Annotated in this window: 82 protein-coding genes, 2 tRNA genes, 1 rRNA gene and 10 pseudogenes (1 of these 95 only partly in view); 44 read left to right on the plus strand and 51 right to left on the minus strand. The window is 42.4% G+C overall.

Annotated elements, in window-relative coordinates; genetic code table 11:
* Positions 1-62 precede the first annotated feature (62 nt).
* Both gatC and APHWEB_RS03410 read right to left on the minus strand, forming a co-directional pair.
* A complete protein-coding gene (gene gatC / locus APHWEB_RS03405; protein WP_080651094.1) occupies positions 63-383 on the minus strand; it encodes an Asp-tRNA(Asn)/Glu-tRNA(Gln) amidotransferase subunit GatC in 321 nt (106 codons plus the stop codon).
* Positions 380-1348, minus strand: a complete 969-nt coding sequence (locus tag APHWEB_RS03410; protein ID WP_011451167.1) for a ribose-phosphate diphosphokinase — start codon at positions 1346-1348, stop codon at positions 380-382. The genes gatC and APHWEB_RS03410 overlap by 4 nt, the downstream gene beginning before the upstream one ends.
* 103 nt (positions 1349-1451) lie before the next feature.
* Here APHWEB_RS03410 and APHWEB_RS03415 point away from each other — a divergent pair, with 103 nt between their 5' ends.
* Positions 1452-2492: an Mrp/NBP35 family ATP-binding protein gene (locus APHWEB_RS03415; RefSeq protein WP_230474284.1), complete on the plus strand. Its 1041-nt coding sequence runs from the start codon at positions 1452-1454 to the stop codon at positions 2490-2492.
* A gap of 1118 nt (positions 2493-3610) precedes the next feature.
* Here the strand turns inward: APHWEB_RS03415 and APHWEB_RS03425 are convergent.
* Positions 3611-4231 (minus strand): hypothetical protein, encoded by a 621-nt coding sequence (locus APHWEB_RS03425; RefSeq protein WP_045895550.1) that lies wholly within the window; start codon positions 4229-4231, stop codon positions 3611-3613.
* Between the two features lie 298 nt (positions 4232-4529).
* Positions 4530-5750 (minus strand): TolC family protein, encoded by a 1221-nt coding sequence (locus APHWEB_RS03430; RefSeq protein ID WP_021799100.1) that lies wholly within the window; start codon positions 5748-5750, stop codon positions 4530-4532.
* A gap of 244 nt (positions 5751-5994) precedes the next feature.
* Here APHWEB_RS03430 and rplM point away from each other — a divergent pair, with 244 nt between their 5' ends.
* From rplM to APHWEB_RS03485, 9 genes are all read left to right on the plus strand, one after another.
* Positions 5995-6471: a 50S ribosomal protein L13 gene (gene rplM / locus APHWEB_RS03435; RefSeq protein ID WP_020849427.1), complete on the plus strand. Its 477-nt coding sequence runs from the start codon at positions 5995-5997 to the stop codon at positions 6469-6471.
* Positions 6458-6907, plus strand: coding sequence for a 30S ribosomal protein S9 (rpsI, locus tag APHWEB_RS03440; protein ID WP_011451162.1), 450 nt, complete (start codon positions 6458-6460; stop codon positions 6905-6907). The genes rplM and rpsI overlap by 14 nt, the downstream gene beginning before the upstream one ends.
* Before the next feature lie 1591 nt (positions 6908-8498).
* Positions 8499-8846 (plus strand): hypothetical protein, encoded by a 348-nt coding sequence (locus tag APHWEB_RS03450; RefSeq protein ID WP_133121390.1) that lies wholly within the window; start codon positions 8499-8501, stop codon positions 8844-8846.
* A 984-nt stretch (positions 8847-9830) separates the two neighbouring features.
* Complete coding sequence (gene ppa / locus APHWEB_RS03460; RefSeq protein ID WP_011451156.1) at positions 9831-10367, plus strand: inorganic diphosphatase; 537 nt, start codon at positions 9831-9833, stop codon at positions 10365-10367.
* 592 nt (positions 10368-10959) lie between these two features.
* Complete coding sequence (locus tag APHWEB_RS03465) at positions 10960-11598, plus strand: ECH_1013 family putative transcriptional regulator (protein WP_011451155.1); 639 nt, start codon at positions 10960-10962, stop codon at positions 11596-11598.
* 303 nt (positions 11599-11901) lie between these two features.
* Entirely contained in the window at positions 11902-12732 is an 831-nt protein-coding gene (locus APHWEB_RS03470) for a response regulator transcription factor (protein ID WP_011451154.1), read from the plus strand.
* A 67-nt stretch (positions 12733-12799) separates the two neighbouring features.
* Positions 12800-13414, plus strand: a complete 615-nt coding sequence (locus APHWEB_RS03475; RefSeq protein WP_011451153.1) for a ribonuclease D — start codon at positions 12800-12802, stop codon at positions 13412-13414.
* Between the two features lie 113 nt (positions 13415-13527).
* Positions 13528-14655, plus strand: a complete 1128-nt coding sequence (gene dnaN / locus APHWEB_RS03480) for a DNA polymerase III subunit beta (protein WP_011451152.1) — start codon at positions 13528-13530, stop codon at positions 14653-14655.
* Between the two features lie 237 nt (positions 14656-14892).
* Entirely contained in the window at positions 14893-15207 is a 315-nt protein-coding gene (locus APHWEB_RS03485) for a DHHA1 domain-containing protein (RefSeq protein ID WP_020849076.1), read from the plus strand.
* Here APHWEB_RS03485 and APHWEB_RS06350 read toward each other — a convergent pair.
* The 6 genes from APHWEB_RS06350 to purD form a co-directional block, all read right to left on the minus strand.
* Positions 15176-15391, minus strand: coding sequence for a hypothetical protein (locus APHWEB_RS06350; protein WP_020849059.1), 216 nt, complete (start codon positions 15389-15391; stop codon positions 15176-15178). The genes APHWEB_RS03485 and APHWEB_RS06350 overlap by 32 nt on opposite strands.
* A gap of 296 nt (positions 15392-15687) precedes the next feature.
* Entirely contained in the window at positions 15688-16497 is an 810-nt protein-coding gene (locus tag APHWEB_RS03495) for an ATP-binding protein (RefSeq protein ID WP_011451125.1), read from the minus strand.
* Between the two features lie 786 nt (positions 16498-17283).
* Positions 17284-17436 (minus strand): hypothetical protein, encoded by a 153-nt coding sequence (locus APHWEB_RS06355; RefSeq protein WP_020849057.1) that lies wholly within the window; start codon positions 17434-17436, stop codon positions 17284-17286.
* A 22-nt stretch (positions 17437-17458) separates the two neighbouring features.
* A complete protein-coding gene (locus APHWEB_RS06360; protein WP_155237146.1) occupies positions 17459-17617 on the minus strand; it encodes a hypothetical protein in 159 nt (52 codons plus the stop codon).
* A gap of 51 nt (positions 17618-17668) precedes the next feature.
* Positions 17669-18043 (minus strand): preprotein translocase subunit YajC, encoded by a 375-nt coding sequence (gene yajC / locus APHWEB_RS03500; protein WP_011451149.1) that lies wholly within the window; start codon positions 18041-18043, stop codon positions 17669-17671.
* Positions 18044-18282: 239 nt separating this feature from the next.
* Positions 18283-19539, minus strand: coding sequence for a phosphoribosylamine--glycine ligase (gene purD, locus APHWEB_RS03505; protein ID WP_011451147.1), 1257 nt, complete (start codon positions 19537-19539; stop codon positions 18283-18285).
* A 149-nt stretch (positions 19540-19688) separates the two neighbouring features.
* Here purD and APHWEB_RS03510 point away from each other — a divergent pair, with 149 nt between their 5' ends.
* A complete protein-coding gene (locus APHWEB_RS03510; protein WP_155373605.1) occupies positions 19689-20414 on the plus strand; it encodes an outer membrane protein assembly factor BamD in 726 nt (241 codons plus the stop codon).
* 39 nt (positions 20415-20453) lie between these two features.
* On the opposite strand, the gene APHWEB_RS03515 is transcribed toward APHWEB_RS03510, so the two are convergent.
* The 3 genes from APHWEB_RS03515 to coxB form a co-directional block, all read right to left on the minus strand.
* Entirely contained in the window at positions 20454-21335 is an 882-nt protein-coding gene (locus APHWEB_RS03515) for a heme o synthase (protein ID WP_044104124.1), read from the minus strand.
* A 21-nt stretch (positions 21336-21356) separates the two neighbouring features.
* Entirely contained in the window at positions 21357-22913 is a 1557-nt protein-coding gene (gene ctaD / locus APHWEB_RS03520) for a cytochrome c oxidase subunit I (protein ID WP_011451144.1), read from the minus strand.
* Between the two features lie 62 nt (positions 22914-22975).
* Positions 22976-23764, minus strand: coding sequence for a cytochrome c oxidase subunit II (coxB, locus tag APHWEB_RS03525; protein ID WP_011451143.1), 789 nt, complete (start codon positions 23762-23764; stop codon positions 22976-22978).
* Positions 23765-23826: 62 nt separating this feature from the next.
* On the opposite strand from coxB, the gene APHWEB_RS06365 reads away from it, so the two are divergent.
* Complete coding sequence (locus APHWEB_RS06365; protein ID WP_011451142.1) at positions 23827-23994, plus strand: hypothetical protein; 168 nt, start codon at positions 23827-23829, stop codon at positions 23992-23994.
* A 107-nt stretch (positions 23995-24101) separates the two neighbouring features.
* Here the strand turns inward: APHWEB_RS06365 and APHWEB_RS06370 are convergent, their stop codons facing one another.
* The 7 genes and pseudogenes from APHWEB_RS06370 to metG form a co-directional block, all read right to left on the minus strand.
* Positions 24102-24242 carry a hypothetical protein gene (locus APHWEB_RS06370; RefSeq protein ID WP_155237148.1) on the minus strand — a complete coding sequence of 47 codons (141 nt, stop codon included), beginning with the start codon at positions 24240-24242 and terminating at the stop codon, positions 24102-24104.
* A gap of 108 nt (positions 24243-24350) precedes the next feature.
* Positions 24351-24945, minus strand: a pseudogene (locus tag APHWEB_RS03530) (P44/Msp2 family outer membrane protein); the annotation flags it as partial.
* 197 nt (positions 24946-25142) lie between these two features.
* Positions 25143-25676 (minus strand): annotated as a pseudogene (locus tag APHWEB_RS03535) (P44/Msp2 family outer membrane protein); the annotation flags it as partial.
* 40 nt (positions 25677-25716) lie between these two features.
* Complete coding sequence (locus tag APHWEB_RS06055; protein WP_080651081.1) at positions 25717-25863, minus strand: P44/Msp2 family outer membrane protein; 147 nt, start codon at positions 25861-25863, stop codon at positions 25717-25719.
* 137 nt (positions 25864-26000) lie between these two features.
* Positions 26001-26771: pseudogene (locus APHWEB_RS03540) on the minus strand (P44/Msp2 family outer membrane protein); the annotation flags it as partial.
* A gap of 223 nt (positions 26772-26994) precedes the next feature.
* Positions 26995-27555: pseudogene (locus APHWEB_RS03545) on the minus strand (P44/Msp2 family outer membrane protein); the annotation flags it as partial.
* Positions 27556-28642: 1087 nt separating this feature from the next.
* Positions 28643-30184, minus strand: coding sequence for a methionine--tRNA ligase (gene metG, locus APHWEB_RS03550; RefSeq protein ID WP_011451141.1), 1542 nt, complete (start codon positions 30182-30184; stop codon positions 28643-28645).
* 867 nt (positions 30185-31051) lie between these two features.
* Between metG and APHWEB_RS03560 the strand changes: the two are divergent.
* The 3 genes and pseudogenes from APHWEB_RS03560 to APHWEB_RS03570 form a co-directional block, all read left to right on the plus strand.
* Positions 31052-31549: pseudogene (locus APHWEB_RS03560) on the plus strand (P44/Msp2 family outer membrane protein); the annotation flags it as partial.
* 175 nt (positions 31550-31724) lie between these two features.
* Positions 31725-32435 (plus strand): annotated as a pseudogene (locus APHWEB_RS03565) (P44/Msp2 family outer membrane protein); the annotation flags it as partial.
* A 199-nt stretch (positions 32436-32634) separates the two neighbouring features.
* The gene (locus APHWEB_RS03570) at positions 32635-32901 is read left to right on the plus strand and encodes a P44/Msp2 family outer membrane protein (RefSeq protein ID WP_080651079.1); all 267 of its coding nucleotides are present in this window, start codon (positions 32635-32637) and stop codon (positions 32899-32901) included.
* Positions 32902-33111: 210 nt separating this feature from the next.
* Here the strand turns inward: APHWEB_RS03570 and APHWEB_RS03575 are convergent, their stop codons facing one another.
* From APHWEB_RS03575 to hslV, 3 genes are read right to left on the minus strand one after another with little or no spacing between them, the layout of a single operon-like run.
* Entirely contained in the window at positions 33112-33807 is a 696-nt protein-coding gene (locus tag APHWEB_RS03575; RefSeq protein ID WP_011451139.1) for a class I SAM-dependent methyltransferase, read from the minus strand.
* A 5-nt stretch (positions 33808-33812) separates the two neighbouring features.
* A complete protein-coding gene (gene hslU, locus APHWEB_RS03580; protein ID WP_080943513.1) occupies positions 33813-35288 on the minus strand; it encodes an ATP-dependent protease ATPase subunit HslU in 1476 nt (491 codons plus the stop codon).
* A 4-nt stretch (positions 35289-35292) separates the two neighbouring features.
* A complete protein-coding gene (gene hslV / locus APHWEB_RS03585) occupies positions 35293-35862 on the minus strand; it encodes an ATP-dependent protease subunit HslV (RefSeq protein ID WP_011451137.1) in 570 nt (189 codons plus the stop codon).
* A 916-nt stretch (positions 35863-36778) separates the two neighbouring features.
* Here hslV and rho point away from each other — a divergent pair.
* Positions 36779-38110, plus strand: coding sequence for a transcription termination factor Rho (gene rho, locus APHWEB_RS03590; protein ID WP_011451135.1), 1332 nt, complete (start codon positions 36779-36781; stop codon positions 38108-38110).
* Between the two features lie 82 nt (positions 38111-38192).
* Here the strand turns inward: rho and lpdA are convergent, their stop codons facing one another.
* On the minus strand, positions 38193-39608 hold the full coding sequence (lpdA, locus tag APHWEB_RS03595) for a dihydrolipoyl dehydrogenase (RefSeq protein WP_020849209.1): 1416 nt from the start codon (positions 39606-39608) through the stop codon (positions 38193-38195).
* A gap of 205 nt (positions 39609-39813) precedes the next feature.
* Between lpdA and APHWEB_RS03600 the strand changes: the two genes are divergently transcribed.
* The 3 genes from APHWEB_RS03600 to APHWEB_RS03610 all read left to right on the plus strand — a co-directional run bounded on the left by APHWEB_RS03600 (position 39814) and on the right by APHWEB_RS03610 (position 44398).
* Entirely contained in the window at positions 39814-42255 is a 2442-nt protein-coding gene (locus APHWEB_RS03600; protein WP_020849419.1) for a hypothetical protein, read from the plus strand.
* Between the two features lie 87 nt (positions 42256-42342).
* The gene (locus tag APHWEB_RS03605; RefSeq protein WP_011451133.1) at positions 42343-43782 is read left to right on the plus strand and encodes a hypothetical protein; all 1440 of its coding nucleotides are present in this window, start codon (positions 42343-42345) and stop codon (positions 43780-43782) included.
* A gap of 16 nt (positions 43783-43798) precedes the next feature.
* A complete protein-coding gene (locus tag APHWEB_RS03610) occupies positions 43799-44398 on the plus strand; it encodes a hypothetical protein (RefSeq protein ID WP_011451132.1) in 600 nt (199 codons plus the stop codon).
* A gap of 593 nt (positions 44399-44991) precedes the next feature.
* On the opposite strand, the pseudogene APHWEB_RS06375 reads toward APHWEB_RS03610, so the two are convergent.
* The 3 pseudogenes from APHWEB_RS06375 to APHWEB_RS07150 form a co-directional block, all read right to left on the minus strand.
* Positions 44992-45555, minus strand: a pseudogene (locus tag APHWEB_RS06375) (P44/Msp2 family outer membrane protein); the annotation flags it as partial.
* A gap of 119 nt (positions 45556-45674) precedes the next feature.
* Positions 45675-46285: pseudogene (locus APHWEB_RS06750) on the minus strand (P44/Msp2 family outer membrane protein); the annotation flags it as partial.
* A 416-nt stretch (positions 46286-46701) separates the two neighbouring features.
* Positions 46702-47501 (minus strand): annotated as a pseudogene (locus tag APHWEB_RS07150) (hypothetical protein); the annotation flags it as partial.
* Between the two features lie 570 nt (positions 47502-48071).
* On the opposite strand from APHWEB_RS07150, the gene APHWEB_RS03630 reads away from it, so the two are divergent.
* Positions 48072-48863 (plus strand): MBL fold metallo-hydrolase, encoded by a 792-nt coding sequence (locus APHWEB_RS03630; protein WP_011451130.1) that lies wholly within the window; start codon positions 48072-48074, stop codon positions 48861-48863.
* Between the two features lie 11 nt (positions 48864-48874).
* Here the strand turns inward: APHWEB_RS03630 and APHWEB_RS03635 are convergent, their stop codons facing one another.
* The gene (locus APHWEB_RS03635) at positions 48875-49687 is read right to left on the minus strand and encodes a type I glutamate--ammonia ligase (protein WP_011451129.1); all 813 of its coding nucleotides are present in this window, start codon (positions 49685-49687) and stop codon (positions 48875-48877) included.
* Positions 49687-50796, minus strand: coding sequence for a phosphate ABC transporter permease subunit PstC (gene pstC, locus APHWEB_RS03640; protein ID WP_044104310.1), 1110 nt, complete (start codon positions 50794-50796; stop codon positions 49687-49689). Before pstC ends, APHWEB_RS03635 begins: the two co-directional genes overlap by 1 nt.
* Before the next feature lie 94 nt (positions 50797-50890).
* Between pstC and alaS the strand changes: the two genes are divergently transcribed.
* Complete coding sequence (alaS, locus tag APHWEB_RS03645) at positions 50891-53521, plus strand: alanine--tRNA ligase (protein WP_011451127.1); 2631 nt, start codon at positions 50891-50893, stop codon at positions 53519-53521.
* On the opposite strand, the gene APHWEB_RS06405 is transcribed toward alaS, so the two are convergent.
* The 10 genes from APHWEB_RS06405 to APHWEB_RS03685 all read right to left on the minus strand — a co-directional run bounded on the left by APHWEB_RS06405 (position 53490) and on the right by APHWEB_RS03685 (position 61773).
* Entirely contained in the window at positions 53490-53705 is a 216-nt protein-coding gene (locus APHWEB_RS06405; RefSeq protein WP_020849059.1) for a hypothetical protein, read from the minus strand. The two genes, alaS and APHWEB_RS06405, sit on opposite strands and share 32 nt — an antisense overlap.
* A 296-nt stretch (positions 53706-54001) precedes the next feature.
* Positions 54002-54811 carry an ATP-binding protein gene (locus APHWEB_RS03655; RefSeq protein ID WP_011451125.1) on the minus strand — a complete coding sequence of 270 codons (810 nt, stop codon included), beginning with the start codon at positions 54809-54811 and terminating at the stop codon, positions 54002-54004.
* 786 nt (positions 54812-55597) lie between these two features.
* Positions 55598-55750, minus strand: coding sequence for a hypothetical protein (locus APHWEB_RS06410; RefSeq protein WP_020849057.1), 153 nt, complete (start codon positions 55748-55750; stop codon positions 55598-55600).
* Between the two features lie 22 nt (positions 55751-55772).
* On the minus strand, positions 55773-55931 hold the full coding sequence (locus APHWEB_RS06415; protein WP_155370107.1) for a hypothetical protein: 159 nt from the start codon (positions 55929-55931) through the stop codon (positions 55773-55775).
* 420 nt (positions 55932-56351) lie between these two features.
* A complete protein-coding gene (gene sucD, locus APHWEB_RS03660) occupies positions 56352-57239 on the minus strand; it encodes a succinate--CoA ligase subunit alpha (RefSeq protein WP_020849415.1) in 888 nt (295 codons plus the stop codon).
* Positions 57240-57247: 8 nt separating this feature from the next.
* Entirely contained in the window at positions 57248-58414 is a 1167-nt protein-coding gene (gene sucC / locus APHWEB_RS03665; protein WP_011451121.1) for an ADP-forming succinate--CoA ligase subunit beta, read from the minus strand.
* A gap of 92 nt (positions 58415-58506) precedes the next feature.
* Complete coding sequence (gene rpsU / locus APHWEB_RS03670) at positions 58507-58782, minus strand: 30S ribosomal protein S21 (RefSeq protein ID WP_011451120.1); 276 nt, start codon at positions 58780-58782, stop codon at positions 58507-58509.
* Between the two features lie 111 nt (positions 58783-58893).
* A complete protein-coding gene (locus APHWEB_RS03675) occupies positions 58894-59913 on the minus strand; it encodes a substrate-binding domain-containing protein (protein ID WP_011451119.1) in 1020 nt (339 codons plus the stop codon).
* Between the two features lie 50 nt (positions 59914-59963).
* Complete coding sequence (locus APHWEB_RS03680; protein WP_011451118.1) at positions 59964-60593, minus strand: SCO family protein; 630 nt, start codon at positions 60591-60593, stop codon at positions 59964-59966.
* A 163-nt stretch (positions 60594-60756) separates the two neighbouring features.
* Entirely contained in the window at positions 60757-61773 is a 1017-nt protein-coding gene (locus APHWEB_RS03685; protein ID WP_011451117.1) for an NAD(P)H-dependent flavin oxidoreductase, read from the minus strand.
* A 1121-nt stretch (positions 61774-62894) separates the two neighbouring features.
* On the opposite strand from APHWEB_RS03685, the gene APHWEB_RS03690 reads away from it, so the two are divergent.
* Positions 62895-64529, plus strand: coding sequence for an ABC transporter permease (locus APHWEB_RS03690; RefSeq protein ID WP_011451114.1), 1635 nt, complete (start codon positions 62895-62897; stop codon positions 64527-64529).
* Between the two features lie 1608 nt (positions 64530-66137).
* Here the strand turns inward: APHWEB_RS03690 and APHWEB_RS03695 are convergent.
* The 5 genes from APHWEB_RS03695 to APHWEB_RS03720 all read right to left on the minus strand — a co-directional run bounded on the left by APHWEB_RS03695 (position 66138) and on the right by APHWEB_RS03720 (position 74437).
* Positions 66138-67679, minus strand: coding sequence for an HlyD family type I secretion periplasmic adaptor subunit (locus tag APHWEB_RS03695; protein WP_020849414.1), 1542 nt, complete (start codon positions 67677-67679; stop codon positions 66138-66140).
* Between the two features lie 84 nt (positions 67680-67763).
* Complete coding sequence (locus APHWEB_RS03700; protein ID WP_157857205.1) at positions 67764-68423, minus strand: COQ9 family protein; 660 nt, start codon at positions 68421-68423, stop codon at positions 67764-67766.
* Positions 68424-69329: 906 nt separating this feature from the next.
* Entirely contained in the window at positions 69330-69551 is a 222-nt protein-coding gene (locus APHWEB_RS03705; protein ID WP_020849627.1) for a hypothetical protein, read from the minus strand.
* Positions 69552-71508: 1957 nt separating this feature from the next.
* Positions 71509-72816 carry a Tol-Pal system protein TolB gene (locus APHWEB_RS03715; RefSeq protein WP_020849412.1) on the minus strand — a complete coding sequence of 436 codons (1308 nt, stop codon included), beginning with the start codon at positions 72814-72816 and terminating at the stop codon, positions 71509-71511.
* Positions 72806-74437 (minus strand): ribonuclease J, encoded by a 1632-nt coding sequence (locus APHWEB_RS03720; RefSeq protein WP_011451106.1) that lies wholly within the window; start codon positions 74435-74437, stop codon positions 72806-72808. The genes APHWEB_RS03715 and APHWEB_RS03720 overlap by 11 nt, the downstream gene beginning before the upstream one ends.
* 1083 nt (positions 74438-75520) lie before the next feature.
* Here APHWEB_RS03720 and rpsL point away from each other — a divergent pair.
* From rpsL to rpoC, 13 genes are all read left to right on the plus strand, one after another.
* The gene (gene rpsL, locus APHWEB_RS03725; protein ID WP_011451105.1) at positions 75521-75895 is read left to right on the plus strand and encodes a 30S ribosomal protein S12; all 375 of its coding nucleotides are present in this window, start codon (positions 75521-75523) and stop codon (positions 75893-75895) included.
* A 17-nt stretch (positions 75896-75912) separates the two neighbouring features.
* The gene (gene rpsG / locus APHWEB_RS03730; RefSeq protein ID WP_011451104.1) at positions 75913-76395 is read left to right on the plus strand and encodes a 30S ribosomal protein S7; all 483 of its coding nucleotides are present in this window, start codon (positions 75913-75915) and stop codon (positions 76393-76395) included.
* A 35-nt stretch (positions 76396-76430) separates the two neighbouring features.
* Complete coding sequence (gene fusA / locus APHWEB_RS03735) at positions 76431-78503, plus strand: elongation factor G (protein ID WP_011451103.1); 2073 nt, start codon at positions 76431-76433, stop codon at positions 78501-78503.
* An 8-nt stretch (positions 78504-78511) separates the two neighbouring features.
* Positions 78512-79693: an elongation factor Tu gene (gene tuf / locus APHWEB_RS03740; protein WP_011450413.1), complete on the plus strand. Its 1182-nt coding sequence runs from the start codon at positions 78512-78514 to the stop codon at positions 79691-79693.
* A gap of 24 nt (positions 79694-79717) precedes the next feature.
* A tRNA-Trp gene (locus APHWEB_RS03745) sits at positions 79718-79791 on the plus strand.
* Positions 79792-79811: 20 nt separating this feature from the next.
* Positions 79812-80012: a preprotein translocase subunit SecE gene (gene secE / locus APHWEB_RS03750; RefSeq protein ID WP_011451102.1), complete on the plus strand. Its 201-nt coding sequence runs from the start codon at positions 79812-79814 to the stop codon at positions 80010-80012.
* Complete coding sequence (gene nusG / locus APHWEB_RS03755) at positions 80002-80562, plus strand: transcription termination/antitermination protein NusG (protein WP_011451101.1); 561 nt, start codon at positions 80002-80004, stop codon at positions 80560-80562. The genes secE and nusG overlap by 11 nt, the downstream gene beginning before the upstream one ends.
* A 4-nt stretch (positions 80563-80566) precedes the next feature.
* Positions 80567-81013: a 50S ribosomal protein L11 gene (rplK, locus tag APHWEB_RS03760; RefSeq protein WP_011451100.1), complete on the plus strand. Its 447-nt coding sequence runs from the start codon at positions 80567-80569 to the stop codon at positions 81011-81013.
* A gap of 14 nt (positions 81014-81027) precedes the next feature.
* Positions 81028-81678 (plus strand): 50S ribosomal protein L1, encoded by a 651-nt coding sequence (gene rplA, locus APHWEB_RS03765; RefSeq protein ID WP_011451099.1) that lies wholly within the window; start codon positions 81028-81030, stop codon positions 81676-81678.
* 31 nt (positions 81679-81709) lie between these two features.
* Positions 81710-82192 carry a 50S ribosomal protein L10 gene (rplJ, locus tag APHWEB_RS03770; RefSeq protein ID WP_011451098.1) on the plus strand — a complete coding sequence of 161 codons (483 nt, stop codon included), beginning with the start codon at positions 81710-81712 and terminating at the stop codon, positions 82190-82192.
* A 164-nt stretch (positions 82193-82356) separates the two neighbouring features.
* Positions 82357-82761: a 50S ribosomal protein L7/L12 gene (gene rplL, locus APHWEB_RS03775; RefSeq protein WP_011451097.1), complete on the plus strand. Its 405-nt coding sequence runs from the start codon at positions 82357-82359 to the stop codon at positions 82759-82761.
* A gap of 39 nt (positions 82762-82800) precedes the next feature.
* Positions 82801-86952 carry a DNA-directed RNA polymerase subunit beta gene (gene rpoB / locus APHWEB_RS03780; protein ID WP_045895554.1) on the plus strand — a complete coding sequence of 1384 codons (4152 nt, stop codon included), beginning with the start codon at positions 82801-82803 and terminating at the stop codon, positions 86950-86952.
* 12 nt (positions 86953-86964) lie between these two features.
* Entirely contained in the window at positions 86965-91194 is a 4230-nt protein-coding gene (gene rpoC, locus APHWEB_RS03785; protein ID WP_011451095.1) for a DNA-directed RNA polymerase subunit beta', read from the plus strand.
* A gap of 541 nt (positions 91195-91735) precedes the next feature.
* Here rpoC and APHWEB_RS03790 read toward each other — a convergent pair.
* From APHWEB_RS03790 to APHWEB_RS03800, 3 genes are all read right to left on the minus strand, one after another.
* Complete coding sequence (locus tag APHWEB_RS03790) at positions 91736-92368, minus strand: ribonuclease HII (protein WP_011451094.1); 633 nt, start codon at positions 92366-92368, stop codon at positions 91736-91738.
* Positions 92369-93344: 976 nt separating this feature from the next.
* The gene (locus APHWEB_RS06795; protein WP_165776378.1) at positions 93345-93515 is read right to left on the minus strand and encodes a hypothetical protein; all 171 of its coding nucleotides are present in this window, start codon (positions 93513-93515) and stop codon (positions 93345-93347) included.
* A 755-nt stretch (positions 93516-94270) separates the two neighbouring features.
* Positions 94271-94344 (minus strand) — tRNA-Arg (locus tag APHWEB_RS03800).
* Positions 94345-95187: 843 nt separating this feature from the next.
* Between APHWEB_RS03800 and APHWEB_RS07010 the strand changes: the two are divergent.
* A pseudogene (locus APHWEB_RS07010) lies at positions 95188-95916 on the plus strand (P44/Msp2 family outer membrane protein); the annotation flags it as partial.
* Positions 95917-97166: 1250 nt separating this feature from the next.
* On the plus strand, positions 97167-98438 hold the full coding sequence (locus tag APHWEB_RS03815) for a P44/Msp2 family outer membrane protein (protein ID WP_133121439.1): 1272 nt from the start codon (positions 97167-97169) through the stop codon (positions 98436-98438).
* A gap of 75 nt (positions 98439-98513) precedes the next feature.
* Here the strand turns inward: APHWEB_RS03815 and APHWEB_RS03820 are convergent, their stop codons facing one another.
* Positions 98514-99650, minus strand: a complete 1137-nt coding sequence (locus tag APHWEB_RS03820; RefSeq protein WP_020849408.1) for an aminotransferase class I/II-fold pyridoxal phosphate-dependent enzyme — start codon at positions 99648-99650, stop codon at positions 98514-98516.
* 390 nt (positions 99651-100040) lie between these two features.
* Here APHWEB_RS03820 and APHWEB_RS03825 point away from each other — a divergent pair, with 390 nt between their 5' ends.
* The gene (locus APHWEB_RS03825) at positions 100041-100607 is read left to right on the plus strand and encodes a Na+/H+ antiporter subunit E (protein ID WP_196227805.1); all 567 of its coding nucleotides are present in this window, start codon (positions 100041-100043) and stop codon (positions 100605-100607) included.
* A gap of 266 nt (positions 100608-100873) precedes the next feature.
* Here the strand turns inward: APHWEB_RS03825 and APHWEB_RS03830 are convergent, their stop codons facing one another.
* Entirely contained in the window at positions 100874-101677 is an 804-nt protein-coding gene (locus APHWEB_RS03830) for a type III pantothenate kinase (RefSeq protein WP_021799086.1), read from the minus strand.
* The gene (locus APHWEB_RS03835; RefSeq protein WP_011451087.1) at positions 101674-102726 is read right to left on the minus strand and encodes a quinone-dependent dihydroorotate dehydrogenase; all 1053 of its coding nucleotides are present in this window, start codon (positions 102724-102726) and stop codon (positions 101674-101676) included. Before APHWEB_RS03835 ends, APHWEB_RS03830 begins: the two co-directional genes overlap by 4 nt.
* A gap of 254 nt (positions 102727-102980) precedes the next feature.
* Here APHWEB_RS03835 and def point away from each other — a divergent pair, with 254 nt between their 5' ends.
* The 3 genes from def to pdxH all read left to right on the plus strand — a co-directional run bounded on the left by def (position 102981) and on the right by pdxH (position 107754).
* Entirely contained in the window at positions 102981-103574 is a 594-nt protein-coding gene (def, locus tag APHWEB_RS03840; protein WP_011451086.1) for a peptide deformylase, read from the plus strand.
* A gap of 1094 nt (positions 103575-104668) precedes the next feature.
* Positions 104669-105379, plus strand: coding sequence for an alpha/beta hydrolase (locus APHWEB_RS03845; protein WP_020849042.1), 711 nt, complete (start codon positions 104669-104671; stop codon positions 105377-105379).
* Positions 105380-107133: 1754 nt separating this feature from the next.
* Positions 107134-107754 carry a pyridoxamine 5'-phosphate oxidase gene (gene pdxH / locus APHWEB_RS03850; protein WP_011451082.1) on the plus strand — a complete coding sequence of 207 codons (621 nt, stop codon included), beginning with the start codon at positions 107134-107136 and terminating at the stop codon, positions 107752-107754.
* A gap of 1462 nt (positions 107755-109216) precedes the next feature.
* Here pdxH and APHWEB_RS07155 read toward each other — a convergent pair.
* Positions 109217-109567, minus strand: a complete 351-nt coding sequence (locus tag APHWEB_RS07155; protein WP_020849038.1) for a BolA family protein — start codon at positions 109565-109567, stop codon at positions 109217-109219.
* A 206-nt stretch (positions 109568-109773) separates the two neighbouring features.
* Here APHWEB_RS07155 and dnaE point away from each other — a divergent pair, with 206 nt between their 5' ends.
* The 3 genes from dnaE to APHWEB_RS03875 form a co-directional block, all read left to right on the plus strand.
* Positions 109774-113157: a DNA polymerase III subunit alpha gene (dnaE, locus tag APHWEB_RS03865; protein ID WP_011451077.1), complete on the plus strand. Its 3384-nt coding sequence runs from the start codon at positions 109774-109776 to the stop codon at positions 113155-113157.
* A 251-nt stretch (positions 113158-113408) separates the two neighbouring features.
* A complete protein-coding gene (locus APHWEB_RS03870; RefSeq protein ID WP_011451075.1) occupies positions 113409-114731 on the plus strand; it encodes a 3-phosphoshikimate 1-carboxyvinyltransferase in 1323 nt (440 codons plus the stop codon).
* A gap of 236 nt (positions 114732-114967) precedes the next feature.
* A 16S ribosomal RNA gene (locus APHWEB_RS03875) occupies positions 114968-115343 on the plus strand (it continues 1130 nt past the right edge of the window).

Raw genomic sequence — 115343 nt, forward strand, 5'->3', positions numbered from 1 at the left:
AGTAAGCCTCAGCAGCACAGTACTGTCACATTTAAAGAAAATCCCTGTGAAAAGCACTTCAGCTATTCAACAACTTTTTTTACGACGAAAAACCCCATTTCAGCACTAGATGCATTACGGAGGATCTGATCTCGCATATCACCTTCGTGTACTTCATCTTGACGCAGTGGCAAAACACTATGCACCCCACCATGTAGTACGGGATCAACATCAGTGGTATCTACCTCTGCCAACATACCAAACCACGAAACGACATCACCAAGCTGTCTGCAATATGTATCAACTTCTTCTTCAGGGATCTGCAACCGCACAAGCTTTGACACTCTAGCCAACTCGTCACGGCTTACACTTACATGTGTATTGTTAGCTTCTTCAGGCTTCAACTCTTCCTCCATACAGCGTGGGAAAGCAAATAGTCGCTTAATAACCTGTCAACAGAGAGCACTTTGATCTTTTCCGGTAAATTCACCCTATCAGGGTTGTGAATTGTATCGGTGATGACCAAGGAATCCAACTCAGCAGTTCCAATAGCATCAATAGCTCGACCAGATAATACACCATGCGTTATGAAGCTATGCACACTGATAGCACCACGAGTCTTCAACGCTGCCGCAGCATTACACAACGTGCCACCAGAATCCACAATATCATCAAGGATAAAACAGTGCCTATCCTGAACATTGCCCACAACATGCATAACCTCTGAAATTCCAGGCCCTTCTCTATACTTGTCGATCACAGCAACTTGAATAGAATTCATGTTATACCTAGAAGACAACATGCGCACAAATGCCCTAACCCTACCTAGAGCACCGTAGTCAGGCGAGACTATCACAAGTCTCTCAAGAAGGTTGCTGCTGCTGAGGTAATCTACAAAAACATCGTACGCCGAGATATTAGTAAAAGGCACGTCAAAAAAGCCAGCAGCCTGCTGTGAATGCAGATCTAGAGTTACGATGTGATCCAACCCCGAGGTGCTGAGTATGCGTGCAATCACCTTCGCGCTAAGTGCCGATGTAAAAGTTTCCTGAGAATCAACACGCTGCATAACCCTGTCTTGTCGCGAATAGCACAAGTACGGAATCACGGCAGTAATCCGCTGAGGAGCCAAAGTGCGACGCACCGCATCAGTTAGCAGCGTAAGCTCTATAAGATTATCGCTCGCAGGAGCACTCAGAGACTGCATAAGAACTATGTGACCACTCCCAGTGGCGACACCCGTAGGAACTTCGAGATTTATCTCCCCATCTGCAAACCTGCTAACACAGGGGATTACCATAGGCACATCCAGCATGCCAGACACACTTTTAGCTAGAGCTAACGATGTACTTCCGGGTATTATTACCATACTGCCCCAAAACGCTAACTACGAGGGCATGATAATTAGGTGTGTTACAAAAGTAAACATGTTTTACCATAACTATGGTACACATTAGGAGTTATTCCTTAAATTGTTACAAATTATGGTTACTGAACAGGAAGTGCTCTGCGTGTTACAGGATGTTACCGATCATGATACCGGAAAAAAGGTCGCAGACATTGGTAAACTGTCAGTTACTATCAATAAAAGCGATTTGGGAATAATATTACATGTTTCTGAACCAAAGAGTGCTCTCTGGGAACAGCAGTTCAAAGATAATTGCTCTACCATAATAAAGAGTAAAATACCGGGCATTTCCAGCATTACCGTTGCTTTAGTGATGGCAAAACAGCAAAGTAATGTTCCAAAAAGGGTCAAACTCAAGGGTATAAAAAATGTGCTACTTGTTTCTTCAGGGAAGGGAGGGGTAGGTAAGTCCACTGTGGCCGCGCAGCTGGCATTAACGTTGTCAGCACTAGGATATAAAATTGCTCTAGTTGATGCAGATATTTACGGGCCATCTATTCCTAGATTGTTGGGAATTGGAGTATTGGCTGAGGTTGACAACGACGGAATGATGATCCCGGTAGAGATGCACGGGCTGCAAAGCATTTCCATTGGTAACATCATAGAGGATCAAGATAAAGCCCTGGTATGGCGTGGTCCGATGCTCACAAAGGCAATAAATAAGTTGATCATGGGTACAAGATGGGCTGCCAGAGACTATATGATTATCGATACTCCTCCAGGTACTGGGGATGTACATATTAGTCTCACGCAAGGGTATAGTATTACGGGTGCCGTTGTCGTATCAACGCCTCATGAACTATCAGTAATACATGCCATGAAGACATGTGATATGCTCAAAAGCCTTGATGTTAAGTTGCTCGGTATCGTGGAAAATATGAGCTATTTTCTTGATGTGGATACAGGTAAGAAAACGCACCTTTTTGGTGAAGGAGGCGGACAGGAAATAGCTGAGAGGGCTGATTCAACATTGTTGGGTATGGTTAGCATTCATCCCAAAATCCACCTTCCTTCGGTAAACAAGCGTTTAAGCCCATTAGATAATGAGTTCTGCAACGCATACGAAAAGATTGTCGCTAATATAATTAGAAGCGTAAGTTCCTGACGTTCCAGAAGTAGTATTCTTAACATCAAAACGCTTTTGTTTTTGGAGTACATACTCTCCAGTTCTACAAAGTTTGTAGTGACTCCATGATATGAAGATCGCGCTAATGGACTAGACGCTACCATAGAAAAACCCTTCGTATGCGCCATACGTTTTTACTGTTCAAACTACTCAGGGGTAACGTACCGATTCACATCAGTATTGTCCTTTGCAAGTACTGCCCCAAGACAGAAAGTCAACTCCCGTACACCTAAGATCCTCCATAACTTGGTACGCTCCTCTTTCTGCTCACTAAGTCTCAACAATTAATCCTGATCTTGTGAACATATCCTGAGTCTTATCCTTTACTTGCTGCAACAATTGCAAAGAATTGAAATACTTAGCTCTAGGACGCTTGCATATAACCTAGGAACTGTCTCCATGTTGTGGTTATAAACATCAGGAATTTGCGGGAGCTATAATGCCCATTGCGCCCGGCTTACCCTGAAAAATCCGGCGTTAGGACTCTATGATCACATTTGGGTCACGCTTTCTTAATTTCCTGAATACGCTTAACGGCGCGTACCCCACGTCTGGTAGATCATCTCCATACACATACGTGATTACCACGTGCTTTAGCCCTAACTTGCTGGTAGCTTTACCCACTATCATGGGTGTTCCAATATTCCACGCTCGTGGAACGCTAGTCTTAACATGTTTTATGTCTTCTATAAAATGCCTATGCTTTTACTGCATGGTTGAGTTATCAGATGCCTGCTTAGGGTACCTTCCGTGACCTTAGGCACCGATATCTCACGTGGCGTCTTGAGCTATGCACAGATTTTATGCTGATATTGTTTTGCTAGTGCAGCAATACTGACCTGCATGATGCATGCTTACGTGATGCAATGCGTTTGCTGTAATTATTCTCTAGATGCAATTTGCCCGACACTGTCTTGTTGCGTAGTGGAAGTGCAGTTTTGTGGTAAGGGACTATACGCGGCTGTTGGCGCACATTCAAGGCATACGCTACACAATATGGGGTCGGCGCTGCATGCATATTCTCGAGGATTCGAGTAAGGTGTAAATGTGCGGTATATGAGCCTAAATATCACAAAATTAGCTTGCGTTTATAGGGCTTATATGTTGTGCATGTTTATTGCGATGAGTACGTCTCCAGTACGTCTCCAGTACGTCTCCAGTACGTCTCCAGTACGTCTCCAGTACGTCTCCAGTACGTCTCCAGTACGTCTCCAGTACGTCTCCAGTACGTCTCCAGTACGTCTCCAGTACGTCTCCAGTACGTCTCCAGTACGTCTCCAGTACGTCTCCAGTACGTCTCCAGTACGTCTCCAGTACGTCTCCAGTACGTCTCCAGTACGTCTCCAGTACGTCTCCAGTACGTCTCCAGTACGTCTCCAGTACGTCTCCAGTACGTCTCCAGTACGTCTCCAGTACGTCTCCAGTACGTCTCCAGTACGTCTCCAGTACGTCTCCAGTACGTCTCCAGTACGTCTCCAGTACGTCTCCAGTACGTCTCCAGTACGTCTCCAGTACGTCTCCAGTACGTCTCCAGTACGTCTCCAGTACGTCTCCAGTACGTCTCCAGTACGTCTCCAGTACGTCTCCAGTACGTCTCCAGTACGTCTCCAGTACGTCTCCAGTACGTCTCCAGTACGTCTCCAGTACGTCTCAGGACTCAAAATTTGGGAAAAGTTAAGGAGTAGTAGCGTTGAGATGCCATGTATAAGATAGACCACGGACCCGTAGTTATAGGGCACTATTACACGGTGATATACAGAGTGTTATGTTGTGGCAGATTGGGGAACCATTGGGTGGTGATATACCTAGATGTGATATTTTCGGGCATCTGGAATTCTGTGTCACGAAGTCGCCACACCACTCTGTGGCGACTTATGTCTAGTGAACGCAATGCAACCCTATATGTAATTAAGCCCCTTCTGGATACGAAATTAAGTATATAGCAGTATATGCTGAGGCACTGTTGTTGGGATCAAAATGCATGCAAGTATCCTTATCGGAATAAACACTTTAGAATTAATCAATGCTCAACTGTCCGATTAAAGCCAATAAATTGTACTGATTTATAATTAAATTGCTCTGTGAATTAACTAGGTTTACTTTTGCTTTCAGAAGTTCCTGCTCAATATCCAATACATCCAAGGTAGTCTTTAAGTTTAAGTTTGCTTCTTGTGTTATGGCTTCTAAAGCAACTTCTGTGTACTTTACAGTTTCGCTTGCAGATTGGAGTACAAACCTTGATGTTATCAGATCTTCCCAAGCGCTTATAATAGATGCTTCCATCTTTTTGACTGCTTCATGCATAGAGAAGAGATTGTGTTGACGCTCCTGATTAGTGCGGTCTATATCTATCAACCCAACACCATGCTCGAAAATGGGCAGACGCAACGTGAACTCTAGCCGGTGAATTGTACGTCCTACATCGTTACCTGGAAATGTTTCAGTAGCTGTTACATGCAAAGAGGGCAAAACCTTTTTAGCAATAGCAATTTCCACATCACGTTTTGAGACTTGGTAGAGGTTGCTAGACAATCGTAGATATAGATTATTGCTTTTAGCGATATCAAAAGCTTCTTCGAGAGATTGCGGGATTTGTAGAGGGCGCTTAGGATATTGTAGATCTATAGGTTGTTCCCCCACCATGTGAGTATAACTGGCCTCCACAGCTCTCAGTCTACCTTTTGCGCTCATGGCTTCGGATTTTGCTTGTGCCAGCTTTGCTTTTGCCTGCATTAGCTCAGTTTTTGTAATCTCACCAACAGAAAAGCGTTTTTCGGCTGACAGCAAATGCTCCTGCATCACCTTTAGGTTATGCTCATTCAGTTTATCTACTTCGTAGGCTGATAAAGCACTCATATATGTTTTTATGGTACCTAGAAGAGTTTTCTGTTGTTCCATAGAGAATGTGATATCCTGGATGGCGTATAGGTGCTTTGCTTTTTCAATGCTAAATATTGCGGTCCCGTTGAACACCGGCTGGGTAAGGGATATCAAGGAATAGCTTGATTGATGAGAGCCATGTTTTTGTATTTTAAGTTCGTATAAAACTTGTGGTAGAATGTTTGCTATTGCAGAATTAACTACCTCACGTTTTTTAGCCTTCGTCTTGTACATATTGGCTTTGATAGCCAAGTTATTGTTGAGAGTCTTATCCAGTGCTTCCTCAAGTGATGTACCATAAGCTCCCGATGATATTTTCATTAGTACGAGTGTGAAAAGTAATAATGCTTTGCGCATAGGCAACCGCCAATTAACTGTGTACTTCCAATCGTTAATGGTATGTAAAATCAACGTCCATGCAAGGTTTTAATACTTATACTATGCTCCGTAGAATCTCCAAATTGCAGCGCAACTTGTGCTATATTTTTTGGGTAAATTCCCACCTTTTCTGCACATTTGTAGCCTAGTTTAAATTGACAAGGTTTACATAAGATAGTAAAGTCCGCTAACGCGAGTATCGTTTTTTTTGGGTGAATCGAGCATGAGAACTTTCTCTCTAAAGGCTGGTGAAATAGATAAGCGTTGGGTGTTGATCGACGCTAGTGATATGGTTGTGGGTAGGCTTGCGGCGTACATTGCTACTATATTGCGTGGCAAGCACAAGCCTGAATACACTCCTCACATGGATTGTGGTGATAATGTGGTGGTGGTGAATGCGAGCTCGGTGAAGTTCACACGTAACAAAATGAGGGACAAGGTTTACTATAGGCATACTGGCTATCCAGGGGGGCTCAAGAGCTGCACTCCTAATGATATGCTGCGTGCGGGATATGCTGAGAGAATCATCAAGATGGCGGTGTGGCGGATGTTAGGTGATGGTCCTTTAGCGAGAAGGCGCTTTAAGAATCTGAAGGTATATTCAGGGCCTGAGCACGGGCATCACGCGCAGAAGCCGGTTGCTCTAGATTTTGGCGCTATGAACAATAAGAATGGAAGGGGAAATAATGCTGGAAGGTGAAGAAGTTTCTGCTGGTTCTAGTAAACCTGTTAAAGCTAGGATAGACAGTCTCGGTAGGTCTTACGGTACGGGTAGTAGGAAGAATGCCGTGGCTAAGGTTTGGCTTAAGGTTGGCAGTGGTGTAGTTACGGTAAATGGCATGGAGTGTGCTGCCTATTTCGGTAGGGAGGCTCTCTGTAAGCGCGTATTTAATCCGTTTCACGTTGCTTCTTCTGTGGGTTGTTATGATGTTAGGGCTGTTGTCTTTGGTGGCGGTAAGTCAGGGCAGGCAGGGGCTGTTGCTCATGGCATCAGTAAAGCGCTGAAGGACATTAATCCTTCGCTCCAACCGGTCTTGAGGCAGGCTGGTTTACTTACGAGGGACTCCAGGGTGGTCGAGCGTAAGAAATACGGACAGCACAAGGCGCGTAAGAAGTGTCAATTTTCTAAGAGATAGCAATGTGGCGTACGAGCCGTGTGGCTTGTTGCCTGCTTTTAAGAAAAGCATAGGGGAAATTATTATAGAGGGGCTTGTCGAGAGTGGTGGGTCTTCTCTTCTCCTTGCTGTCTTGTAGCGACTCTTTCTAAGTGCTGTTGGATGCTTGCGTGTCGCTACTATTAGTTTCATATCCGCTGTTGCAAATTCTTTTACAGTAGTGTGCAGGGGTGTATTCGGGTATGTGTCTTGTACATAGAGCGAGTGGGGCAGTATGTTCCGGTTGCGATGTTTGTGCGTTTCAAGTGAAAAACCGCTCTTGTGCTTTTGGACTACTTAAGCGAGCATTGCACATGCACGGAAAAGATGTAATTGACCCCGAAAAATATAGTGCCAGTTGCGCTGAAGTTTGGAGATTCTGCGTTGCATAGTATAAGTACTGGGAACTTTTAAATCAAAAAAGTGCCTGTTCCAGGTGCTTACCTTGTATATATTCCTTGCTGTTTGGTTCTGTATGATATAGTGCTGCATTGCTTGAGGGGTTATTGCTAGAGCTTTTGAGCGCGAGGATCGGCCTTGAGTTAGTCAGAAAAGGAGCTGTATTCTTACAAGGTAAGCAACGAGAATACTATCAAAGTCGATATAGAGTAGGTATCTATCGCTGTATACTCTGATATCGGAGCATTACCAACTGTCGCAAGCATGGGGCTATGTATATGTTCCTTGCTGTCTGACGCGAGATGATATAGCGCCTCATTGCTTGAGTGGTTATTGCTAGATCTGTGGTAGCATTGAGATTAGTTATGAGTTGGTCAGAAAATTCAGGAGCTGTATTCTTACCAGATTAGCAACGAGAATACTATCGAAGTCGATATAGAGTAGGTATCTACTGCCGTATCTTCTAACGTAGGGACATTGCAAGCGTTGGACTTAATAGAAGTTGTCTACGGGGTTATCGTTAGATCTATGGTAGCTGAGGTCGGCTTTGAGTTGGTCAGAAAATTCAGAAGCTGTATGTTTACCAGATGGCAACGAGAATAATATCAGAGCTGATATAGAGTAGGTATCTATCGCTGTATCTTTTAATGTGAGGACATTGCAAGCGTCGAGAGCGTTGGACTTAATAGAAGTTGTTGAAGCTGAGTTATTATTGGTGGTGTGATAGCTAAGCTTAGGGGTACATAAATTTGAGGTGCTATGCTGATCTTTGGCAGCAGTGGAAGTGCCATTTGAGCTGATATAAGCGCATGTCGCTGCTTCTTTGTTTGATGGGTTGGGACTTGCGATTGTATCAGAGCACAACAAGTGTAACAGAAGGTGTCTTAATGACTTCGCTGTATCATGAAGTAATGCCAAGAATTTCTACAAAAACTTTAGTAAGATTTCTGATATAGTCCGCAATAGCTTTGCTGGTTACGTTACTATTTTCCTTACTAAAGCCACGTTCATCCGAATGTCTGTTATTTCGTGCTTGGTATTCCTATAGCGCCGCTCATGAAAGCCTTGAAACCAGCTACAGCGCCACCTATTCTGTGATCCTGATATGCAGTCATAGTATCTTGCACTGTAATAACTTTGCGTAAGGCTGCCGTTACTACTGCAAATGAAGCTTTTGGAGCGCTTAGAGAGTATACGTGGGGATCAGGAATTTGCGAGAATCCATGAGATGTATGACGTAGTGGATCTTTATAGATCGTTATCGAGTGTAGATGGATACCCGATGGTAGATTTATCTGTGTTGAGTAAAATGCCCAGGGACGGCTTTGAGTTTACGAGCTTTGATTGGAGTGTGACTGAAGATTTTGGGGTTACAATAGCGTTAGGAGTCTCAGTAAAGGAAGGAAAGATAAGGAATTTAGCCAAGAAGCTAGGTAATGCGCTAAAAGGATATAAGGTGATAGAAGCTGCGCCAGTTGATGTAAAAACAGGAAACTTTATTATACGCTTAGAGCGAATATGAAGTGCAAGAGGTATATGTGTTTAAGTACTATCTATTGCAAATCACAACTTTTGTTACTTTTTTGGGACTGGCGGTAGTGTTACAGCGAGTATATAGCATACAGAACAAGCACAAAGAAGAGATTGCGATTCTTACCAAGGGGATATGCCAAAGATGAAGGCGGAGATTCACAATGCTTATAATCATGTTTTCTGGTGAATATCAGGATGGTGGGTAGCAACGCTTTTATCGCAGCAATGTGTTGCCCTTATGTATTGGCAGTTTGCCTATCATATGAGCAGTCTACAAGTTTATTCTCATACTGAATGTCTAGCATGTAATAGGGGGACATTAAGTATCAGCTAACTGTCCAAGCGATTCTCTGATGAGAATTTGCTTTAACTTATGTACCGAATTTTCATGTTCAATTGCTAATTCTAGCCTATCACATGGAGCTATGCGCGATGCTATGATTCCAACACTTCTACCTCAGGATCGAAGCACACTATTTTCAAACTTGATACTTGGATTAATATTCTCCAGTCTATAGGTATTAAGCGTATTTTCTTTATATAGGGTCAGTAAGTGCACTGATAGTAGTAATGCTTGATTTTGGATGCAAGCTCTCGGTCTGTATAATGCTGAAAGTTGGGCAACATCTAAATGCGCTTTGATAAAAGGGAAGTAGGGTTTTTTGCTGGCTATAAGCACGAAATGCATTTGAGTGTTTTTTAAAGGCAGCGGAGAGATTTGCTCAAGGTTATCTTGTAATTTTTTGAATCTATAGCTTATGAAGTATTTAAGTTCAGCAATTGAGCAGCTATACACTGTATTTATTTTTGAGAGGGTAGTATGATTATAGCATCACGTTTGTGATGTTTTACGTTTGCAAACATGGAATGTGCATACGCTCTTAGAGGTAGTAAAATAAGATGCTGAGTGTGTATTACCTTCCGTGCTCTGCAATCGGGGTGACTTTTTAAAGGTATGTGCAGGAGAAAAGGTATGAACTTAGATGATATAGGCAGTGGGAGTAATGCTCCTGAAGAGGTAAATGTTGTTATTGAAGTGAGTCAGGATTCTCATCCTGTTAAGTATGAGTTTGATGAGAAGAACGGTGCCCTGTGGGTTGACAGGTTTTTGCCGACTGCGATGTACTATCCGTGTAACTACGGTTTTATTCCCAACACAATTGCTGGTGATGGAGATCCTGTGGATGTGTTAGTTCTGGCAAGGTTTCCGGTTATGCCAGGTGCAGTAATATGCGTTCGTCCGGTTGGTGTCTTGATGATGAATGACGAAAAAGGCGAAGATGCTAAGGTATTGGCTGTTCCGGCGACAAAAGTTGACCAGTATTACGGGAATATTGTTAATTACTCTGATTTACCTAGCTCGTTTTTGGATTCTATTTCCCACTTTTTTTCCTTTTATAAGAAATTGGAGAAAGACAAATTTGTTTCAGTAGGGTGTTGGCAAGACGCTGCTTCTGCGAAGGAGCTAATACGTTCTGCTATTATAGCGGCTAAGAAAGGGGAAAATTAGCGCTATATAAGTGAAACAGTGGTGTCGTATTACATTTAGGTAGATCATGTTGCTGTTAGCTGGCGGTAGCCATATCATGTAAGATATGTAACCACGTGCACGCATATCGTGACTGTCATGCCTAGCATGTTGAAAGATACTCTAATTTTATAAAGATATTGAGAGTGTTTAGGGAGCATATCTTACTGTGCCGTGTATTGGTTGATGAGCATGGCACATGCTCCTGAGCAAGCCCTTTTCATAAAAGATGTCATTTTTGTATACAGCACACCTCTCTAAGTAGCAGTTTAGTTACATTTCTAAAAGAGAGTTAAGATATCTGTTAATCAGGCGCATACAATCTGCAATTATATACGGCTGAAAATGGCAGTAGTATGAGAATATTTCTTCTTCTGCGTATTATACATCCGAAATTAACGCTATCCTCACTAGTTGTTTGTAGTAACAAGGGAATTTTTGTTATGCTTTACCATAAATTTATTAAGCAACTATTGCGCGATCATAATGTTGACAAGCTACTAGGACATTAATGCTTGAGTTTATGTATTGAAAATTGTACAAGCTGTACTGATATTAACTGTAAGGCGAATTTATGGAAGAACACGGTGGTTGCAGTAGTATAGTTGCCAGCAGAATCAGATCTCAGATGGATAAAATCGGCGTAAACGCTCGCGAGCTGGCTGAGAAAGCTTCTGTTGGGAAGTCATTCGTCTATGATATTCTGAGTGGTAAGTCTAGCAATCCCACGTCAAAGAAACTTATGGCCATTGCTGAGGTATTGCAGGTTCCTTTAGCATATTTAGTGGGCAGTGATGATGGGCTTTGTGAGGTTGCTTCTGGGGGTATTAGTCCTATATCTTACTTAGAAGATGAGGGTGTAGATGGCAGCATAAAATATGAAAAATTTTATGTGCCTGCAAATACGAAATTACCGTTTCACACAGAACATTTACGCTTCTATGATGTTAAGGGAGATAGTATGTCTCCGACCCTGTTTGGGCAGGATATTGTGTTAGTAGATATATCAGATAAAGTTGCACATCCTGCTGGGGTGTTTGCAATTAAGGATTCAATTGGCATATTGATTCGTAGATTGGAGTATATTAGGGACAGTAGCAAAATAGTGTTGCATGTAGTTTGCGACAATAAGAAGTACTCATCGTATGAGTGTGCAGTTGAAGATATTGAGATTTTGGGACGTGTTATATGGTATGCAAGGGCGCTACGGTAGGGGGTTTTTTGTAGTTATAATATTATTAAGAATGTATTAACGCCTGTGCAAGGTGTTCTGTTACCCCTGTGTGGTCGGTTGGCTGAGTTAGTTGTTATGCTTATAATGGACGCGACTTTGGGTAGAGGATGACGGGTTTTACTGTGTTGTATGTGCAACATATGAGAAATATGTTATACATTTCGTGAGATCATGCTTGCTAATAATGATGGTATGCATGTTAGTTTCTAGCGAGGGTGTAGTGGAAGGAACGTTTGTGAGTCGTTGTGTGCCAGGGTTTTGTTTGGTTTTTGAGGTGTAGGTATGCGCATACTGTTAATAGAAGATGATGTTGCCTGTGCTAAAGCAGTTGAGGCTTCTTTGTCTGCAGAGGGGCATTTTTGTGAGACTATGGCTTCCGCTCAGGATTGCTATGGTAGTATAATTCCCAAGAACGATGATTATGACGTTGTTATACTGGATATACACTTTCCTGGAAAGATTGATGGATATGATATATTAGTGAAGCTTCGGGAATCAGGCATCAGAGTACCTGTACTAATATTGTCATGTATTTCGTCGGTAGCTCATAAGGTTAAGGGACTTTATTATGGTGCTGATGATTACATTACTAAGCCTTTTCATAAGAGTGAGTTACTTGCAAGAATCAAGGCTGTTGTAAGACGTACTCGTGGACATCCTGAATCGATAGTGCGTGTCGGAAATATATCAATAAACTTGGATCACAAGTGTGTTTCATGCAACGGGAACATCATACACTTAACTAAGAAAGAATACGGTATGATAGAGCTTTTGTCGTCTAGGTTGGGCACTGTACTCACGAAGGAGATGTTTTTATCTCATTTATATAGGGAGTTGGATGAGCCATCTGATGATAAGATCATAGATGTGTTCATGTGTAAGCTGCGCAAGAAGCTTAAGGTCGCCAATAACGGGAAAAATTACATTGAGACGGTATGGGGCAGGGGCTATGTGCTGAAGGAGCATCCTTGTGATGATGGAGAGGATGATGCTTCTGGGGCCACTGACAAGAGGTGTGCTGTAGCCGGTTCTACTGAGGAAGATAGTGCGAGCAAGGCTTCTGGGTATGAATGGTCTGCAGAGCAAAATCGGGATTATGCGGAAGAAGCCTAGTTTTGTGGATTGTTTTTTTCAGGGTGTGTGATAGAGTTGAGCCCTGTAGGTAGGAACGGGGTTTTGCATGGCTGTATTCGTGCATCGCAATGATTTGCCACATGACGTGGATCTAGGCGATATGGTTGCTGTAGATACGGAAACCATGGGTTTGGTTTGTCGGCGGGATAGGGTATGTTTAGTGCAGCTATCAGCGGGTAACGGCGATGCGCATCTTGTAAAGTTTGATGGTGATTATAGTGCTCCTAATCTCAGGAAAGTGATATCGGATCCCGGTGTTCTGAAGATTTTTCACTTTGCGAGGTTTGACGTTGCTGCGATTAGGCATGGTTTTGGGATGTGGGCAACGCCTTGTTACTGCACCAAGATAGCGTCGAGGTTAGTTAGGACTTATACCAACCATCACGGTCTTAAGGATTTATGCTATGAGCTTCTTGGGGTCAAAATTAATAAGGCTCAGCAGTCATCTGATTGGGGCAGGGAGGTTTTGACCGCAGAGCAACTGAGTTACGCAGCGGCAGATGTCATTTACTTACATGCGATCAAAAAGAAGTTGGACATGATGCTAGAGCGTGAGGAGAAGCAGGAGTTGGCAGAAGCGTGTTTTAAATTTGTTCCTGTTCGTGCGGAATTGGATCTGTTAGGCTGGGATGGTGTAGATATATTCAGTCATCAGACATAGGGCTGTTCGGTGGTATCAGTGGGTGTATTACGCCTTCTGTTGTGCTTGTCGTATTGACATTATTCTGGATTATGTTTAGAATGCGCAACTTTGGGAAGTAGTCTTAGGGGCTTATGAGCGGTGAGATAAGTAGAGGGCTTGATTTCAGTATCAGTCGAGAAGATCTGCTACAAGCGCTGAATTATGTTAGCAGTGTTATCGAGCGGCGTAACAGTATTGCTGTTCTGTCCTGTGTTAGGATAGAAGCTAAGGGCTCAGTTATTGAGTTTACTTCTACAGATTTAGACATATCAATAGAAGCGTGTGTACAGGCCAATGTTGCTACGGGAGGTGTGGCTGTAGCGTCTGCGCAGCTGCTGTACGATATAGTTAGAAAGCTTTCTGGTGAAGCGGACGTTAGGTTCAAACTTAATGATGGCAAGCTGCTAGTGGCGTGTGGAAATGCGAGATTCTATCTTCACGTTATATCTCCGGAGAAGTTTCCTGACATTGAGGGTAGTTCCCTTGATTGCGGGTTTGATATACCTGCGACTAGTCTTGCGGAGCTTTTGAATAAGACCAAGTTTTCCATGTCTGTTGAGGAAAGTAGGTATAATCTCCGGGGTGTGTATTTCCATGTTGATGACGAAATGCTATGTTGTGTGGCAACAGATGGTCATCGTTTATCGCTGGCGAAGATAAGTAAGCCTGAGGGTTTGCATTCTGGTATTGCGGTTATAATCCCTCGTAAGACCGTGAATGAGGTTTTGAAGATCATTGGCCATGGTGGAGGCGATGCGGCGCAAATGGTCTCTGTAGGAATATCTAATAGGAAAATATGCTTTAGGTATAAGGGCTACTTTATGGTGTCCAAGGTGTTGGACGGTACGTTTCCAGACTACGCAGCCATTATCCCAACGGAATGCGGTAATAGTGTATCAATTGACGCGAGCGTATTGCAGAGTGCAGTAGACCGTGTATCAGTAGTAGTATTCGACAAGGTAAAGGCAATCAAGCTCTCGTTTACAGAGGGTAAGTTGGTATTAAGTTCAGCGTCGTCAGATCAGGGAGATGCAAGCGAAGAGTTGTCTGTAGACTATGAAGGAGATGAAGTTGTAATAGGATTAAATGCTAGATACCTAATGGAGGTATTGGGAAGCATCAAGGGTGTGTGCGAAATAGTATTTAGCGACGGTAGTGCGGCGGTACTGGTTAAGGATGGCGAATATGGTATGCACATCGTTATGCCTATGAGAATATAGGTGTTCAGAGATCGTCACGTTTAATTTTCCTAAGTTCTTCTCAAAGAGAAGAGTTGTGTGCTTATGAGACTACAGTCTCTCTTAAGTATGCTCTTATCTTTAGTGGTTATTTTCAAGTTACATGTGGTTGATGAGTAGTGTGTGAGGATTCACTTGCGTCAGTTTTATGTTCGGATAGTTGAGCAGTACAAGTTGCTTTTGAAGTTTTTGTATCGGTTCAAGTAAAATTCTCACTAAATGGAGAAGGAGCGTTTTATTATTCCCCAAGTGATTTTTTGTAACTTTTGCAATGATTCCGAGCTTGTCAAGTCAAAAGAAGTAGCGATCTCAACGACAGATGGGAAGAGAACAACGTTTATAGTAGGGGTAGGGGAGTCTGCAATCAAAAGGATAAAAGCAACAGACATAGTAAAAGCATTACAGCAAATCCAAGGCAAAGGGGGAGGAAATGCCAGTATAGCTAGAGCAAGTCTACCAAGCGAATATTCTGCAAAAGCAGCTGAGATCATAAGGCAAACTGTCATTGACGCAATTCAAAATAGCGGAGCATAGGTATCCAGACCACTCGGATACCCTGACCCAGGCATTCTTTATCAAACGCTTCATCTAGTGAATCATCGATTGCATCCCCCAATTTACTGTAGTTACCAATATCATGAGCTAACATAAGCTGACAGTGGCCATCCGAAAGAACAAGAAAATACAATTTTTGATTCTCATCCGCGCCCTGAAGCATGATAATTCTCAATGATTAACCGCTGTGATATGCTTTTTCGTTGCATAGGAAACAGCTTTTGCACACATAACACCCGCGGAAAGAGTGAGAGAAAGCTTTTAGCAAACACACAGAGTCATCAAGAAACTTAGTGCTTTCCCATCCATTTAGTACAGAATAGTCTACGTATAGTTCCTTCCTATGGGTGAGCCTTAGTTAAAAGAATAGGTGAAAGCTTGTGAAGAGAGTAGAATCTCGAATGTATGTCAGAGATTTTATAGGGTTTGTTTACTATGAAGTTATTACTGAAATTAGTGTTATGCATAACCCCGCAAATGCTCCGGTATAGGATTAGAATCTAGCGGGCTGATGGATACCTGCATCGCAGAAGCAGCCTTGCGTTCTGTTACACTACCACACGTGGATTCCTGTTTTTCCGACATCTCAGAGGTAGAAGGTAAAGACGTGTCAAAGCAATCTGAGAATTCAATATGTAACTCAAATCTAGAGTCCCACAGTAGACGTGTCTCACCGTGCAAATAAGTTTTAGGGACTATACTGGATACTTCCCTAGCAACAATAATGTTACTATCACACGTCTTGAGTATCATACAGCCATGCAAGGTAAAAGAAGCAAAACCAGCAGTAGAACGTACCTTAGAGAGTGCAGAAGAGAACTTAGAAAACCTGGGCTTCAAAGGTTTGTTGCCAATAGTCATGATGAGAAGCAGAAACAACCTGCTGGCGATCTCATCCTGCAAATTACGAAAAACATCGTGCTTGATTACTACGTATCCGAAGGGAGTAAATTCCAAACAGCTGTCCAAAGCATTCTGTACATAGTGTAAGATACAGCTTAAGGACCGCTGCATATGCAGAGCTGTGCTGCTTAGCCTGCTTATCAGTATCTCCGGATGCTTGCAGTTATTTATAAAGTTCCGGTAAAAAGTTCGTCTGTATTTTGGGTCACTATTGCTAGGGTCTTCAATCCATGGTTGCTGATGTTGAATAGCATATTCTTGTATTTCCCGACGTGTAAAATCTAGCAAAGGTCTAATAATTGTCACATCCCCAATCACAGAGCGCTCCCTTATACCAGCAAGCCCATCTATGCCACTACCTCCCATGAATACCCATATCTTCCAGTGAAAAGTATGTAAAGATCGCTACGCAGTGAGTCAGAAATTTATACAGTTAGTTAAACGCTATTCTAAGCCCAAGCCCTTTTCTCCAGACCTAAAGTGCACACATATAATTAATTATCCTCACAGACGCCACTTGATCATGTCCTATATCAATCGTACTAAAGATGTATTGCAGTGCAAAAGACTCAAATGCAAAGCTCAATCTGGATGCACATTTCACTAAAATCTATGCTATGATGGATAGGTAACTAAAACTACCTTGCGCACCTTTACATAGGACTAGAGTTTAAAGAAAATAAAAGTTCAGAGTGACAATGAACAAGAAAAAGTAGATGGAAGAACTGCGAGAAAAAATGAACAAAGCAGAGAGCTAGAAAACCAGCTCAGCCACAAGGGTTACACTGAGTATAAAACATATATCAGAGCGTCTTTCAAGTTATGTATACCTATATAAGCACAACTCCGCACTATATAAAACACACTATCATCAAGCATATAGCGTAGCGATATACAGATACAGCAAAGATCCCAAACTAACAAAAATCGGTTATTTTCTATGATGCATACTTCCTTACTGAAGCTCAGCAGCCTCAGTATGGTACTTCAGCCTCAGACAATAAGCTGTAAATCAATCGCTTTGCAAAGCGCTATAGCCTCACCGAAGTCTCTCGAGACTTCAAACATTCCTACAGCACAAGACACACTAACCTCTTATTACATCACTCCTCATACCAGATCAGCAGCATAACATATAATCACGCATCCCAATCACGCGCTAATAAAAGAACCTGCCCGCCAATCACAGCCCAGCACTGCAGCACGAGACGTATTAACCCCTTTTCCTTTAGCACTTAGATTCAGCATGACAACCCCAGCATTACTCCGTCCGGTTCCATAAACGCTCCTAATGTAGTAGACCATTCCACACCTTAAGACCTAGATCTCAACACCAGTAAAGCTCACCTTTTGAGTATAACTTCGAAGTCAAACTACACACTACATCCGCCGTAAGGCATCTAACACGACGCCCCCCGATACCACTATCACCTCCCGCCATGACAACGGTAGAATAACACCATTCATGAAAAAAACCGCCTATCACCGCACTGCAGAGAACGCCGTCAGCTATTCATAACTCTTGTAAAACTGAGAACTAGCTATTAGCAGGCTTTGGCCGAGTAGTATTAGCGCTTTCCTTATTTAAAACTTCCGAAACAGATGACCTCAATATCTTAATTTCTACGCCATTTGAAATTTCGATGTGCAGCACAGATGGATTATTAGAATCTACCTTTGTAATAGTCCCATATAAACCACCAGCAGCAACAACCTTATCACCCCTTTTTAAGCTTTCCAAAAGCTTGTTGTGCTCCTTGAGTTTCTTTTGTTGAGGACGAATCACCAGAAAGTAAAAAACACCGAATATTAGAACTAGTGGAATAAAACCAGCAATAGAAGCCCCGATTCCAGCCGCAGGTGCCGCAGCAGTAGAAGGATCCGCCGCATAAACATCAGTAAACGAAAGCATTGATCTCACCACGTATTATCAAGATCGCACTCTATCAAAGCTCAAGACTACTGTCAAGAAAAGCGCGAGCCAACACATCTTCCACACTATTTGAGGAATCGCTACCTATGTAATGCACAAAAATGACACCAGAAAAACACAACCCCCCAAATTACCACTTTGTACAGAGGTACTGCCAGTAAACAACAACTTCGTTTGCCTAGCTACCGCGCTTCAACTATCCCTCCTATTCCTCCAAGTCAGGAGCCTATGTCATACCGATACATACCACCAGGCCAATCCAGCAAATCAAGCGCTGCATAAACCTGGTGTTTTGCTGCATCAAGATCATCGGCAGAAGCAACTACATTTAAAACTCTTCCCCCATCTGCAACCCAAGCATTGCCAACGCGCTTTGTTCCTGCGTGAAAAACTTGCACATTAGGACACTTTGCGACCGCATCTAGGCCATTTATAACAGAACCAGTCTCGCATTTATCAGGATAGCCCTTACTAGCAGCTACAACACAAACAACAGACTTCCGATTCAATTCCACAACCTCACTACCCAACCTGCCTTTAGCGGTAAGCGACATAAGTCTCAACAAATCTGAATCCAGCCTAGGCAGGATCGCTTGCGTCTCAGGATCGCCAAACCGAACATTATACTCTAGAAGATACGGCTCATTTTTTCTAATCATGATGCCGGCAAATAAGAGACCCCTATACCGAATTCCCATGTTGTACATCGCCTTTATCGTAGGATATACAATCTTCTGTACAATCAGATGCTCCATCTCAGGCGTCATTATGTTTGGTGATGAGTAAGAACCCATGCCCCCAGTATTCGGACCTTTATTTCCATCGTACAGCGTCTTATAGTCCTGCACAGCGCCGAGAACAACCGGATTCGTGCCATCTATAAGAGTTAGGAAACTGAGCTCTTTTCCCTCCAAAAATTCCTCAATTACCACAGCATCACCAGCTTTGCCAAATTTGCCATGTACAAGCATAGATTCCAATGCATCATATGCTTCATCATGGGTCCGGCATACAACCACGCCTTTCCCTTTTGCAGGGCCATCCGCCTTCACCACTAAAGGAAGCTTGCTACGTTTTACATACTGTTTTGCAGCATTTATATCCATAAAATAGCCATACCGTGCCGTTGGTATGTGATATCTAGAACAAAGCTCCTTCGTAAACCCTTTTGAGGCTTCTAACCTAGACGCAGCTTTGGAAGGGCCAAAAACGAAGATTCCCTCGTCGCTTAGAGCATCGGCCAAGCCATTTATTAGTGGCTGTTCCGGACCCACAACGATCAAATCTATCTTTTCCTGCTTGCACAGCTGTACTACTTCTACAAAATTGTCAACATTTACGTCTACCAAGGTAGCCAGATCTGACATTGCTTCACGACCAGGTGCAACGAACAGACGCTCCAACATCGGTGAACGACTAAGACAACTCAGTAAAGCATGCTCTCTTCCACCAGAGCCTATAACAAGAACATTCATAATGCCTCCAAAAAGAGACTACTACTAAAGCAACATCACAGCGTACGCTATCATAAATGCCATACTTGTCAACGAGTTTAGACATTGTAGCTTCGATCAGTATATTAAGGCTTGCCCCGTTATGGTCTTTGTGATTAAATCGCGCGAGCGTGGGGTTTTTTCTGGTGCTACTAATGAGTCTTCGTGGAGTTTTCTTTGTACTTTTCACTGTCCTTGCAGTATTTTCGGGAAGTGTTCATGCTGATGAAGCTATAGACGAAGGTGGCGTGCACGGCCTTTATGACCGAGCGTCAGTCCTATTCGAGAAGAAGAAGTACAAGGATGCCATAGCGATATTAAATAAAATAGAAGCCCTATATCCATTCTCTCAGGTAGCAATAGATGGGAGTTTGATGTCCGCAGAGGCGAATTATGAACTAGGAAATTATCGTGAAGCTGCAACCCTTGTCGAAGGGTATATCGGCATATACCCCAATAGTCCTGTTATCGATTATGCATACTACATAAGGATCGCGTCCAAATACATGCTGGTTCCCGATTTAGGTCTTGATGATTCCATAGCGAAAGAAGTCCTAGAATACGCTGCAGAGTTTGTAAAGATGTTTCCAGAATCTGAGTACCTTGCCCCTGTGCAAGAGAAGCTGGGTCACCTCAGGAATCATGTAGCAGCTAAGGAGTTTCTGACAGGAAGATTCTATATGAAGCGCGGAGAGTATATAGCAGCTATAAAGAGATTTTCCACACTTGTTAGGGAATACCCTGATTCAGCATATTTTCAAGAAGGTATGTACAGGTTGTCAGAGGCGTATAGCGCTATAGGCGATAAGGATACAGCGAGTGTGTACACCAACATGTTGGCAGGCCCAGAAGCGTAATTAATTTGGGCGCTAGCTAGAAGTGAGTCAAAGGGAACTTTAAGAACACAGCGCAATTGCTGAGAAGATGAGGAATAAGTAGTAAATAGAAAAACTAAAAAGCCCCATGCAAGCCTTTGGCGATGGTTCACCAACTTCTTTTAATAAACAGTACGCGTGAGTCAGAAATACTGCTCCCAAACTTGTAGCAATGATTTCATACAGCACTGTCTCTGCCACATATAGACCAGGTAATAAAGCTACAATAAAGAGAAGTAGGCTGTAGCCCATAATATGATTCTTCGTCGATTGAACGCTATAGACCGACAGCATTGGAATCCCAGCAAGTTTGTACTCATCGCGGTTGAGTAACGAGAGTGCCCAGAAGTGCGGAGGAGTCCATAAAAATATTATCATGAATAGTAGCAGACTCTCTATCGAAGGTATACCTGTTACCGATGTCCACCCAATAACAGGGGGAAACGCCCCAGCTATTCCACCAATTACTATGTTTTGCGGTGTTCTCCTCTTAAGCACCATAGTATATACAACAGCATAGAAGGCAATACTACAAGCTAACAGTATTGCAGACACGTAGTTCACCGTGAGCGACATTATGAACACTGAGAGAAGCGATAAAGCTAGACCACACTCCAACGCCTGCGCACGCGATATTCTTCCAGAAGGAATAGGACGCGTTTTAGTCCTAGACATTACGGCATCGATATCACTATCGAACCACATATTCAACGCTCCAGCAGCACCCGACCCCATAGCAATACACAAGGCTGACACAAGACCGATAAGCGGATGTATTGTTCCGGGAGCCATGATCATACCAGTAGAAGCCGTGAAAACTACCAAGTACATGATTCTAGGCTTTAAAAGCTGCCAATAGTCTCTCGCTGTAGAAAGAGCAAAGTGTTGTGGAACACCCATCATGAGCACCAATAGAAATCTACACTAGTCCACATGAGGTATTTCTTCGAAGGTGTGAAACGGAGCAGGCGACGGCAACGTCCACTCTAAAGTATCACCACCCCACGGATTAGCAGGAGCCTTTTCCCCCTTCCTCAGAGTGTATATCACTATAGCTATAAAAAATATAACAGATATGAAAGACAACAATGCCCCCACAGAGGATATATAATTCCATGGAATGAAAGCATCAGGATAGTCAGGTATTCTCCTCGGCATTCCAGCAAGCCCCAAAAAGTGCTGCGGAAAGAACGTTATGTTTGTCGCAAGAAAAGTGAACCAAAAATGTATCTTCCCCATAGATTCAGGATACTGTCTACCAGAAATCTTCCCTATCCAATAGTAGAACCCTGCATAAGCAGCGAACAGCGCTGCTATAGACATCACGTAGTGAAAATGCGCAACCACATAATATGTGTCATGCAAAACCCTATCTATGCCACCATGCGATACTATAATGCCAGTCAAGCCTCCCACAGTGAAAACAAAAATGAACCCTATCGCGAAAAGCATAGGAGTCTTAAATTCTATCTTTCCACCCCACATTGTAGCAATCCAACTAAACACCTTTACGCCAGTAAGCACACCGATCAGCATTGTAGTCACGCTGTAGTAAGTTACTAACTCCGCACTTATTCCAGTCGTGAACATGTGATGCGCCCAGACAACCAATCCTACAGTAGCTATACCAACAAGCGCAAAAACCATGCCTAAGTAGCCAAACACAGCCTTATGCGAAAAAGTTGATACTATCTGACTAACTATACCAAAAGCAGGGAAGATAATGACATAAACCTCCGGATGCCCAAAAAACCAGAACAAATGCTGAAACAATATGGGATCACCGCCACCAGCAGGATTAAAAAAGCCAGTACCAAAATTACGATCCGTTAAAAGCATCGTTATAGCACCAGCCAGCACCGGAAGAGAAACTATTAACATGAAGGAAGTTAACAAAATCGTCCACACAAACAACGGCATTTTCATTAAAGTCATGCCGTGTGCACGCATATTAAAAATAGTAACAATAAAATTTATTGATCCAACTATTGAAGAAATTCCAGCAACATGCAACGCAAGTATTGCCATATCTACAGCAGCATCAGGATGTGACCCAAGATATGAAAGAGGAGGATAAAGAGTCCACCCTGTACCCGGCCCATCACCTATAAACACAGAGCATATTAATAACGCAAGTGACGAAACCAGCATCCAAAAACTTAGGTTATTAAGCCGCGGAAACGCCATATCCGGAGCCCCTATTAGGAGAGGCACAAACCAGTTACCAAACCCCCCAGTCAGAGCTGGCATTATCATAAAGAACACCATGATTAACGCATGCCCCGTCACCATCACATTATATAGCTGATAGTTACCATTTAACACATCAATATGCGCCAACTGAGCCCGCAGAATCAAAGATAAAAGCCCCCCGACAACTCCCCCGATGATAGAAAAAATTATGTACATCGAACCTATATCCTTGTGGTTTGTCGAGAATAACCAACGTCTCCAACCCTTAGGCACATGCTCTACATCCATAATGCTCCCCATTCACACTCGGAAAAAACAAAACGCGACCACTATAAGTGATCGCAACGCACTCAAGACTCTACCTTCTTTTGCGCCAACCAAGCTTCAAACTGTTCCTGAGTCACAGCTTCTACCACTATAGGCATAAAACCGTGCAATCTTCCACAAAGCTCAGAACACTGTCCATAATAAACACCAGGCTCCTTCACTAAGAACCAAGCCTCATTCAACCTACCAGGCACTGCATCTACTTTCACCCCTAAAGCAGGCACAGCCCAGCTATGTATAACATCACCACTGGTAGTCTGTAACAAAATGGTCTTGTTGACAGGCACAACCATTCTATGATCTACCTCAAGCAATCGCAGTTCATCCCCTGTTATTTCGGAATCAGCCTTCATATAGCTATCAAAGCTTATGTCATTTTCGGGGTACACATAGGACCAGTACCACTGATAGCCTATAGCTTTAACGACGAAATCTGCTTTGGGCAACTTCTGCTCGTACCTAATAAGCTTGACATTACTAAATGTCAAGAAACCAACGATCAGCAAAGGTATCAGCGTCCACAGTATTTCAAGAACAACATTGTGAGAATGCTTTCTGTTAAATTCTACTTGCTCCCCAGGCTTCTTTCTATACTTCACCAGCACATATGCGAGAAGAACAAAAACCAGGATGACTACAGCAGACATTACAATCATAACGAAATTGTGAGACTTCTGTATAGCCTCCATAATTTCCGTTGCGGGTTCTTGAAACCCAAATTGCCACGGCTTCGGAGCGCCTGCCTCTGCGTTGCAAGACAGGAAAAAGCTAAAGCAACAAAACGCAACACTGATGAGAAATGCGCGAAGCATAAGGAAAAAGCCTAGTATGAAGCCAAAAATCTAACAATCAATCATACATTTAGGTTGTAGGAATGCAAGGTTTTTGTTATTCAACGACACGTGGGACTAGGGCATGTTTTGCCTATGCAAGGGAGAAAAAAGCTATAGGTGGACCTGTAGTTTGTGAGGAGGATTGCAATTACATAGATGCCTCTGCATGGTATGAGTTCTGCCTCATGGATGAGAGATTTATTGCGTAGGATATTGGAATACCTAGCGATTCATATGTAATTCGCACACATACCTGTGTATTTGAAGGTAACTTATTAATACCGCATGGTGAAACTTTCTGTAATTATACCAGTCTCTAAGAATCAGCATCTCGCTCTGAAGTTATTCCATACGAAGAAATATCCTTGTAGTTCAGTATTGGGATAACGTCTTCGCTATGAGATTCTATTTCCAACTCTCGCAGGGTGTAATTCCCTGCATCTCGTAAAACATGCAATCATGCCCGAAGTTAAGCAGGTGCGTTAGTAGCTTGTTTTGTATTCCTGCAGAGGTATAAGAAGCCTTCCAAACCTCAAAGTAACCAGCATACCCAGAGTTCAAGCGCCATCACGGAAGTAGAAGAAACCGCCCTAATCTCAACAACCTCACCGCCTTCAATAGTTTTAGCGAGTAGCCCAGCTACTATGGTTTTTTCGTCAGAGGTGAGCTTTGTGAGGTCTGTGGCTACGGCTTTGGCGTTTCCATTGTGTGTGCCATCCACGTTGTTAGTGCTGCTCCCACTGTGTATCTTGCCCGTAGGCCAGTTTTTACCTTCTTCCACTTTCGTTTCGCTTACAAACCTATTCAATCCCCCTGCTTTGTTTCCTGCAGCCTCATCAGGAAAACCACTACATTGTGCCGTTGCTGTTGCCGCTGTTGGCTTTTCAGTATAGCTAGCTACAGTATTATTTTTTGTTGTCTCACTATTCCCCTTCGCATGGCTCCCACTACAAACCTTCTTATCAATATTAGGGTTAGAAATCTCCACGGCCTTAGCAAACTGAACGATGTCCTTACCGGAGGTTTTGGCAAGAGCAGCAGCAAGGTTATCAGTCTGCCCAGTAACAACATCATAAGCTAACTCCTTAGCTAGTAGATATACTGTATCTACTTCATTTCTCTAATAATACTCTTCCACTATCCCTTATACCCTTGGTCTTCCTTTTTAATAATCAGATATATTGTGTAAGCCCTTGGTATAGCTAGCGATTCATGGGTCACTGACATACTTCCCAGTATTTTCGAACCGGAACGATATCCTCACAGTTCGGTATTGGGATAACATCTTCACCGTGAGACTATATCGGTATAACTTCCCAATACCTCAAAGTAACCAGCATACCCAGAGTTCAAGCGCCATCACGGAAGTAGAAGAAACCGCCCTAATCTCAACAACCTCACCGCCTTCAATAGTTTTAGCGAGTAGCCCAGCTACTATGGTTTTTTCGTCACTATTAAGAGCTACTAGGTCCGTGGCTACGGCTTTGGCGTTACTATTTTGCTCATTTTCCTTCGCAGCGCTACTACCTGTATAACTACCCGTAGGCCAATGCTTGTTGTCCTGAAGTACTACCTCTTTCGCAAAGGTACTAAACTTATTCTCCCCTTTCGTCGTTAGACCACTGCACTGTGCTGTATTGTTATCCGTGTTTGACGCTAGGTTTGTACTGAACGTTGTCGCAGTGGTATCCCCTCCTTTAGCATGGCTCCCAGTACAAACCTGCTTATCGATATTAGGGGCAGAAATTTTCACAGCATTCGCAAACTGAACAAAGTCTTTACCGGAAGTTTTGGCAAGAGCAGCAGTAAGCTTATCAGTCTGCCCAGTAACAACATCATAAGCTAACTCCTTAGCTAGTAGATATACTGTATCTGCTTCATCTTCCTCATTTTAATAATGAGAGTTATTACGTGGGCTTTTAGTGTACCTATCAATTTGTAGGTAGTTGAGCCGGAAGATCATCATAAACACCATCACCAACAACACGATGGTAGAAGCCACCCGCAAAAGCCGAGATTTCATGAGAAAGCTGATAACTCAACCCAGCTTTTAACCTATAAGCAAGTTTAGGAGTGATATTATAAACACCATCCGTATTAGTCGCAGATTAGCTTCCTCTCGAAGTACAGATAACCTCTGGAAAGTTTTAGAGGAGATTCTTAGATAGCAAGTATTTCATGCTGGGTAAGAGTATAAAGCCACTGTACTGATCTACTAGGTATGGAGAATCGCTGATCGTAGTCTGTTTCGGAGTGATGCAGCTCCAATTTTGCCTAGTGACTTGCTGTGAGCATATAGGGTCGAAGCCCAACGGATTGTGATATGCCCATCAACCACGCCCACGAAGTTACCACCGAGCCCGACGCAAGCATAAGGAACAACACCTAAACCTTCACTAAGAAGATCATAACAAGCATTGACCATCACAGAAGTAGAAGAAACCGCCCTAATCTCAACCACTTCCCCACCTTCAATAGTTTTAGCTAGTAACCCAGCTACTATGGTTTTTTCATCATGATTAAGCTCTTGTACTAGGTCTTTAGCTACAGCTTTGGCGTTGTCGTTAGGTTGAGGCTTTGTGTTAGTATTTCCCGATTTCTCCCTTGAAGTAGGCCAATTCCTATTACCATCCGCTTTTAGCGTCTCTCTTACAAAGTCTTTTAAAGACTGCACGGTACCCGACCCATTGGCGTTGTGTCCAGCCTTCTCTCCACAAACCGCAACCGTACTTTGACCGCTAGTATTATTATCCGTTTCTTCCCCATACTTGGCATAGGTGCCGCTACTGTCACCAGCCTTCCGCTTCGTCCTACAAATCTTCCCATCAATCTCGGAATGAGAAATCTCCACTGCCTTAGCAAACTGAACGATATCTTTACCGGAGGTTTTGGCAAGAGCAGCAGAAAGCTTATCAGTCTGTCCAGTAACAACATCATAAGCTAACTCCTTAGCTAGTAGATATACTGTATCTACTTCATCCTCTCTAATAATACTCTTCTTCTATCCCTTATACCATTGGTCTTGTTTTTAATAATAAGAGTTACCGTGTATGCTCTTATTACATCTACATAGAGATTCATAGGTAATGGGCATACTTACCAGTGTCTCAGAAACAGAAGGATATCCTTACGATGCAGTATTTAAGTTATATACTTGCGGTATAACTCCCAATACCTCAAAATCACCAGCATACCCGGAGTTCAAGCGCCATCACAGAAGTAGAAGAAACTGCCCTTATTTCAACAACCTCACCCCCTTCAATAGTTTTAGCTAGTAGCCCAGCTACTATGGTTTTTTCGTCACGATTAAGCGCTACTAGGTCCGTGGCTACGGCTTTGGCGTTGTCGTTAGTCTTCAACCCAGTCCCGCTTGAAGTAGGCCAGTTTTTACTTTCATTTTCTACTAGGGTTTTGGCTACAAATTCCTTAAGAAACTCTTGTGTATTATTCGTGCCGCTCGAGCCACCTTCGTCTCCACACAGTGAGGTTTCAGGGTTGCTGCTCTTATTAGTCGTGGCAGCATACTTCGCATATCTAGTACCACCACTGTCCTTCCTCGTCGCACAAACCTTCTTATTAATATCGGGGTGAGAAATTCCAACAACAGCATTGGCAAATTTAACAAAGTCCTTACCGGAGGTTTTGGCCAGAGCAGCGGCAAGGTTATCAGTCTGCCCAGTAACAACATCATAAGCTAACTCCTTAGCTAGTAGATATACTGTATCTGCTTCATCTTCCTTACTACCACTATCTCTAATACCCTTGGTCTTCCTTTTTAATAATAAGGAGTGACTACGTAGGCTATCGATATACCTAGCGATGCACACGCAGTGTGTATACTCTATATACAAAAATTGTACCACATCACTGTAATGCTCAGTTTTACGACTTATCAACATCATATGATGCGGCTGTACATGGAATTTAAAAGAATCATGTCACGATTTCTTCTAAAAACTGTCATTATTAGCTCAAACTACTGACAGTATTAGCCTTGAAAGCCGTTATTATAGTCATAAAGGCGAGATATATACCGAAATACATTTTGCGTTGATCTGGAATTTCTCTCCGTAAAACATTGCATATTTTTAGAACAGATACCTGCCGAATCTATGTTCTTACACTATCAGAATTGAAAAGTATAAAAAGCACTCAGCATATAGCGCTATCCGACAACCAGGAACCCATAGTTGCATCAAAACAGGCTACACCGTTAGTTATGTATCCCTAGATTTAACTGAAGATACAAATCCTGTATTCCATTTATTTTGTACAACCTACTCTATCCAAGAATTAAGTAATGCAGCATACGTGCTTCTAAGGCACTACCCCACGCATGATATAAGACCAAAAAGGGCGCGACACCCTACACGCAGGACGCAACACTGCGAATGATCATACCTATTGTGAACTTAACTAAAGACAGAAACATTGAAAGCGTATCTGCGATACCACAGATACTAATGACTTCCCTTCTCTCGACTATCACCGTTGATGATCAAAACTGCGAATTCTTTTTAAGAATGCGTGCTCATACACAAGATCTACAACTTCCAGAGTTACAGATTGAAAGAGAAATGTGGTACATATCCGTAAAATGCAGGCAAACACCATGAGTTGTACATTTTCCATGCAATCAACAAGCTACATCCAGATAAATAACCCCAGCAGAATATATCAATATGCCTACCTGGCACTTGATCTCTTCACAAATTTTTGATCACAACTACCTTACTTTTCAAAACTTCCCTAAGCGCTATTAAGTTCACTGTCTGACTCATGCATACGTCAAGGGATAAGAAGCATACATCTTACATGCGCATAATGCTCTTCAGTCATGCTGATGTACTTGTAGTGCTATACATCATCCATATCAAACTTGGAGAATATAGGTACTGCTTTTGGGAGTACTCTACCTGTACATAGTTCTGCAATATGCTCAAACTTTCTCTTCTCTACAGGTACAGCAATTTGCTCTAATAGCTTCTCAGATGTCACAGGAAGAAATGGCTGTAACAGCAACCCTATACACTTTATGTATTCTAATAATTTGAACAGTACAGCTTCCGCTAAGGCAGTATCTTCCTTAAATAGCTTCCAAGGCGCTTTTACAGCTATATACTCATTCGCTGTAGAAGATACACCTATTATAAATTTTAGAGCCTCAAAGAAGCGGCGCTCCTCTACATAGACCCTATATTGTTCCAAAATCCCCTGATAATCGGGAAGGGCTTCATCACCACACATGAGCTTCATATCTACAGAAGGAACTTTTCCTTCACACCACTTATGTACCAAGGTGACAGTTCTTTGGACCAAATTACCAATATTATTGGCCAAATCACAGTTTACACGCTCCTTTAGCCTCTTAGCGCTGAAGCTAGCATCATTCCCTATGGGAGTCTCACTAAGCAAAAAGTAGCGTACGTTATCCAAGCCATACTCATTTATTATCGTAAGCGGACATATCACATTCCCCAACGATTTGGAGATCTTCTGCCCTTCATTCAACCACCAACCATGCGCTACAACTTGTTTAGGCAATGGTAACCCTGCAGCCATCAACAAGGCAGGCCAGTAAACCGCATGAAATTTCAGTATATCTTTACCTACAACATGCACTACATGGGAATTTTCACCACACCAAAAGTTGTTATAGTCCTCAGCATCCTCGTTAGGAAACCCCACTAATGCCAAATAATTAGAAAGGGCATCTACCCATACATAAATCAAATGCTCTGGATCACCTGGGACACCTATGCCCCAAGAAAGATGTGCTTTCGAACGTGAAACTGACAAATCTCTCAATCCCGACTTCACAAAGCTTATGACTTCACTCAGCTTCCCTTCTGGCACAACAAAACGAGGATTATCCTGATATAACTGCAGAAGAGCTTCCTGCCATTCTGATAACTTAAAAAAATACCCTGGCTCTTCTAACCACGTAACTTCCGCTCCGGTTGGAGCTTTACCATCAATTAAATCACGCTCTTGATAAAAAGTCTCATCACGAACTGAATAGAAACCAGCATAACTCCCCTTGTATATCTGCCCCCTACTATATAGGCGATCCCATAACGCTACTACGGCATCTTTATGCCTACTTTCCGTGGTACGAATAAAGTCATCAGCACAAAAACCAGACTTGTGGACTAATTCCCTAAACGACTCACTAACCTCGTCAACAAACTGCAATACTGGAGTACCACGTTTACGGGCAGTTTCTTCTATTTTCTGGCCATGCTCATCTGTTCCGGTAGTAAACTTTACATTATCACCATCCAGACGCTTAAACCTTGCAAGAACATCTGATATAAGCGTGGTATAAAAGTGCCCAATGTGGGGAACATCGTTCACATAATATATGGGCGTGGTAACACAGAAGTGCTTACTTGACATTGTACAATCCTTACAGACAAGAGTTAATTAAAGAGCTGTGGAACGCATTGTATAAGCATTTGAGTACCTTCGCAAGGAGGGTAGTAACAGCTCCGGTACGAGGGGCAATCACGGTAGATAAAGGTTAACCCAATCATGCAAGCCTTCTTAGCTAGTACCTTGAGATAGGAATTATGATTCAGGCTATACAGCAAGAAACTCGATAATAGAAATCAACAGCAAGTTTAGAAAAAATTACGCCCTGTTAGAAGTAGTTGCGCATCATAACAAATTTTTCAGGACTTTATAAGTGCAAGACAATGGCAATGCAGGCAGTGTGTAGATCTAGCGGTGCATCTTATAGCGTATTTCAAAGAGTAAGACTCAAATACATAGCAGTAGCTAAGGATATGATATTCTTAGCTGTGGGAGCAACCTTAACTAGGAAATCCACCAAAAGGCTATACCTTGGATTAGGTAATCTCAGGCTCTAATTACATGATATAAACAGGCTGAAAATTAAGGGAGTATATCTGAATCAAAGTATAGTTTGGTGTATTTCGGATAATGTCAGGCAACTTTGAGAATGCTCCAAGAATTCTCTACTATTGGATAAATGGCACAGGCCACCTTAAACCTGTTACTGGGTATTAGGTTTATATCTTGTTCTGTAGCGCTAGTATCTGATCCATTTATGAATTTATTTAGGAATTGGTTGTCTCGGGGGTCTATTATCAAGGTAAGGACATAGTGCATTATTATGCTAGGTAACGAACTGCATGTGATGTGTATCTATCGTCTATATAACACTAAAGCTAACACCAACTTTTTAATTCAATGGTTTCGGCTATATATCTCCGGAACATATTGAGTTGCGGCAGTATTATTAGAGAGTATGAAGCAGATACAGTATATCTACTAGCTAAGGAGTTAGCTTATGATGTTGTTACTGGGCAGACTGATAACCTTGCCGCTGCTCTTGCCAAGACCTCGGGGAAAGACATCGTTCAGTTTGCCAATGCTGTGAAAATTTCTAGCCCTGACATCGATGGGAAGGTTTGTAATGGGAGTCATGCGACTGGCACTAGTAACGCTACAGCAGGGTATCAAGCTGAGCCTAGTGGTACAACTTACACGGCACAGTGTAGCAATTTGAAAAGTGGGGCTCTGGGGCAAAAGTCTTTTAGTGTATTCGTTAAGGATGTAGATCTACATAACAAGAATTGGCCTACGGGAAGAATATATGATAGTAGTGCCAAAGACGGTACACCGAATGGTAACGCCAAAGCCGTAGCTAAAGACCTAGTACAGGAGCTAACCCCTGAAGAAAAAACCATAGTAGCTGGGTTACTAGCTAAAACTATTGAAGGTGGCGAGGTTTGTGATTGTAGTTTTCTAAGACATTAGGAAGTTACACCGATAGAATCTCATAGCGAAGGTGTTGCCTCTATATTGCACTATGAAGATCTCTTCCAGTCTCAAAAACACTGGGAAGTATGCCCATTATCTTGAATCGCGCGCTATACCAGGAGCTTATACAATAACTCTTATTATTAAAAGGAAGACTAAGGGTATTAGAGATAGTGGAAGTAAGGAAGATGAAGCTGATACAGTATATCTACTAGCTAAGGAGTTAGCTTATGATGTTGTTACTGGGCAGACTGATAACCTTGCTGCTGCTCTTGCCAAAACCTCTGGTAAGGATATTGTTCAGTTTGCTAAAGCCGTGGAGATTTCTGCCCCTAATATTGATAAGAAGGTTTGTAATGGGACTCATGCTAAGGGGGAGGATAATAACAGTCCTACGGCGTACAGTGCAGACATGAAAACAAGTGCGACGAATAAAACAGCACAGTGCAGTGGTTTAAATGCCCCTGGGGGACAAAAGTTTAGCTCATTCGTAAAAGGTGTAGGGCTACCTGATAACAAGCATTGGCCTACGGGGAGTTATTCGAAGAGTGGCAGTACTCCAACACAGAATGAGCAAAATAGCAACGCCAAAGCCGTAGCCACAGACCTAACAAAACTAACCCCTGAAGAAAAAACCATAGTAGCAGGGTTACTAGCTAAAACTATTGAAGGGGGTGAGGTCGTTGAGATAAGGGCAGTTTCTTCTACTTCTGTGATGGTTAATGCTTGTTATGATCTTCTTAGTGAAGGTTTAGGCGTTGTTCCTTATGCTTGCGTGGGTCTTGGTGGGAACTTCGTGGGCGTGGTTGATGGGCATATCACAAACCACTCCATCTCTGACCCTGTATGCACTAGCAAGTAACTAGGCAAAATTATTGCTGCATCACTTTGAAACAAACTACGATCAGCAATGTTCAATACTTAGCAGGTCTGTACAGTGGCTTTACACTCTTACCCAGCATGAAATACTTGCTATCTAAGAATCTCCTCTAAAACTTTCCAGAGGTTATCTGTACTTTGAGGGAAGCTAATCTGTGGCTAATGAGGATGGTGTCTAGAATATCACTCCTAAGCTTGCTTATAGGTTAAAGGCTGGGTTGAGTTATCAGCTTTCTCCTGAAATCTCTGCTTTTGTAGGTGGTTTCTATCATCGGTTTGTTGGTTATGGTGTTTATGATGATCTTCCGGCTCAACGTCTTGTAGATGATACTAGTCCGGCGGGTCGTACTAAGGATACTGCTATTGCTAACTTCTCCATGGCCTATGTTGGTGCATCATTTCAGCCATATTACGCAGTTCTTCTAGTAGAACTGTATGAGTATCGATAAAAAGATATACGACGCAGCATGCTCTGAAAAAGTGACAGGGTGAACAGCAGTGCAGCATACATTAGCCTGTCTGTATCAGTGTGCAATATGTTACAAAACTACTAGGATCATTCTTTTAACACCTATCGGGTTCATCAAGAAAATGAGTGCATACGTGACGGCAAGCGCTAAAACGCTAAAGCTGATGCATCACATTAAAATGTGTTGACGTTAGACCTTCCAAGCACTGTAAAGTGTGGCGATTCCCCCGCATACGTTCTTATGCGTGATTTTGAAAAACCCGGCGTCTGCAACTTCGGAAGAGAATTGTTTTTGTGTGGGAAAAGCTCTTATGCTTTCAACTAAGTAGGAATATGCATCAATATCCCCGGCTACTATTTTGCCAATTTTCGGTATAACAAAGAAAGAATACAGGTCATAAGCTGTTTTGAATGCACTGTCTTCGAGTATAGGAGAAAACTCCAAGCATAAAAACCTACCACATGGTTTCAGTACTCGATATGCCTCCTTTAGAGCAGCTTGTCTGTCAGGTATATTCCTTATACCAAAGGCTATTGTGTAGTAGTCAAACGCATTATCAGGAAAGGGCAAGCACTCACCACTGGCACATACCCAATTGATAGAAAGTTGCCCGCAGTCGATAGACTTCTTTCTCCCGACATTAAGCATTTCCTGATTGATATCACATACTGTAATGCTCAAACCTCCACGTTGTTGCAAAGCACGTAGGGCTATATCTCCTGTGCCACCTGCCACATCTAATAATGTTCCGGAGTGCTTCACTATTCTGCTGCACAACTCGCGCTTCCATAACCTGTGTAGGCCGAAACTCATGATGTCATTCATCACGTCGTAACGCGATGCCACAGAAGAAAAAACCCTATTTACCTCAGCTTGCGTAGCCATTTTTACTACAGTATAAACTTGGAAAGATCTAATTGCTTCGAAATATCCTCCAGCCTTTCCCGTACATGCTTTTCGTCTATCACGAAGGTTTGACCACTGTTTTCAGAAGCATTGTAGCTGATATCTTCCATTAGCTTTTCCATGATGGTATGAAGCCTTCTCGCACCGATGTTTTCCACTTCTCTGTTTACAGTTGAAGCTATTTTAGCAATGGCAAATATGCCGTCCTCAGTGAATTCTACCGTAACACCTTCGGTTTCCAGCAATGCGCGATACTGTTTCAACAGATTAGCCTCTGGCTCTGTTAGGATACGCACTAGGTCATCTCTGCTTAAAGGCTGCAGCTCTACTCTGATAGGCAAACGACCTTGAAGCTCTGGCAGTAGGTCTGAAGGCTTTGCTAGATGGAACGCACCGGAAGCTATAAATAGGACATGGTCAGTAGTTACGGTACCATACTTAGTGCTTACACTTGTGCCTTCTAGCAATGGCAGAAGATCACGCTGCACACCCTCTCTATTTACTTCACCGCGTACTTCTGTTCTTGCAGCAATTTTATCAATCTCATCTAAAAAGACTATTCCCTCGTTGCTAGCAATGTGCAATGCTTCGCGTACTATCTTATCTTCGTCAATCAGCTTCTCGGTTTCTTCGTCTAGGAGAATCTCGCGAGCCTCTTTTACAGTGGTACTAATGGTTCTTGAGAGTTTGTTCCCTCCTAGAACCTTCTGCACTATCTCATTGATATTCATAATGCCGACCTGCCCGCCCGGCATTCCTGGAACGTCAAACGAAGGGGGCATGCTCTTGCGATTATCTTTAACATTGATAGATATTTCAGAGTTTTCGTACTCTCCTGCGCGGAGTTTATGCCGGAAAGCGTTTTTGGTTTCCTCCGATGCATCTGCTCCTACAAGGCAGTTAAGGATAATATCTTCAGCAGACTTCCGTGCTTGCTTTCTGACAACTTTTCTATACTTTTCCTTAACTAATAACACTGCTCGGTCCACTAGGTCGCGCATTATGGAATCAACATCACGGCCAACGTAACCTATTTCGGTAAATTTGGTAGCTTCCACCTTTATAAACGGTGCTTGAGCTAGTTTAGCTAAACGACGAGCTATTTCTGTTTTTCCAACCCCAGTGTGCCCTATCATCAGTATATTTTTCGGGATGATTTCATCTCTTAAGGGTTGAGGTACGCGATTGCGACGCCAACGGCTCCTAAGAGCATTCGCAACTGCACGCTTTGCTTCAGTTTGCCCAACTATGAACCTATCCAGTTCTTTTGTTATCTGCTTCGGAGATAGGTCACGAATTTCACATTCAGCATCCTCATCATCCTCTTCGGGGAATTCTTCTGCACCATCGCCACAATCCTGATCTAGCGTTACTTTTTCTTCCTGAATACTTCCAGAAACTAAATCATCCCCTTCAGACGGTGCATTACAAGCAAGTACACCTAACTCACGTGAGTACATAATATCAACCCTCTATCTTTTCCATAACAATGTTATTGTTAGTGTATATGCAAATTTCTGCGGCAATTGCCATGGATTTTGCAACTATATATTCCAAAGGCATAGCAGGTGCAAACTCATCTTGCGCTGCACACAATGCCCTAGCAGCTGCTAGGGCGAGGTTACCCCCTGAGCCAATTGCAGCTATACCATTTTCTGGTTCCAATACATCCCCGCCGCCGGATATTACCAAAGATACTGACTTATCAGCAACGATCATCATTGCTTCCAAGCGTCTTAAGTATTTGTCCTGACGCCAGTCCTTAGCCAACTCTACACATGCACGCATTAACTGACCAGGGTGTTTTTCTAGCTTACCTTCTAGCCTTTCAAATAGGGTAAACGCATCGGCAGTTGCGCCAGCGAAACCAGTGATGACTGTATTGGAAGCTAGACGTTTTATCTTTCTTGCAGAAGTTTTCATGATTGTAGATCCCAAAGTCACCTGGCCATCGCCTGCTACTATTACACTATTCCCCCTTCTTATCGACAAGATTGTAGTACCGTACATCTTGCGGTCGTCTGTGTGATCCATTTGTATATCTCCTTGGCTATATTGTGTCCAACTTGAGTTGAAAATTCGCGCTAATTTTAGCGAATAATTATCATAGACTCACTGATATTGCACTTCATTAAAAAAAACATGTATTAAACTGGCTTGCAGGTTATTGTTTAGTGTTGTTTAAGTCTATTCTCTTTTGCACTGCGCCTTGTAATATTGCAACGTGAATCTGCTATCAAGGCGATATCTTTGTAGAGACAGGATGTGAGCATTATAAGTTCAGCAGCTTAGGTGAGTTGAAACCTGCAGATTCTTGCGGAAAAAACTAGGTAATCTTATACACAGACATTAGCTATTAGAGCAATAGCGGCCGTATTGGAGTGTGTGATATGTTGAATTTTCACTACACATTTATAAAACGCATGACGTAGGTATTTTGATTTCTACACTAGCTTTTGCACAAGTTATCTGGTATATTGAAAGTGGGTTGTGTGTTCCAACAGTAGGCATCTGTAAACCTTGCTCCCACGCTTTGGTGTGGCATGATGCTCATCAAGTGGTTATGCGTTGTAGATCGTGTGCCCTGAAAATTGTGGGTGACGCTTGTATAATTTGGCATAAAAATGTACTTGTGTGTTGTGGAGTTATGGTATAGATTCCGCGTACTCGGAGTTCGTCCGGGGTTTCCCTTGGGGGGTTTATTTTTTCCTTACGGTGATGTGTGGCGCTTGTGAGTTTTGTGGATCGGGTAGGCTCTGTTGCGCCGAGTGTTGAGGACGTGGATCTTCAGTAGTGTGGTTTTGTGGATAGGCGCTTTGTTTCCCGTAAGTTTGTGATATTCGTCCTTTGCCTTTGTTATGAGCAGGGTTAGTGATGTCACTGCTATGGGGGATTTAGGGGGTTATACTTTTTAGGTTTAGTGAAGAGAGTTGGTATGTCAGAAGGTGTCATGGAAAGAGAAGAGTCTGTAGTAGCAGAAGAGGCGACAGGGAGTGGCAGCGAAGAAGGAAGAATCCTGAACCTATGTGAGCTGAAGAGAAAAAGCACAGGGGAGCTACTAGCAATAGCGGAGGAGCTAGGTGTAGTAAGCAACGGCAGGATGCTGAAGCAAGAGATAATATTCCAGCTGATGAAGAGAGTAATCAGCGAAGGAGGAGTGGCAATAGGTGGTGGTGTAGTAGAAACATTGCCGGATGGATTTGGATTTTTGAGATCAGCAGAAGCAAATTACGCGGCAAGTAGCGATGACATCTACATATCGGCTGGTCAGATAAAGAAATTTAACTTGAGAACGGGTGACATAGTAAGTGGTGAGATACGTGCACCTGGAGATAAGGAAAGGTATTTTACCTTAGTCAAGGCGTACAGCATAAACTACACGGAGATAGGTAAGCTACAGAGGTATGTACACTTTGACGATCTGATTCCAGTATACCCAGAAGATAGAATATTGCTCGAGTGCAATAAGGGTGCTGGGAACGAGAAGAAAGATATAAGCATGCGTGCTATAGACATAATAGCGCCACTAGGAAAGGGGCAACGTGCGCTAATAGTAGCACCTCCAAGGGTTGGTAAGACTGTAATCTTGCAGCAAATCGCGCACTCTATAGCTGTAAACCACCCCAACATGGAACTGATAGTGCTTTTGATAGGTGAAAGGCCAGAAGAAGTCACGGATATGTTGAGGTCAGTAAAGGGAGAAGTTGTAAGTTCTACATTTGATGAGCCTGCGTACCGGCACGTACAGTTGGCAGAGATAGTGATAGAAAGAGCTAAGAGGATGGTAGAGCATAAGAAGGAGGTGGTAATCCTTTTAGACTCTATAACAAGATTAGCTAGGGCATATAATGAGGTTATGCCATCATCAGGAAAGGTGCTTACAGGTGGGGTAGATTCTAATGCGCTACAGAGGCCTAAGAGGTTTTTTGGAGCAGCTAGGAATATAGAGAATGGGGGATCGCTCACGATAATAGCGACTGCTCTAATAGAGACGGGATCGAAAATGGATGAAGTGATTTTCGAGGAGTTCAAGGGTACAGGAAACTGCGAGATAATACTTGATCGGAAGATAGCAGATAAGAGAATCTACCCAGCGATAGATATATCTAAGTCTGGAACAAGAAAGGAAGACATGCTGATAGAATCAGCGCTTCTGAAGAAGGTATGGTTACTGAGAAGGTTGTTATCAGCCATGGGTCCAGTTGAGGCTATGGAGTTTCTGAGAGACAAGCTTAGCATGGCTAAGGATAACAACGACTTTTTTGAAATGATGAATAGCTAACGGTTATCTGTACGGGTACGATTAGGCGTAACGATGGCTGCAGCATCGTTTGGTGTCTACACCTAGGAAAGACTGGGTATGGTTAACTATCCAGAGGTTCGTTCCAAGCGGAGAGTATGGCAGAGTGCATCATTTCAGAGAGTGTGGGGTGAGGGAATATGGTATGAGCTATATCGAGATCTGTAGCCTCAAGCTGACGCCCTACTATGTATCCGTTGATCATCTCTGTAACTTCACTTCCGAGCATGTGAGCTCCGAGTAGTTCTCCAGTCTTGGAGCACAGAATAACCTTTACGAAACCCTCAGATTCCCCAGAGGCAATGGCTTTACCGTTGCAGCTAGCGCGTGAGATACCAACTTTTATCTCTAGGCCTTGGGCTTTAGCGGCATCTTCAGTCAATCCCACGCTAGCGATCTGAGGAATCGAATAAATGCAGCTGGGTATATTATTTTTATGTAGAGTGGAGGGTGCTGTTGATATACGACCGTCTTTTTTAGCAATACCCTCAACACAAATCACAGCTTCGTGACTAGCTTTGTGAGCTAAACATGGAGGCCCTGCTACATCTCCGATGGCGTATATTCCGGGCTCTGATGTTTGGCACATACCGTCTGTGATGATAAAGCCCCCCTTATCGAGCTGTACTTTAGTATCCTCCAAGCCTAGGTTTCCGGAATTAGGCAAAATACCTATGGCGCAAATTACCCTTTCAAAAGAAGAAGTTACAGTATCTTTTGTGCCACTGTTGACGATCTGAGCTGTAATGGAAGAAGCACTCTGGACTAAATCCATAACTGAGCAAGCAGTAAATATATCTACTCCCTGGTTTTTCAATATCTCATGCATAGACAACGATATGTCACGATCTTCCAATGGCAGAATTCTATCTTGCATTTCTACAATGGTAACTTTACTACCAAGGGTGCTGTAGAAACTGGCAAACTCAATACCAATTGCGCCACTACCAATGATCAAGAGAGATTTAGGCAACGTTTCAGGGAGCATGGCATCTTTGGAGGACCAAAGCAATTTTGTATCTAAATTGGTAGCAATTCTTGGCCTTCCACCGGTGGCAAGTATTATATGTTTAGCCGAGAGGGCACTTTTTACTCCGTCATTATCAACATGAATCTCTCCTTTACCGGCAATACGCGCGCATCCTTTATACACCTTAACGCCGTTCTTTTTCATGAGCATAGATACACCGCAGCTCAGCTTAGCCACAGCGTCTCTAGAGTGTGCCACGATTGACTGAATGTCTACCTCTACATCTCCCGTAATTTTAATACCAAAGGAACTAGCAGACAGGATCTTTTTGTACAGTTGGGCAGATTTGAGCAAAGCCTTTGTGGGAATGCAACCCCAATTTAGGCACACGCCTCCCAGGTTGTCTTCACGCTCCACTATAGCCACGTTATATCCGAGCTGCGCTGCGCGAATAGCAGCTATATATCCTCCAGGTCCACTCCCGATTATTACTACTTCGTACTTGTCCATGTGAGCACACAATACACACAATCGGGCATGATATTTAAAATTACCGAAATTGGCAACGTAATTTTGCCAGTTTTCACGAGCGCACTCAAAACAATATAGCAAATACCCCACTATCGCATAAATGGTAAAAAATTTTTATAAACGTTGCAAGTAATATAGTAAAGATATTAATATGACGCAGTCAAAATTATTAAATTCTTAAATTATGCGAGTATTCAAAAAATTGCAAGATTGGGCTGGTGAGATAGCTGCTGGATTAGGAAGTGTGGTAGCTTACGTGCAAAACTCTGTTGCTGATAAGCAAAGGAGTGATACAGGGGATAGTAGTACGGAATATGATAGTGAAGGTAGCATTGAGTATGTTGCGGAAGAGTCTGAGCAGGATCAGGGGAGAATGCTCTATAGAAAGACAAAAGACTTTTTTGAAGAGCGAAAAGGCTTTTTCGATAAAAATGACTTCAGTTATGGCCGCGAAAATTCTGGAAGCATTGTAGACAAGATATACGGACGAAGTATGGGTATAGATCAGCCCAAAAATCCAGAGATATTTCAATGTTTGGTAGGGAATCAAACGAGATTTTGGTCTAGTGAGGATAAAGCTTTTTGTGTGCATTATCGTGAAAGTGCTCGGGGTTACGATATGTATTTGCACGTTTTTTATGGTGACAGTGCGATCTTATCGAAGGTCAACAGTGCTCCGTTTTCGGCAGAGCATGTGGAACACTATGCGCCTGTTTACGCTGTTTTTGGATGTAATGCCGAATACAGGATTACTTTTGTTCATGTAGAGGATCAAGGTATTTCGCCTTGGGAAGCGTCTTCGCGTAGGGTCAATACCCTGGTTCTCAGTCAATATGTAATAGGGATTGATGGTAATAATTCCTTGCTTGTGGAGGGACGAAGTTACAGATTTGGAGCTGGAGCTGGTGAAGAGTATCGCGCTCCTTTAGCTGTATTGCATGATGTAAGAGGAGACGTTCTTGTTACGGGGAAATCAAAAGGAGATAGTAGGCTATCTGCAACAGATCAGGGGTATTTTTTATGGCGCTTTTCTGCTGCCACGCTTCAGCCGGTTGTTCGTAGAAATAAAATGTCGTCGGAAATACGGAGCTACCTATTCCGTAGATTTGGTGGTAGTTCTCTTGAGAGACCAGAGCATTTGGTGCTGTGGGATCAACAAGGGAGTGATCGTCTAGCTTTGACCTATATAGGTAGTTACATCGCTGTCGAGGATCGTGAATATTATCACCCGTATAAGGCTTTTGACGCCGTTTTTTTTCGTAATAAAGCGACTGCGCGCCTTATGTCCTTGAGACAATGTCTGATAGGTACACATTTATGCAATATAGAGGCGCGAGGAGGAGTTGTACTGACTGCTAAAAAAATGAAACTTATTTATGGGAGGGCTATTGGTGATCTGAGGTACATTTTCTATGTGACACGCAGCTTGGACACTTTGCGTATGGAGGAGCTTTCTGTAGCAATGCTAGGTGGAGGTACTTACACAGTACTCCAGGGTATTATACCAATGGGATTTTCTGCATCTTCTATTAATCTTAAAAGTGTGGATGGCATACATGTGGAGGTTATGCTTTTAGATACTGCTTCATTGCGCGCGAATGTGTATAGAATCGACCTAAGGCAATTAAATAGCAAAAAGGAGTGTCGTATAGATGCTTTTTCCATAAATTATAGTAGTCTGGGTACACAGGAGATACTTGCAGTTATCAAAAGAGAGGTACACGAAGCGCTTAGCTCTGTGAAGGAATCTAGTGTTGTAATAATTGAAGATGTACTGGCTGTTGAGGGTCCTAACTTAGTTTATAATACTCCTAGAATGTATTATTTTAAGTCAAGCATTGTAAAGCATAGCCATGCTGGAGTGAGGGATTTTACGATAGGGGATCCTACGAATTGGATTACAATGGGTAATAGGCAAGGTATTGAGGAAAAAACCACGCAAGTGCGTGATTTGGTGCCTATAGGTACTACAGGGGGTACGGGTAATCGTACTACAGTGCTCAGAGCTATAGAAGAAAGTCCTACTGTAGAGGTTTTGTCTTCTACAGATAGTGTGAATACACTTTTGGGTAAAAATGTGAGCATGGAGGTTGCGGCACTTAGCATGCAGGGTAACAACCATGCAAGCAGTATAACTGATGGTGTAGAGGAGATAGACGCTAATTCAGTTGTGCATCATACTACGGTACATTATGGAGTAGAGAATTCTTCAACTAATGGTTTGTTGAATTCTAGCGCAAATTCTGTAGATAACAGTTCGAGTATCAAGCGATATAATGAACAGGATGCATATTTTGGTGTCACTGAGGGGATAATCGTCTTAGGGGTATTAGGTATAATCATTGCGCTGATAGTGGCTGTATATGCTATTGTTACGTATGTTAGGAGTCGGTCTACAGGTTATAATAGGGCAGATGTTGCAAGGAATACTCCAGAGAGTGGTCTTGCGGCGTCAAGTGAATATGTTGCCCTCGGTGATTATGGTGAACAAAGTGGTAGCGTGGGGCATTCTACTGTAGACGCTGCTGTCCCACCTGAAACACACGGCTGCACCACGGTTGGTTGCGTTTTATGTAAAGAAGTAGAAGCCACTAGTATGTTTTGTCAGACTACAAGTAAGCTTTAGTCTACATTAATGTTTTTTACATACACTGCCGCTACGGGTTAAATTTTGTCTTGTAGGTTGATGTTGCGGTGTGTGTAGATGGGTTTTATGGGCCTGCGAGGAGGTGACAGCTCTGTTGTAATTTGTATAGGTGATAATGGTGCTGTTATAGTCAATATTGTTGGCGGTGTCATATGCGGTAAATATTTTGTTGATAGTGCGAAAGGGAGGGCATGGGAAGAGGTAAAGGAATGTATATTGGAAAATAAGAGGTCATATATTTACTTAGTACTCGACCATTCCAGCCAGGTTTATGGGATGAGGGAATTACCTCCTACTTGTAAGTTATTACCACAATCGATGTGGAGGAATAGGCAAGGGGGTTTTGTAGACGTAAAGGGCTTCAAGACTTCCTTTTTTGTAGTTAATGCAGTAAAAAATGGGCAGTCTTTTGTCCGACATATGTTTGTCGAGAGCCGTATCGAAGATGGGCTTTTCGAGGATGTACTGAATTTTGTCACGCAGCATTCTTCCTCGTTTTTTCAAGGGGTCCTTCTATTTTCTCTAGAACTTGCTTACATTGCGCATGGTGTTGCAGCCCGAGAAGGTAATATCAAGGAATGGGTTGTTTTTCTTGCTTACACCAAGGTTGGGGATTTTAGGCTAATAGTACTGCGTAACGGTAAGCTGTTCGATGCAACTTCAATACGGGTAATGCAATCTGAGAGTGAGTTGCCAGATGTTGTAGCTGGAAAGGTATACCATAGTATGCAGAATGCGGTATCAGAGATTTCCAGCATTTATGGTCCAGTTGCCCCGGAAGATATAGGGCTATATATGGTTGTATCTGGCTGCGTTAAGTCCTGTTTACTATCGTTTGACTTAAAGAAGGAGGATATCAATGTTTTTACACCATATGAATTAGGCAAGGTTTTAAAAATTCAAGATTGCGTCAGTGTTGGTAGTATGTGCTGTGATACAGTGCTTCTGTACGAGATGATGAAGAAACGGGAGTTCCAGCACATTATGCACACGAAAAAGACATTTGAGATGAGACGTGTGTCTTTGCTGAAGAAGTTTGCTATAGTGCCTACTGTCTATGCTATAGCGCTTCTAGCAGTTCTCTGCGTGTATGGTGGTATAAGTGTTTTAGAAACTAAGGACATGAGATTATTACTCAACGACGAATCTGCTAAGCTTTTGGAGCGCTTAGAGAGTATACGTGGGGATCAGGAATTTGCTAGAATCCATGAGATGTATGATGTTGTGGATCTTTATAGATCGTTATCGAGTGTAGATAGATACCCGATGGTAAATTTATCTGTGTTAAGTAAAATGCCCAGGGACGGCTTTGAGTTTACGAGCTTTGATTGGAGTGTGACTGAGGATTTTGGGGTTACGATAGCGTTAGGAGTTTCAGTAAAGGGAGGAAAGATTAGGAATGTGGCTCACAAGCTTGATCATGTACTAGAGGGGTTTAGGGTGATAGAAGTTGCGCCAGTTGATGTAAAAACAGGAAACTTTATTATACGCTTAGAGCGAATATGAAGTGCAAGAGGTATATGTGTTTAAGTACTATCTATTGCAAATCACAACTTTTGTTACTTTTTTGGGACTGGCGGTAGCGTTACAGCGGGTATATAGCATACAGAGCAAGCACAAAGAAGAGGTTGTGATTCTTACCAAAGATATATCAAAGATGAAGGCGGAGATTAACAATGCTCATAATCATGAGATCAAGCTCAATAATAACTTTTCCGTATGGCGTGAATTGCACGATTCTCACGTATACGGGGGTAGTGAGGAGGTAGGCATAGAGAGCCTATTTTCTGAGTTATGCCATAAACACAGGATTTCTATGGAAGAGGTATCTGTATCTGAGTCAGTAGATGTGAGTGCGCAATATGAGAAGCAGTATATCAAAGTTGAGAAAAGTAGAGTGCGGATGAAATTTTCTGCGCTTACGGACAAGCACGCTGTATTATTTATTCAGGCTGTTAGGTACGATGTACCGGGTTTTGTGGCGTTGAAGCATTTAAAAATCGTAAAAAAGAGAGAGGTTACTCAAGAGGTTATAGAAGCGAATAGCAGCGGAAGTATATTACCAACAGTGTCATGTCACGTTGAATTCGAGTTATACAAGATATCGGGTTGTCACGTATGAGATTAAAATCTATTCTTTACGTGTTATTTTCACTTGCACTAGCTTGCGCTGGGCATACTACTCTTGCTCAGGAATGCATAGGTTTAGCGCATGCTATTATGGACTGTTCCGCATATAAATGCGTCGCTGATCTTACAGGAGAGCGGGTACGCTATGAAGTTTTAGGCTCTAATGAGGAGGGAGTTTGCAAATATTCGGAGAGTGACGAGACAGGTTTTGCTTTATGCCGAGTCTCGCAAGAAGATTTCAGTCACATTTCTAACTACCTGGTGCAACTTTTTACAAAAAGTAGCAATGTGCGATATCATGAAATCGCGCGTATGAAGGCAAGGACGTGTCGCTTTTACAGGGTGCGTGGCAATAGTTTCATTAAGCGAGATGAGGCGTTAAATGAGTCTGATGTTCGTGCGATAGAGCGCGTTGTTGGCATGCGTATACGTAAAGAAGAGGTTGAAGGAGTACGTAGCATGTTTTTTGACGAAGAAGATCTTAAGAAGCTTGATTGAAAAAGAATCTGATGCTTGTTCTCTCTCGTCAATTATGTAATCCAAATTTTGGTTAATAACCCAGCCACTGCGGCCAATACTCCCAAAGTTAACCATGCTTGAGGTAGAAGAAACCGCCCTTATTTCTACAACTTCTCCACCTTCAATAGTTTTAGCTAGTAACCCTGCTACTATGGTTTTTTCTTCAGAAGTGAGTTTTGTTAGGTCTGTAGCTACTGCGGTGGCGTTGTCGTTAGTTACAGGTGTCGGCCCTGCGCTCTTATCAGCCTTTCTAGTTGACGTAGGCCAATTATGGTTACCATCCTTCAGCGTTTCTCTAACAAAATCCCTGAAAACATTTTGTTCCGTGCTCTTGTTATCGTTACCGGTTCCGGCTGCCTTTCCACCACACAACGATATCCTCGCGTCATTCGTATCACCCTCAGTTATTACAGCATACTTTCCTAAATTGCTCGTGGTTGTCCCTGGCTTCGCCACACAAATCTTATCATCGATCTTAGAATGAGCAATTCCAAGAGCCTTAGCAAACTGGACGATGTCTTTACCGGAGGTTTTGGCAAGAGCAGCAGCAAGGTTATCAGTCTGTCCAGTAACAACATCATAAGCTAACTCCTTAGCTAGTAGATATACTGTATCTGCTTCATACTCTCTAATAATAGATCCTTAATAGCTTTATATAAAACTCTAGGTATCGAATGATAAAGCTCCAGATCATCTGCTAATTATGATTTTTACACTGCCGAAAACTAACCCTCTATACTGCACAACCTTATAATCTCAAATTCAGCATTAACCACCACAGAAGTAGAAGAAACCGCCCTGATTTCTACAACTTCACCACCTTCAATAGTTTTAGCAAGCAACCCTGCTACTATGGTTTTTTCTTCGGTAGTGAGTTTTGTTAGGTCTTTAGCGACAGCTTTGGCGTTGTCGTTTTGTTCTGGTTTGGGTGCGGTGCCTGTAGACGTTGGCCAATTCTTACTACCATCTTTTAGAGTTTCTCTAACAAAGTCTCGCAATACCTGTTGTTCGGTGCTGTTGTTACTTGAGCTACCTGCAGGACCTGTGCCTCCACACAGTGCCACGTTAAATTTGTCTCTGGAGTTCACTACGTCGGATTCTGCAGCATACTTAGCATAATTATTCTGGTTTTGGCCAGACTTCGTCCTACAAATCTTCCCATCAATATCGGAATGAGAAATCTCCACGGCCTTAGCAAACTGAACGATGTCCTTACCTGAGGTTTTGGCAAGAGCAGCAGCAAGGTTATCAGTCTGTCCAGTAACAACATCATAAGCTAACTCCTTAGCTAGTATATATACTGTATCTACTTCATACTCTCTAATAATACCCTTCCGCTATCCCTTATACACTTGGTCTTGTGTCAATAATAAGAGTTATTGCATAGGCTTTTGGGATAACTAGCAATTTATAGGCAGTTGTCATACTTATCAGTGTTTTTTAATCAGGATCGTATTGCAGTGATATGTTCCAGGGTTTTATAGGTGCACCCTTATAATATTCCCAGGAACCTCAAGAAGGCTTGAACTTATGACGTGCTAAACACCATCCTCATTAGCCACAGATTAGCTTCCTTCGAAGTACAGATAACCTTTATAAAGTCCGCGGTGGAGATTTCTAGGTAGCAAGTAATTTCAGCTAGGTAAGATTATAAAACCACTGTACAGACCTGCTAAGTGTGGTAAATCGCTGATCGTAGTTTGTTTCGTGAGTGATAAAGCACTAATTTTGCCTCGTTACTTACCTAGGGTATTTAGGATCAAAGACGGAGTGGTTTGTGATATGCCCATCAACAACCCCCACGAAGTTACCCCCAATACCAACGCAAGCATAAGGAACAACACCTAGGCTTTTTCCTAATTTCTTAGTCTTATGCTAAAAGTAAGGTTTATTGCGCAGGCTTTTAGTCTACCTAGAGATCTATATGTAATACACATACTTATACTTCACCGAGCATTTGAAAGTAACTTCTGAGCTCTGCATGGTAAGGCTCTCTGATAACTATAAAACCCCAATATCCATGCCCAAGGTTAACCATGCTGTAAGTAGAAGAGACCGTCAACAACTTCACCACCTTCAATAGTTTTAGCTAGTAACCCTGCTACTATGGTTTTTTCGTCACGATTAAGATCTATTAGGTCTTTAGCTACGGCTTTGGCATTACTATCAGGCACACCAACCTTCGCACCGCTCGAAGTGCTATGCTGTCCCCTAGGCCAGTTCTTCTCACCTATTTTCGCACCCTTAACAAAATCGCTAAACTTCTTTGTCCTTATATGCGATGTAGTCAACCCGCTACACTGTTCCGTATCGTTCCCGCTGCTACTTGACGCTCCGTAGCCGCTTTGCGTGCTATGCGCACCCGCCTCTCTAGCATGTTCCCCACTACAAACCTTCCCATCGATGGTAGGGTGTGATATTTCCACCGCCTTAGCAAACTGAACGATATCTTTACCGGAGGTCTTAGCAAGAGCAGCAGCAAGGTTATCAGTCTGCCCAGTAACAACATCATAAGCTAACTCCTTAGCTAGTAGATATACTGTATCTGCTTCATCCTCTCTAATAATACTATTCTTCTATCCCCTATACCCTTGGTCTAAATAATAGGTTTATTATTTAGACTCTTAATATCCCCATCGATGTACCTAGAGATTCATAGGTCGTTGTAATACTTCCCAGTGTTTTCGAATCAGGATCATATTACGGTGGTACGTTCCAGAGTTTTATGGGTGTACCCTTATAACATCTCCAGAAATTGCAAGCCAGTCTGGCTCTGTCATACGTTCAACGCCATCCGCATTAGTTACAGATTAGACTTCTCTTACATCTAACCTTTGCAAGGTTTCAGAGGATATCCTTATATAGTTAGGTAATCTCATATTAGGTAACTGTATGAAACTATTATACGGACCTGCCAACACGGGAGAAGCAGCCCGTCACTGAGGCTGTGGACACTGTTAGTGATTAGCACTAATAGTGGTTATGATACTTAAAAATTTTCTAGGAGAAAATTATCGAACAAATGTAAATAAATAAACCAGTAGTTGTATGTTCTCTTATCCTGAAGTACAATTTCTTGATAGTTCTTTGAGTTAGTGTTACCATCGCTCACTTTTTCGGTCCAGATGCGTGAAAGAACACATTGTATGAAAATTACGATTCTTGGATGTGGGTCGTCAGTAGGTGTTCCATCGGTCGGGTGTGAGTGCGGGGTGTGTGCCTCGGAACATCCGCATAATAAGAGAACAAGAACGTCTGCGCTCATAGAGAAGGGGAGTACGCGCTTGTTAATTGATGCGTCTCCAGATTTGCGCATCCAAGCGCTGCGTCAAAACTTTTACACCATGGATGCGGTTTTATTTACTCATTGTCATGCAGATCACACAACAGGAATTTCCGAGCTGCAGGCATTTACCCCAAAGGTTGGTTACCATATTCCAGTCTATAGCGATTTTGGAACTTTGGCATTGATCACGGCCAGTAACGCTTATCTTTTCATACCCAGTACGCCAGGGGCTCCATGGAAAAAGTGCCATTACTTAACAGTGAATCCAGTTCGCCATAATGTTGAGTTCAATATCGGTGAGTTCAGTATCATGGCGATTAAGCAATCTCACGGTGAGGTAAACAGTAATGGGTTCATATTTGATAATTCTGTAGCATATTGTACAGATGTAAAATCGTTTCCTGAAGCATCATGGGAGCGCTTGCGTAATAAGCATATGATTATCTTCGGGTGTCTCAGATATCAGGCAGTGGGTGCACATGCTCATGTGGACCTATGTATAGAATGGATTAGGGAATTGAAGCCGCATATAGCTGTCTTTACTCACATGAGCCATGACATAGATTATGAGCAACTTTTAGATTACTTGCATAGTAAATTGCCGGGGCAAAAAGTTGTTGTAGCACACGATGGCTTGGAGCTGGAGCTGTGATGCATGCGTTGCTATTCTAGAGCTATGGGAGAAAACAGCAGTTTTGCGCGATCTAGTGAGTAGGGAAGTTTCTCTAAGCCATATTGAGCATCAGAAGCCACTCCAAATGTCTTTTTCGGGGGTAGTATTTTTTTCTCCATCCCCCGTACTATATCATATAGTATGGCAGTAACGGCAGAGTCATAATCGCAATCCGCTCCAGGAACTCGGTGTTCAATTCTGCAGTTCTGTGGTGATAGTGTAGTATCGGGTATGCGCAACGCAGTGCTTCTATTGTTACCACCCCAGCTTATAGTTGTAGGCGTGTGAATGTCATTATATGTATAACGCATGTATGAGCTCTCATTCGGAGCAAATAAAATCATGTGCTCTTTCATGAAGGTGCATAGCCCACCGAGGCTATAGGTTAAAGTTTCACTCAAATTATTTCCAGATCTATCCATAAAGAACATGTTCTGTGAGTTGCGGTCGAGAAGATTAACATGTATGTGAAACGCGTTTCCAGCCTTGTCAAGAAACGGCTTTGCAGAGAAATCTAAGGTGCAATCGTAAGATTTTGCGATTTCAAACATCAGGTCTTTAGCTCTAGCAATGTCAGTAAGGAGCTGTTTGACATCAGTAGTATGGTATGTTCTTAACTCGAATTGGTGTTCACAAATTTCTTTTAACAGATCAAAACGTAACTGACATAGTTTGGGTGAAATATGCTGCAGAAATTTCGCTAATCCATTTTCATGACCGTGTATGTAGAACTCAAGCTCAACACCAACAAGTGGGGTTGCAGCAAACTTGTCACGTAGATGTGTAACGACATTCTTGAGCATTACGTACGGGAGGGTATGCGAGTTTTTCTAGTAATGAAAGCAGCTAGCAAATTGAGCATCCAAGTGATAATGAATAGCGTAAGCCCAAGCGCATAAGCTGAGGAAGTATGAACACTTTGGAAGTTCTGGTCCCCAGTGAGGATAGTGGCAATCTGTACAGTAATGGTAGTAACAGAATGCAAAGGATTAAATGTAAAACTCGCAGTTACCCCAGCAGCCATCAACACTATCATAGTTTCCCCAATTACCCGTGAAATTGACAGAATGACAGAACTGCAAATATCCGGAAGTGCATAAGGTACGACTATGTGCCAAGTTGTTTCTGCTCGAGTCGCACCCAAGGCCATAGAGCCATATCTCAATATTTTTGGTACTGACCTTAAGGCATTTTCAATTAGTAGTGTTATGAAAGGAAGAATCATGATGCCAATGGCAATTCCAGCTACAAGAGCATTTTCAGACTGCGCATTGAATCCACAAAATTTAGCTAGGCTTCGTATGTTCGGTGATAGGAAAACCACTGCGAAATATCCGTATACTACGGTAGGTATGCCACACAATATTTCCAAAAGTGTGTTAAAAGTGTTACGCACCCTCTTATCGGAGTACTCGCTCACATATATAGCGGACAGCAGACCAAGAGGTAATGCCACGGTCACTGATACAATCACTATAAGAAGTGTACCGCTCAATAAGGGTAATATCCCAAAAGAGCCCACTAACTGGCCGTTTATTACTTTAGAGTCAGGATTCCACGTTGTTCCAAAGATAAAGTCGGAAAGTGGTACCTCTGCAAAGAATAATTTTGATTTAAAAGCCAAGCATCCAGCAATCACTATCACAGTCAAAAAAGACAGTGCAGTAGAAAAGAGCATGGCGCTCTGTAGCACTTTGAACCTCTTATCGAAGCGCAGTGTATACAATATCAGGATTGCAGAACATAACACAACAATGGCGGAAATTGCCTCGTTTCCAAAAGACTGCAGTAACAAACCTGACAATAATGCCAGACCTGCAACGATGGAGACAAAAGGCACACGTACCTTCCAGAAAGAAGAATACCTCCACAGGCAATATCCCAAAGGAGGTAAGGCCAAAATAAGTGCCATAGCAAGCATCATTTCAGAGCTAATTCTTGTTAGTAAACTTGTAACTAGTATGCTAATAATGTAGAAATTTGTACACCACTTTCAGTTTTTTCATATGAGTAGTAGTTCTGTAAGCGGCATAAGGGAGGCCTTTTTAGATTTTTTTGAGAAGCAAGGCCATACAAGATATCCGTCAGCACCGCTAATTGCAGAAGGAGACGCATCGTTGTTATTCACTAATGCTGGCATGGTGCCTTTTAAGCAGAGGTTTATAACTGGAGTTTCAGATGTAAAAACGGCTACAACAAGTCAAAAGTGTCTGAGAGCGGGTGGAAAGCACAACGATTTAGAAAACGTGGGGTATACAAATCGTCATCATACATTCTTTGAGATGTTGGGGAACTTTAGTTTCGGTGATTATTTTAAGGAAACTGCCATAGAATTAGCGTGGAGGTTTGTTACTAAAGAGTTGGGCCTCAGCAAAGAGAGACTCTGGATCACAGTGTATAGTGAAGATCAAGAGGCCTTTGACATATGGAAGAAGATTACTGGGTATACAGACCACAAAATCATTAGGATTTCAACCAGTGATAATTTTTGGAGTATGGGTGATACCGGTCCATGCGGACCATGCTCGGAAATCTTTTACGATTATGGTGACGGTGTACCAGGAGGGCTTCCAGGAACAGATGAAAGTGATGGTGCCCGGTACACGGAAATATGGAACCTGGTGTTTATGCAATATAACCGTGATGAATCGGGTGAGCTACATAAGTTGCCTCGGGGGTGTATAGATACAGGAATGGGTCTTGAGCGCATTGCCGCAGTCATGCAAGGTGTGTGTGACAATTATGAGACAGACATGTTCCAAGCTATTATAGACAGATCACGGAGCATTTTCGGTTCACACGATCACCCTATAGCTCACCGCGTAATAGCCGATCACGTGAGAGCGGCGTCATTTCTAATAGCTGAGGGATTAACTCCTGGAAATGAAGGGCGTAACTACGTTTTGCGACGCATTATAAGAAGGGCTGTTCGGTATATATATCAAATTGTCGGCGATAAATTCTCGCTGCACGAAGTGGTTCCAGTGTTGACTAGAGAGGGAAGTGCGGGATACATGGGTAATGCTTACCCTGAAATTGTTAAGGCAGAACAATCAATAGTATCCACTTTGAAGATAGAAGAAGATGGATTTGCTGATACTTTGCGTCGCGGCACAGGTATTCTCGAACAAGAGATTCGAGGTCTAAAGTCGGGGGAAGTCTTGAGTGGAGAGATAGCATTTAAGCTATATGACACATATGGATTCCCGCTAGACATCACTCTCGACGTTGCAAAAGAAAGGGGTCTAAAGTTCGATGAAGACGGCTTCAATAGATGCATGGCAAAGCAGAAAGAGCAGTCACGCAAGCATTGGAAGGGCTCAGGTGAAGCACAAACCGCGAGCTCACATATTTTAAACAAGCACAAGGCCACTAGTTTTGTAGGGTATGAGAATCATAGAGTTAAATCTATGGTCAAAGAGATATTCTGTTCGGGAGAAGCCGTTACTTCAATGGGTGAAGGTGAAGAGGGGATAGCCGTTCTAGACATAACGCCCTTTTATGCGGAGTCTGGAGGGCAAGAGGGTGATACTGGCCTCCTCAAAGTAGTAACGACCAAATGCGGTAGCGTAGCAGAAGTTGTAGATACAACGAAGTCTAATAATGTTCACTTACACAAAATAAGAGTTATTAGAGGCACCTTAAAGGTAGGAGATGTTGTAGAAGCGGTAGTAGATAAGCAACGCCGTGAAAAGCTCAGGGCAAATCATTCTGCAACGCACATATTACAATCTGTGCTCCGTACACTAATAGGTGAGGGAATTCAACAGAAAGGGTCTTTAGTCGCAGCTGACAAGCTACGTTTTGATTTTAGTCATGCGTTGCCATTAACTAAAGAGCAATTACGCACGGTAGAAATGGAAGTTAATAGGCAAATCATGGCAAATCAGCCTGTAATCATCGATCATTGCAGCTTAGAAGATGCCGTACAGGAAGGAGCAATAGCCCTATTCGGTGAGAAGTATAATGATCAAAATGTGCGTGTTGTCAGCATGGGTAGTTCCAAAGAACTATGTGGTGGCACACACGTACGCTTCACAGGGGATATTGGGGCTTTTCGAATTATCTCAGAGACTGGTATTGCACAGGGAGTAAGGCGTATTGAGGCAATTACTGGGCATGAGGTTGTGAGCAGTATGAACAGGGATAGTGAATCGCTACAACAAGTTGCGGAATGTCTTAGCGTTCCGGTAGACCAGGTAATAGAGAAGCTTAAGAAGGTATTTGTAGAGCAACGAGAGATAAATAAGAAGATGGCTACAATATGCTATACACACATGAATTCATGTGCAAAATGTATAGAAGTTGGTTCAGAGATAAAGTTATACGTAGGTGAGTTCAGCAACATACCGGTAGAGGTAGTAGCGAGCTATGTTAAGGAGAAAATGCATACCAATGAGGTGCTAGCGATCTCAACGACAGATGGGAAGAGAACAACGTTTATAGTAGGGGTAGGGGAGTCTGCAATCAAAAGGATAAAAGCAACAGACATAGTAAAAGCATTACAGCAAATCCAAGGCAAAGGGGGAGGAAATGCCAGTATAGCTAGAGCAAGTCTACCAAGCGAATATTCTGCAAAAGCAGCTGAGATCATAAGGCAAACTGTCATTGACGCAATTCAAAATAGCGGAGCATAGGTATCCAGACCACTCGGATACCCTGACCCAGGCATTCTTTATCAAACGCTTCATCTAGTGAATCATCGATTGCATCCCCCAATTTACTGTAGTTACCAATATCATGAGCTAACATAAGCTGACAGTGGCCATCCGAAAGAACAAGAAAATACAATTTTTGATTCTCATCCGCGCCCTGAAGCATGATAATTCTCAATGATTAACCGCTGTGATATGCTTTTTCGTTGCATAGGAAACAGCTTTTGCACACATAACACCCGCGGAAAGAGTGAGAGAAAGCTTTTAGCAAACACACAGAGTCATCAAGAAACTTAGTGCTTTCCCATCCATTTAGTACAGAATAGTCTACGTATAGTTCCTTCCTATGGGTGAGCCTTAGTTAAAAGAATAGGTGAAAGCTTGTGAAGAGAGTAGAATCTCGAATGTATGTCAGAGATTTTATAGGGTTTGTTTACTATGAAGTTATTACTGAAATTAGTGTTATGCATAACCCCGCAAATGCTCCGGTATAGGATTAGAATCTAGCGGGCTGATGGATACCTGCATCGCAGAAGCAGCCTTGCGTTCTGTTACACTACCACACGTGGATTCCTGTTTTTCCGACATCTCAGAGGTAGAAGGTAAAGACGTGTCAAAGCAATCTGAGAATTCAATATGTAACTCAAATCTAGAGTCCCACAGTAGACGTGTCTCACCGTGCAAATAAGTTTTAGGGACTATACTGGATACTTCCCTAGCAACAATAATGTTACTATCACACGTCTTGAGTATCATACAGCCATGCAAGGTAAAAGAAGCAAAACCAGCAGTAGAACGTACCTTAGAGAGTGCAGAAGAGAACTTAGAAAACCTGGGCTTCAAAGGTTTGTTGCCAATAGTCATGATGAGAAGCAGAAACAACCTGCTGGCGATCTCATCCTGCAAATTACGAAAAACATCGTGCTTGATTACTACGTATCCGAAGGGAGTAAATTCCAAACAGCTGTCCAAAGCATTCTGTACATAGTGTAAGATACAGCTTAAGGACCGCTGCATATGCAGAGCTGTGCTGCTTAGCCTGCTTATCAGTATCTCCGGATGCTTGCAGTTATTTATAAAGTTCCGGTAAAAAGTTCGTCTGTATTTTGGGTCACTATTGCTAGGGTCTTCAATCCATGGTTGCTGATGTTGAATAGCATATTCTTGTATTTCCCGACGTGTAAAATCTAGCAAAGGTCTAATAATTGTCACATCCCCAATCACAGAGCGCTCCCTTATACCAGCAAGCCCATCTATGCCACTACCTCCCATGAATACCCATATCTTCCAGTGAAAAGTATGTAAAGATCGCTACGCAGTGAGTCAGAAATTTATACAGTTAGTTAAACGCTATTCTAAGCCCAAGCCCTTTTCTCCAGACCTAAAGTGCACACATATAATTAATTATCCTCACAGACGCCACTTGATCATGTCCTATATCAATCGTACTAAAGATGTATTGCAGTGCAAAAGACTCAAATGCAAAGCTCAATCTGGATGCACATTTCACTAAAATCTATGCTATGATGGATAGGTAACTAAAACTACCTTGCGCACCTTTACATAGGACTAGAGTTTAAAGAAAATAAAAGTTCAGAGTGACAATGAACAAGAAAAAGTAGATGGAAGAACTGCGAGAAAAAATGAACAAAGCAGAGAGCTAGAAAACCAGCTCAGCCACAAGGGTTACACTGAGTATAAAACATATATCAGAGCGTCTTTCAAGTTATGTATACCTATATAAGCACAACTCCGCACTATATAAAACACACTATCATCAAGCATATAGCGTAGCGATATACAGATACAGCAAAGATCCCAAACTAACAAAAATCGGTTATTTTCTATGATGCATACTTCCTTACTGAAGCTCAGCAGCCTCAGTATGGTACTTCAGCCTCAGACAATAAGCTGTAAATCAATCGCTTTGCAAAGCGCTATAGCCTCACCGAAGTCTCTCGAGACTTCAAACATTCCTACAGCACAAGACACACTAACCTCTTATTACATCACTCCTCATACCAGATCAGCAGCATAACATATAATCACGCATCCCAATCACGCGCTAATAAAAGAACCTGCCCGCCAATCACAGCCCAGCACTGCAGCACGAGACGTATTAACCCCTTTTCCTTTAGCACTTAGATTCAGCATGACAACCCCAGCATTACTCCGTCCGGTTCCATAAACGCTCCTAATGTAGTAGACCATTCCACACCTTAAGACCTAGATCTCAACAGCAGTAAAGCTCACCTTTTGAGTATAACTTCGAAGTCAAACTACACACTACATCCGCCGTAAGGCATCTAACACGACGCCCCCCGATACCACTATCACCTCCCGCCATGACAACGGTAGAATAACACCATTCATGAAAAAAACCGCCTATCACCGCACTGCAGAGAACGCCGTCAGCTATTCATAACTCTTGTAAAACTGAGAACTAGCTATTAGCAGGCTTTGGCCGAGTAGTATTAGCGCTTTCCTTATTTAAAACTTCCGAAACAGATGACCTAGGTGACGAAGTTATAGCTGCTGGAGAGGGATGAGAACCTGCAGAATCTCGCGCAGATCAGGAGAGGGATGTTGGTGATGCTAAGATGAAAGACCTCTCCAGAAACGATTTCAACACAACACACCTGCAGCTTCCCACTAAGATTATACCCTACACGCCCATAAAACAAAACTTTGTGCGGCATCACAAGATATTCACCCAGTAGACCTCACCCCTCACACAGAGCTACCACAATATTAGGAAAGCCTTACATCCTGAGAATAACTTCGAAGTCAAACTACAGACCAGTGCGCAAATTTATACAAGCCCTTGAGATTGCATTACCTCAAGTACAGTTTTCCCTATCACCGCAGGCGTAGCAGCTACCACAACCCCAGCACGTTCCATAAACTCAATCTTACCTTTCGCAGTACCAGAGTTTCCTGAAGTTATAGCACCAGCATGCCCCATCCTACGCCCTGCAGGAGCAGTCTGCCCAGCGACAAACCCGATCATCGGCTTCTTCTTCTCAAGAGATTGCATGTACTCTACAGCCTCTTCTTCCTCAGAACCACCTATCTCACCTATCATCACTATGCAATGCGTATCGTCGTCATTCATGAACAACTCCACACATTCAGCAAAGGTAAGACCATGAACCGGATCACCACCAATACCAATACAAGTCGACTGCCCTAATCCAACAGCTGTAGTTTGCGCAACGGCTTCGTAGGTCAACGTTCCAGATCGCGATACAACACCTACATTTCCCTTTGTATGAATATATCCAGGCATAATGCCAATCTTACACTCTTCAGGAGTGATTATACCAGGGCAATTCGGCCCTATAAGCCTGCTCCTAGATCCTCGTAGAGCACGTTTTACACGCACCATATCCAAAACTGGAATACCCTCAGTAATACATACTATCAGCTCTATTTCCGCTTCTAGAGCCTCTAAAATTGCATCAGCAGCAAAAGCAGCAGGCACATATATAACAGAAGCATTAGCCCCCGTCGCCTCCTTAGCCTGAGCCACAGTATCAAAAACCGGTAGACCAAGATGTTCAGTTCCACCCTTACCAGGCGTCACACCCCCTACCATGTTAGTCCCATACGCTATAGCTTGCTCAGAGTGAAAGGTTCCCTGCGATCCCGTAAAACCCTGACATATAACCTTTGTATTTTTATCTACCAGAACCGACATACAAGCCGCTACCCCCTTTTCCCGACCAAATCTACAACAAAACGAGCTGCCTCATCCAAGTTTTCAGCTGTCACTATGCTAAGACCAGACGCATCCAGCATCTCCTTTCCAATTTTGTAATTTGTACCAGATAACCGCACAACCATCGGCACACTCACTCCAATTTCCTTAGCAGACTCGATTATACCAGCAGCTATAACATCACAGCGCATGATCCCGCCAAATATATTCACCAGTATACCATCGACCCCACTACGCAAGATAATCTTAAACGCCTCCCGTACCGTGTCCTTACTAGCACCTCCACCGACATCTAGGAAGTTTGCCGGCTCGCCACCATAATATTTCACTATATCCATAGTCGCCATGGCCAACCCAGCCCCATTTACCATGCAGCCAATGTTACCATCCAACTTTATATAACTTAACCCATACTTTGCAGCCTCTAACTCCTCCTCACTATACTCATGAGGATCAGTCAATTTTACGATCTCAGGTCGCCTAAACAAACCATTGTCATCGAACGTCATTTTTGCATCAAGAGCAATAAACTCGCCACAAGTTGTCTCTACAAGAGGATTTATCTCTACTTGACTCGCGTCAGTTTCCATAAGCGCACGACATACTTTTCGCGCCATCGCCGTAATCTGAACAACCTGCTCTTTCTTCAAACCAAGTCCGTAGCAGAGCTTCCGACCATGAAAATCGAGAAAACCATATACAGGATCAACATTAACAACAACCACCATTTCAGGCCGACTATGAGCAACTTCCTCTATATCCATCCCACCTTCACTGGAAAAGATAACACTAACCATCCCCGCTTTGCGATCAACAACCGCACCTAGGTAATACTCTTTCTTTATCGATACGCCTTCTTCTAAATATACAGCATGTACTTTTTGACCCGCAGCCGAAGTTTGATGCGTTACCAAGACAGATCCCAGCATACTCTTAACCAGATCCGCCACCTCTTCACGCGCCTTTCCTATTTTTACTCCACCCGCTTTACCCCTACCACCAGCATGAATCTGAGCTTTCACAGCGACTATGCCCGCAGCCAAGCTTCCCAGCGCGCTATCTACCTCTTCGACAGACCTAACAACAACACCCTTAGGAACCCGGACATCAAAGCCACTCAGTATACCCTTGGCCTGAAATTCATGAACATTCACAGCTATTGCCCCACAAAACACAAAAACTCAGAGTGCCAGCTCACACTCAATAAACACACCAACAAAAAAGCAAAAATAAACGGATGCCAGCCTTAATCAGCGCTTGACCCTTCACCAGTAATCAGTGATCTCTGAATCTTAAAATGCCTAGCACTAATCTTGAACCTGCCACCCTGTGGCTCTGATGGCGCTCCATGCAATTTCTTACGACGCCTCTCACAATCATCACGTTTTCTTACACGCTTCTCCGAAGGTTTTTCATGATGCACAATCTTCATCTGTCTAGGCTTACCTTCACGCTGGAGCTTCTTTTTTAAAGTTCGAATGCCCTGCTCGATGTCACCATGATATACAACAACTTCAACCAAACCCAACCTCTAAAGAATAAAACGCACAGTCCAGAATGATAGCACAACAAACCACGTGGTCAAACCTTTTCTCACCGATGCAGAATAAGCCATAGCTAGAGCAGAAGCGCTTTATTCGGCAATTAACTTCTCTACAACACTTCGAGTTTCTTGTAACTTCTCTTCTGTTAAGGGAATAAAGCCTAAATTTACTAGATAACCTCCACTGCCGATTGATTCAGGACGTAACACCTCTTTTATGAACTCCCGAAGGCCAGCAGTGGTATTGAGATGCTCTTTCTTAACATATATGTACATAGGCCTTGATAAAACATACTTACCTGAGGCAATGGTTTCATAAGTCGGCTCAACCCCAGCAACTTTATTTCCCTGAACCTCATTCTGATTTTTTATCAAAAAGCTAAAACTCAAGATACCAAAAGCACTGCTATTCTTAGAAACTTTTTGAATAATTACATTCTCACTTGTCGCTACCTCAATGTACTTACCATCATTTCTAATCTCACTGCAGATACTTTTTCTTTCCTCAACGTCATGATATGTATCAACAAAATTCTTTGCACTGACGCAAACTGCCCTAACTACATAATCTAGAAGAATATCATAAGTTCCAGCATTCTTATGCGGTCCATAGACCTCAATATCGTGCTCAGGCAGATCAGAGCGTATCTCTGACCATTTTCCATACTTATTCATCGGGATTTGCCCATATTCATCCGTAAGACTGTATTTACTGAGTGCACTGTATAAATCTTTCAAGCGAAGATCGATTTGAGCTTTTTGTCGCGAGCTTGCAATTACTATACCGTCATAGCCAAGCCCAATTTCTATAACGTCATGTACACCGTTGGAAGCGCATAAAGCCAGCTCAGCATCCTTTATCTTTCTTGAAGACATTGCGACATCAGGAGTTCCAGGATTTGCGCCCGCGCAAAACATATTAAACCCCATCCCACTGCCTACAGACTCTATTACAGGAGTTCTATAAGAGGAAAACCTTCCAAATTCTTCAGCTATGGAAGAAATGAACGGAAATACAGAAGATGAACCAACAACCCTTATGTGATCAGCCCGTACTTCCAAGGAAATTAACGCACACGCTAAAAAAAATACAAAGCGAACAATCTCCATTCTCATGGTTGTACCAAAGCTAACACAAGACTATAACACCATAACCCTAACTAAGAATTAAGGTACTTATTAACGAAATCAAAAAGTCTACCTACTTGACTTTCGTATTCATCAAAATCAGGAGCAAAATGCCCTACATATCTTCCGTCGGCATCAACCAAGTACAAAAACGATGAGTGATTAATATCTCCTTCACTATCAGACTCACCTACGTATACCTTATAATTATTCACTACATTGCGAATAACTTCCTCATCCCCAGTCAGCATCTGAATTCGACTATCAAAGGCTTTGTGATACTCATTTAACCTTTCAACAGTGTCATTTTTGGGATCAATAGTTATGAAAACAGCTTGAAGTTTATCAGCAGTCTCACCCAACTTGTTTAAAAGTTGCGATACCATACCAAGTTCCGCAGGACATATGTGCTTGCATGAAGAAAAGCCGAACATAAGCAACATGTGCTTCCCAGCAAAATCAGTGCTACTAACAACCTGACCTTCTTGATTTATCAGATCAGTAAAAGAAGCCAATATCGGCGCTTGTTCAACCACAGTGTCAGTACTACTTAATTTAGCACCCATGTCACTGAATATTCCCTTTTTGTTAACATACGAATACCCCAGAAACACAGTTGCCACTAGCAGAAGAAGGTTAGAGACAGTCTTAAAAGTCTTCATCTATCAAGCCTCATCGAATATCCAAAAATCTTTCACCCAGGTTAGTAGGCAAAGATATAGAAAGCCATCGTAGCACCTATGCTGACACAGGTCAAGCAACCCCAGCGTGAATAGCGCCCAAAAGCACAGCGAAATAGCAATTTCATCCCAAATAAAAATCCTACTACGATTGACATTCAGAAAGGTAACTCTCAGCTTCAACAACCAGATCACTGATGATTTGCTTCACACTCCGTACCTCGTTGATTAAACCTACGCTTTGCCCCGCCATTAAGGACCCATCTTCCACGTCACCATCAACAACCGCCTTACGCAGAGACCCTGCCCAAAACTTCTCAATTCGCAGCTGCCCTTCTTCCTTTGAAATCTCTCCAGAATTGTACATTTCTATTACCTCGCGTTGCAAATCTACAAAACGCATACTCGCGGAATTGGTGATTGCCCTAACAGGTAATACGGGAAATTCTGTACTTAATTGAACAGTGGGAACTGCATCCCTAGAAGAAGATTTAATAAACGCCTCTTTGAAGTTTTTATGGGCCCTTGACTCGCTCGCACACACAAACAATGTGCCTATCTGACAACCACAGGCACCCATTTTTAAGTAACTCCCTATCATGTCTCCAGTACCTATGCCTCCCGCAATAAATACAGGAACATCACACAATTGAGGACTTTTTCTAAAAAAAGGTAGTATCTCTTGAGCTAAAACAGACGTGCTTACAGGGCCTATATGCCCTCCTGCCTCCATGCCCTCTATTATTAAGGCATCAACTCCCATTCTAACCAACCTCCGGGCTACAGACAGTGAGGGTGCAAAGCACATACTACGCGCATTAGAATTCTTTATGGTAGAGATAACTTTACCGCTCGGTATTCCTCCAGCCAGCACAATATGTGAAACACCAGCTTGCAAACATGTATCTATAAGACTATCCAAGTCCGGGTGCATAACTATGAGATTCACTCCGAAAGGCAAGGACGTCAGCTCAAATGTCTTCTCTATAGCTGTTTTTAAGTCTGATGTAGACATTGCACCGCAGGCTAGGACTCCAAACCCCCCAGCATTGGAGATTGCTGAGACTAGATACGGCTCTGATACCCAGCTCATAGCCCCACCCATGATAGCAAACCTGCTACCTAGGAAATCTATCCCTCTTTTCCACAAATGAGCTAGCATGTAGAGATACCTAAAATTATTCTCTCAAAACCAACCTTTGCTCTAACATGAGGTACAAGACGTGCTTTTAAATGTACCTGGGGCAAAAAGCCACAGAACCTAAACACATGTACCACTTGTGTACTTTAAGCCACAAAGAGTACATGCCATTTAGCCTTGTCATGCATTCCACAAGTGCATACATTTGAATTTTTCCCCTCACATGCATACGTTTGTATACTCTAACGCTTGTAAGGGCAAAAAAACACACATGAACACACAACAGATAAACTCGCAAACTTACACAAAAATAGATATACACCACACCCACCCCTGTGCAGCTATTGACGCGGCGACCAACGCCACGTAAGCTTCAGAAAGCACGACAAAATAACACGCATAGACCACAGTTACTGATGAGTAAAATCCACATAGCCAAAACTATGCGAAAGCGCCTACGCATCATAAAACCAGCAAATTGGCCCGCATATATAACATAATGTCACACGTACCTACAACAAAAATTTGTAATACTGTTTTTATTGTGAAACTACAGGGAGTTCTGGATTTTTATTTTATGAGAAAATTCATAAACCATGCTTCAAGTCCTTCATATCGGCGCGTTAACATACGTTTTTGATAATTGAAACTACTATTACGCACAGAGTGTGAATGTAGCATTGAAAGGCAGTTTTTTATCTCAGGGTTCTGTAGTCTATAACGTATGTGTGCGCAGGAGAAAAATTCAGGTGTATGCACTTGTGGAATGCATGACAAGGCTAAATGGCATGTACTCTTTGTGGCTTAAAGTACACAAGTGGTACATGTGTTTAGGTTCTGTGGCTTTTTGCCCCAGGTACATTTAAAAGCACGTCTTGTGCCTCATGTTAGAGCAAAGGTTGGTTTTGAGAGAATAATTTTAGGTATCTCTACATGCTAGCTCATTTCTAGAAAAGGGGGATAGATTTCCTAGGTAGCAGGTTTGCTATCATGGGTGGGGCCTATGCAAATACAGGATTTTAAAATGTGGTTAGGGTGGGGAATGATCACGTAAGATCATAGCCGATAAACATATACTTTTTAAGTGATCAGAGGAGTAATACAAACTATACTCCACAACAGTCAATTCACAATACATCTCTATGGTGTTACTTAGGTTTTCAAGGAATCTGTTTTTCGCTGCCTTAGCTGTTTTGTTTGCGTTGCCAATTTTCTCTCTAGTCATGGTGTTTCTGACAGAAAACATAGGGAACGGGATAGGCTTGCTTTCTACGTTATTACCGGAATACACGTTTAATACCATAGTGCTAATGATAGGTGCTGGTGCGGTAGTGCTATTTGTTGGGGTTATGAGTGCTTGGTTTATAACTTACTATTCGTTTCCAGGACGCAGGATATTTGAAGTTGCGTTATTTTTACCACTCTCAATACCTGGGTATATAGTAGCATATGTATACGTGAACACTTTCGGATTTGCAGGACCGGTGCAAAGCACATTGCGTGAAGTTTTTGGCTGGGGTAAAGGAGACTATTATTTTCCCGATGTGAAGTCACTCTTCTTCTGTGTATTGATTATAGGGTTTAACTTATATCCATATGTATACATGCTTGCGAGGACGGCTTTCATAGCCATAAGGAATAGTGTTGCTGTGGCGACTACGTTGTGTTGTTCAAGATACAAGATTTTATTATCTGTGGTTATTCCTGCGGTGTGGCCCTCTGTTGTCGCGGGTATTTTTTTAGTTCTTATGGAAGTGGTGGCAGATTTTGGGACGCCTCAATTTCTCACAATAAATACTTTTACTACAGGTATATACAGGCACTGGTTTTTGTTGCACGACAAGTATTCTGCATGCTTACTAGCACTTATAGCGATAAGCCTTATGTTCTGTCTTATTGCCGTAGAGAAATGGTTACGCAGAGAAGATGCATCATATTCAACAATCAAGATGAATACTAATTACTGCCATAGATGGCATTTTAACAGTAAGTGGGTGCTCGCGTTTATATACTTAGTATGTACCTTAACAGTTTTTATGGGCTTCATTTTGCCAATTGTACCATTGATTTGTTGGACATTTGAGCGAGTTTCTCAAACTAATTGGCACGAGTTTTTCATTGCCTTGACTAATAGTGTGGGGATTTCAGCTGCCGCGGCGTTAATAGTTGTGACTATATCAATAATAATGGCCTGTTTTGCCAGAGAGCGCGGTGGTCTTACTTATGTAGTGAGGTTTCTTTCTATGGGGTACGCAATTCCTAGTACTATCACTGCAGTGGGAATAGTAATACTACTTGGAGAAGTATCGAGGTTTATTAATGATCACTTTTTCGGTATTGCTCTCATAGGTACTGTAGTAGGTCTTTTATATGCGTATACTTTTCGTTTTCTTGCGGCATCTGTAGGACCTATTGAGTCAGGTTTCAATAAAATTCCTCGGGAAGTTGATTGGTCTGCCAGGTTAATGGGACACGGAGCCGTGCATACGTGTGTTAATGTACACATCCCGATGCTGAAAAAGAGCATCCTTGTAGGATTTTTGCTTGTATTTATAGATTCTATAAAAGAATTATCTGCTACTTTGATAATACGACCATTCAACTTCGAGACCCTATCTACGCGCATTTATGAGTTGGTAGGTGATGAGCGTCAGATGGATGCAGCTCCATATGCATTGGCAATAGTATTTTTAGGGTTTATAGCTGTAATCATTTTGTTCCAGATATTTCAATATGATAAGGTGCAGGAAAATAGGGTAAACTCGTATAGGGCATAGACGCGCTAATAATATTGACTTGAGGTTTGGGGATAAATTATGTTCCCAGACGCACGTTTTCTATTTTGTCCATTTCTTAAACTTCGCTCATCCTGGAAATTAATTGACAAGAAGATTATCGTCACCAAGGGTGCTACATACACGCACAGCGGGGTACGTTCAGTGCAAGGGGTGTGAGTATAGATAATATTGTGACTGCAAGAAATCCCTGCAAAAGATGTAGTACATACCTTTTGGTGCTAAAGAGCTTGTTCATCCATTTTACTTATCTTAGCAATTAGTTTCGGGGCAGGGTGTTGTCACCAATAGTGCGCATATACATACAGAGCGATATCCGCAGCGCAATAGGTTATTGGTTGAGGGAGAGCACTCTTTGACAATAAGATATTCCTAATACGTGATGTTGATAAAAACGCAGTGGTCCTCCATGTAGATCTCATCTATAAAAACAACAGGCGTTACAAGTTCTTATATGGGAATCCAAGATAGTAGCTATATTGAGGATCTTTTCTCCTTATTATATAATCTCTATACTAGGGTACTAAAGAAGAACGTACAGTTACTGCACGTAAACCCGTGGATACGAAGATATCCTCTTGTACGTAGCAAGACCAGAAAGATGCTAGAGAAGATTGTAGTGCTACGACTAGAAACAATACCAAAAAGCGTGAAAAGCATAAGGAACGTTTCATAAGTAGAGTATTAGACTCTGTGAATGTTGCTAGAAAAAGAATTAAGTATTTATGAGCATCTTATAGATAGGATTGCAATAATTACATCAAATATTCTGAGTATGAAGAAGCGCTTTTATATACAATTTCAAAGGCAGATATCATATCACTATAGATGATCGATGGGACAATTGCAGATATCGGAAGGGCTTGCAGCGCTACTGCTAGTAGAATGTCACGATAATATAAAGAAACTTATGCTTGTTATTATGACAATATATAAAGAACGCTGAATAAAAAATGCTTCCCCAGGAGGAGCGATACTACAAGTGCTGCAAGATGGTACGTAACATTCAAGGCAATAGCTACGTATATCATATATAGTTAACTAATAGTAGGAAGAATATGCCACGCGAAAAGAAAGGCGGTGCTATAAAATCCTGCAAGCAGGGTAAGCAGTACTCTACGCTATAGCTATTTTATACAGCCATGTGAATTTCTCAGAAAAATACGTAGTTCTCCTCAATAGTTAGTAGCATACATAACTTGTGCAGGTGATACTATAAAGCTCTGCAAGATGGTACGTGGCATCCTATGCTATGCGTATTAGTCGAAAAGATACGTAGTTTCTACCAATTATGGGTGAAATCATATCATTTGTGCTGGTAGTATTACAACGGTACGTAGTGTTCTACAGGCTAGAGATGACATGCCTATTTCTACAATTACACAAATTAGTGAAGGGTATGTAGTTTTTCACAATAGCAGGCAGAATACAGCATTCCGCATCGGTTATGTTATGGAAAACAGTTATGCAGCTTGAGATACTAGTTATATTCCAAGCTGCTAATACATAGTTCAAAATATTTAGGCGTGCGGTAACGAAGAACAGCAAATGCTCACTTGTTAGGTAAAGCAGCGCAAATCACTCAGCTTTTTACCGTTCTTTAAAGGCCTTTTCAAAAGTGCTGGTAATAGGCGTAAGTAAGTACTCCAACAGTGTGCGAGAGCGCGTTACTACGAAGACTTCAGCAGGCATTCCATGGTACAACTTTAGGTTTTTAAACTTCCCGGAATGTGATGACTTGGGGATAACAACACGTAAAGAATAATAACGCATACCGTGTGGATCAGCCAGAGCATCGGCCGACACCTGAGTAACTATTCCATTTACTAAACCAAACTTACGAATGTTAAAGGCGCTTAGACGTACCTTTGCTTTAAGTCCCCTATATTCTCCACTGGTTACAAGATTTTCTTCCACTGTTTGTGCTGAGAGTATCTCTTCTATGTTTCGTATTGAAATCTTAGCATCTATTATAAAATCATCATCTATAGGTACGACTTCCATAATAACACCGCCTGGAGGTATCACTCCTCCTTCTGTATGGTATTTTAATCCTGTCACTATACCGTGTTGCGGCGATCTAATCACTGTGCGTTCTAATACGTCTTCTGCAGCTCGTAAACGCTCCCTGAGATCTGTAATGGTAGAAGCAGTTTCCTTTAATTCGGCATTTGCTCTATCCATCACTGTGTTAGTTATATTTATAATTTCCAGCCTATTTTCACCAATTTTTTGCTCAGTGCTCGCGATAGTAGCACGTATATGACCTAGCTTTCCTTCTGCATTAGCATGCAATCTCTCAAGATTCAGCAGGTATGGTTTGCTAATATAACCTGCATCCAATAGGCTCTTTTTTGTTTCTAGCTCTTCATCTATAAGGTGGTATTGTTTTTCTTCGGCTTCGAGCTGTGATGCAAGCCCCGCAAGCTCCTGATGCAGCTGCTTTATTCGTTGTCGCAAAATTTGTATTTGTCCCGTGATGCTATTGTTTTGTGAGAAAAACAGCTCTTTCTGATTTTCCAGCACCTTACTTACTACGTCTTCACTCGAAAGTTTGAATATTTCATCGGGAAACTCCACTGTAGTAGCATGTGATTTTATTGCATTTAAACGTGCTTCTGTAGCCAATAATACTAAAAGTTTTTCTTTTATTATGCCCAAGTTTGCCTGTGCAGCAGTGCTATTCAGGTATACAAGAGGCTGCTCCTTTTCTACTGTTTCACCTTCCGTAACCAGAATTTTCTTTACTATACCTCCTTCTAGGTGTTGGACAATCTGCCTATTGAGTGATGAAACCACTTCACCAGGGGCTATAACTGCTCCATCAAGAGGCGCTAATGCTGCCCATATGCCAAAACATCCAAAAAAGCCTATTACTGCCACAATACCAATGAATAATGGGCCCCATGAAGCCTTCAAAGCCTCGTTGCCACTTCTTTTCTTTTGTAGCCTGAATATGAAGGATGTCATCCCATCTAGAATTGCCAAAGATCCACTGAGGAGTTTAGAATTGCAAGAATCTCCCCCCTTCTCTTTGTTTAAGGAATTGTGTCCTAAAAGGCGAGTAAGGGAAAGGTCTATCTTCAGAAATGAGATAGCCCCTGAGAGCTTGCTATACATAATGCTGAGCATGGAACCAACAGACCACAAACTAATAGCACGAAAAGATTACCGCAGATATTTATTTTTGTATGTACGACAGATGTCATTATTGACCTACCTGTCAAACTTGACATTAAATATCCCCAAGCCCTTAGGCAATATGGACTTTATTTTGCTCTTGAATTTATAGAAAGATATAACATTTTCTACTCGTCTCTTTAGGAAATCAAAAGTAGAAGTAAAGTTCTCAGAAGTATCGTCAGACATGTGGAGCATAGACAGAAAGTATATCGTAGCTAGAGTTATTCTTTTTGTATAGTAGTTGAAATCTGTTGATGGGTCGTGCGTTAAATGCCACATAGTGTCAGCAATTTTAAAAACCATAGACATGGCAAAACACGTGTTACTAGGGGTCAGATAATAATTTGTAAGAGACTTGAGCAGCGCTCTGGGCTCGGGCAAAGATGCATGGTGACGAACACATATTTCCAGTAGGCAGAGTATCTTGTCTCTTATTCTAGGTACCTTAGAGGGATCGATATCGCCATAGGTAGAGGTTATATGCTCAATCAGCGCCTCGTTCATATGTTCAAGCACAGTTCTTATCCCATTTGGGAATTTGTATAGCTTACCTTCCATGTCTAAGAGCGTACAAGCCTCTAGTAAGGCCTGATCAGTTACCCCATAAGAGGGAATTAATGCAATTGTGGCTTCACAGATATTTTTTACTATTTCATCGTCTATGCTGTTATCAGCAGTAACAATACTCTTCAAAGTGCAGCTCCAGATTTCTGCTACCAACTTCGCGCATTGTACCATCCATATACGGTGAGTAAACCCATTTTACAGTGCTGCATATCTGCATGTAGACTTCATAATACGCAGTTCTGATAACGTTTCTAAAAATGGCGCCATGCAAGCACAATAAGGTTGCAATTGTTGTAGACTATGGAGTATTTTTCGGTGTCAGTTATTTTGCGCTATTTGTAAATATAGTACTGCAATAACTTCTTGCAATAAGGGTAACGTGATAAATGCTTCACCAGCTGAGATTGCAATATAGTTATCAAGTTTTGTATGGAATCTTCTTACCTAGGGTAGTGATATAGAGCCCTAGTACAACTCTACGTGCGTAGTATAAGTGTTACAGGGTAGGGTTTGCTTTTTAAATCGCTAAAGCCTCGACAAGTGCTACAGTAGTATGAGTCAAATTCTTTACCGAGCATAGCAATTGTGGCTATAGTACTGAGAGAACCTCTTTTAAGGAGAGCAATGTGATAGAGGGTGAATTCGCTTGTATTGCAGTGTAATATTAAGTTCTGTGTAGAATTTGGTAGGGATATGGAGCCTCAGCACAATTCTGCGTGCATAGCGTATGTGTGCGTATGATCTCTGTTACAAGCTCAGACTCGGTTTTTAAATCGCTAAAGCCTTAACAAGCGCTACATCATGGTGCTTCAAATTCTCTACTGAGAATAACAATTAAGATGAAAAACCAGATATCAAAATGTATCTCTCAAATTCTATAACGTGACATGTTTGAGAGCGCCCCTAGATAGTGAGGTAGAAAGAATTATAGCTTGTTGCACTTTTATATACCCGCTACGTCATCAAATGCTAGCTTTCCACGGACGGCTATTCGTCATTAAGCGAGCGTGAGACTTACTGAAGACCATGGTACTATTGCCACCTAGCTGCATCTTCTTGAGAAAAAGGTACCAAATCACCACCCAGAGATAGCATGGGCAAATATGATATGAATAGGCTACCAATTATGCTCAATAATGTCACTTCTGAGACAAACTCAAACATTACCTTCTGAGCATGCATGGGCCTGATCAGGCTATCATAAACTACCCCATGAGTGCGAAACTTAACACCTAGCTTGTATTCGTTTTGCAAAACTTCCGATTTTTATACTGGTGTCGGAGACAAAATTGCCCCGGATCATTGTTTGAGTGCTAGAAGAATATAACGATAATACAGCCCTTACCCGTGTGTTTGCATTATGAATGTTACAACCTTGTGAGCCTTAGTATATGACGCTGTATTTACGGTGTTTATTTTTTGATAGAGTATTACGGTTTAGTGATTCTTTGAGTTTTTAGCATCAGTTAGCGTGCTTTTGTGCGAGAATGTCGCATGCTCGAATTTCATCAAAGGCCAGAGTAATTTCACCAACGACGTTTCTAGAAATTTTTACTATCATTTCAAATAGCACGTGATGATTATCCTGAGATATGATCCATAGTCGTGGCAGCTTACGGTGTCCTTTATGTGTTATCCGCCCATGCGCTATGTATCTGTAATTCTCATCAGATTGTACCTTTTCTATCCATTGTTCCGTCATCGAGTATTATCTCTAAATGGTATTCTGTATTACGGGCGTCCAAGCCATTTTTCCACGCTGATTACGCTTTTACTCTAGTGTCTAATCCACATAATTACGGGCAGAAGTGACAGATATACAACGCAATATCATCCATACGTAACTAGTTTTATTTAAGCTACAGGTTTCACCAGCATATCCCTAAAAAGAGAGTAAGTACTTGTACGTGTCGCATTCCTTATACGGTATCTGTTATTATGATAGGCCTGATTGTTGAGAAATATTACAACATGTACACAGCATTAATATGAGTCAATCATGTAGGTAATGGTATACGAAAAGCTATAAAGCGCTTCTATAGGGGTAGTATTGCGACTGGTGTTTCACTATAGAGAGAGAACTCCCAAAGGATATCGGACTCAGTGTACTTGAAATCTATACTAGATGTACCAAGCTCGTTTTTGAAGAGGCTGCGTAGGTTAATTTTCTGCATCACTTGATAGTTGCTGTGCAAAGATAACTAGTGAGTCTTGTAGTGTAGAACTGCTGCCACCTTCCTGAGCTACGGGTTTCATATCAGAATGAAGAGTGCGCTCCTTCTACGACACGAGAACCTTGTCTGTTTTGTGATTTCCAAGTACGTTCTGCTGCCACTAGGTAAAGCAGTGCTGTTTTCTGTAACTAAGCCGTAAGCATCAAGAAGATTGAACGGTAGGCCAGCGCTTACGTGCTTTAGTACTGTAGCAGCAGCTTCAAGGTGTAGTTGTACTGTATTATACGTATCCAGGAAGTGCTCAGTGCACTCTCCACTGCAGAAGAGTGTATGCCTAGGTACATTGTCACGTATGATTCTATAAAAATTATACAGCGCCCAGCGCGGCTAGCACAAGGAGGTTTCTCAGTTCTTGCAGAGGAGTCCCGATGTAAAAGTATCTCACGTTCTGCTTAGGATTTTTATGTAAGTAGTAAAAATAAATAAGAGGGTGCAAAGAGATAAGGATCAAGTGTGCTGAAATAATTGTAGGGAACTTCTTAGGTGGAGTATTCTCGCAAAAATTGCGGCAAAGAAAACCCGTATAGGTTTTGATATCAGGAGTATAGCTTGGTCGAGTTTTAATGCGTATCTCGTGCAACGCTAGATTTCTCTTGAAAGCGGCGCTAGTAGGAGTAATGCATACGCTTTTTCAAGCATACCTTCGAACATGGAGTAAACAGTCTATCCAAACAAAGCACGACGAGGTATTTCAGCAAGGAGAACATATATAACTCACTGCATCCAATTTGGGATTGCATGAAACTACGCGTAAAAGCTTGAATGTGACTCCTAGCACATCTTCAATATAAATTGAACAGTTGAACTCAACAAAGCGTTGGTAAAGACGAAGTGATTCCTGACTACGGATGTTATGGATACATGGGTTGCGAGTCCACTATACTCATATGTATCACACTATGATGTTAGAAGGTATACGTTGAAATATACCTACCAAGTGCAATGCCGTGTCAGGAATAACGTGTATTACTTACTAACTAATTTTGCATTGTATTCGACCAATGTGCGATCAAGGCGTCACTTGGAGTATTTATAGCCCTCCTATTCATGCTTGATAAGTCTACCATAGCAAGTTCTGTGGCAAAATGCTCCACTCTTTGAACATGTTTAGTATATAAAACTGCCTGACCATTCGGTGCCCAAGACGGTCCTTCAGCAAAGCAATCCGACGCTATCATTCTTTCCTTACTACCATTAGGACGCATGATCCCAATATAACAACGAGCACCCTTGACCTTAGTAAATGCTATCCAAGTTCCGTTGGGAGACCATACAGGAGACATGTACCTGCCTGAGCCTGAGCTTATTTTGCGTGGGTTACTTCCATCAGCATCCATAATATAGAGATGAGATCCACCGTCTCGGTCTGAAGCAAATACTATAGATTTCTCATCAGGGGAATAAGAAGCAGACGTGTTCATGAACTCATCAGCGGTCAGCCTCGTAAGTTTTTTGCTTATAAGACTAAAGGAGTATATGTCAGTGCTGCCATTAAGCGATTCTGATAGCAATATTTCGCGGCCACTTGGCGAAAATCTCACCGACGACACAATACCAGACATGCCTATTAGCAGCGAAGAAACCTCTCTCCTCATATCGTACAACATAACTCTCCCAGAAGGAGAAGACTGCGATGTGAGAGTGTACACTATGCTTTTTGTATCAGGAGAAAATCTAGGGAAAGATAGCCAACCATTATTAGCTATAGAAGCGTAAACACTGTTAGCTCCATCATAATCCATCAGAGCTATTCTTCTCTCACCCAGCATATCCGCAATGTACGCAATTTTTGAGTCGAAGTACCCGCCATTGCCAGTAATCCTGGTATAAATATGATCTGCAACGGTATGAGCAGCCCGACGCCACCCTCCTATTTCAAAGTTAAAAGACTTGCCAGACAATTTCTTTTCCGCAGCTACATCCCACACGAATAACTTGATACCCATTCTTCCGTGTGAAAGCTCCTGCACATTGCCTGTAAGCAGGATGTCATGCTTCAATTCTCTCCATACATTGGAGTAAGCTGCGCCATCTGAGGTTGGATCAAGAATCTCAATACGCGCATCAAATAACCCTGTGTTGTTCAAGTCCTTTAAGATGATATCTGTGCAACTCTCGCCAATCTTCTGCGCTAAATTGCTCTCAAAAGAGTGCAAGGGCGCAAAAGCTATACTTAGTTTCCCAGTGTTGCCCTTAGTGATACTTAGACGCAAAGAGGCAACAGCACCCCCACAACAGAATAATAAAAATATGAAAAACGTAGCAACTCCAAGCCTAATTGACATATTCCAACTGTACTTCCACCAATGGTTTGCCCTTTACCACGTCTTTAAGAAAAGCAAAAACCAAATTTCTTATATAACCCTTTATGTTTTTAGGTCTACGACCTGCAACCCCCGCGCTAATTTTCCGAGCCACTTCACTCAGTAGCACATGATCTTCCGTACTATCTAGAGCTCCCGGCGCAATCACAAGAGGCTCCCTGATCAGTTGATGATCCCTATTCATTAACAGCGTCACAATCACAGCACCAGCATCACGCATCTTTCTACGGGCGCTTATGACACTATCGTCAGCAGATCTCAAGAACTCTCCATCAACACCGTAAACTCCACAGTCTACAGTATCTACTACCTTTCTCTCTACCAAATCTATCACGTTTCCAGGAGAAGAGACAATACAACGTTCTATGCCACATTCTTCAGCCAAACGTGCATGCTCATACATGTGTATGTACTCACCGTGTACAGGCAGACACAACTTAGGCTTCAGCAGAGAATACAGAGTACGCACATCAGTCCTTGAAGGGTGCCCCGATACGTGTACTGATTCAGTGAATTCAGTAACAACCTCCACACCCTGCTGAACTAGCTTGTTGAAAACCCGGAAGATACGTCTTTCATTTCCAGGAATAATCTTAGAGGAAAAAATGACAGTATCACCACTTTCGAGCGTAGCAAATGGATGCGAACCACTAGCTAAACGTGCAGTAGCAGCCATAGGCTCGCCCTGACACCCTGTACAAAGATAGAGAACCTTCTCCTTTGGTAGGTTTATATTCTCACGTCCATCAAGAAAGTTTTCCGGATCATCAAGATAGCCACATTCGTGTGCAGCCCCCAAAGCTCGTGACAAAGATCTACCAAGTACCACCACCTTTCTTCCCGTCTCCTTAGCTATCCTACTGAGAGTAGATATTCTAGCTACGTTGGAAGCAAATAACGAAATAGCAACCCTATTTTTACAACGTTTAACGATATCAAGTATGCTATCATGCAGGCTGCCTTCAGACCCTGAAGTGCCTTCAGTAAATATGTTAGTGGAATCAGAAACAACTGCCAAAATACCATCATCACCCAGGCGCTTCAGCTTTTCTAAATCTGATACCGAACCAATCACAGGATTGGTATCTAGCTTCCAATCTCCTGTATGTAGAACACTTCCCAAGTCTGTACGTACCGCAATAGAGTGCATCTCCGGTATAGAGTGCGTCATACTCACGAACTCCAACGTGAAGGGCCCAAGTTCCAAAGGCACACCGGGATCAACCTCCACTATCGGTATATTTAAGGAAAACTGCTCTACCTTTGATCTTACAAAAGATGCAGTGAACTTTGTAGCATATATAGGACATCTTAGATCTTCCCATAGGTAAGGGATAGCGCCTATGTGATCTTCATGTGCATGAGTCAAAACTACACCTACGAGATCCTTACGCCTTTCTCTTATGAAGCTAATATCAGCAACAACTAGATCCACACCCGGCATGCTATCAGGGTCGGCAAACCCAGCACCTAGATCTATCATTATCCACTTACCATGAACATGGTAAAGCGAAACATTCATACCAATCTTTCCTACACCACCCAGAGGCAGGAACAAAAACTTATTATCGTCTACATACATTACAAAATACAAGCGCCACAAAACGCATCATAAGTAGCATAGATGCTTACGTTTTTAAAGAAAAAACATGAATATAGGCCCCGCAAAGCCATTTTTGACTTTTAGGTATATTGCGGAATAGAGGAGCATTTACTGGTGTTATACTAGCATACAAAGAGTACTGCAATTTGTGCACTGCAATTCAATTTCCCACATGAGAATTTTATAAAAGCGCATGCGAATAATATTTAGTGACTGTGTGATCCCGATGACCGCAACTTCTGACGCAAGCAGATATAACGCCTTCTCAGGTTCCAGAGAAATACATTCGTTATACCAAGCTACCTTATATAGAGATCGCTACTATGACAAAATACCAAAGCTATAGTGAATTTCTCTAAAGCGGATCGAAGCAGAATATTTACTGCATACTAAGGATAACAAATAAAGCCCACAGAGCAGTTCTTAGAGCATATAGAAATTCAGAAGAGAAAAGCTTAGAAAGGCAAGGCTTTATAAGCATTGGAAGGAATGTAGGGCAACATAAATGGGTTTCTCCACATTTTTTAGGTGCTTCCACATTATATACAGCGGTAAGCTATACGATACATCAAGGGTAATAATATTGATATGCGACTGCTTCGGTTCCTGCTCGTGTTATTAAAGGAAGCGCAAGCCAAATCTTGAGCGGATGAAATATGTGTACGTGGCCATTATTACACTTAGAGTTAATTTACCCCTAACAAAAAGCCTAAAAGTGTATGTGTCATATCGAGAGGCTATGCAAATTCAATAGGAGTTTTTCTTTCAATGGCTTGGAATACGTAGCACAGTTTGTAGAAAATAACATGCCTATTGTATATTCTTGGCTTGCTTATACCCACCTACGAAACAGCGCAATAAAAGCGCAATGTTTGAGAAGCATACTCGGTATAGATGCCCAGTATATTGCGCAGTAAATCTGAGCTGTATTGTCTGAAGAAAGTGGCTGAAAAAAAATCAGAATTGTATTGACTGGGGGTTACGATTCCCTTATAAGTAGAGCTGCTTTCGCTATCTCCGGGTGCGTGGGTAGCGCTTTTCATAGTGATTTTAGGTTTTTACATGCCCACGATTAATCAATTAGTTCGTCGTCCCAGAAAGCCTAGTGTATCGGCTAACAAGGCTCCAGCTTTGCAGCACAATCCGCAGAAGAGGGCTGTGTGTGTGAAGGTTTATACTACTACACCGAAAAAGCCGAACTCTGCGTTACGTAAGGTGGCGCGTGTTAGGATAGCGGGTTACGGTAGTGAGGTTATTGCATATATTCCTGGTGAGGGACACAACTTGCAGGAGCACTCTGTAGTTTTAATTAGAGGCGGCCGTGTTAAAGACCTTCCTGGTGTGCGCTATCATATAGTGCGTGGTGCGCTGGATACCAAAGGTGTTCAGGGTAGGAAGAAGGCTAGATCTAAGTACGGGGTGAAGCGGGGAAGCTAATTTTTTTGTGGTGATATATGTCTCGTCGTAGAAGGGTTGTTAGAAGAGCGGTAGCTACAGAGGGATGTTCAGGTAATGTCCTATTGGCTCGCTTTGTAAATGTTGTTATGCATCAGGGTAAGAAGGCTCTGGCTGAGAAGATTGTTTTTGGTGCGCTAAAGATGGCGGAGTCACGCTTGCAGGGTGAGAGTGGTATTGCGATCTTTAATACGGCGGTAGCTAACGTCATGCCTAAGATGGAGGTTCGCTCTAGGAGAGTAGGTGGTGTTACGTATCAGATTCCTGTTGAAGTGCGGGAAGATAGGTCTACTTCTCTTGCGTTACGTTGGATTGTTAAGGCGGCTCGTGCTAGTCGCAAGCGTACAAACAAAACTTACATGAGTTGTTTGTGTCATGAGCTGATGGAAGCATACAACAAGCGCGGTGGTGCGTGTAAGATTAAGGAAGAAAAATATAGGATGGCTGAAGCTAATAAAGCATTTTCGCATTTTAGATTTTAGCAATTTTTTTGTGTTCTTAGCAGGGAGTATGGAGTGTGAGTAGTAAGGGTGATTTATCTAAGTGTAGGAATATAGGGATAATGGCGCACATAGATGCGGGAAAGACTACTACGACAGAGCGCATACTTTTTTACACTGGGAAGCAGAACAGGATAGGGGAAGTTCACGAGGGTGCTGCATCTATGGACTGGATGGAGCAGGAAAAGGAGCGTGGCATTACCATAACGTCTGCTGCTACTACGTGTTTTTGGAATGGATGCAGAATTAACATAATTGATACGCCTGGGCACGTTGATTTCACTGTAGAGGTGGAAAGATCTCTGCGGGTGTTGGATGGTGCTGTAGCTGTGTTTGACGGGGTTGCAGGTGTAGAGCCGCAATCAGAGACGGTATGGCGTCAAGCTGATAGGTACGACGTGCCGCGTATCTGCTTTGTCAATAAGATGGATAGGGTAGGCGCTGACTTTTATACTTGTGTTGATATGATTGTCGATAGATTGGGTGCGGTGCCGCTTGTATTGCAGTTGCCTATAGGGGTAGACAAAGGATTTGTTGGGGTTGTTGATCTGGTAGAAATGCGGTCAATAATCTGGGAAGAAGATTCGTTAGGTGCGAAATTCCATTATGGCGACATACCTGAGGGTATGTTGGAGGAAGCTAATAAATATAGATCTAAGCTTGTTGAAACGGCTGTTGAAGTGGATGATGAAGCTATGTCTATGTACCTTGATGGGCAGGATATATCAGTTTCATTATTGAAGAAGTGTATACGGGCTGGGGTTATTGGCTCCAACTTTGTTCCGGTTTTGTGCGGGTCAGCTTTTAAGAATAAGGGGGTGCAGCCTCTCTTGGATGCAGTTGTTGATTACCTGCCTTCTCCTAACGACATACCTACTATAGAAGGTGTTAGTGCTAAGGATCCGGATCAAGTTATGCAGATCACGACTTCTGAAGATGGGAAGTTCGTTGCTCTTGCATTTAAGGTAATGGTGGATAGGTTTGTTGGTAGCTTAACTTTTGTCCGGGTTTACTCGGGAAAGTTGACGGGCAAATCTGTTGTGTTGAATTCCAGTAAGGGGCATACAGAGTCTGTAGGTAGGATTTTGTTAATGCACGCGAATAACAGGGAAGACATAAGTGAGGTAAAGGCTGGTGATATTGCGGCGCTAGCTGGGCTTAAGAAGACTACTACTGGTGACACGCTGTGTGATCAGAATTTTCCTGTGATACTGGAGAAGATGGATTTCCCTGAATCGGTGATGGAGCTTGCTATTGAGCCTGTATCTACTGCTGATCAGGAGAAGATGGGTATGGCGCTTAGTAGATTGGTTGCGGAAGACCCTTCTTTGAAAGTTTTTGTAAATAACGAGAGTGGGCAGACCATACTGAAGGGTATGGGAGAGTTGCATCTGGAAATTATAGTAGACAGGATGAGGCGTGAATTTGGGGTAGAAGCGTCAGTTGGAGCTCCTCAAGTTGCCTATCGGGAGACTATAACCAAAGCTGCGGAAGTTGAGTATATTCACAAAAAGCAAACGGGTGGTGCGGGGCAGTTCGCTAAGGTTAACATATTGTTTGAGCCTCTTCCTCCGGGTTCTGGCTTTGAATTTGAGAATAAGATTACCTGCGGTGCGATTCCTAAGGAGTATATACCTGGTATTCAGAATGGTTTAGAGTTAATAAAGGAAACGGGAATTATAGCGGGGTTCCCATTAATTGATTTTAAGGCTACTTTGTTCGATGGTGCATTCCATGAAGTTGATTCTAGTCCATTAGCGTTTGAATTGGCGGCGAAGGGGGCATTTAGGGAGATGGCAAGCAAGGCGGCTCCTGTATTGCTTGAGCCGATAATGAGGGTGGAGATTATTACTCCCGATGAATATATGGGAGATGTGATAGGGGATATAAATAGTAGAAGGGGTAAGGTTTCTGAGATGCAGGATAGGCACAATGCTAAGTTGATTACTGCATTTATACCTCTTAGTAGCATGTTTGGATATGTTAAGGATTTGCGTTCTATGTCTCAGGGTAGAGCACAGTATAGTATGTTCTTTGCTCGTTATGAAAGGGTGCCTGAGAACGTTGTTGTTAATGATGTGAAGAGGTAGGTATTGTTATGACAGAAGGAAGGAAGCCGCATATAAACGTAGGGACAATAGGGCACGTGGATCACGGTAAGACAACGCTTACAGCTGCGTTAACTACTGTTCTGGCTAGAAAGCTAAGTGGCGCGAACAAAGTGGTGAAGTATGATGAGATAGACAAGGCGCCAGAAGAAAAGGCAAGAGGAATAACAATATCAACAGCGCATGTGGAGTATGAGACTGAAGGTAGACACTATGCGCATGTAGACTGTCCGGGGCACGCTGACTACATTAAGAACATGATTACTGGAGCGGCGCAGATGGATGTTGCGATACTGGTTGTGTCGGCGACAGACGGAGCGATGCCGCAAACTCGTGAGCATATATTGTTGGCGAAGCAGGTTGGTGTGAAAGACATCGTGGTGTGGATCAACAAGTGCGATGTAGTTGAAGATGAGGAAATGTTATCGCTCGTGGATATGGAAATACGCGAGTTATTGAGTCAGTATGGATATGATGGTGATTCTATCGATGCTGTAAGAGGGTCTGCGGTTAAGGCATTGGAAGAAGATGCTGATGGTCCGTGGAGTGATAAGATAATGGAATTGGTAGGTGCTCTGGAAAAGATAGAGCTGCCAATGAGAGAGAAGGATAAGCCGTTTTTGATGTCTGTAGAAGACGTGTTCTCTATACCTGGACGTGGAACAGTGGTTACAGGAAGAATAGAGAGAGGCGTAGTAAGAGTCGGAGACAAGATAGATATTGTAGGTCTGCGTGAATTACAAAGTACGGTTTGTACTGGAGTAGAAATGTTCCATAAGGCATTGGAAGCTGGTGAAGCTGGTGACAATGCTGGGATACTTCTCAGAGGTATAAAGAAGGAAGACGTAGAGAGAGGTCAAGTACTCAGTGCGCCTGGGCAAATGAAGTCATATAAGAAGTTCAAGGCGGAAGTATACGTATTGAAGAAGGAAGAGGGAGGAAGACATACTCCATTCTTTGCTAATTACCAACCTCAGTTCTACGTTAGAACTACGGATGTAACAGGAAGCATATCGTTACCTGCGGGTGTAGAAATGGTTATGCCTGGAGATAATCTAAGTATAGAGGTAGCGTTGGATAAGCCTGTTGCGATAGATAAGGGGCTTAGGTTTGCTGTGAGAGAAGGTGGAAGGACTGTTGGCTCAGGTATTATTACTGAGATTTTGGAGTAGTTTTTATATCTGGAGTTATAAGCTAGGAGTGTAGTTCAATGGTAGAACATCAGTCTCCAAAACTGAGAGTATGGGTTCGACTCCTGTCACTCCTGCCATAATTTCGTAGGTGGTTGCTATGATAGGCAGTTTTGCTAAATTTTTGTTAGATGTTAAGCAGGAGGTGTATCAGGTTTCGTGGGCTTCCCGAAAGGAGGTTTTGGTGTTCCTGTTGGTTGTTATTCTGACTGTGGCGCTTTCGTCTGTGTTGTTTAGTTGTGTGGATTTTGTATTCTTGAGGCTTGTTAAGGTGATGCTTGGGGTTATTTATGAAGCATGATGGTATTGGTCACGAGTGGTACATAATCCAAGTTTCCTCGGGTAATGAGGAGAAGATATCGCAGATGATACTTGAGAGGTCTATGCAGTTGGGAATGTCGGACATGTTCCGCGAAGTTTTTATTCCCTACGAAGAAGTCACCAAGATCAAGTATAACAAGAAGGTGCAGATAAAGAAGAAATTGTCGCCAGGGTACGTATTTTTGTATATGAAACTGTGTGATGATTCTGTGAATTTTGTGCGTAAGATTCCTAAGGTGTCCAATTTTCTCCTTGATGACTTTGGTGTACCTAAAGTGATTCCTTTGGCTGAAATGGAAGCTATGCGCAGTCGTATGTGTCAGGGTGTTGCTAGTGATGTAGGTGATGACATTTGCGGCTTTGAAGTTGGGGATGAGGTGGTTATTAATGACGGCCTGTTCCAGGATTTCAATGGTAAAATTGAGTACGTCAATGAAGAGAAGAAAGTTGCTGGTGTTAGCGTGATGATTTTTGGCCGGTTAACTAAGATAGAGTTCAAATTTAGTAGTATACAGAAGGTAGGGGAATAATTTTATGAGTAGTGCTGCGTTACTTTCGAGGATTAACCTGGTTATGGAGGCGGGGAAAGCTGCTCCTGGTCCTAAAGTGGCTTCTGTATTGGGTCCTAGGGGGATTCCTATGCCGCAGTTTTGTCGGGAGTTTAATGAGGCTACGAGTGCTCAGGGTACGCCATATGAGATAGGTGATTTGGTTACTGCTAGAATATCTGTTTATGTGGATAAGACGTATAGTTTTACTATAAGTGATTCGCCGGTATCATTCTTATTGAGAAAGGCGGCTGGGTTAACAAAGGGGTCTTCTGCGCCGGGTAAAGAGAGCTGCGCTAGTATAAAGATGGAAGAAGTGGTCAAAATTGCCGAACGTAAAATTGCAGACATGAATGCTGACGATATTGAGGCTGCGGTGAAGATGGTCATCGGCACAGCAAGGTCCATGGGCATTACTGTAGAGGGGAGATAGGAGGTTTGCGTTTTATGTTGGATAAGAATATTGTCTATACTCCAGAAGAGGGTATTGATCAGCTTTTGAAGTCTACGACTGCTCGTTTTAAGGAATCGGTGGATGTAGCGATTAAGCTTTCTACTGGTGATTCAAGGTCTGGTGACTCGATAAGGGGAGTTGCTGTATTGCCCAAGGGGCTGGGTAGAGAGGTTAGAGTGGCTGTTTTAGCTAAGGGTGAGTATGCTAAGCAGGCGAAGGATGCGGGTGCTGATGTTGTTGGAGACTCTGATTTAATAGAAGAAATAAAGAAGGGGCGCAAACTTGATTTTGATTGGTGTATTGCTACCCCGGATTTTATGTCGCAGGTTTCTGCGATCGCTAAAATTTTGGGTCCAAGGGGGCTGATGCCTAATCCGAAGTTCGGTACGGTTACCTTTGATATTGCCAAGATGGTTGGTATCGTGAAGTCTGGTCAGGTGAGATTTAGATCTGATAAGTATGGTATTGTTCACGTGAAGATCGGGGATGTGGGATTTTCTCGTGAGGACTTGATGGAGAATCTTCGGGCTGTGGTTTCTGCTGTGCAAGGGCTGAAGCCTGCTACGGTTAAGGGTGCTTTCTTTAAGGCTGTGTTCCTGAATTCTACCATGGGTAAGTCTTTTAGAATAACTGGATTGGGTTGATTCGTGCGGGGGGTAGAATTAGAGGTTTACAGTGAAGCGGGTAGATAAGGAAAAGCATTTAGAAAATCTTAGCGGGTTATTCGCGAAATATGGGAGTTTTGTTCTTGCAAACTTTGGGTCGATGACTGCTGGAGACTTTGTAGCATTGCGGAAGGAAATAAAGGCTTCGGGATGTGGGTTATCTGTGGTGAAGAACAGTATAGCTTGCATTGCGCTTGAGGGGACTGGAAAAGAGGAATTGCGCGACAAATTCAAGGGCTCAGTATTTGTGGTGTATTCCGATGATGTGATTACGCTTTCAAAAACTCTATATGCGTTTACAAAGACTAAGGCTGATAAAGTATCGGTGATTTGTGCGTATGATGGAGGAAAGGTTCTGTCTTCAGAGCAGGTGGTCTTTTTCGCTACATTGCCGTCTTTGGAAGAATTGCGTATGCGTATTGTGGGGCTTATCGCTTACGGTATTCCTATGCGGTTGGCTAATTGTTTGAAAGCCATAGGGGGCAATGAGTGAGTTGTCTTATTTTGTACTTAGGGTAGTGGTTTTTATTTGAGTTACTTGGGCTTTTCGTTGTTTTTTCAGCGTATTGAGCTTAGTGTTTGTTATGGTGCTACCAGTTATGTGCGGGGCCTCCTGTAGAGGGTTATTGATAAGAGGTAGGGTTTAGGGAGTTTGTTATGAGTAGTGTTGATTTAGATGATTTGGTCGAGAAGATTTGCGCTCTTGATCTATGTAGTGCTGCAGCGTTAGTGGAAAAGATAGAGGAGAAGCTAGGGTTTCCTAAGGGTGGACTTATGGCTTCTGTTTCTGCGGCTGGTAGTGCTTCTCAAGGTGCTGGTGGAGCTGCTGAGGCTGAAAAGACTGAATTTATTGTTATGTTTGACGGCTATGCGGCTGATAAGAAGATTGCTGTTATTAAGGCTGTCAGAGAGTGTACAAGTCTTGGTTTGAAAGAGGCTAAGGACTTTGTTGAACAGGAAGGTTCAAGAGAATTAATTGAGGGTAAGAAGTACAAGAAGGCTGAAGCTGAGGAAGTGAAGAAGAAGCTTGAAGATGCCGGGGCTCAGGTGAGTTTGAAGTAATCACGGGTATTTTTGTTGTAATGGTTTTTGAGGGAATTGATGTCTTCTGCGGGTGATTCTGGTCCCGGGTATGTGCTGAATGATTTTGATGCTGTTCCTAGGCTTTCTTACGCGAGGTCTATAGACATTCGCGATTCTTTGAGTGATTTGATAAGAATACAGAGAGATTCTTATGATGCCTTCATAGGGATTGATGAGGGTAGTAGTGGCGGTATACAAAGCATATTCCAGTCGATGTTTCCCATACGAGATCCTTTGGGGAGGGCTGTACTCGAGTTCGTGAGTTGTAATATTGGGGAGCCTCAATATGATGAATACGAGTGCATAAAACGTGGGATAACGTTTTCTGTGCCGATGCGCATAACTCTTCGTTTTGTTGTGTGGAAGGTGCAGGAGGTTTCATTCAAGGAAGTTAAGTACGTCGTAGATGAGGGCACTCTTGAGAGGAGTGTTAAGTACATGAAGGAGCAGGAGGTGTCTATTGGCGATCTTCCGATGATGACATCATATGGAACCTTCATCATCAATGGTATAGAGAGGGTTATTGTTTCCCAGATGCATCGGTCTCCTGGTGTCTTTTTTGACAGTGATAAGGGGAAGACATACAGTTCTGGGAAGCTAATTTATTCTGCGCGTATCATCCCTTACAGGGGCTCGTGGCTTGATTTTGAATTTGACATCAAGGACATCATTTACTTCCGAATAGATAAAAAGCGTAAACTCCCGGTCACCTACTTATTAAAGGCCCTTGGGATGTCTAACAATGATATCCTAGACACATTTTATGACAAAGTTCTTTACGTAAGAAGTGATAAGGGTTGGAAGGTACCCTTTGTAGTGGATCGCTTTAAGGGTGTGAGGCTGTCTTATGATCTTATGGACGTAGACGGTAATGTGCTGATTAAGGCGAATACTAGGATTACTCTCAGGATTGCTAAAAAGTTATATGCTGATGGCTTAAGGGAATATTTGGTGCCTTTCGCGGGGATTTCTGGGTTGTTCGTGGCAACTGACTTGGTGGATCCTGCTAGTGGTGCTGTGATTGTTTCTGCGGGTGAGGCGATAGCTGCGGAGCACATTGTAAAATTAGAATTGTTTGATATCAGTGAGATAGCGTTTTTGAACATAGACTTTTTGACAGTTGCTCCTTATGTTCTGAATACTCTATTTTTGGACAGGCATATAACGCAAGAGGATGCGCTGTTTGAGATATATAGGGTATTGCGTTCTGGAGAATCTCCAAATTTAGAAGCTGTGAAGTCATTCTTTAAAGGGCTCTTTTTTGAGCCAGATAGGTATGATTTGTCAGTTGTTGGAAGAATTAAGCTGAACAGTCATTTGCGCTTAGATATAGATGAGAATCTCACTGTCCTTACTAAGGATGACATAGTACACGTAATAAAGAAGTTGGTTTTATTGCGTGATGGTGAGGGTGTAGTTGATGATATAGACCATCTTGGTAATAGGCGGGTAAGGTCTGTAGGGGAGTTCATAGAGAATCAATTCCGGGTTGGTATATTGCGGCTCGAGAGAATGATTATGGATTACATGTCCTCGGTTAACTTTGATAATGCGGTGCCGTGTGACTTTGTTAATCCTAAGATCTTGGCTACGGTGTTGAAAGACTTTTTCAGTTCTTCGCAGCTTTCGCAGTTTATGGATCAGACTAATCCTCTCTCAGAGGTTACGCATAAGCGTAGGTTATCGGCGTTGGGTCCTGGTGGTTTAACGAGAGAAAGGGCTGGTTTTGAAGTTCGTGACGTTCACCCTACGCACTATGGTAGGATATGTCCTATTGAAACTCCGGAAGGGCAGAATATTGGTCTTATTAGTAGTCTCGCTATATATGCTAAGATAAACAAGTATGGCTTTATTGAAAGCCCGTACAGGAAGGTTATTGATGGCGTAGTTACTGATTCTGTAGAGTATCTTTTGGCTACACAGGAGAGTGACTATTATATTGCTGATGCGGGCGCTGCCCTTGATGAGAATAACCGTTTTGTGGATGATATGCTGTATTGTCGCCATGGCGGTAACTTCGTGATGGTGAAGCGTGAAGACGTGAATTACATTGATGTATCTCCAAAGCAGATAGTTTCTGTTGCAGCGTCGCTGATTCCGTTTTTGGAAAACAATGACGCGAACCGTGCTCTAATGGGTTCAAATATGCAGCGTCAGGCGGTGCCATTACTAAAGGCTGAAGCGCCTTTGGTGGGTACTGGTATGGAATCAGTTGTTGCGGCAGGTTCAGGTGCCGTCGTATTGGCTAAGCGCGATGGTGTAGTACACAGGGTTGACGGGTCTTATATCGTAATCAGGGCTTTTGATAAGAATAAGGACGAGTATCTTGGTGTTGATATATACAAACTGAGAAAGTTCCAGCGTTCAAATCATAATACATGTATCAATCAGAGGCCTATAGTTAAGATAGGGGATTACGTTAGGACTAATGATGTTATTGCCGATGGTGCCGCTATAGATCGTGGTGAGTTGGCGTTGGGTAAAAATGTCCTTGTTGCCTTTATGTCATGGCAGGGTTACAACTTTGAGGACTCGATAGTAATATCCAGTGATGTTGTGAAGAGGGATGTCTTCACTTCAATTCACATAGAAGAGTTTGAATGTGTTGTGCGGGATACTCCGCTTGGTCCTGAGAAGATCATGCGTTCGGTGCCGGATGTGAATGAGGAAAGTCTCAGTCATCTGGATGATGTTGGTATTGTAAATATCGGGGCTGAGGTTTCTGCTGGTAGTGTTTTGGTGGGTAAAGTGACTCCGAGACCGCCGGTTTCATTGCCGCCTGAGACGAAGCTTTTGGTGACAATTTTCGGTGAGAAGGTATTCGATTGCGTTGATTCTTCTTTATATTTGCCGCCGGATGTTGAGGGAACGGTTATAGACGTTCATGTGTTTGTTAGAAGGGGCGTTGAGGAGAATGATAGATCTTTGCTTATCAAGCAAAGTGAGGTGAATAGCTTCAGGAAGGAGCGTGACTACGAAATAGATGTTGTCAGTGAGTACTTCTATGATGAGCTGAAGAAGTTGCTTTGTAGTGCTGATTTGCCGTTGAATGGTCATGCTGATGTAGAGAGTCTTCTAGCTGCGAAGTCTTTGGAAGCGTTATGGGAAATTGGTCTATCGAATCCTAAGATATCTGCCAAAGTTGCTGATATGAAGGGTAAATTTGATGAGTTGATTACTGAAGCTCATAGTAAATTTGACCAAAAGATAGACAAGCTTAATTACGGCTATGATTTGCCGCAGGGTGTTCTGACTATTGTAAAGGTCTTTGTGGCTGTTAAGCATAATTTGCAGCCAGGAGATAAAATGGCTGGTCGGCATGGTAACAAGGGGGTTATTTCGAGAATAGTTCCTGTTGAGGATATGCCGCATCTAGAGGATGGTACGCCCGTGGATATAATCTTGAATTCTCTGGGTGTACCTTCGCGTATGAATATAGGGCAGATCCTTGAAACTCACTTGGGTTGGGCTGCAGTGAATTTGGGTCATAGGGTAGGTAGGATGCTTGATTCAGGGGAAGAAGAAGGGCCGGTAGTTGAGCGTATTCGTAGCTTTTTGAGCGAAGTATATGAAGGGCAAAAGCTTAAGGAAGATGTGGCTTCTATGTCGGATGAGGCTTTGCTGAAGTTTGCCAATAGGCTCAGAAGAGGTGTTCCTATGGCTGCTCCGGTGTTTGAGGGTCCGAAGGATGCGCAGATTTCCCGGCTTTTGGAATTAGCGGATGTTGATCCGTCTGGGCAGGTGGATCTTTATGATGGGCGTTCAGGGCAGAAGTTTGATCGCAAGGTAACTGTTGGATACATTTACATGTTGAAGCTCCATCACTTGGTGGATGACAAGATACATGCTAGGTCTGTTGGTCCGTATGGTCTGGTTACTCAGCAACCTCTTGGAGGAAAGTCGCACTTTGGTGGGCAGAGATTTGGGGAAATGGAATGCTGGGCATTGCAGGCCTATGGTGCTGCTTATACTTTGCAGGAAATGCTAACTGTCAAATCTGACGATATCGTAGGTAGGGTAAGAATCTATGAATCCATAATTAAGGGGGATAGCAACTTCGAGTGTGGTATTCCTGAGTCGTTTAATGTCATGGTCAAGGAGTTACGCTCGCTGTGCCTTGATGTTGTTCTAAAGCAGGATAAAGAGTTTACTAGTAGCAAGGTGGAGTAGGGATTTACAATTATGAAGACGTTGGATTTGTATGGCTATACCAGTATAGCACAGTCGTTCGATAAGATTTGCATATCCATAGCTAGTCCAGAAAGTATAAGGGCTATGTCCTATGGAGAAATCAAGGATATCTCTACTACTAACTATCGTACCTTTAAGGTGGAGAAGGGGGGGCTATTCTGTCCTAAGATCTTTGGTCCGGTTAATGATGACGAGTGTCTTTGTGGTAAGTATAGGAAAAAGCGCTACAGGGGCATTGTCTGTGAGAAATGCGGAGTGGAGGTAACTTCTTCTAAAGTTAGAAGAGAGAGAATGGGGCACATAGAGTTGGTCTCACCTGTTGCTCATATTTGGTTTCTTAAATCCCTGCCGTCACGTATAGGTGCTCTGCTAGACATGCCTTTAAAGGCTATAGAGAATATACTATATAGTGGAGATTTTGTAGTAATTGATCCGGTAGCTACTCCTTTTGCTAAGGGGGAAGTAATCAGTGAGGTAGTTTATAATCAGGCGCGGGATGCCTATGGTGAGGATGGATTTTTTGCGCTCACTGGTGTTGAAGCTATAAAGGAGTTGCTAACTCGCCTTGATTTGGAGGCTATCAGGGCTACTTTGAGGAATGAGCTTGAGTCAACTTCTTCGGAAATGAAGCGTAAGAAGGTTGTTAAGAGGCTCAGGCTTGTTGAGAATTTTATTAAGTCTGGTAATAGGCCGGAGTGGATGATCTTGACTGTAATTCCTGTTCTTCCACCGGATTTGAGGCCGTTGGTATCACTGGAAAATGGTAGACCTGCGGTATCAGATTTAAATCACCATTACAGGACTATAATAAACCGTAATAACAGATTGGAAAAGCTACTCAAGCTGAATCCTCCTGCGATCATGATACGCAATGAAAAGAGGATGTTGCAAGAAGCGGTAGATGCTCTGTTTGACAGCAGTCGGCGTAGTTACGTTTCCAGTAGAGTTGGAAGCATGGGCTATAAGAAGTCTCTTAGCGACATGCTAAAGGGTAAGCAGGGTAGGTTTAGGCAGAACTTGCTTGGTAAAAGGGTTGACTATTCTGGTAGGTCAGTAATAGTTGTGGGCCCTAGTTTGAAGCTGCATCAGTGTGGTTTGCCCAAGAAGATGGCTCTTGAGCTGTTCAAGCCGTTCATTTGTTCTAAGCTGAAGATGTACGGTATTGCTCCGACTGTGAAGTTGGCTAACAAGATGATTCAGAGTGAGAAGCCTGATGTTTGGGATGTTTTGGATGAAGTGATTAAAGAGCATCCTATTCTCCTTAATAGGGCTCCTACACTGCATAGATTGGGTCTTCAGGCGTTTGATCCTGTATTGATAGAAGGTAAGGCAATACAGTTGCATCCGTTGGTATGTAGTGCGTTTAATGCCGATTTCGATGGTGATCAGATGGCGGTACACGTGCCATTGTCTCAAGAGGCGCAGCTTGAGGCGCGCGTGTTGATGATGTCTACAAATAACATCTTGAGTCCTTCTAACGGTAGGCCAATTATAGTTCCGTCTAAGGATATCGTTCTTGGGATATACTATTTAACGTTGTTGGAAGAAGATCCTGAAGTGCGTGAAGTGCAGACTTTTGCGGAGTTCAGCCACGTGGAGTACGCATTGCATGAGGGGATTGTGCATACGTGCTCAAGGATAAAGTACAGAATGCAGAAGAGTGCAGCTGATGGTACTGTATCTAGCGAAATAGTTGAGACTACGCCTGGTAGGTTGATATTGTGGCAGATATTCCCGCAGCATAAGGATTTGACTTTTGACTTGATCAACCAAGTGCTTACGGTTAAGGAAATCACCTCCATTGTGGATCTTGTCTATAGAAGTTGTGGTCAGAGGGAGACGGTAGAGTTCTCTGACAAACTGATGTATTTGGGATTCAAGTATGCTTCGCAATCAGGTATTTCTTTTGGTTGTAAGGATATGATTATTCCTGATACTAAGGCTGCGCACGTTGAAGATGCTAGCGAAAAGATCAGGGAATTCTCTATACAGTATCAGGATGGTTTGATAACCAAGAGCGAGCGCTATAACAAAGTGGTTGATGAGTGGTCTAAGTGTACCGATTTGATTGCTAGGGATATGATGAAGGCTATATCTTTATGTGATGAGAAAGGGAAATATAACTCGATTTACATGATGGCGAATTCTGGGGCTAGAGGTTCTGCGTCTCAGATGAAGCAGCTTGCTGGTATGAGAGGTCTGATGGCGAAACCGTCAGGTGAGATTATTGAGACTCCGATTATTTCGAATTTTAGGGAAGGGTTGAGTGTATTTGAATATTTCAATTCTACTCACGGGGCTCGTAAAGGTCTTGCTGATACAGCATTGAAGACTGCTAACTCCGGATATCTAACTCGTAGGCTTGTAGATGTAGCGCAGGATTGTACAGTTGTTGAACATGATTGCGGCACTAGCGGGGGCGTTGTTGCGAGAGCGGTCATAGAGGGTGGTGTTGTAGTAGCAACGCTGGATAGTGTGGTATTAGGAAGGGTTGCTGCTGTAGATACCTATAATCCTGTTACAGGAGAGAAGTTATTTACTTCAGGTGAGCTTATTGATGAAAGCAAGCTTGATAAGATAAGAGTTGCGGGATTAGATGCGGTGAAGGTGCGGTCACCGCTTACTTGTGAGTCCAAACAAGGTATTTGTGCTCTATGTTATGGTAGAGATCTAGCTATTGGGGATTTGGTGTCCATAGGGGAAGCTGTAGGTGTGATCGCTGCTCAGTCTGTTGGGGAACCGGGTACACAGCTGACGATGAGAACGTTCCACGTTGGTGGTACTGCTATGCGTGGTGTTGAGGTATCTAATCTGATAGCCTTGATGGATGCGACTGTTAAGCTGGTTAACAGTAATGTGGTTACTGACAAGTACGGTAATCAGATAGTTATGAGTAGGTCGTGTGAAGTTGTGCTGCTGGATGCTGCGGGCAATGAGAAGATGCGGCATAGTGTGCCATATGGCGCTAAGTTGTATGCTACCGAAGGGCAATCGGTGAGTATGATGGAGAAGATTGCTGAGTGGGATCCTTATACTATACCTATTATCACTGAGAAGACAGGTACTATAAAGTATGTGGACCTTATATATGGGGTCTCTATCAACGAGGTACTTGATGAGTCGACTGGTATTTCTAACAGGGTGGTTGTAGATTGGAAGATGCATTTACAAGGTGCAAATCTGCGGCCTAGGCTTGTGTTGCTAGACGATAATGGTGCTGTGGTTACATTATCGAGTGACTTGGAAGCTAGTTATTTTGTCCCGATAGGTGCGGTATTGAATGTACAGGATGGGCAAAGGGTACATGCTGGTGATGTTATCACGAGGATACCTAGGGGTTCTATCAAGACGCGTGATATTACGGGTGGTCTACCTAGGGTTATAGAGCTGTTTGAAGCTCGTAAGCCGAAGGAGCATGCTATTGTTAGTGACGTTGATGGATACGTTGAGTTCGGTAAGGATTATTACCGTTCGAAGAGGCGTATATTTATACGTCCTGTAGACAAGAGCTTGCCTGTAGTTGAATATCTAGTTCCTAAGGGTAAGCACACAATAGTCAATGAGGGTGATTTTGTGCATAAGGGTGATCTGTTAATGGACGGTGATCCTGATCAGCACGATATCCTTAGGGTGTTAGGAACTGAAGCGCTGGCAAATTACATGATATCCGAGATCCAGCAGGTATATAGGTTGCAGGGTGTTAAGATAGACAACAAGCACATAGAGGTGATACTCAGGCAGATGTTGCAGAAGGTAGAGATTACTGAGCCGGGTGATACAATGTACCTGATAGGCGAGCATGTGTCTCGTGAAGAGGTTATGAAGCTGAATAGGAAGCTTGCTGAGGCTGGAAAGAAAGAAGTTTCTTATGTGCCGATACTGCAGGGGATCACTAAGGCTAGTCTGGATACTAACTCTTTCATATCTGCTGCGTCATTCCAGGAGACAACTAAGGTATTGACTGAGGCGGCTTTTGCAGGAAAAGAAGATCCTCTATATGGGTTGAAGGAAAATGTGATTGTCGGTCGTCTGATACCAGCAGGTACAGGGTTCATAATGAACAAGATCAAGAAGCTTGCTATGCTTGATCAGAGCGACTATGCAACATATTACAATAGCGAATTGCGAGGAATCATGGGTGATTTGGGAAGCTCTATAATCGAAGAGTTTCAAACTCCAGCTCCTGATGGTAGCATAAGCGGCTCCGTTGTGGATTACTAGGGTAATTACGTAGGATATTGTGGTAGGGTTCTCAGAGATGAGGTACTCTACTGCAATCTTATAAGTGCTGTATAGGGCAGCCTTGATGGGTTCGGTGTTTTCTTTTGTGCTTAGTCTCGGGGTTATTTTGGAGGTATTTACCTATCGGTATGGTGTGAAAGCTATTTTTCTCCCATTATAAAAGCCATTTAGACTTCGATAATCGGTTTTATTGCGTATTCTTGTGCTCTTAATCAGGTGACTGGAGGTGTTGGAGCATATACTTCTGTAGTTTATTAGTAGTGCGAATTTTATCTGGTACTTGACCCCTCTTGCAAAAGTCACGGTTCTTTTCCAGTTTTCTCGTTGAGATCAGGCATTATGTAGGTTTTGAACAGTCCGTAATGGGTGTGTTTTGCTATAGGGGTTTTGCGTACGGAGACTCTTCTTGAGCAGGCGATGTTTTGGTTGGTATAGAGAGAGCAGGGCATCATTTCATTCTGATAGCATAATAAGTGCTGTGTTGTGTAGGTGATATTTTAGGGGCGTAGAGAGAATAGAGTTATTTGTCTTGGTTTTTTGTTGAGATTATACACTTTTTTACAGGGGCAAATGTTTTGCGATGTAGGGGTGTAGCTCCGTGCTGTTTGAGAGCGAGGATATGGGCTGCTGTACCATAACCGCAGTTCTTGTTCCAGTGGTATTCAGGGTATTGGTCGTGTAATTCACGCATCATGTTATCTCGTGTAACTTTTGCTACTATGGAAGCAGCTGCGATTGATATGCTGAGTTCATCCCCATTTATTATGGATTTGCTTGGCCATTGGGACTTCAATTCCCTTGAGCCGTCGACTAAAACAAGGTCTATGCGTTGTAGATTAAGGTTTTCTAATGCTCTTCTCATTGCCATGTGTGAGGCTACAAGTATGTTGTGCTCTTCTATCTCATCAATGCTTGCTAGGCCAGTGCCGCATACGGTGTGGGATAGAAGTTCTTTATAAAGAGCATCACGTTTTTTCGGGGTCAGCAGTTTAGAGTCTTTTATATTTGGGATACACTCGACATTGCGGTCTGGTATATACACAGCAGCAGCGACCACTGGGCCGGCTATTGAGCCATAGCCAACTTCATCAACGCCAACAACAATAGCGTTGGAGCCATGACTAAATGAATCTTCATAAGAGAAGTTAGGCATAGGGCAAAGATTGTACGATAATCAGAGATCATTGTGTTTACTGATGCTTAAGTCAAGTGAGATGTTACTTTAGTGACCCCCCAAATATGCATGCACATGGCATGCGAAGTGTAAGTATGGTGTGGGTTTATGTTTCAAATTTAAATTGCAAAGAAGTATAACTACTAGCAGTTCATGATAATGCCAGGGTAAAGGCTTGCACAAAGCATGTTGTTGTGATCTCCCCTTAGATTTTTCTTTTCATGATTAGCAAAAGGTCTGTTGTAGCAGACTATATCATGAGTAGTCTGGTTGATTGCTAAGGGCCTTAGCTAGTGATTTTGGGTTGTGGTTTATTTCTTCTTACTAACGTCGATTCTAGTCGGTCTGTGTGGAAGGTTAGGGTGTGAATATATAGTCGCTTTTATCTAAAGAGATAAGACGTGTGCTACGTATTGAAACAGTTGAGTAAGAGAGCTGATTGCTTTCATGCCGTTTATATAAATTTCTAAGGGGTATTTTATCCTTTCTTACAATACTATCTATTTCACAAGATCAGATGAACGTGATGTAGACCGTGAATAAGCCATCAATGCACATAATACTTTTATTGTTTCCAAACATAAACAGATCTCGTTCTGCATTCTCCGTATATTTGCAGCGTTTATTGTCAGGTTGATAGCCCAGTGTAAGTGCTAGGGGTTATCATGAATGAATACAAAACATAGTTACTGCCGTACGGGAGAGAGAAAATAGAATCTGGATATTGTATTAGGTATAGACGGTAGCAGATTTGGAATTGCTAGTTGGAGCATTGATGTAATTGTGAATTAAGGAGCGGATCAACAGGGAGGCTTAGTAATAGGATGGTGTACCTGTTTCAGGTTTGAAAACATCATGAGAAAAGTGGAGAGAAGATCATGAGTGGAAGAGGGTATAAAATTTTATTCAAAGCTGAAAGCAGAGGTAACTTAAGCTTTATAGGCGAAGTTTGAGTCTAGATTAGAAAATCATGCGATATACCATGATAATCACGTATTAGGACTTGTGTAAGGGTGTGGTGCGTTACAATAGCTGCTGATATTTCAGATTCATGACTGAATATGCAATAAGCATCGGTGTAAAAAAGCGACAACTCATTGCAAAAATTTCCTGATTTTTCTTCCATAATCAAGTATTGCCACTCTATGGGGCAGTATTGTGTGTATGTCAAAAAGCCAAGGAGGAAGCTCTATAGAAGGTACGCAAGGTGTGTCGCGAAGAACCCGTCGTCAAACAGACGATGCCCTGCCTAGAGCTCCTATAATCACTAATGCAGTTACACTATACCCGCCAAAGCAGCACATTACGCTGAAGTCACTGGTAAGATGTTAGACGCTACAAAACTTTTAACAAAATAGTCATTCATCGGCGTTAACCGGGTGTTTTCTGCATATTAGTCCTACTAATTAAAGGCGCATCCATTATGCGTAAGATAATATAGCAGGTATGCTAAGTATGATAAAAACACAGCGCAATACGTATACGAGAGTCTCACCTTAAAACACCCGCATATGACATTAATTATTGCGCCCACCAGATGCACCCACGAGAACGCACCCAGCAATAAAACGAGGAAAACACGCAAATAACTGTGCAGTGTTGGAGGAAATTGGGATTTATGATATCCCATCCTAGCCAAGAGAATCAGCCTCCCTAAGCACCAGTTTACTATTCCGCCAACAGAAGCACCTAGAGCCCCTATAAACACCGATATAGTTGCACTATACCCGCCAAAGCAGCACATTATGCTGAAGGCACTCATTTTACTAATCGGTAAGATAAGAGACGCTACAAAACTGTCAACAAATAACAGGAAATACATCTCAAGAGCGTGAGAAACGTACATAGATTTACCCTAAGTAAGAGCCCCTCGAGGATGTGTGGGACCGGTGCGATTCGAACGCACGACCCTCAGATTAGGAATCTAATGCTCTATCCTACTGAGCTACGGCCCCGTAAAGCGCTGAGTCCCACTCAACACAGATACTCTACACAATCTCGTGGTATCGGACAACTAACATTTTCAGTAAATAACATAATATTGTTTATGCGACGAAAATTTTTCAGGGGAACGCACACCTTTACAGGCGCAACAGCAATATATATGTCTGCAAACGTAAATGTCTTAAGTCTACTGCATAGAACTTTCAAAAGTGCTAATTAGCGAAAATCTTGTAAGTATTTTTGTAATGGGGGCATCTGAGTAACGACTACACATTACAAATTGTTTTTCCAAGGTGTCACACGGTGTTTTTGCATTTGCTGTACAGAAGCTTGTTGCTAGGAAGTAATAGATGCGTAGCCGTACTTTTCTATGGGAGTGCTATAAAAGGGGAGATAGTTATGTGTGGTGTGGCAATTTTGTTGATATAAGTGCCACTGTGTATGAGTTATTGTAAGTTTTTAGAGATTGGGGCATCCCTAAACGTTGACGATATCTACCTGCAATAGAGCAAATGTTCGTAAGACTTCTATACATGTTGAGTGACTTTCGGATTTAATATCAGGGTTATAATAGAGTTCTGCGTCGGATTTACCTTGAGTACTATAATAGTGAAGCAAGGGGTTTTATATCTGAAATCTCTTGATACTGCGTTCACCTTGAGTTCCATTATCAGGTATAGGATTTTGCGTTTGGGTTCCTATTATCATAGCCATTCATAGAGTTATTATCAGTGCACGCACCAGGGGCAGGGGCGCATAGTCTTAGGTAACGGACTGAACATGAGGTGTATCGATCGTCTACATACTAAAGCTAACACAAATTTTTCAATTCAATGATTTCAGCTATATATCTCCGGAACATACTGAATTGTGGCAGTATTATTAGAGAGGATGAAACAGTATATCTACTAGCTAAGGAGTTAGCTTATGATGTTGTTACTGGACAGACTGATAAGCTTACTGCTGCTCTTGCCAAAACCTCCGGTAAAGACATCGTTCAGTTTGCTAAGGCGGTTGGGGTTTCTCATCCCAGTATTGATGGGAAGGTTTGTAAGACGAAGTCGGCAGGTAAAGATAGTAGTCAAAAGAGTCAGTACGCAATGTACAAGGAAAGTACTGATATAAAGAGCACTACACTTGGTGGAACCGCATTATGTGGTGATAAAGGGTTCACCACGGGCAGCAATAATATTAGCAATGGACATAGTGAGACACCACAGTTTCTTGGACACTTTGTAGCAAAAACTCTAAAAGATGGAAACCTGAATTGGCCTACATCAAGTGGAGATGGAAAGAAGGATAACGACAACGCCGAAGCCGTGGCTAAAGACCTAGTAGACCTTAATCGTGATGAAAAAACCATAGTAGCAGGGCTACTTGCTAAAACTATTGAAGGGGGCGAGGTTGTTGAAATTAGGGCCGTTTCTTCTACTTCTGTGATGGTCAATGCTTGTTATGATCTTCTTAGTGAAGGCTTAGGCGTTGTTCCTTATGCTTGTGTTGGTCTGGGTGGTAACTTCGTGGGCGTTGTTGATGGGCACATCACAATCTATCTTTGCCTACTGAATACCCTCCCTAGGTAAAAAACTAGGCGAAATTAGTGCTGGATTTGAGGTTATGGAGTTAGTTCAGGAGTAGCAGATTGTCCATAGAGTCTGTGTTGCGGATATGCATTACAGTAATCTAAATATCTGAGACTTTGGGTGCTATTATCAGGCGCTTGGTTTGTGCCAAGATAAGCTATTTAGAATGTCATTTCAGATATGAGAGAAGTTACAGGTTGCGTTGAGATTAGAGATGGCCCTTTATCTAGAGGCGTATCATCAGGCTGTGCGGAATTCCATTGTATGATGTAAGACAGGCTGTTGATCTCAGGGAGGTTTCTGCTACTTAGGCCATGCTGAATTTGAAGTTATAGGGTTGTTCAAGATAAAGAGTGCATTCTAGAGTGTCATACTATGGCTTGTGTATTTATATTTACATTAAGTTCTATTATTAGGTACTAGATTATATTCGGGATAAGTTACCTAGAACCGCATCGTTTTTTCTTCCGTTAGCAAAAGCCATTTTGGCTCTACTATCAGTAAATAGTAAGTATTTAGACGAATTAGAGCATGAAAAAAGTTTCCACTAGCAGTAGATTAAATAGTACTGCATCACGCCACAGAAATTCTCAAAGCTAACAGTGCGTGTATAATGAGCCTTACCAACTTCCCCTACTAGGACTTAGCAAAGTCATAACCGCGCTACAGCTTATGTAGCTAAATACGCAAAGAGCGCCACTGCTCAAGTTACAGCTCTGCTATACCGTAACTCCAACCATTCCCAAATGTATCTCAGCGAATTCACGCAATCAAATGTATTTCCTGAATACGCATACCTTCCTGTCACCATCTCTGGTATCTACAAAAGCATTACGCACGCATCATTGTCTATTGAAGTACAGAACTCAGGCCATGGTAATGCTGCTTTTAAACATGCGGCATGTGTAATTTACATCTCACGTATGGACTCGGTAGAGTAGATATATCGTATTAAGCAGTTATTAATGACATCCTTACAACCTGCGATATAGGTATGTATCTAAGTAGTAAAATGCTAATTTGTGTGTAACATTTCAAACTTATTAGGGATAGCTGCTAATACGAGGGCTGTGATCGTACATGGTTTTTAACTGGACCCAGAGCAATAGGCTCGTACTCCAAGGTAGTAACATACGGTAACTCTATGGGACTTTGTGTACTGCATAAGTATTACCGAATTGAAGAAGTAGCTATTGTACCACTGTATTTGTGTGCGGTGTGTTATTCTAGTGTTTGTTGGGAGTAATGACATGAAGCACGTTGTGTGTAAGAACTGCGTAGGATATGTGAAATGCTTCACGGGACGCTGTGCTTATAAGCGGGTATTATACATGGTATCAGCAATACTCTTGATGCTGATTATGGGTGAAGATGCCAAAGCGGTGGGTGATAGGGCTGTTCAGCCTAAAAAGTTCTATGTGGCCTTGGATTATACTCCAGCTTTTAGCAAAGTTAGAGATTTTTACATAAGTGGGGATGAAAATTCTGCACTTGTAATGCCATATCCCAAGATTAAAGAGGAGGATGTCAGGGCACAGGGATGGGGAGTTGACTGGAATGCACCGAATCCAAATATAGAGTTTGAAAGTAACGCTCTTATGTCTTGGGAAGGAAGTCTCGGATATAAGATTAAAGGCGGTAGGATAGAAATTGAAGTTGGGTATGAAAAATTCAGGGCGAGAGTTAGTCATGATTCAGGTGGTGAGATACATGATGCAGCGGTATATGTATTCATGCCACCTAGAGCATTGCCATATTTTGTGCTAAGGGGTTCGAGTGAGAGGTTAAAGTCAGAATTGTCCAGTGTTACGGAGGAGGAAATATTAACTTTTGCCAAGGGGCTTGCCGATCAACGGCCTGATATTAATAGGAAGATTTGTTATAAGGCGAGAGTAGGAGGAACAAATTCACATAATAGCCAAGTGAGAGCTGCATGTCAGGATAGTACAGCAGGTAAGGACTTAGGAGGTCTTTATGCCTTTCTAAAAAGGGCTATAGGAGAATACTCTATTTGGATGTTAGAAGGATCTGGGGGAAGAGTTGCTAATGTAGGTGATATGGTAAGGTATATAGAACGACTCACTCCAGAAGAAAAAGAAGCACTTTCGGGAATTCTAGCGATAGCTACAGGATATGGAAGAACTGTAGAAGTAAGCTCCATAACAACAACTTCCGTAATGGTTAATGCCTGCTATGATCGCAATATTAAGAAGATGCAAGGCATAGAAGCATATGCGTGTATGGGTCTGGGTAGTAATTTAGTAGAGGTGGTAGATAAACACATCACGTATAAATTTGCGTATAGATTAAAGGCAGGGCTTAGCTATCAGATTTTGTCGGGAGTTTCAGCCTTTGTCGGTGGTTTTTACCATCATGTTATAGGAAATGGTGTTTACGATGAGCTGCCTTTGAAACGGATAGGAAAGGATTTTAGAAAGGCAGATCGTAACCAATACGAGGCTATAGCTAACTTTGATATGAGTTATATGGGTACTGAGTTTGGCGTTAGGTTCGCTTTTTGAGGTGGAGCAGGGTAACTTCTCTTGTGCCCTGTTTCTATTCCCGAATGGGGGTAGAGATGTGTAAGAGTGAAGCTACTATAGGACCCGCCAGTTTCCTGCCTCTGTAAGTACAACGCACGCTTTCAATGCATTACACAGTCTATGTACGTCTATTAGCTTGTGTGCAGCAGTAAATGTTAACCTCAGTCTCGGAGTTGGGGCTGTCGGAGGACGAATTGCTGATACTAAAATGCCCCGTTCAGCTAGGGCTTGCTCAGCAAGTATCACGCTTCTGACATCTTCCATAATCAAAGGCACTATGTGACTTTGCGGTTCAGGTAGTTCCATAATTTTGCAAAATTCTTTTGCAAGACGCATCGGAATTTCTGCGTAAGATTTGAAAAGGTCTATAGACGCACTTGCAGCTGCTATAATTGCCGGTGGTAAAGCAGTTGTATAAATAAAACTGCGTGACTTATTTAATAAGTACTCAATCGTAATTTTTGATGAGCACACAAATCCACCCAGTGCCCCCATTGCCTTGGAAAGTGTACCCACATATATGTCTGCTTGTAAGGAACTGAGCATACCAAAGCCATGAGCAGTATCTACAATGACCCAAGCATTCCACTCTTTTGCTAGTTGGATAAACTCGTCTACGGGAGCTAAGTCACCATCTACCCCGTATATGTTTTCTAGCAGAATTAGGCAGTTATCGTGTAGTTCCCTATACTTACTAATTAGTTGCATGCAGTGATCTACGTTATTGTGCGTAAACCTGTATATTGTAGCTCCAGATAATCTTGCTCCATCAAGAGAAGAAGCGTGTATGAACTTATCTGCCAAGATCATATCATGGCGACCTACCAATGCTGAGATGCTTCCTATATTTGTTGTATATCCGCTGCTAAATACCAACGCAGCTTCTGTTCCGTATAGTGATGCAAGTTTTGCTTCTATTTCTGCGTACAATGGATGGTTTCCTGTGGTCAATCTAGAGGCGCGTGCACCCATGCCATACAAATTGATAGCATCTATTGCGGCTTGCTTTACTACATCATGTGTTGAAAGCCCCATGTAATCATTGCATGAGAAAGAAGTGAGCTCATTTCCTGCATCATTTTGTATTTTACGTCCCGCTATTGACGACTGTATTGTGCTTTGCTTTAACTTTCTAAGTAATCCATTGCTCTCTATTACCTCTAACCTCTCTCTTAATATATCTTTTAACATGGGGCTACCTTATTCAACTACAGCCTGGATTAGCGTCACGTAACAACAGATCGATTATACAGATTGTAAAGTTTTATACCAGTTATGAGTCAGCATGTAATCAGCTTTTTTCTCTCTAAAACTTGTCAGCAAGAAAGGTTATTACTATGTAGTTATAGGATATAAAATGCAGATACGAAAAGAATTCCGTAACTAATGAGATGCCATGTCATTGCCGATTCAATGCTTTTCGTAGATTTTGTTGAACACCGCTACTTTGTCTTCATGGCGAAATGCTTCTATAAAGTGAAACCTAGACAATATTACTGTTACTGCAATTGCTGTAACCCAAAAATACCCCTGCATATCACATGTGCTGATATAGTAACTATGTGCAAAATAGTGCATTATGTGGCAAATGCTAGGATTATTAGCAGATTTGTGTATGATGTACGGGTACAGTATGGAGTTATCCTCATGGGTAAGCTTTGGTCATGCATAGTTCAGATGTCTCTTTGGCTAGTATTTTCCGGATATTCAGACTGGTTTTTTATAGCTTCAGGTATTGTAAGCTCGGTTTTGTCTGTGCTGCTGTATAGCGTTTTAGAGAAGTCTGTGCCTAAGGAACATTACAAGAAGTTTCCTAGTTTTGCTGTAGGGCGCCTGCGTCTTGCAAAGAATTTCTGCCTATATTGTGTTTGGTTGCTGTCTCAGGTTATCGGATCTTCTATATATGTAACTAAGAGTGTATTTGCTCCATGCGTTAAGCGTTGCAGTCCTGTGGTTGCCTATGTTGATACTAGTCAAAAGAGTGGATTGGGGGCGTTCATGCTGGTTAATTCCATTACCTTAACTCCCGGAACGGTAGGTGTGAGTATCGCTTCCGATGGTAAGGTAAAGGTCCTTGCGCTAGACAAAACCTTGTTGTCAGGCGTTTCAGAGATCGATAGCAAAATTCGTGCAACATTTAATACCTAATGGTAGACCCCGGTGTCCCGTTGAGTAGGGCGCTGCTGATGTGTTTGAGATGAGTTGTCCTATAGAGCGCAAAAGATAGGGGATTGTTTTAGCCCTCACGGCTTCGCTGTACGTAACTTTTGAATAAACCTACGTGGGCCTAGATGTTTTTCTGTGATTTCATTGGCTAGAAGACGGGTTGCAGAGCACTATGTTCCTGTCCAGTAGCGCTTTTACATGAGGTAAGTTATTTGTGCTTAAAGTGACTAGCAGGCAATCATACTGCTTTAACGCCCTTCCCCATTCTCTATTAGCTTTCTGTAAATCTGTAATATGCCTTTTGTGGTTAATAATTTGTCGATTGAGAGAACATGAGTGGTATCGCGAAAGAAGTTGGATGCTCCCCCCGTAGCGACTGTTTGCAGAGATTTACCACTTTCCTCTTTTAATATTCGCTGTATTACTCCCTCGACCATTGATAAATAGCCCCAATACAATCCAGATTCTAAGGATGATGCAGTAGCATCTGATATTACCTTAGTTGTTGGTTTATTTACACATACTTGCGGAAGCGCAGCCGTGCACAGCCTCACGCTCTTTACCAGACACGCAAGACCAGGAGAGAGAACCTGTCCGTATAGATCTCCATTTTTGTTGACGAGATTAAAAACGGTAATTGTTCCCATATCTATCACAAGAAGATCCCTATCAGGGTATAATGTGCGGGCAGCGACTATGTCAGCAAGGCGATCAGAGCCTATCGTATTCTGCGCTAAACATATATTGATTCCCAGTAAACTTGCATGAGCGCTTGTTATGAATACTGGTACAATGTTGAAAAAGCTCTTGAACATCTCTGTTATAGAACCGTTTACTGCAGGAAAAACACTAGACACCGCAGCCCCAACTAAATGGTGAATATTGATATTGGCCTGAGATGCCAATACACGCAGTATGGCATAAAGTTCAGAGGCTGTACGCTCATGATAAGTCGATATATACCAGCTCTCTGAAAACTCCCCATCGACATATAAAGTGAATTTTATGTTGGTATTTCCAACATCAACTATAGCTAGCATATTGCTCGTCAATGTACATCTATTCCTACGGCTTGCTCCACTTTATTGAACCCATCGCGTGTGAGCAAATCAGCAAGCTCCATGTTGATTTTGTCAATAATACCAAAACCCCCATAAACTATAGCAGTGTATAATTGCACCAGGGATGCACCAGCTCTAATCTTTTCCAGAGCTTGGGCTCCGCTACTAACACCACCGCAACCCACGAGCACCACTCTTCCTCGGGTTTGAGAATATACATCTGCTAGCACTCTCGTGGATAAGGAAAACAAGGGCTGGCCGCTCAAACCACCCCTAGAGATAGGTGCTTTTGTACCTAAAAGCTTGAAATTGGTCGTAGTATTACTGACTATTATTCCGTTTATCTTATGCCTTAAAACCTCATCTACTACGTCTTGCAATACTTCATCCGAGAGATCAGGATCTATTTTTAAGAGAATAGGCACAGATTCTGCGTGATCAACCGCGTACCTAGCCTTTCTCACGGATGCTAGTATTTCGTTCAGAGAGTTTCTTTTTTGCAACTCCCTCAATCCAGCAGTATTTGGAGAAGAGAGGTTGATTGTTATATAGCTAGAAAGCCCGTAAACCTTCTGTACTAACTCTGCATATTCGGCAGGAGGGTCAGAACACCCTTTATACATACCTACGTTTATGCCAAATACCAGGTTGTTCAAGTCTTTAGAGTCTACCTTCTTTAACAAACGCGTCAGACCCTTATTATTGAACCCCAGACGATTTATTACGGCCTTCTGTTTATGCATGCGGAAAAGACGAGGCCCTTTATTCCCAGATTGAGGATATTTTGTCACAGTGCCAACCTCTGTGAACCCAAATCCAAGTGAAAGCACTGGACGTATTACCTCAGCGTTTTTATCAAACCCTGCAGCCAGACCGATGGGAGTGCGTACTTTGAAATTCAGAGGCTGAGCGCTCAAACATTCAGGCATTTTACGTACACTAGAGCTATATAAACCCTGCTGCAGCGCAAAGAGCGTTAGGCTGTGTGCAACTTTAGGTGGTATAAGAAAAAGCGGATTATTAAACCTGAAAAGCGACATTATCTCTAAATTTCACTAAATCTTTGCGATTATACCACAGTCGCTAAAAATAACAAAACCCCACACAATAGGATTTTCTGCAGTTCTTACAACAACTATTAATATATACCAAGGTACGATATAGTATACTACGTAGTGCACTGAATGCTGATTTAACATAAGAGATATGTTTTGTTTAGCATATAACAAAGGCCCCTAGGGTTTATTGTTTGTAGCTTCATAAATCTTTTACTGGTGAAACAAGAGGAGAGAACATGAGGGTTCTATCTGTAGAGGATCAACGGGATTTGAAGGTATTACATACCGTATCATCTCCTTTGGAAAGCGTTGATAGCGCAACTCGAGAAATTGTAAATGAGATGATCAAAATTGCTGAGAGGGGAGACACTGTGGGACTATCTGCAGTGCAATTGGGGTACCCCATTAGAGTCTTTGTTATAGATATGTTCAGTGGCCTTTTTAACATTACTGAAGATCTGAAGGTGATTTCAGGGCATCATTCACACAATACCAGAAGTCTCGTATGCATAAATCCCCAAATTGTGAGCTTCTCTGGCGAAACTGTTACTCTGTTTGAAGGGTGTTTATCTGTGAAATCTTACGGGATGGTGGGAATACAGCGTCCTGGAAATGTTGATCTGAAATATACTGATCTTGCGGGGAACGTGTGCGTGATAAGAACATTCAATTGGCTTGCTAGATGTGTGCAGCATGAGATGGATCACCTTAACGGAGTGTTATTGGCTAATATGCTGGATAACATAAAAAATAAATCTGCCCAGAGTGTTTCAGAAGAAGACTTTAGCTCAGTGCATATACTGCTTTTAGACAAAAACAAACAGGGCTAGGCGTTGGGGTATCGGAGGGATCTTTGAAAATCACAACGATTAGGGATTTTCTTCCAGATTTTGATTAGTTAACTTTGGGCTTCTGCATTTATTACCGAGAAGGAATATAAAGTCGCAGTGAATTTGGATCCCTATGTGTGTGAAGTAGGCACAGTGAAGAAGACTTTGTGGGGTGACTTTTTTGTAACTTCTCACTGGTACGGTGTTTTAGTGGTTGTATAGTGGGCTTATGCATTAGTGTGTATAAGCGTCTTAGAGCTTGATCCTTAAGTTATGATACGAGGTTTGTAACTACACAGTGAGTTCCTACCTAAGCTTTAAGTTCTTGGTGAGTGCGCCCTACATTTAGTATTCACGGAAACGTTTAGTATTCCATATACTCTGAAAGATAGTTCAAACTTGGATTTACGTAAGTTTTTGTGCTGAAGTTGGTGTAGCCTATAAAAAGACTGGCGCGGCGGAGCTACTAGTAGAGTTTGTGTTTAAATGTCATGCGTTCTGTAGACATAACGCGAGATAAGCACTTGTTATACCTATGTGAAATACTGAATTAAATGACTCATGTGGGAATGATTCTTTATTCACTAAATATGCCGGTAAATTTGATATCGGGAAGAAAGTTAAACGTCGTATCTTCTATAAGACTATAGCAAAGTTGTGCGTCAGAATCTGCTTTAGATGTTGTAAACTGTATTCTGATCCGTGTTGCGATACTTCAGATATGAAACTTAGCAAGAAGTATCAGTGGGCAGTTTCTATTCTAAGATTTGCTTCAGTATAAGTCTTGCGCGGTCTGTGCACTGAGTCTTGAAAACATACCCAGGAGTATAAAAACTTGTCATTAGTGGGAAGACCTAGCAGCTTTTAGCTGTAACTATACGGTGCATAATGCTACCAAACTGCGATGTAGCTTTCCTATGCTATCGGTATATTGACATATTTCGGTACAGGAGATCGCATGTTGCTGCGTTGTAGTGCACGTTGAGTACATATACGCGCTCCTGTGAAGCACACATACAAGTCTAAGGTACATCTTATATACAACCCTTCGCGAGAGTTTTATGATTATCATGTGAGGATATTAATAGCGTGTAGTGGCCTCTGTTGCTATAATCAAGGCGATAATGGTTTTACGTGGTAGTATGGTGGTGACATTGAAAGGACCTTGTTATTGTTCTGGAGATTCTGCAGATAGTTTGGTTGTTATGTTGCATGGAAGAGGTGCTAGCGGCGACAATATGATCGCTATTGCTCCGTATATGTCACAGAAAGGGTTAAATAACACTCAGTTTGTGTCTCCTCATGCGCCACTAAGATATGGTTCCATAGGTTATACGTGGTTTACGGATAGTCTGCGGGATATGGAAGAAAGATCGGCCTGTGCGGAGATTATGAAATCAGTCGAGATGGTAAACAGATTTATAGATGTGCAGCTCGAAGCACTGGGTATAGGTGATGACAAATTGTCTCTCGTGGGCTTTTCTCAGGGTGCTATGTTGTCCATATATGTGGGATTAAGTAGAGAGAAGAAATGTGCATCAGTTGTTGCATATTCGGGTGCGGTGCCCTTTCCACACGCTTTGGAGAGCATGGTGCGCTCTCGTCCGGATGTCTGTGTGATACATGGTGAAGATGATGATGTTATTCCTTTCTATTACTTCGAAGAATGTGTAGATTTTCTGCAGCGCAACAAGGTTCCTGTTGAGGCGCATTCCGTGAAGTCTCTTGGGCATAGCATAGATGATCAGGGCATAGAAACAGGTTCTTTATTTATTAAAAATCGTATCGCAGGTAATGCATCGTAGAACTCTTGCAGGGGCGTAACTAGGGGGCACTCTGTCTCTTAGATACCCTTATCTGTATAGCAGTACACCGCGCATATATGCCCTGTTGTGGCTAAATATGTTTATGTACTGATAGTCAGGAAGGGCTACACTCATGGTTTGATATGTCGTACACTGTAACCTTCTGGAAGTTGCTGATCTTGCCAACTCTATGGGACGTGTGTGCGGCTAATACACCACGAATATGAGGCCCGTTTGGTTTGGCATATTGAGTCACCGATGGCGTCGTAGAGCTACATGCTGGGTTTGGAACGTTATATACTGTGCATTCTTCCGAACATTGCTGGGTCTCTGACATCTACTTTGATAGTTGGGAAGGGCTATATGCGGTTTGGTTGCATGATATACGGTGAGCTGCGGAAAGTTGACAGGGCTTCCTGCTAATTGTTGTGTGTATAGCTAGTGCACTACAGACACGCGCGTTCCGTTTTGATTTGGCATGTTGAGTCACCGTTAGTATCGGAGAATTACATGCTGGGTTTAGAACGTTATATACTGTGCAGTTTTCCGAACATTGTTGGGTCCCTTATGGTGCCTACTTTAAATACTGCCTTTCTTGTAACCATGGAATTATCCTCTTCTATGCCATATCTCTCCTAATTTATTAGTATTCTGAGAACGAAAATTTCATTTAATAACGAGTATTAAAAATACGTTCTTTCCATTGATGGAGCGGCATAAAAACAAATGTTAGCTACGCAGGTTCTGCATCTGCGAGAAGTTGCGAAAAGAATGCCTATATGAGCCAAAATTTGGCAATCTTCAGAGCCATCCTAATACTTTCTCCAGAATTTCGGCTTCGAAAGCCCTTATCCTTCGTACGCTGTTTCTAATGCGAGAGGTCTATGATTGATTTGTAGAGGCTAATATCGAAGCAATGATAGCTGTGTGGCGATGGTTTTGCTAGTGTTGATTAGATAAAGCAAAGTACGTCTCATCAGAAGGCTTGAGTTTTTTAGCATGCTTCGGCAATTTTTCTTGCCTATGTTTAGGGAAAAATCATTCCACGCTTTCCTTGGGTGCAGTTTTTCAGCAAAGGGTCTATAAAAAGCGCTACAGCCATTTTTTGCTGATACAGCTATGTGAGTACAACACCTTACCTGAGGCTTCTTTCTGATGCTATGGTATCACAGAACACATACTTGCCGCGCAACTGAATAGACTATGACAAGAGTCTAAAGGTCAGAGACATATTACGCGCTGCATTGGCTGCTTTTATTTCAGGATAAGAAGTGTTTTGCGATAGATGGTAAATGTCTGCCTAATGTTAAGATGATTAGCGGCTGTTATGTCGAGATGGGGAGGGTGCTTTTTGTTGTTATGGTTTGGTAGGTGGGGTGTGTAACAGTGCTAGTGATGGCTTGCCGTTTTGGGCGGCGGATATAGCATAAATTTTTTCGGATATAAAGCAGTGAATTATAGGATAAATACAGATGCTTAGTGAAGATAAGCACATCAGGTCCACTGCGGGGCGCTATATAGGACATCGCAACATATGCTGCTGATAGGAATATTAATGCCCTGTAAACAGAGTGCTGAAAAGTTCCACGTAGCAATTTTAAAGGTATTGGAGATTTTTTTACAGCATTGTGATATAAGCAGCATAGTACTGCTGACTTAGTATGTTTTGCCAGAGTTTTGAGATGAGCAGTTGCTTGGAGTATTGCGATCACGCTTGTAAAAAGTGGTAGCATATTTTGTAGTGTGCCTGTGAGGTGACTATAAATAAGGAGGGCCTGCGTGTGGATGCGTGCAGTGGTGATCCCATGAGCATATTTGGCTTGTGGTATGAAGAAGTACTAAGGGTGAAGAGCGTGAGGGAACCCTCTGCTATGGTTCTTGCCACCTGTGATTCTGAAAATAGGCCTTCTGCCAGAGTGGTGTTGCTGAAGAGGTACAGTGACGCTGGGTTTGAGTTTTACACAAATCTTGAAAGCAGAAAGGCAAGAGAAATAGCTTTGAACCCATGTGTTTCCCTGGTTTTTGATTGGAGGCCCATCTATAAACAGGTGCGTGTAGAGGGGATTGCTGAGTTTATGGATGCCAGTGAGTCAGATGCATACTTTGCATCTAGATCGAGAGAGAGTCAGATAGGAGCTTGGTGTTCTAGACAGTCTATGATCCTCGAAGATAGGGATGTGCTGTTGTCTAAAATAGAACTTATGGAACGAGAGTATGAAGGGCGAGAGATTCCGAGGCCGAAATTCTGGGGAGGTATTAGGGTAGTACCAAACGTGATCGAATTTTGGATGGATGGTAAGCATAGGTTGCATGATAGGAGGCAGTATAGCAAAAATATCGATGGTACATGGACGTCGGTTTATCTGTATCCTTAGTGGGTAACTACCCCTTTCTTAAGTCCGTTAGGATGCTAAAAGTTTTGGCATGTTATGAGTAGGTTACGATAAGCATTGTTGCGCAAAGGTCCACAGTGCTTTTAGATCTAATGATAGAGCATCCTGCTGCAGTTGGGCTATGCGCTCTCGTGAGGTTGTTTTTACAGGATGTTATGTTGTCCATTTTTAGCCAAGGAGAGTATATGTAGCAAGTAAGTTGGAAAGCGGAAGGAGCATGAAAAGCGAATAGTTGCGTCTTGCTTAAGTCCGTTAGGATGCGCAAAGTTTCAGTGTGTTACTAGCGGTTTACGATAAGCATTGTTGCGCAAAGGTTCACAGTGCTTTTAAATCCAACGATCGATAATCTTGCTGCGGTTAGGTAGACTTGCGTACGGTTGTTTTTATAGGATGTCATCCATTTCCAACCAGGAGAACTGTAGATAGAACAAAAGCATCTATATATGTAGAAAGTAAGTCAGAAGGTGAGAAGAGTGCTAAAGATGTATACTATAATGCAGCATACTAAGATCTAGTTTGGTCTTCGGAAACGAAGACAAATTTCTTCAATAAGTTAGCGCACCTAGTGAGAGTAATCCCATTTATTTCCCGTTAATAGGAGGAAAAATACGTTCCAGCCCGAGCAGGTTTATGATGTCGTTGCTATGGGTTTTATTGTTAGTCGAGTTTCATCAGAATCATATGGAGTTGCAGGCCCTAAGTATATTATTTGAGAGAGCAATTTTGTGCTCATGAGGAAGAAGTCTATGCAATCGATTCTCAGTAAAATGGCCAAGTTTGTGCTGAAATCTGCTACGGAATACGCACAATATTAGAAGGCTCAACATTCAATCACTCAGCTGCAACCCTAACATCACTGTCGGAAACACGTTTAGGCCCCTCATTAAACACGAATGTACGAGAATCTTCCTCCAGCAACCCTTGACGAATAGTATTGATCACAAGAATCTCACAGAAAATGGTCAACGAAAACAAGCATGCCTGTGCCAGAATATTTCACGTATGAGTGGGGTCGAGCAAGTAGATATGCTCCGGTGTATCTATATCTAAAGAGATTACGACAAGGAGCCCAACTTTGTGAGTGCATCAATCCACAGGCAGGGAATTGTATGTAGTGCCTGCTACCAGGTATGTGTATAGCACAGGCGAACAATATGATGTCAAATACCAAGATGTGCTGTCTTGCGGTATTTTAAGGATTAATAAGCTGCACTCGAAAAACAAAGTTTCTATTGTAGCCCGTATGCTGGAGGTGCTAGGGCGCATTACCGACTGCCAAGACTCAAAGCAGGTGCTTAAATCTCATTTTGTGAGAAGTGCTCCCGCGACTGCGCAATAGCGACGTCTTGCTCAAGTCCGTAACTGGACTAGGAGTTTTGGTGTATTACTTATTTCTACTAAAAGCATCGCTGCGCATAGGTTCACAGTTTGGTATATATTCACTTTAGTTAGACAATTCGCTGTTTGTTTGCAGGAGAAAAGTTATTGAGTGTAGTGTTTTGATTCCGTCCTCTAAAATTTGATGTAGCAATCGGTGTCGCTCCAACCGTGTCATACCAGAGAAATAATCCGAAATGACGGTTACCCGCAGATGCGATACAGCATATCCGGCACTTCCAAGGTGGCCAATATGGTTATCAGACTCATTTACTATTTCAACGCTAGCGTTGCCTAATTTATCCAGTATTTTACACTCTATGGCTGCGGCAATTTGCAAATAGGCATTTGTCCTGTCTTTACTGGTTAGAGTTTTGCCAGAAACAGCAGAACCCGTTAAACGTCTGTTAGAATTCATGATAAGACACTAGAAAACGCAGGTCGGAGTCTACGGCTGGTAACAAACATTGTCTACTACAAAAATTTACAGTCATTACAAAACAGTGACAAGAAGCACGGCATTTGTTCTGACCATCCTGGTTTCATAAGCGTGTTGGAGTTTGCTACGGAGACTCGAGTCTGTATAATGATACCTGTCAGGGTATTAATGGTGGATTTTACGGGGTGGATGGAATTTTTGTTCATCTGAGGACGCACAGTGATTATTCCCTACTAGAGGGAATGATTAAAGTAGAATCTCTAGTTGCTATGTGTGTTGAGCAAAAAATGCCTGCCGTCGCTCTCACTGATTCGGGTAATCTGTTTGGATCTCTTGAGTTTTCTGATTGTGCTGCTCGTGCAGGATTGCAGCCCATTATCGGCTGTAACATCATGGTTGAAGAATCTGGCAATAACCTAGGCAATATTCTACTACTTGCAAAGAGTGCAGAGGGCTTTGCGAACCTAACCAATTTGATTAGCAACGGTTTTAATAACAGTCAGCTTGAAAAAATAAACAGAGTAAATATAGATGATCTGCTGAAGCTCAATGGAGGGCTAATAGCTCTGACAGGTGGGCATGATGACATTTTAGCTCGTGCTCTACTCAACAATGGAGACGATCTTCGGGCGCTGGATTCCATACTGCAGGTTTTTAAGGACAATGTTTATGTTGAGCTGCAACGCCATGGTTTGAATGGGCAGAGAGAGGTAGAAGAACTGCTCATTAGGTTTGCATATGAGAGGAATATACCACTTGTAGCCACGAATGATGTGTTCTTCGCTTGTAGGGGTGACTTTCAAGCTCATGATATACTATCTTGTATCAGCACTGGAGCGTACGTAGTGCAAGAAGATAGGCATAGGCTTACTCCTGAGCACTATTTTAAAACGGCTTCAGAAATGTATGAGCTGTTTTCAGATGTTCCTGAAGCGGTGCTAAATACCTCGTTGATAGCCCAGCGATGTTCGTTCATTCAAGAGGTACGCAAGCCGCAACTTCCGCATTTTCCGTGTTTTGAGGGTAGGACAGAAGCAGAAGAATTAACTGAATGCGCATTAGCGGGGCTTGAAATTCGGTTAAAGTCGAAAGGTATTGGAGATGATGAGGAACAGAGGGATTTGTATCTAAAGCGCCTTAAATACGAATTGGGCGTTGTGATTTCTATGGAATACTCCGGGTATTTCTTGATAGTGGCGGACTTCATTAGATGGAGCAAGCAAAACGATATTATGGTAGGCCCAGGAAGAGGTTCCGGGGCTGGTTCTCTAATAGCATGGTCGCTCGGTATTACAGATCTGGATCCTATAGAGTTTGGTCTAATATTTGAAAGATTTTTGAACCCAGATAGGGTGTCAATGCCTGACTTTGATATCGATTTCTGTCAGGAGAAGAGAGATAAGGTAATAGAGTATGTAAAGGAGAAATATGGGTATGTTGCCCATATAATCACTTTCGGTAAATTGCAAGCTAGGGCTGTATTACGCGATGTAGGGCGTGTAATGCAAATACCTTATGCGCAGATTGATAGAATATGCAAAATGATACCGCATGATCCTATCAGTCCCGTAACGCTTTTGGAAGCGATAGAGATGGATCAGAATCTCAAGGCGGAACAAGAGAATGATGAAACAGTTGCTAAGCTCATAGAGATCTCTTTGAAGCTAGAAGGTTTATACAGGCATGCATCTGTTCATGCTGCGGGAATTGTTATATGCGACCAGCCGCTGGAAAACTTTGTTCCTCTTTACTACGATAAATCGTCTTCGTTGCCCATTACGCAGTACAACATGAAGTACGTTGAAAAGGCTGGGTTGGTAAAATTTGACTTTCTGGGGTTACGCACACTGACAATGATAGACCAAATCTGTTCCCTAATCAGAGCTAGAGGGGAAGAGATAGAGCTATCTAAGATTCCACTTAATGACAAGAAGACATACGAGATGTTGTCGGCTGGTGACTCCATTGGCGTATTCCAGCTAGAAAGTGCGGGAATGAGAGAGGCAATCAGCAAACTAAGGCCGGATAGCATTCAGGATATAATAGCACTTATATCGCTGTATAGACCTGGGCCTATGAATAATATTGCGATTTATATATCAAGAAAACACGGTCTAGAAGAGCCGGACTATATACATCCTATGCTGGAATGCGTGCTGAAAGAAACCTTCGGGGTGATAATATATCAAGAGCAGGTGATGGAAATAGCTAGAATTTTAGCTGGCTATAGTCTGGGAGAAGCAGATTTGCTTCGTAGAGCAATGGGGAAAAAAATCAAGGAGGAAATGGACAGGCAAAGACAGGATTTTGTTGATGGTGCAGTATCTAATGGAATAGAAGAGAGCAAGGCTAGCTACATATTTGACCTGGTGGCGAAATTTGCAGGGTATGGTTTTAATAAATCGCATGCTGCTGCGTACGCGTTAATAAGCTTTCAGACAGCGTACTTGCGCGCAAATTACACAAAGGAGTTCTTTACTGCCTCCATGAACTTAGATATCGATGATAAAGACAAACTGGGTTTGCTTTGCCAACAAGCAAAAATGTGTGGCATAGATGTAATGCCGCCTGATATTAATTTATCTAGTGCAGAATTTACCGTATCAGGGAATTCGATTAGATATGGATTGGGAGCCTTAAAAAATGTAGGTCAATTAACGGCGCATGAGATACTACCTGTTGAAGGTGGTCGATATAGTGATATCTGGGATTTCGCGGGTAACGTCAGGATACGATCTCCTTTAAAGAGGACTCTAGAAAGTTTAATTAAATCCGGATCGCTAGACGGCATACATCCTAATCGTAGGCAGCTTTTTGCGTCATTGGGCATAATACTGAACATTATTGAAAACAAAAAGGTGAGCATGGATGCGCACCAGTTCAGTCTTTTTAGTGAAAAAGAAGAAGGGCAACTGGAAGAAGTAGATGACTGGACGGAAGATGAGAAAATAGAGCATGAATTTGCGACCATAGGCTTTTACCTAAGGTACCATCCTTTGAGTAAGTACGAGCAGGTGTTAGGCAAATTCGGAGTAAGGTTTGTGAGTAGCACGCAAGAAGAGAAAGAATCTGGTGTGACAAAACGAGCTGGGGTAGTGTCGAGTGTTAAAATGCGCTCTGCAAATAAGGAGAGATTTGCAATTGTAAGGGTATCGGATCCACACGGGGTTAATGACGTAGCATTTTATAATAGTAAGACTATCGAAGAAAACAGAGATTTATTTAACAGTGGTGTCCCTGTCATGATAGACATGGATTACAATGCGTCTAAGGGTAGGTTAGTGGGCAGAAACATATGTAATTTCCATGAGAGCATCTCCTTGATGATGCGCAGGGTAAGAAGCATTGCGATACATACAGGGCAAAACACTCTGATAGCACATATGTTACAGGAAGTGTTAAAACGGGATGCAATGGGAGCGGAAGTGTATATAGAGCTTTTGTCCAAGGGGCATCTTGTTCTGATAAAACTTCCGGGGGCTTTTTTGGTGACACCGGAAATATTGGCCCAGATTTTCAATATCAGCTGGGTCGATGACATTACCATCAATCACCGTGGATATCTATAGTACGAAACCCTAGAGTGTTCAGCATTTGCGAATCCTGAACAAGATCTGAGTTACGGTTGTAATGGTTAGTGGGTATACTTAGATAATAGTAGTTAATTTACATCACTGAGGTGTCTATACGTATGCTATGGCACGAGAAGGTGTACATGAATCGAATAGATACGACGTTAAGGAACTGTGGGGTGTGATGAAAAATGGGGTGTACAGAGGTGAAATATTGCACGTATAAGCTGAGTCCCTCTACTCATAGTATGCTCGATAATGGCTTTGTGTTAAGGGGTATAGCAAATGTTGCTAGGTGTGAAACTGCATCTTGTACAGCATTAATTATTGCAGCTCAAGCCGTAGGTACATCAAAAATTTACGGTGTGAGCAAAAATAGGATGATTTCACGTGTCATTGATATTTTGAGATCTTTGGGTGTTCGGGTTTTCGTAGAGGAAGGCTGTGTTTCGGTTGAAGGAGTAGGTATTGGTGGTTTTTCGAATCCCGAGGGAGGTATAGACGTTGGACACTATACGATCATAGCCGTTACTATGCTGGGCATTTTATCAACTCATGCATTTTCTTCGCTTTTTTTTAATAGTAATGCCCATGATGCAAGCGTGGAGGTATCAGGCTTAGATTTTGCTGAGATATACGAAGCGATTAGGATATTGAAGGCTTCAGGATGCAGTTTCATACGTAGTGAAGCCTTTCCAGTGATGGTTGAGGGTAGTGATTGCGCATTACCTATAGAAGAGAAAGAAGTAATTTCCTCCAATGTTATCAAAACGGCTTTGATGCTGAGTAGCATGAATATAGCAGGCAAAAATTGTATATATTCTGACAGTTCTTTATCCCCCACTGGAGAAACACTATTAAAGCACTTTGGTGCAGATATATCAGTGGTTACGAGGCCAAATATTGATGAAATAACAATAATGGGACAGAAAGAGCTTTATGCAAAAACTGTGGTAATACCCGCCTCGTCAGTAGGAGTGCTACATCTTGTAGCAATGGCATTGGTTTTACGGGGTTCAGCCATAACTATTACGGGGGTTTTGCTCGATAAAACCACTAAGAGCTTTCTGGATATTCTTATCAGAATGGGAGGGAGAATCCGTCTATCAGCACAATCTAGCCATTTATACAAAATCGATGTGGGATTTAGCAATATGCTGGGTATTGAAATTCAAAGCCAGGAGATACAGCGTATTTTTTCGTACCTTCCACTTATATGTGTTGTGAGTGTATTTGCTGCAGGAGTCACAAAATTCTTTGGCCTGTCAAAATTGTGTGAATCTAAGAGAAAAATACTCAATGCATTGTTAATTGCACTTGATAAGTTTGGGATCATTTCAAAAGTTACCGCAGATCATTTAGAAATTCATGGTAGGAGAGATACGCTTTCTGAGGGTTGCATTATAGAAGTTCGCGAGGAGCATAAATCAGTTATTCCTTTTTTAATATTGGGCATTGCTTCTAGAGAAGAAGTATTTATCAAGGGAATGATAGATGAACAAGCGAGAAATTTCTTGGAGATTATCAGTAAGTTAGCGGCAAAAGACAATGTTTGTATTGATGTAGTGTGATGGAGTTTAAAAAAAATATATGAAAAACTATTGACATAACAGGCGCTATAGCTGATACTCCTGCCCAGAGCTTGATGGCTCTGGTGCTTGATTAGTTTGGTGATGAGAATTTAGAGTAGAAATAAAGGCGGCGGTGCATATAGCTAATATATTTTTTTCTTAATGCACTTAAGCTTAAATTTTGTTTTGGTTTTTGCATGAGTCCAGATCATAATTTGCTTTTGTGATTGTAAATCAAACTTGAGAGTTTGATCCTGGCTCAGAACGAACGCTGGCGGCAAGCTTAACACATGCAAGTCGAACGGATTATTCTTTATAGCTTGCTATAAAGAATAGTTAGTGGCAGACGGGTGAGTAATGCATAGGAATCTACCTAGTAGTATGGGATAGCCACTAGAAATGGTGGGTAATACTGTATAATCCCTGCGGGGGAAAGATTTATCGCTATTAGATGAGCCTATGTTAGATTAGCTAGTTGGTAGGGTAAAGGCCTACCAAGGCGATGATCTATAGCTGGTCTGAGAGGATGATCAGCCACACTGGAACTGAGATACGGTCCAGACTCCTACGGGAGGCAGCAGTGGGGAATATTGGACAATGGGCGCAAGCCTG

The sequence above is a fragment of the Anaplasma phagocytophilum str. Webster genome, assembly GCF_000964685.1.
Classification (GTDB): Bacteria; Pseudomonadota; Alphaproteobacteria; order Rickettsiales; family Anaplasmataceae; genus Anaplasma; species Anaplasma phagocytophilum.

Bases quoted from the DNA above. Each gene is read 5' to 3' on its own strand.
- APHWEB_RS03410 (WP_011451167.1), bottom strand. From the start codon at position 1,348: ATGGTAATAATACCCGGAAGTACATCGTTAGCTCTAGCTAAAAGTGTG.
- APHWEB_RS03470 (WP_011451154.1), top strand. From the start codon at position 11,902: ATGCGCATACTGTTAATAGAAGATGATGTTGCCTGTGCTAAAGCAGTT.
- APHWEB_RS03715 (WP_020849412.1), bottom strand. From the start codon at position 72,816: ATGTCAATTAGGCTTGGAGTTGCTACGTTTTTCATATTTTTATTATTC.
- rho (WP_011451135.1), top strand. From the start codon at position 36,779: ATGGAAAGAGAAGAGTCTGTAGTAGCAGAAGAGGCGACAGGGAGTGGC.
- dnaN (WP_011451152.1), top strand. From the start codon at position 13,528: ATGAGCGGTGAGATAAGTAGAGGGCTTGATTTCAGTATCAGTCGAGAA.
- purD (WP_011451147.1), bottom strand. From the start codon at position 19,539: ATGAATGTTCTTGTTATAGGCTCTGGTGGAAGAGAGCATGCTTTACTG.
- ctaD (WP_011451144.1), bottom strand. From the start codon at position 22,913: ATGGATGTAGAGCATGTGCCTAAGGGTTGGAGACGTTGGTTATTCTCG.
- APHWEB_RS06355 (WP_020849057.1), bottom strand. From the start codon at position 17,436: ATGGTCTACTACATTAGGAGCGTTTATGGAACCGGACGGAGTAATGCT.
- hslU (WP_080943513.1), bottom strand. From the start codon at position 35,288: ATGTACTCACGTGAGTTAGGTGTACTTGCTTGTAATGCACCGTCTGAA.
- APHWEB_RS03655 (WP_011451125.1), bottom strand. From the start codon at position 54,811: ATGGGAGGTAGTGGCATAGATGGGCTTGCTGGTATAAGGGAGCGCTCT.
- rplK (WP_011451100.1), top strand. From the start codon at position 80,567: ATGAGTAGTGCTGCGTTACTTTCGAGGATTAACCTGGTTATGGAGGCG.
- ppa (WP_011451156.1), top strand. From the start codon at position 9,831: ATGAACTTAGATGATATAGGCAGTGGGAGTAATGCTCCTGAAGAGGTA.
- APHWEB_RS06350 (WP_020849059.1), bottom strand. From the start codon at position 15,391: ATGCTTCAGGGCGCGGATGAGAATCAAAAATTGTATTTTCTTGTTCTT.
- APHWEB_RS06410 (WP_020849057.1), bottom strand. From the start codon at position 55,750: ATGGTCTACTACATTAGGAGCGTTTATGGAACCGGACGGAGTAATGCT.
- APHWEB_RS06795 (WP_165776378.1), bottom strand. From the start codon at position 93,515: ATGGAAGAAAAATCAGGAAATTTTTGCAATGAGTTGTCGCTTTTTTAC.
- rpoC (WP_011451095.1), top strand. From the start codon at position 86,965: ATGAAGACGTTGGATTTGTATGGCTATACCAGTATAGCACAGTCGTTC.
- def (WP_011451086.1), top strand. From the start codon at position 102,981: ATGAGGGTTCTATCTGTAGAGGATCAACGGGATTTGAAGGTATTACAT.
- alaS (WP_011451127.1), top strand. From the start codon at position 50,891: ATGAGTAGTAGTTCTGTAAGCGGCATAAGGGAGGCCTTTTTAGATTTT.
- APHWEB_RS03600 (WP_020849419.1), top strand. From the start codon at position 39,814: ATGCGAGTATTCAAAAAATTGCAAGATTGGGCTGGTGAGATAGCTGCT.
- nusG (WP_011451101.1), top strand. From the start codon at position 80,002: ATGAAGCATGATGGTATTGGTCACGAGTGGTACATAATCCAAGTTTCC.
- APHWEB_RS03685 (WP_011451117.1), bottom strand. From the start codon at position 61,773: ATGCTAGCTCATTTGTGGAAAAGAGGGATAGATTTCCTAGGTAGCAGG.
- APHWEB_RS07155 (WP_020849038.1), bottom strand. From the start codon at position 109,567: ATGAATTCTAACAGACGTTTAACGGGTTCTGCTGTTTCTGGCAAAACT.
- APHWEB_RS03575 (WP_011451139.1), bottom strand. From the start codon at position 33,807: ATGGCTACGCAAGCTGAGGTAAATAGGGTTTTTTCTTCTGTGGCATCG.
- APHWEB_RS03465 (WP_011451155.1), top strand. From the start codon at position 10,960: ATGGAAGAACACGGTGGTTGCAGTAGTATAGTTGCCAGCAGAATCAGA.
- rplL (WP_011451097.1), top strand. From the start codon at position 82,357: ATGAGTAGTGTTGATTTAGATGATTTGGTCGAGAAGATTTGCGCTCTT.
- APHWEB_RS03515 (WP_044104124.1), bottom strand. From the start codon at position 21,335: ATGATGGGTGTTCCACAACACTTTGCTCTTTCTACAGCGAGAGACTAT.
- APHWEB_RS03635 (WP_011451129.1), bottom strand. From the start codon at position 49,687: ATGCTCAAGAATGTCGTTACACATCTACGTGACAAGTTTGCTGCAACC.
- APHWEB_RS03605 (WP_011451133.1), top strand. From the start codon at position 42,343: ATGGGCCTGCGAGGAGGTGACAGCTCTGTTGTAATTTGTATAGGTGAT.
- APHWEB_RS03720 (WP_011451106.1), bottom strand. From the start codon at position 74,437: ATGTATGTAGACGATAATAAGTTTTTGTTCCTGCCTCTGGGTGGTGTA.
- APHWEB_RS03630 (WP_011451130.1), top strand. From the start codon at position 48,072: ATGAAAATTACGATTCTTGGATGTGGGTCGTCAGTAGGTGTTCCATCG.
- rplM (WP_020849427.1), top strand. From the start codon at position 5,995: ATGAGAACTTTCTCTCTAAAGGCTGGTGAAATAGATAAGCGTTGGGTG.
- APHWEB_RS03790 (WP_011451094.1), bottom strand. From the start codon at position 92,368: ATGCCTAACTTCTCTTATGAAGATTCATTTAGTCATGGCTCCAACGCT.
- APHWEB_RS03820 (WP_020849408.1), bottom strand. From the start codon at position 99,650: ATGTTAAAAGATATATTAAGAGAGAGGTTAGAGGTAATAGAGAGCAAT.
- metG (WP_011451141.1), bottom strand. From the start codon at position 30,184: ATGTCAAGTAAGCACTTCTGTGTTACCACGCCCATATATTATGTGAAC.
- rpsG (WP_011451104.1), top strand. From the start codon at position 75,913: ATGTCTCGTCGTAGAAGGGTTGTTAGAAGAGCGGTAGCTACAGAGGGA.
- APHWEB_RS03675 (WP_011451119.1), bottom strand. From the start codon at position 59,913: ATGGAGATTGTTCGCTTTGTATTTTTTTTAGCGTGTGCGTTAATTTCC.
- APHWEB_RS03695 (WP_020849414.1), bottom strand. From the start codon at position 67,679: ATGCTCAGCATTATGTATAGCAAGCTCTCAGGGGCTATCTCATTTCTG.
- APHWEB_RS03835 (WP_011451087.1), bottom strand. From the start codon at position 102,726: ATGTCGCTTTTCAGGTTTAATAATCCGCTTTTTCTTATACCACCTAAA.
- APHWEB_RS03475 (WP_011451153.1), top strand. From the start codon at position 12,800: ATGGCTGTATTCGTGCATCGCAATGATTTGCCACATGACGTGGATCTA.
- APHWEB_RS06405 (WP_020849059.1), bottom strand. From the start codon at position 53,705: ATGCTTCAGGGCGCGGATGAGAATCAAAAATTGTATTTTCTTGTTCTT.
- APHWEB_RS06365 (WP_011451142.1), top strand. From the start codon at position 23,827: ATGCAAGGTTTTTGTTATTCAACGACACGTGGGACTAGGGCATGTTTT.
- rpsI (WP_011451162.1), top strand. From the start codon at position 6,458: ATGCTGGAAGGTGAAGAAGTTTCTGCTGGTTCTAGTAAACCTGTTAAA.
- secE (WP_011451102.1), top strand. From the start codon at position 79,812: ATGATAGGCAGTTTTGCTAAATTTTTGTTAGATGTTAAGCAGGAGGTG.
- lpdA (WP_020849209.1), bottom strand. From the start codon at position 39,608: ATGGACAAGTACGAAGTAGTAATAATCGGGAGTGGACCTGGAGGATAT.
- rpsL (WP_011451105.1), top strand. From the start codon at position 75,521: ATGCCCACGATTAATCAATTAGTTCGTCGTCCCAGAAAGCCTAGTGTA.
- pstC (WP_044104310.1), bottom strand. From the start codon at position 50,796: ATGGCACTTATTTTGGCCTTACCTCCTTTGGGATATTGCCTGTGGAGG.
- rplA (WP_011451099.1), top strand. From the start codon at position 81,028: ATGTTGGATAAGAATATTGTCTATACTCCAGAAGAGGGTATTGATCAG.
- APHWEB_RS03690 (WP_011451114.1), top strand. From the start codon at position 62,895: ATGGTGTTACTTAGGTTTTCAAGGAATCTGTTTTTCGCTGCCTTAGCT.
- APHWEB_RS03870 (WP_011451075.1), top strand. From the start codon at position 113,409: ATGCTCGATAATGGCTTTGTGTTAAGGGGTATAGCAAATGTTGCTAGG.
- yajC (WP_011451149.1), bottom strand. From the start codon at position 18,043: ATGCTTTCGTTTACTGATGTTTATGCGGCGGATCCTTCTACTGCTGCG.
- sucD (WP_020849415.1), bottom strand. From the start codon at position 57,239: ATGTCGGTTCTGGTAGATAAAAATACAAAGGTTATATGTCAGGGTTTT.
- APHWEB_RS03430 (WP_021799100.1), bottom strand. From the start codon at position 5,750: ATGCGCAAAGCATTATTACTTTTCACACTCGTACTAATGAAAATATCA.
- rpoB (WP_045895554.1), top strand. From the start codon at position 82,801: ATGTCTTCTGCGGGTGATTCTGGTCCCGGGTATGTGCTGAATGATTTT.
- APHWEB_RS03495 (WP_011451125.1), bottom strand. From the start codon at position 16,497: ATGGGAGGTAGTGGCATAGATGGGCTTGCTGGTATAAGGGAGCGCTCT.
- APHWEB_RS03485 (WP_020849076.1), top strand. From the start codon at position 14,893: ATGGAGAAGGAGCGTTTTATTATTCCCCAAGTGATTTTTTGTAACTTT.
- APHWEB_RS03815 (WP_133121439.1), top strand. From the start codon at position 97,167: ATGAAGCACGTTGTGTGTAAGAACTGCGTAGGATATGTGAAATGCTTC.
- coxB (WP_011451143.1), bottom strand. From the start codon at position 23,764: ATGCTTCGCGCATTTCTCATCAGTGTTGCGTTTTGTTGCTTTAGCTTT.
- tuf (WP_011450413.1), top strand. From the start codon at position 78,512: ATGACAGAAGGAAGGAAGCCGCATATAAACGTAGGGACAATAGGGCAC.
- hslV (WP_011451137.1), bottom strand. From the start codon at position 35,862: ATGGATCACACAGACGACCGCAAGATGTACGGTACTACAATCTTGTCG.
- APHWEB_RS03680 (WP_011451118.1), bottom strand. From the start codon at position 60,593: ATGAAGACTTTTAAGACTGTCTCTAACCTTCTTCTGCTAGTGGCAACT.